Annotated in this window: 102 protein-coding genes, 6 tRNA genes and 1 pseudogene (2 of these 109 running past the window's edge); 14 read left to right on the top strand and 95 right to left on the bottom strand. The window is 49.6% G+C overall.

From position 1 onward, the window contains the following. On the top strand, window positions 1-130 hold the end of the coding sequence (locus tag IPH59_05085) for a sodium-translocating pyrophosphatase (protein ID MBK7091082.1). It extends 2,303 nt beyond the left edge of the window; 130 of the gene's 2,433 nt are visible here — the last part of the coding sequence; the start codon falls outside the window, past its left edge; the stop codon is at window positions 128-130. Window positions 131-221: 91 nt separating this feature from the next. On the opposite strand, the gene IPH59_05080 is transcribed toward IPH59_05085, so the two are convergent. Beyond that, window positions 222-1,895, bottom strand: a complete 1,674-nt coding sequence (locus IPH59_05080; protein ID MBK7091081.1) for a carbon starvation protein A — start codon at window positions 1,893-1,895, stop codon at window positions 222-224. Between the two features lie 151 nt (window positions 1,896-2,046). Between IPH59_05080 and IPH59_05075 the strand changes: the two genes are divergently transcribed. Continuing rightward, window positions 2,047-3,006, top strand: a complete 960-nt coding sequence (locus tag IPH59_05075; GenBank protein ID MBK7091080.1) for a hypothetical protein — start codon at window positions 2,047-2,049, stop codon at window positions 3,004-3,006. 39 nt (window positions 3,007-3,045) lie between these two features. Here the strand turns inward: IPH59_05075 and gatD are convergent, their stop codons facing one another. The 21 genes from gatD to mtnA all read right to left on the bottom strand — a co-directional run bounded on the left by gatD (window position 3,046) and on the right by mtnA (window position 28,102). Next, window positions 3,046-4,428 carry a Glu-tRNA(Gln) amidotransferase subunit GatD gene (gene gatD, locus IPH59_05070; GenBank protein MBK7091079.1) on the bottom strand — a complete coding sequence of 461 codons (1,383 nt, stop codon included), beginning with the start codon at window positions 4,426-4,428 and terminating at the stop codon, window positions 3,046-3,048. Next, window positions 4,421-6,403 (bottom strand): Glu-tRNA(Gln) amidotransferase subunit GatE, encoded by a 1,983-nt coding sequence (gatE, locus tag IPH59_05065; GenBank protein MBK7091078.1) that lies wholly within the window; start codon window positions 6,401-6,403, stop codon window positions 4,421-4,423. Before gatE ends, gatD begins: the two co-directional genes overlap by 8 nt. Further along, window positions 6,400-7,260 carry a methyltransferase domain-containing protein gene (locus IPH59_05060; GenBank protein ID MBK7091077.1) on the bottom strand — a complete coding sequence of 287 codons (861 nt, stop codon included), beginning with the start codon at window positions 7,258-7,260 and terminating at the stop codon, window positions 6,400-6,402. The genes gatE and IPH59_05060 overlap by 4 nt, the downstream gene beginning before the upstream one ends. 84 nt (window positions 7,261-7,344) lie before the next feature. Then, the gene (locus IPH59_05055; GenBank protein ID MBK7091076.1) at window positions 7,345-7,791 is read right to left on the bottom strand and encodes a Bor family protein; all 447 of its coding nucleotides are present in this window, start codon (window positions 7,789-7,791) and stop codon (window positions 7,345-7,347) included. Between the two features lie 214 nt (window positions 7,792-8,005). Beyond that, the gene (gene pckA, locus IPH59_05050) at window positions 8,006-9,649 is read right to left on the bottom strand and encodes a phosphoenolpyruvate carboxykinase (ATP) (protein MBK7091075.1); all 1,644 of its coding nucleotides are present in this window, start codon (window positions 9,647-9,649) and stop codon (window positions 8,006-8,008) included. Beyond that, window positions 9,646-10,863 carry an aminotransferase class I/II-fold pyridoxal phosphate-dependent enzyme gene (locus IPH59_05045; GenBank protein MBK7091074.1) on the bottom strand — a complete coding sequence of 406 codons (1,218 nt, stop codon included), beginning with the start codon at window positions 10,861-10,863 and terminating at the stop codon, window positions 9,646-9,648. The genes pckA and IPH59_05045 overlap by 4 nt, the downstream gene beginning before the upstream one ends. A gap of 320 nt (window positions 10,864-11,183) precedes the next feature. Then, entirely contained in the window at window positions 11,184-12,425 is a 1,242-nt protein-coding gene (locus tag IPH59_05040) for a hypothetical protein (GenBank protein MBK7091073.1), read from the bottom strand. 278 nt (window positions 12,426-12,703) lie between these two features. Beyond that, window positions 12,704-14,110 carry a peptidoglycan DD-metalloendopeptidase family protein gene (locus tag IPH59_05035; GenBank protein ID MBK7091072.1) on the bottom strand — a complete coding sequence of 469 codons (1,407 nt, stop codon included), beginning with the start codon at window positions 14,108-14,110 and terminating at the stop codon, window positions 12,704-12,706. Between the two features lie 139 nt (window positions 14,111-14,249). Beyond that, the gene (locus tag IPH59_05030) at window positions 14,250-15,614 is read right to left on the bottom strand and encodes an MFS transporter (protein MBK7091071.1); all 1,365 of its coding nucleotides are present in this window, start codon (window positions 15,612-15,614) and stop codon (window positions 14,250-14,252) included. A gap of 20 nt (window positions 15,615-15,634) precedes the next feature. Next, window positions 15,635-16,183: an HDIG domain-containing protein gene (locus tag IPH59_05025; GenBank protein MBK7091070.1), complete on the bottom strand. Its 549-nt coding sequence runs from the start codon at window positions 16,181-16,183 to the stop codon at window positions 15,635-15,637. A 9-nt stretch (window positions 16,184-16,192) separates the two neighbouring features. Continuing rightward, window positions 16,193-18,118 carry a hypothetical protein gene (locus IPH59_05020; GenBank protein MBK7091069.1) on the bottom strand — a complete coding sequence of 642 codons (1,926 nt, stop codon included), beginning with the start codon at window positions 18,116-18,118 and terminating at the stop codon, window positions 16,193-16,195. 48 nt (window positions 18,119-18,166) lie between these two features. After that, entirely contained in the window at window positions 18,167-18,691 is a 525-nt protein-coding gene (locus IPH59_05015; GenBank protein MBK7091068.1) for an ECF transporter S component, read from the bottom strand. Continuing rightward, the gene (locus IPH59_05010; protein ID MBK7091067.1) at window positions 18,688-20,571 is read right to left on the bottom strand and encodes a hypothetical protein; all 1,884 of its coding nucleotides are present in this window, start codon (window positions 20,569-20,571) and stop codon (window positions 18,688-18,690) included. The genes IPH59_05015 and IPH59_05010 overlap by 4 nt, the downstream gene beginning before the upstream one ends. Before the next feature lie 13 nt (window positions 20,572-20,584). Next, window positions 20,585-21,421 (bottom strand): PHP domain-containing protein, encoded by an 837-nt coding sequence (locus IPH59_05005; GenBank protein ID MBK7091066.1) that lies wholly within the window; start codon window positions 21,419-21,421, stop codon window positions 20,585-20,587. Next, on the bottom strand, window positions 21,406-22,959 hold the full coding sequence (gene ftcD, locus IPH59_05000; protein ID MBK7091065.1) for a glutamate formimidoyltransferase: 1,554 nt from the start codon (window positions 22,957-22,959) through the stop codon (window positions 21,406-21,408). The genes IPH59_05005 and ftcD overlap by 16 nt, the downstream gene beginning before the upstream one ends. A 26-nt stretch (window positions 22,960-22,985) precedes the next feature. Then, on the bottom strand, window positions 22,986-23,918 hold the full coding sequence (locus IPH59_04995; protein ID MBK7091064.1) for a hypothetical protein: 933 nt from the start codon (window positions 23,916-23,918) through the stop codon (window positions 22,986-22,988). Between the two features lie 2 nt (window positions 23,919-23,920). Next, a complete protein-coding gene (locus tag IPH59_04990; GenBank protein ID MBK7091063.1) occupies window positions 23,921-24,736 on the bottom strand; it encodes a DUF3108 domain-containing protein in 816 nt (271 codons plus the stop codon). Between the two features lie 7 nt (window positions 24,737-24,743). After that, a complete protein-coding gene (locus IPH59_04985) occupies window positions 24,744-25,184 on the bottom strand; it encodes a hypothetical protein (protein MBK7091062.1) in 441 nt (146 codons plus the stop codon). Between the two features lie 51 nt (window positions 25,185-25,235). Further along, complete coding sequence (locus IPH59_04980; GenBank protein MBK7091061.1) at window positions 25,236-25,868, bottom strand: threonylcarbamoyl-AMP synthase; 633 nt, start codon at window positions 25,866-25,868, stop codon at window positions 25,236-25,238. An 84-nt stretch (window positions 25,869-25,952) separates the two neighbouring features. Continuing rightward, window positions 25,953-27,032 carry a mannose-1-phosphate guanylyltransferase gene (locus IPH59_04975; GenBank protein MBK7091060.1) on the bottom strand — a complete coding sequence of 360 codons (1,080 nt, stop codon included), beginning with the start codon at window positions 27,030-27,032 and terminating at the stop codon, window positions 25,953-25,955. Between the two features lie 74 nt (window positions 27,033-27,106). Continuing rightward, window positions 27,107-28,102 carry an S-methyl-5-thioribose-1-phosphate isomerase gene (gene mtnA / locus IPH59_04970; GenBank protein MBK7091059.1) on the bottom strand — a complete coding sequence of 332 codons (996 nt, stop codon included), beginning with the start codon at window positions 28,100-28,102 and terminating at the stop codon, window positions 27,107-27,109. 144 nt (window positions 28,103-28,246) lie between these two features. On the opposite strand from mtnA, the gene IPH59_04965 reads away from it, so the two are divergent. Together IPH59_04965 and IPH59_04960 are read left to right on the top strand one after the other, a co-directional pair. Next, a complete protein-coding gene (locus tag IPH59_04965) occupies window positions 28,247-29,020 on the top strand; it encodes a TIGR01458 family HAD-type hydrolase (GenBank protein MBK7091058.1) in 774 nt (257 codons plus the stop codon). Between the two features lie 139 nt (window positions 29,021-29,159). Further along, window positions 29,160-30,131 (top strand): PD40 domain-containing protein, encoded by a 972-nt coding sequence (locus IPH59_04960; protein ID MBK7091057.1) that lies wholly within the window; start codon window positions 29,160-29,162, stop codon window positions 30,129-30,131. A gap of 65 nt (window positions 30,132-30,196) precedes the next feature. Here IPH59_04960 and IPH59_04955 read toward each other — a convergent pair whose 3' ends face one another. The 9 genes from IPH59_04955 to IPH59_04915 all read right to left on the bottom strand — a co-directional run bounded on the left by IPH59_04955 (window position 30,197) and on the right by IPH59_04915 (window position 45,359). Further along, window positions 30,197-31,684, bottom strand: a complete 1,488-nt coding sequence (locus IPH59_04955) for a leucyl aminopeptidase (GenBank protein ID MBK7091056.1) — start codon at window positions 31,682-31,684, stop codon at window positions 30,197-30,199. A 55-nt stretch (window positions 31,685-31,739) separates the two neighbouring features. Then, window positions 31,740-33,566, bottom strand: a complete 1,827-nt coding sequence (locus tag IPH59_04950) for a bifunctional homocysteine S-methyltransferase/methylenetetrahydrofolate reductase (protein ID MBK7091055.1) — start codon at window positions 33,564-33,566, stop codon at window positions 31,740-31,742. An 8-nt stretch (window positions 33,567-33,574) separates the two neighbouring features. Beyond that, window positions 33,575-34,552 (bottom strand): methionine synthase, encoded by a 978-nt coding sequence (locus IPH59_04945; GenBank protein ID MBK7091054.1) that lies wholly within the window; start codon window positions 34,550-34,552, stop codon window positions 33,575-33,577. Continuing rightward, the gene (locus IPH59_04940; GenBank protein ID MBK7091053.1) at window positions 34,530-35,507 is read right to left on the bottom strand and encodes a hypothetical protein; all 978 of its coding nucleotides are present in this window, start codon (window positions 35,505-35,507) and stop codon (window positions 34,530-34,532) included. Before IPH59_04940 ends, IPH59_04945 begins: the two co-directional genes overlap by 23 nt. A gap of 110 nt (window positions 35,508-35,617) precedes the next feature. Continuing rightward, window positions 35,618-36,919, bottom strand: coding sequence for an HDOD domain-containing protein (locus IPH59_04935; GenBank protein MBK7091052.1), 1,302 nt, complete (start codon window positions 36,917-36,919; stop codon window positions 35,618-35,620). 80 nt (window positions 36,920-36,999) lie between these two features. Beyond that, entirely contained in the window at window positions 37,000-39,723 is a 2,724-nt protein-coding gene (locus IPH59_04930; protein ID MBK7091051.1) for a response regulator, read from the bottom strand. A 79-nt stretch (window positions 39,724-39,802) separates the two neighbouring features. Continuing rightward, entirely contained in the window at window positions 39,803-39,949 is a 147-nt protein-coding gene (locus IPH59_04925) for a hypothetical protein (protein ID MBK7091050.1), read from the bottom strand. A 156-nt stretch (window positions 39,950-40,105) separates the two neighbouring features. After that, window positions 40,106-42,382, bottom strand: a complete 2,277-nt coding sequence (locus tag IPH59_04920) for a dockerin type I repeat-containing protein (GenBank protein MBK7091049.1) — start codon at window positions 42,380-42,382, stop codon at window positions 40,106-40,108. Between the two features lie 307 nt (window positions 42,383-42,689). Further along, on the bottom strand, window positions 42,690-45,359 hold the full coding sequence (locus tag IPH59_04915) for a T9SS type A sorting domain-containing protein (GenBank protein ID MBK7091048.1): 2,670 nt from the start codon (window positions 45,357-45,359) through the stop codon (window positions 42,690-42,692). A gap of 528 nt (window positions 45,360-45,887) precedes the next feature. On the opposite strand from IPH59_04915, the gene IPH59_04910 reads away from it, so the two are divergent. Next, entirely contained in the window at window positions 45,888-47,948 is a 2,061-nt protein-coding gene (locus IPH59_04910) for a PBP1A family penicillin-binding protein (protein ID MBK7091047.1), read from the top strand. Window positions 47,949-47,972: 24 nt separating this feature from the next. Here IPH59_04910 and IPH59_04905 read toward each other — a convergent pair whose 3' ends face one another. From IPH59_04905 to IPH59_04860, 10 genes are all read right to left on the bottom strand, one after another. Continuing rightward, window positions 47,973-48,821 (bottom strand): FAD-dependent thymidylate synthase, encoded by an 849-nt coding sequence (locus IPH59_04905; protein MBK7091046.1) that lies wholly within the window; start codon window positions 48,819-48,821, stop codon window positions 47,973-47,975. Window positions 48,822-48,909: 88 nt separating this feature from the next. Then, window positions 48,910-49,326: an NUDIX hydrolase gene (locus IPH59_04900; GenBank protein MBK7091045.1), complete on the bottom strand. Its 417-nt coding sequence runs from the start codon at window positions 49,324-49,326 to the stop codon at window positions 48,910-48,912. Between the two features lie 11 nt (window positions 49,327-49,337). Continuing rightward, entirely contained in the window at window positions 49,338-50,441 is a 1,104-nt protein-coding gene (locus IPH59_04895; protein ID MBK7091044.1) for a hypothetical protein, read from the bottom strand. Window positions 50,442-50,489: 48 nt separating this feature from the next. Beyond that, window positions 50,490-50,927 carry a ribose 5-phosphate isomerase B gene (gene rpiB / locus IPH59_04890; GenBank protein ID MBK7091043.1) on the bottom strand — a complete coding sequence of 146 codons (438 nt, stop codon included), beginning with the start codon at window positions 50,925-50,927 and terminating at the stop codon, window positions 50,490-50,492. Between the two features lie 120 nt (window positions 50,928-51,047). After that, on the bottom strand, window positions 51,048-51,989 hold the full coding sequence (locus IPH59_04885; protein MBK7091042.1) for a branched-chain amino acid transaminase: 942 nt from the start codon (window positions 51,987-51,989) through the stop codon (window positions 51,048-51,050). 18 nt (window positions 51,990-52,007) lie between these two features. Continuing rightward, on the bottom strand, window positions 52,008-53,156 hold the full coding sequence (locus IPH59_04880) for an acyl-CoA dehydrogenase family protein (protein MBK7091041.1): 1,149 nt from the start codon (window positions 53,154-53,156) through the stop codon (window positions 52,008-52,010). After that, entirely contained in the window at window positions 53,156-54,304 is a 1,149-nt protein-coding gene (locus IPH59_04875; protein MBK7091040.1) for an acyl-CoA dehydrogenase family protein, read from the bottom strand. The genes IPH59_04880 and IPH59_04875 overlap by 1 nt, the downstream gene beginning before the upstream one ends. A gap of 76 nt (window positions 54,305-54,380) precedes the next feature. After that, the gene (locus IPH59_04870) at window positions 54,381-55,244 is read right to left on the bottom strand and encodes a 3-hydroxybutyryl-CoA dehydrogenase (GenBank protein MBK7091039.1); all 864 of its coding nucleotides are present in this window, start codon (window positions 55,242-55,244) and stop codon (window positions 54,381-54,383) included. Window positions 55,245-55,265: 21 nt separating this feature from the next. Continuing rightward, window positions 55,266-56,456: an acetyl-CoA C-acetyltransferase gene (locus IPH59_04865; GenBank protein MBK7091038.1), complete on the bottom strand. Its 1,191-nt coding sequence runs from the start codon at window positions 56,454-56,456 to the stop codon at window positions 55,266-55,268. A gap of 215 nt (window positions 56,457-56,671) precedes the next feature. Then, complete coding sequence (locus IPH59_04860; protein ID MBK7091037.1) at window positions 56,672-57,601, bottom strand: hypothetical protein; 930 nt, start codon at window positions 57,599-57,601, stop codon at window positions 56,672-56,674. Between the two features lie 323 nt (window positions 57,602-57,924). On the opposite strand from IPH59_04860, the gene IPH59_04855 reads away from it, so the two are divergent. Beyond that, a complete protein-coding gene (locus IPH59_04855; GenBank protein MBK7091036.1) occupies window positions 57,925-60,012 on the top strand; it encodes a T9SS type A sorting domain-containing protein in 2,088 nt (695 codons plus the stop codon). Between the two features lie 108 nt (window positions 60,013-60,120). On the opposite strand, the gene IPH59_04850 is transcribed toward IPH59_04855, so the two are convergent. The 11 genes from IPH59_04850 to IPH59_04800 form a co-directional block, all read right to left on the bottom strand. Continuing rightward, a complete protein-coding gene (locus IPH59_04850) occupies window positions 60,121-60,591 on the bottom strand; it encodes a flagellar FliJ family protein (GenBank protein MBK7091035.1) in 471 nt (156 codons plus the stop codon). A 10-nt stretch (window positions 60,592-60,601) separates the two neighbouring features. After that, on the bottom strand, window positions 60,602-61,909 hold the full coding sequence (fliI, locus tag IPH59_04845; protein MBK7091034.1) for a flagellar protein export ATPase FliI: 1,308 nt from the start codon (window positions 61,907-61,909) through the stop codon (window positions 60,602-60,604). Then, window positions 61,906-62,559, bottom strand: a complete 654-nt coding sequence (locus IPH59_04840; GenBank protein ID MBK7091033.1) for a hypothetical protein — start codon at window positions 62,557-62,559, stop codon at window positions 61,906-61,908. Before IPH59_04840 ends, fliI begins: the two co-directional genes overlap by 4 nt. Next, complete coding sequence (gene fliG / locus IPH59_04835; protein MBK7091032.1) at window positions 62,546-63,562, bottom strand: flagellar motor switch protein FliG; 1,017 nt, start codon at window positions 63,560-63,562, stop codon at window positions 62,546-62,548. Before fliG ends, IPH59_04840 begins: the two co-directional genes overlap by 14 nt. Before the next feature lies 1 nt (window position 63,563). Beyond that, window positions 63,564-65,093, bottom strand: a complete 1,530-nt coding sequence (gene fliF / locus IPH59_04830; GenBank protein ID MBK7091031.1) for a flagellar M-ring protein FliF — start codon at window positions 65,091-65,093, stop codon at window positions 63,564-63,566. A 27-nt stretch (window positions 65,094-65,120) separates the two neighbouring features. Then, window positions 65,121-65,423 carry a flagellar hook-basal body complex protein FliE gene (fliE, locus tag IPH59_04825; protein MBK7091030.1) on the bottom strand — a complete coding sequence of 101 codons (303 nt, stop codon included), beginning with the start codon at window positions 65,421-65,423 and terminating at the stop codon, window positions 65,121-65,123. Continuing rightward, the gene (locus tag IPH59_04820) at window positions 65,420-65,659 is read right to left on the bottom strand and encodes a hypothetical protein (protein ID MBK7091029.1); all 240 of its coding nucleotides are present in this window, start codon (window positions 65,657-65,659) and stop codon (window positions 65,420-65,422) included. Before IPH59_04820 ends, fliE begins: the two co-directional genes overlap by 4 nt. A gap of 6 nt (window positions 65,660-65,665) precedes the next feature. Beyond that, a complete protein-coding gene (gene flgC, locus IPH59_04815) occupies window positions 65,666-66,160 on the bottom strand; it encodes a flagellar basal body rod protein FlgC (protein MBK7091028.1) in 495 nt (164 codons plus the stop codon). 7 nt (window positions 66,161-66,167) lie between these two features. Then, window positions 66,168-66,587, bottom strand: coding sequence for a flagellar basal body rod protein FlgB (gene flgB, locus IPH59_04810; GenBank protein MBK7091027.1), 420 nt, complete (start codon window positions 66,585-66,587; stop codon window positions 66,168-66,170). Window positions 66,588-66,696: 109 nt separating this feature from the next. Next, a complete protein-coding gene (locus tag IPH59_04805; GenBank protein ID MBK7091026.1) occupies window positions 66,697-67,554 on the bottom strand; it encodes an OmpA family protein in 858 nt (285 codons plus the stop codon). Next, the gene (locus IPH59_04800; GenBank protein MBK7091025.1) at window positions 67,538-68,317 is read right to left on the bottom strand and encodes a flagellar motor protein; all 780 of its coding nucleotides are present in this window, start codon (window positions 68,315-68,317) and stop codon (window positions 67,538-67,540) included. The genes IPH59_04805 and IPH59_04800 overlap by 17 nt, the downstream gene beginning before the upstream one ends. A 400-nt stretch (window positions 68,318-68,717) precedes the next feature. On the opposite strand from IPH59_04800, the gene motA reads away from it, so the two are divergent. Then, entirely contained in the window at window positions 68,718-69,575 is an 858-nt protein-coding gene (gene motA, locus IPH59_04795) for a flagellar motor stator protein MotA (protein ID MBK7091024.1), read from the top strand. Between the two features lie 12 nt (window positions 69,576-69,587). Continuing rightward, a complete protein-coding gene (locus IPH59_04790; protein ID MBK7091023.1) occupies window positions 69,588-70,556 on the top strand; it encodes an OmpA family protein in 969 nt (322 codons plus the stop codon). Window position 70,557: 1 nt separating this feature from the next. Here IPH59_04790 and IPH59_04785 read toward each other — a convergent pair. The 14 genes from IPH59_04785 to IPH59_04720 form a co-directional block, all read right to left on the bottom strand. Further along, window positions 70,558-70,631: transfer RNA gene (locus tag IPH59_04785), tRNA-Arg, on the bottom strand. Between the two features lie 25 nt (window positions 70,632-70,656). Next, window positions 70,657-71,181 (bottom strand): adenine phosphoribosyltransferase, encoded by a 525-nt coding sequence (gene apt, locus IPH59_04780; GenBank protein MBK7091022.1) that lies wholly within the window; start codon window positions 71,179-71,181, stop codon window positions 70,657-70,659. A gap of 2 nt (window positions 71,182-71,183) precedes the next feature. Beyond that, the gene (locus IPH59_04775) at window positions 71,184-71,465 is read right to left on the bottom strand and encodes an acylphosphatase (protein MBK7091021.1); all 282 of its coding nucleotides are present in this window, start codon (window positions 71,463-71,465) and stop codon (window positions 71,184-71,186) included. After that, window positions 71,462-71,932, bottom strand: a complete 471-nt coding sequence (locus IPH59_04770; GenBank protein MBK7091020.1) for a TIGR00725 family protein — start codon at window positions 71,930-71,932, stop codon at window positions 71,462-71,464. Before IPH59_04770 ends, IPH59_04775 begins: the two co-directional genes overlap by 4 nt. Window positions 71,933-71,973: 41 nt before the next feature. Continuing rightward, on the bottom strand, window positions 71,974-73,161 hold the full coding sequence (locus tag IPH59_04765) for a class I SAM-dependent rRNA methyltransferase (protein MBK7091019.1): 1,188 nt from the start codon (window positions 73,159-73,161) through the stop codon (window positions 71,974-71,976). 54 nt (window positions 73,162-73,215) lie between these two features. After that, window positions 73,216-73,292, bottom strand: a tRNA-Pro gene (locus IPH59_04760). Between the two features lie 109 nt (window positions 73,293-73,401). Next, window positions 73,402-73,476: transfer RNA gene (locus tag IPH59_04755), tRNA-Cys, on the bottom strand. 80 nt (window positions 73,477-73,556) lie between these two features. Further along, window positions 73,557-73,629 (bottom strand) — tRNA-Gly (locus tag IPH59_04750). Window positions 73,630-73,718: 89 nt separating this feature from the next. Beyond that, on the bottom strand, window positions 73,719-74,864 hold the full coding sequence (locus tag IPH59_04745; protein ID MBK7091018.1) for a hypothetical protein: 1,146 nt from the start codon (window positions 74,862-74,864) through the stop codon (window positions 73,719-73,721). Further along, window positions 74,828-75,634 carry a hypothetical protein gene (locus IPH59_04740; protein ID MBK7091017.1) on the bottom strand — a complete coding sequence of 269 codons (807 nt, stop codon included), beginning with the start codon at window positions 75,632-75,634 and terminating at the stop codon, window positions 74,828-74,830. The genes IPH59_04745 and IPH59_04740 overlap by 37 nt, the downstream gene beginning before the upstream one ends. An 83-nt stretch (window positions 75,635-75,717) precedes the next feature. Continuing rightward, window positions 75,718-77,202 (bottom strand): glycogen synthase GlgA, encoded by a 1,485-nt coding sequence (glgA, locus tag IPH59_04735; protein MBK7091016.1) that lies wholly within the window; start codon window positions 77,200-77,202, stop codon window positions 75,718-75,720. A 33-nt stretch (window positions 77,203-77,235) separates the two neighbouring features. After that, the gene (gene galT / locus IPH59_04730) at window positions 77,236-78,237 is read right to left on the bottom strand and encodes a galactose-1-phosphate uridylyltransferase (protein ID MBK7091015.1); all 1,002 of its coding nucleotides are present in this window, start codon (window positions 78,235-78,237) and stop codon (window positions 77,236-77,238) included. 120 nt (window positions 78,238-78,357) lie between these two features. Beyond that, complete coding sequence (locus IPH59_04725; protein ID MBK7091014.1) at window positions 78,358-79,662, bottom strand: hypothetical protein; 1,305 nt, start codon at window positions 79,660-79,662, stop codon at window positions 78,358-78,360. A 28-nt stretch (window positions 79,663-79,690) separates the two neighbouring features. After that, the gene (locus tag IPH59_04720; protein ID MBK7091013.1) at window positions 79,691-80,059 is read right to left on the bottom strand and encodes a hypothetical protein; all 369 of its coding nucleotides are present in this window, start codon (window positions 80,057-80,059) and stop codon (window positions 79,691-79,693) included. A gap of 256 nt (window positions 80,060-80,315) precedes the next feature. Between IPH59_04720 and purD the strand changes: the two genes are divergently transcribed. The 5 genes from purD to IPH59_04695 all read left to right on the top strand — a co-directional run bounded on the left by purD (window position 80,316) and on the right by IPH59_04695 (window position 84,688). Continuing rightward, window positions 80,316-81,602, top strand: coding sequence for a phosphoribosylamine--glycine ligase (purD, locus tag IPH59_04715; GenBank protein ID MBK7091012.1), 1,287 nt, complete (start codon window positions 80,316-80,318; stop codon window positions 81,600-81,602). Between the two features lie 112 nt (window positions 81,603-81,714). Continuing rightward, window positions 81,715-82,584: a tetratricopeptide repeat protein gene (locus tag IPH59_04710; GenBank protein ID MBK7091011.1), complete on the top strand. Its 870-nt coding sequence runs from the start codon at window positions 81,715-81,717 to the stop codon at window positions 82,582-82,584. 107 nt (window positions 82,585-82,691) lie between these two features. Continuing rightward, window positions 82,692-83,699 carry a cysteine synthase family protein gene (locus tag IPH59_04705; protein ID MBK7091010.1) on the top strand — a complete coding sequence of 336 codons (1,008 nt, stop codon included), beginning with the start codon at window positions 82,692-82,694 and terminating at the stop codon, window positions 83,697-83,699. After that, on the top strand, window positions 83,683-84,417 hold the full coding sequence (locus tag IPH59_04700) for a DUF1573 domain-containing protein (protein ID MBK7091009.1): 735 nt from the start codon (window positions 83,683-83,685) through the stop codon (window positions 84,415-84,417). The genes IPH59_04705 and IPH59_04700 overlap by 17 nt, the downstream gene beginning before the upstream one ends. A 199-nt stretch (window positions 84,418-84,616) precedes the next feature. Further along, window positions 84,617-84,688: transfer RNA gene (locus tag IPH59_04695), tRNA-Arg, on the top strand. Window positions 84,689-84,711: 23 nt separating this feature from the next. On the opposite strand, the gene IPH59_04690 is transcribed toward IPH59_04695, so the two are convergent. Then, window positions 84,712-86,226 (bottom strand): glycosyltransferase family 39 protein, encoded by a 1,515-nt coding sequence (locus IPH59_04690; protein MBK7091008.1) that lies wholly within the window; start codon window positions 86,224-86,226, stop codon window positions 84,712-84,714. A gap of 119 nt (window positions 86,227-86,345) precedes the next feature. Here IPH59_04690 and IPH59_04685 point away from each other — a divergent pair, with 119 nt between their 5' ends. Further along, window positions 86,346-86,999 carry a hypothetical protein gene (locus IPH59_04685; protein ID MBK7091007.1) on the top strand — a complete coding sequence of 218 codons (654 nt, stop codon included), beginning with the start codon at window positions 86,346-86,348 and terminating at the stop codon, window positions 86,997-86,999. Between the two features lie 69 nt (window positions 87,000-87,068). Here the strand turns inward: IPH59_04685 and IPH59_04680 are convergent, their stop codons facing one another. From IPH59_04680 to IPH59_04545, 28 genes and pseudogenes are all read right to left on the bottom strand, one after another. Further along, a complete protein-coding gene (locus IPH59_04680; GenBank protein ID MBK7091006.1) occupies window positions 87,069-87,854 on the bottom strand; it encodes a c-type cytochrome in 786 nt (261 codons plus the stop codon). Between the two features lie 85 nt (window positions 87,855-87,939). Beyond that, a complete protein-coding gene (gene folD / locus IPH59_04675) occupies window positions 87,940-88,836 on the bottom strand; it encodes a bifunctional methylenetetrahydrofolate dehydrogenase/methenyltetrahydrofolate cyclohydrolase FolD (protein ID MBK7091005.1) in 897 nt (298 codons plus the stop codon). Continuing rightward, on the bottom strand, window positions 88,833-89,654 hold the full coding sequence (locus tag IPH59_04670; protein MBK7091004.1) for a TIGR00282 family metallophosphoesterase: 822 nt from the start codon (window positions 89,652-89,654) through the stop codon (window positions 88,833-88,835). Before IPH59_04670 ends, folD begins: the two co-directional genes overlap by 4 nt. Before the next feature lie 9 nt (window positions 89,655-89,663). After that, on the bottom strand, window positions 89,664-91,229 hold the full coding sequence (gene rny / locus IPH59_04665; protein ID MBK7091003.1) for a ribonuclease Y: 1,566 nt from the start codon (window positions 91,227-91,229) through the stop codon (window positions 89,664-89,666). Window positions 91,230-91,331: 102 nt separating this feature from the next. Further along, window positions 91,332-91,637: a cell division protein ZapA gene (locus IPH59_04660; GenBank protein MBK7091002.1), complete on the bottom strand. Its 306-nt coding sequence runs from the start codon at window positions 91,635-91,637 to the stop codon at window positions 91,332-91,334. Window positions 91,638-91,734: 97 nt separating this feature from the next. Beyond that, window positions 91,735-92,001 carry a hypothetical protein gene (locus IPH59_04655; protein MBK7091001.1) on the bottom strand — a complete coding sequence of 89 codons (267 nt, stop codon included), beginning with the start codon at window positions 91,999-92,001 and terminating at the stop codon, window positions 91,735-91,737. Window positions 92,002-92,011: 10 nt separating this feature from the next. Continuing rightward, complete coding sequence (locus tag IPH59_04650) at window positions 92,012-94,393, bottom strand: phenylalanine--tRNA ligase subunit beta (protein ID MBK7091000.1); 2,382 nt, start codon at window positions 94,391-94,393, stop codon at window positions 92,012-92,014. 12 nt (window positions 94,394-94,405) lie between these two features. Then, window positions 94,406-95,419: a phenylalanine--tRNA ligase subunit alpha gene (gene pheS, locus IPH59_04645; GenBank protein MBK7090999.1), complete on the bottom strand. Its 1,014-nt coding sequence runs from the start codon at window positions 95,417-95,419 to the stop codon at window positions 94,406-94,408. 2 nt (window positions 95,420-95,421) lie between these two features. Next, window positions 95,422-95,772, bottom strand: coding sequence for a 50S ribosomal protein L20 (gene rplT / locus IPH59_04640; GenBank protein MBK7090998.1), 351 nt, complete (start codon window positions 95,770-95,772; stop codon window positions 95,422-95,424). A gap of 34 nt (window positions 95,773-95,806) precedes the next feature. Continuing rightward, the gene (gene rpmI / locus IPH59_04635) at window positions 95,807-96,004 is read right to left on the bottom strand and encodes a 50S ribosomal protein L35 (GenBank protein ID MBK7090997.1); all 198 of its coding nucleotides are present in this window, start codon (window positions 96,002-96,004) and stop codon (window positions 95,807-95,809) included. Next, window positions 95,982-96,512, bottom strand: coding sequence for a translation initiation factor IF-3 (locus IPH59_04630; protein MBK7090996.1), 531 nt, complete (start codon window positions 96,510-96,512; stop codon window positions 95,982-95,984). The genes rpmI and IPH59_04630 overlap by 23 nt, the downstream gene beginning before the upstream one ends. 161 nt (window positions 96,513-96,673) lie before the next feature. After that, a pseudogene (thrS, locus tag IPH59_04625) lies at window positions 96,674-98,608 on the bottom strand (threonine--tRNA ligase). A gap of 50 nt (window positions 98,609-98,658) precedes the next feature. Further along, window positions 98,659-98,735 (bottom strand) — tRNA-Val (locus tag IPH59_04620). Between the two features lie 85 nt (window positions 98,736-98,820). Continuing rightward, on the bottom strand, window positions 98,821-99,426 hold the full coding sequence (locus IPH59_04615) for a sugar transferase (protein MBK7090995.1): 606 nt from the start codon (window positions 99,424-99,426) through the stop codon (window positions 98,821-98,823). Between the two features lie 27 nt (window positions 99,427-99,453). Continuing rightward, window positions 99,454-100,614, bottom strand: a complete 1,161-nt coding sequence (locus tag IPH59_04610) for a DegT/DnrJ/EryC1/StrS family aminotransferase (protein MBK7090994.1) — start codon at window positions 100,612-100,614, stop codon at window positions 99,454-99,456. Between the two features lie 136 nt (window positions 100,615-100,750). Continuing rightward, window positions 100,751-101,647 carry an HDOD domain-containing protein gene (locus IPH59_04605; GenBank protein ID MBK7090993.1) on the bottom strand — a complete coding sequence of 299 codons (897 nt, stop codon included), beginning with the start codon at window positions 101,645-101,647 and terminating at the stop codon, window positions 100,751-100,753. Window positions 101,648-101,656: 9 nt separating this feature from the next. After that, window positions 101,657-102,022, bottom strand: coding sequence for a hypothetical protein (locus IPH59_04600; protein ID MBK7090992.1), 366 nt, complete (start codon window positions 102,020-102,022; stop codon window positions 101,657-101,659). 9 nt (window positions 102,023-102,031) lie between these two features. Next, a complete protein-coding gene (locus tag IPH59_04595) occupies window positions 102,032-102,484 on the bottom strand; it encodes a hypothetical protein (protein MBK7090991.1) in 453 nt (150 codons plus the stop codon). 7 nt (window positions 102,485-102,491) lie between these two features. Then, on the bottom strand, window positions 102,492-102,929 hold the full coding sequence (gene fliS / locus IPH59_04590) for a flagellar export chaperone FliS (protein MBK7090990.1): 438 nt from the start codon (window positions 102,927-102,929) through the stop codon (window positions 102,492-102,494). 4 nt (window positions 102,930-102,933) lie between these two features. Further along, entirely contained in the window at window positions 102,934-105,285 is a 2,352-nt protein-coding gene (gene fliD / locus IPH59_04585; protein ID MBK7090989.1) for a flagellar filament capping protein FliD, read from the bottom strand. A gap of 62 nt (window positions 105,286-105,347) precedes the next feature. Further along, window positions 105,348-105,749 (bottom strand): flagellar protein FlaG, encoded by a 402-nt coding sequence (locus IPH59_04580; protein ID MBK7090988.1) that lies wholly within the window; start codon window positions 105,747-105,749, stop codon window positions 105,348-105,350. 65 nt (window positions 105,750-105,814) lie between these two features. Further along, window positions 105,815-108,007, bottom strand: a complete 2,193-nt coding sequence (locus IPH59_04575) for a hypothetical protein (protein MBK7090987.1) — start codon at window positions 108,005-108,007, stop codon at window positions 105,815-105,817. A 519-nt stretch (window positions 108,008-108,526) separates the two neighbouring features. Next, complete coding sequence (locus IPH59_04570; protein MBK7090986.1) at window positions 108,527-109,732, bottom strand: DegT/DnrJ/EryC1/StrS family aminotransferase; 1,206 nt, start codon at window positions 109,730-109,732, stop codon at window positions 108,527-108,529. Continuing rightward, a complete protein-coding gene (locus IPH59_04565) occupies window positions 109,701-112,115 on the bottom strand; it encodes a glycosyltransferase family 2 protein (GenBank protein ID MBK7090985.1) in 2,415 nt (804 codons plus the stop codon). Before IPH59_04565 ends, IPH59_04570 begins: the two co-directional genes overlap by 32 nt. Window position 112,116: 1 nt before the next feature. Beyond that, window positions 112,117-113,154, bottom strand: coding sequence for a radical SAM protein (locus IPH59_04560; protein MBK7090984.1), 1,038 nt, complete (start codon window positions 113,152-113,154; stop codon window positions 112,117-112,119). Further along, window positions 113,147-114,166, bottom strand: a complete 1,020-nt coding sequence (locus tag IPH59_04555; GenBank protein ID MBK7090983.1) for an NAD-dependent epimerase/dehydratase family protein — start codon at window positions 114,164-114,166, stop codon at window positions 113,147-113,149. The genes IPH59_04560 and IPH59_04555 overlap by 8 nt, the downstream gene beginning before the upstream one ends. Window positions 114,167-114,222: 56 nt before the next feature. After that, window positions 114,223-115,242, bottom strand: coding sequence for a GNAT family N-acetyltransferase (locus tag IPH59_04550; GenBank protein MBK7090982.1), 1,020 nt, complete (start codon window positions 115,240-115,242; stop codon window positions 114,223-114,225). Window positions 115,243-115,250: 8 nt separating this feature from the next. Further along, window positions 115,251-115,343, bottom strand: the final stretch of a protein-coding gene (locus IPH59_04545) for a tetratricopeptide repeat protein (protein MBK7090981.1). 2,553 nt of this gene lie beyond the right edge of the window; only the last 93 of its 2,646 coding nucleotides appear in the window; its start codon lies beyond the right edge, outside the window — the gene reads right to left on this strand; the stop codon is at window positions 115,251-115,253.

Genomic DNA, 115,343 nt, shown 5'->3' with positions numbered 1-115,343 from the left:
CGTTCTCGCTGTGGAGTTGGCTATTGAATTGACCCGGGGAACGCGATTGCTTCTTGCAACCGTTTTCTTCCTGGTTTCAGTCGTTTTCGTCTACCGTTCGTTCTATTCAATGCGAATCAAGAATGACTAACTTGCGGTAATCGACATAGCGTTTTTTCGCGAATTGGCGGGTCGTTAAAAGCGGCCCGCCTTTTTTGTTATTGGTTTTGCTGAACACAAATTTAGTGAACCGCTGCCTGCCTTCGATCCGACCTATTCCTGAGCAGTGCTGCTATCACAAGGTATATCGCCAGTCCAGTCAAGGAGAGCGACAGCAATCCGTTTATAAGTGTCGTATCAAAACCCTCTGCACCCGCAAAACTGGCAATCGTCAATTTAATCAGTGACCAAGTCGTAATCGTAAGGACAAACAACATCGGAAGGAGAGTGAACGCGATACGCTTGCGACTGTGATGAAGCCACATCGACACGGTTAGCAACGTCAGTGCAGCTAGCAGTTGATTCGCAGAACCGAACAACGTCCAAAAACGCACCCAAGAGCCTTCCGGTGAGAATTGAATGAAGTAAACCGGCAAGACAATAGTAATCAGAGTCCCGACTAATCCACCTGCCCATGTCTGCCATCCCGTGAGTTCTTGGAATATGTACCGTGCCAATCGAGCGCATACATCCAGAGTATCAAACACAAAAGTCGAAAACGCCATGGCGCCGAAAGTAATGGCGAACTTGAGATTCTCTTCGCCGATTATTAGCGACATGAATTTCCCGATACCGTTGCCATAGATCGTTCCCGGCTTGAGTCCGACGATATCCCCGCTGGCAACAATCATGATCGTGCCCAGAGCAATCAAGGCTACAAATCCTTCTGCCAGCATGGCGCCGAATCCGATTGGCTGCATATGCGATTCCTTGGCGATTTGCTTGGAGGTTGTACCGCTGCAAACCAAGCCGTGAAATCCCGAGCAAGCACCGCACGCGATTGTAACGAATAGAAATGGGAAAAGCGTTCCGGTCATACCGCCAACATCCCACGATCGGAATGCCTCCTGCTTTATCTCGTAGCCTCCGAAAAATATCCCTACGACTCCCAATGCCAGAGCCATATAGAGTATGAACCCGCCCAGATATCCTCTCGGTTGAAGCAACATCCAGACAGGCATGAGCGATGCCGCCGCGCAATATGCGAGGATGATCAAGCCCCAGGTTTTGACGTCAAGGATGAGCAACGTCGAGACTTGTGTGCCAAGCCATACCAGTACCAACGTCGCTGGGACGAAGATCACGGTTAGCAGCCAAAGAGGCGGATTCAGGTATCGTTGAACGAAACCCATCACGACAGCAAGCAAGAGGTACATAATCGCCGCGGCAGCAACGGCGCCTCCGGGGTTGAATGCAGTTTCAACCCCTGCGAGCTCTTCCGTCTTGCCGACAAAACTCGATGCAGTGATATCTGTGAATGCAACAATCACGTACATCAGAGTGACCCAAATGAGAGCCATCATGGCACGACCGGCGGTAGTTCCCAGATGTTCGCGCGTAATCTCAGCAATAGAACAAGCGCCGTGCCTTACCGATGCCGTGAGACTCGAGAAATCGTGGACAGCGCCAATCAACACCACTCCAAGTCCAATCCACAATAGACACGGCAGCCAACCAAAGGTCTGACAAGCAAGGATTGGTCCGGCAATCGGACCAGCTGCTGCTATTGCGGAAAAGTGTTGAGCGAACAAGTAGAATGGCTTTGTCGGTACATAATCAACGCCATCCCCTTTAGTATTCGCGGGAGTAGCTGAAGAATCGTCAATGGCAAACTGCTTCGCGACCCATCGGCCATAGAGTCGATACGCCAATACCACGAAGACGATGAAGCAAAGCGCGATCAGTGGAAGTTGCATGACTTAACTCCTGCGATCCGGATTTGTCCGGAAATTCAGTATTGCTAAAATCTGTTCGTATATCTATATTTGAGTATCAAGAAATTGTTTGCATCTTTGTGGGCAACACAAATCTGCATCGTTTGAGCAAGTCCATTGGAAGGAGCAACCAATGTTACGAATTGCGTTATCAACGATCGTTTTCTTTGCATTTCTTATCCTGCCAACGAGCGCCTACGGCCAGTCATGCGGCGATGCTAACGGGAGCGGCGGATTTTCAATGTCGGATTTAGTTTACATGTTGAACTATCTCTATGAGGGTGGACCGCCTCCGGCCGACTTCGACATAGCTGATTTTGACTTCCATCAGGAATGGACCATTAACGACGCAGCTAGAATCTTTAGCTGCACGTTCAGTTGGTGCGAGCCCAATCTCTACTGTCCACCGACTGATCCTGCATGGGATCCTTCAGTGACCGTCGGATATCGCATCCGACACACGGCTGCATTTCCTGCTCACCTTGAGCACAGTATTGTCGATCTCGCGCTGGATGCACCTGAGCTTGCCGGTTTGCAGTTACCGTTACGAATCTTGGTCGACTCGACACCAGCTCAAATCGACTCGGTCCATTTTCCGGTGAGTGGCAGTTGGTTCACTGATGTACACAATCTCCTAGTTGTCCCTCCGACTCCAGGTGTTTTCGTCATGAATAGTCTTCCCATCTTTTTTTCATCGCCTGGTCCTTCGACTCCCTTGGCACGCGTGTTCATTTCAGCGCCAGCTGATACAGCATCCCGCCTAATCAATCTTGAATTCGCCGACTATGTCCCCGCGCAGGCGCCTCCGGGCCATGACGGTCCGATTACGCCTATGATTGCAACCTGGAGCGCACCGGTGCAACCCAGTTTCTTTGGAACCTGTTGCCTCGTCCCGGGCGATGCGAACGGTGACGGGCAATTGAGCATTTCGGATGCAGTATACTTGGTCAGTTTCTATTTTGCGGGTGGACCGCCGCCGATGGGATGCACTGCACTTGGTGATGCTGATGGCAATGGGTCACTGTCAGTCAGTGACGCTGTGCGAATCATTGGCCATATCTTCTCAGGAGGACTGGCGCCAGTTTGCATTTAATCGAGACTTGACTCGACCACAGCGGAGAGTAGTTACAGACTACTTATGAATCCGCTTCAAAAATTCTTCGACTTCCGGCACTCCGCCTTGGAAAATCAAGTAGCCATTGTATGGCTCACGGTCAGTAATTTCATCGCTTACGGGCGTAAGCATCAATTCTTTGACTTTTTCTAAGTCGCTTGTCTGTCCCAACGCCCAGGCAAGTTTGATGTAGGCCACTTCCGGAAGCATATTCGCCAACGGAATGATCCCTTTGCTCATCAAGTCGCGGCCCGTGTCGTACACAAACATATGGACATAACCCCAAAGGGTCTGCACTGTCATGTAGACGGCAATACCCGCTTTGGCGCATTGCTCAATCGCCGGATAAAGCGGCTTGTTGATGTGCCCTAATCCCGTACCCGCAATAATGACACCCTTGTATCCATTGTCGATCAGTGACGTGATCATATCGGGCATCATGTTCGGATAATAATACACCAACGCGACCTTCTCTTCGAAGAATGGCGTGATCTTGGCTTTGCGGTCGCTTCGGCGGCGATTATAGTTTGGTTTCAGCGGTGTGATCTTCTGCCGGTCCACCATCGCAAGAGGTATATCCCCTATCGTTCTAAATGTCGATCGATAAGACGAGTGCATCTTGCGAACTCGTGTGCCGCGATGTAGCAGACCATATTCGTCTGAAGTCGGCCCAAACATGCAGACCATGACTTCAGCAATGTCCGATTCAGCAGCCGTCTTCGTAGCATGCATCAAGTTGAGAGCCGCATCAGATGACGGCCGGTCGGATGACCGCTGGGAACCGACCATGACAATTGGCACTGGGGAGTCTTGTACCATGAACGAGAGCGCGCTGGCGGTATGGTGCATTGTGTCGGTACCGTGTCCGATGACAATGCCGTCGATACCCTTCTCGATTTCCTTCCCGATTGCAATAGCAAGAGTCTTGTACTGCTCCGGTCCCATATTCTCAGAAAACACCGCGAACAGTTTCTCCGTTGTGAGATTGCAGATGTCTGCCAGCTCCGGTACAGCACCATATAGCTCGCCGGGAGAGAATGCCGGAATCACAGCACCGGTACGGTAGTCCAATCGTGAAGCAATTGTCCCACCTGTACCGAGGAGCTTGACATTGGGGCGGCCCGGACGGTTGGGGAACTCCTTCTCTGGTATCTTGTAGTGAGCTTCTTTGTAGCCCTCTTCAGTCATGTTGGTTATCGTCTCAGTTGCAACACCAATGTTGTATCCCGTGACGAGCTTTATGACAATATGCCTTTCGTCGTCATTTTCCGAACGCGGCAAGAGTATTCCCTTGAATTCTCCGCGTGTCGTTTCGACCTTTGTCTGACTCCATACACGCGCATTGAACTTCTGCAGAGTCGCGAGAGCCTCGCCCTTGTAGCCTTTAAACAGATCAACCACCGACGATCTCCTTGGAAACTCGCTCATGAAGTTCACGCAACGACACATTGCCGACCGCGCGTTTGCGCATCTGCCCCATCACCCAACGAATCTTGGCCTCGTGGCCCTCCCGCTTGCGAATCTCAAGGTACTTGCGGCGCAATGCCGGCAAGAATTCGAGAATCTCTTCGATCTTCTGTTCGCGAAAATCGACAGTCGTCAGCACCGAATCGAAATCCATGTTCGGATGGCTATAAGTCACCGGCAGCATTTTCTTCAGGATTTCATTTCCGAGATTTCGTTTTTCGACAAACAGAAGTAATTGGTGGATCTTCTCGAAACTGAAGTCTGGCTGGGCCTTCTTCTTGCCTTCCAGATTCTTCAACCCATGACCGAACATTGTCGCAACGAAGCGCGGCGTTTGCTTGCATTCAGCAGTGATCGTCTCGATCAAAGGAATCAGGTTGTTACGAAGGATATATGCGAAACAGTCCTCAGGTACCTGCCACTTTCGCAATTGCGCCATGCGGTCAGACACATCGACGGGAAGCGATTTGCGCACTTCGTTTATGACATTGTCGTCAATAGAAATTGGCGCGGAATCTGTGTCCGGGTACATGCGGTCGGCGCCCGGAAGGACACGCTCAAAAATCGTCGTACCATCGGAGATTGACTTGCGGGTCTCGTTCGGAACGCCTTGCATTGCCAGTTTGCAGCGCTCTTCGATTGTCTCAAGCGCAGTCTTTATATCATCCGGCGGTCCCCAAAGAACAATCTGCGCATCGCCCGGCTGAGCATCAAGGTAATCGCGGATATCGATCAGCTCTTGCTCGTCGCCAAAGAGGTGTAATTGCTCTGAATGCAGCATATTCGGGCGTTCAAGACAGGCAATGACCTTGAGACGGTCGCTGATTTCGTCGGCGAACATCCGTTCGGGCTGGGTGAAGTGCGAGAGGATACCCTCAAACTTCGGCAGGTTAATCCCGAGCAACTCCCAACCACGAGCACGAACGCGTTTGATTGCCTTCTGTTCACGCGGCAGCAAGTCCGGGTCAAGCTCCTTGTGTGATATTGTCCAGCTCTTGGGGTCCAATCCTCTCTTCGCCAACTCGGCCTTGATCAACAACAACGAACGCTGGCGGAAGGCTTCGACATGGACCAGGTTCGGAATCCATTGAATGTGTGCTACGCCTTTGATCTCCACACGAGTGCCGCCGGTGATACTGACATTGACGTCCTCTCGTGCGGCGCCAATTCCAATTCTCACCTTGCCGGAAGCGCGATTGAGGAATCGGATGTATTGTGCAGCTTCGGCAGCTTCTTCTGGAGTGAGCATATCAGGATAGGTCACCGTCTCGATCAATGGCATTCCGAGACGGTCGGTGCGATACACGCGCCAATGGCCAATATCCGAGACCTCGCGGCACGAATCTTCTTCGATGGAAATCTGAATAATGCGAACCGTTTTGTTCTTGAGCGGGATGGTTCCCTCGATGCCGACAATTGCGGTTCGTTGGAATCCGGTCGGAATCGAGCCGTCGAGATACTGTTTTCGGGCGACATGCAGCTCGCCCACAATGTTCGTCTTGAGCATCAACGCAATCTGAACAGCAATATCAAGCGCTTCGCGATTGATCGGGAATGGCGGTGTATCATCGATATCGTAGGTGCACGCAGTCGCGTCCTTGATGCGGTACACGATGTTTTTCCGCGTCTTGAACTCCATCAAAGCCGTTCCATCGTATTCGCCCAATTCCGAAAGAGTGGGCCGCATATGCCGGATGATTTCGGCGTCGTAATCATTCGGCTTCTGGAATATTCCAGCAGGGCAGCGGCAGAAGAGTTTCTGTTTGGTCAGCAATTGTTGATGAACTTCGAGCCCGCACTTGAAACCGAGGGCGCTATACGTATCCGGCGTCGCCTCAGTTCGCGGCAAGTAGCCCACTTCTTGCTTTGTGCGCTCGTAGTTGTCGGATGGATTGAAGCGGTAATTCATATGCGGGAGAGTATACCTAATTGGCGATTAAGGGGCAAGGATGTTGGAAGGAATTTCGAGGCGCCTAAGTTGGTATGGCGTCTCGTCTTGCACCGCACGGAATCGTAAGGAAGGTGGAGTCTAAAACCTTGAGAGACCGACTTCAAAACGTATATCGACCACGGGGCAATCTGCATCTCGTTGACCCATTCGAATGGATCTTCCGCCCGCGCCAGCGGATTGTACTTGGCTTCGACTTCAAGCCCGGCCTCGGCATACAAATCGCGATAGTCGCTGTCTGGCCAGATAATATCATCGACGGGTCTGCTATCCGCAATATCAGTATTGATGATCTTCACGATATCGCCGCATTTGGCGATGCGATTCTCCGGAAAGTCTTTCGTTGTAAACGACGCCCATTCATACCAGTAGATTTCCGGCGCCGAGACGAGATTGATGAAGCGGCCGTTTGGAGCCAGCATGCGCGCGATTTCACGGAGGATTCCGAGCTTCTGTTCACGAGTTGGGATATTGTCAAAGGTGAAGGCTGACTGAATGAGATCGAAGGATGCACTGGAGAATGACCGAAGTCCTTTTTCGTCGACCAGCCGATAGTCCCCTGCCGGATTAATCTCTCGAGCCAGGGCCAACATGCTGGCCGAAATATCGACTCCTGTCGCGGTGAAGCCAAGCCGTTCGATGAAACGAGTCGAGCGTCCCGCACCGCAACCGAAATCGAGCGCGCGCTTGCCGGTTACGTGTTTGCCTATGATATCGGGCAGGTCGCGAAACGCCAGGTAATATGTCCCCGGAAATTCCAGTTTGGCGTATGCTTCCGCCATTTTGCGGTCTTCGTAGGCGTTGAAGAAGTTGGTCATGATAAGGAATGCTCTCGATCTTCTCTCAGATTGTGCGGTCAATGCAGCCATCGACCGCACTTAGCTCGACAGTTCAGAGTTCGATTAGTAAGCCGTCTGCTCACCCTCGTCCACAATCTGCACATACACCGGTCGTCCCAATTCGACCGCCTTGGTTGCAGCTTCAGCGAAAGCCTTTTCGATTTCGTCATTCGTGCCGGTCTTGCAAACGATGTCAATGGCCGGTTCGGAGGCATCAGCAGTGCCCGTGCCTGCACAGGTAACCGTAATCTCCATCGGAGTATAAATTCCAAAAGTCAATGCACCGACTACTTGATTCAAAAATGAGTGTCGCGTCTCAACGCGCGAGACACCGCCCGGGCATTTAGCCTGGGCTTCCACCGTCTTCGGAGGCACCAATCCATAGACCCAGCATGAAGCCCACGGTTGCTTATAAACAGTTGTCGATGGTGCGGCACCAGTTTCGATTGTGGCGTGATAGCATCCTGCTACCAGAAATAACATAATACCTGCGAATATAACGCGTTTCATGCGTCTCTCCTGTCCTTTGAGGCGTTTCCTGTGTTTGGTTTTGTTAACGCAAAGCTATCGTTCAGCTCGGATCGAGTCAAGAGGAAAGTGAATCGCACCGTTCGGAAAGGAAAAGCCGCCAGAATTTCTCCTGACGGCTTATCTCTACTGCCATTGAGCTACGCTGGACTCCGGTGTCCGCCGGAATAACGAGCCTGATGTTTTCTGCTAACTTCTACCGCCGCGGTCCTGCCGCAACAATCTCTTCCGGGCATCCATCTTTGAACTTCTTGAAATTCTCAATGTACAGCGCCGACAGTTGTTTGTAGCGGTTGGCATAAGCCGCTTTATCCGGCCATGAATTTTCCGGATACAGCGCCTCAGCCGGCACATCGGGGCAAGTCAGCGGCACCTTGAATCCAAAGAGCTTGTCTTCGCGATATTCGACGTTCTCCAATTGCCCGGTCAAAGCCGCTTCCAACATCGCGCGCGTGTAGCGGATGCTGATGCGCTTACCGACTCCATAAGGACCGCCTGTCCAGCCGGTATTGACCAGCCAGCACTTGACATCGTGGCGGATGATCTTGCGCTTAAGCAGGTCGGCATAGAAGTACGGATGATGCACCATAAACGGAGCGCCAAAGCACGCCGAGAACGTGATCTCCGGCTCCTTGCCGAGATCGATTTCGGTGCCGGATACTTTCGCCGTATATCCTGAGATGAAATGATATAGCGCCTGATCCGGCGTCAGCCGCGCTATTGGCGGCAAGACTCCGGATGCGTCGCAGGTCAGCATGATGATGTTCTTGGGATGGCCCGCACGTTTTTCCGGCAAGGCGTTTTCGATGAACTCGAGCGGATATGAAGCGCGCGTATTTTCGGTGCGCTCATCATCGTCGAGATCAAGGTGACGCGTAATCGGATCATAAATCACGTTTTCGAGAATCGTCCCAAACCGTCTGGTGCAGGCATAAATCTCCGGTTCTGCAGATGCAGACAGATTGATGACCTTGGCATAGCAACCGCCTTCAAAATTGAAGACTCCCTCATCACTCCAGCCAGCCTCGTCGTCACCGATCAGGCGCCGCCGCGGATCAGCAGACAGTGTCGTCTTGCCGGTTCCGGACAATCCGAAAAATAGCGCGACATCACCGGCTTTGCCGACATTTGCCGAGCAGTGCATGGTCATCACGCCCTGAAGTGGCAGCAAGTAGTTGAGAATTGTGAACGCTGACTTCTTGATTTCGCCGCCGTAGCCCGACCCGCCGATGATCACCAGCTTCTGCTCGAAATTAAGCAGGATGAACGTCGGTGTTAGGGTACCATCGATTGATGGCACACCCTGAAAGGACGGCACTGAGATAATTGTAAACTCCGGGACGTGTCGCTTCAGTTGATCGAGTGCGTCAATGCGAAGGAACATGTTCCGAGCAAACAGCGAATGCCACGCGTACTCGGTAATCACGCGAATCGGCAGTTGATAGTTCGGATCGGCGCCGACATAGCAATCTTGCACAAAAAGGTCGCGATCCTGAAGGAACGCCTGAAGGCGTGCATACACGGCACTGAATTTATCTGCGCTAAACGGACGATTGTATTGACCCCACCAAATTTTGTCGGTAGTGGTAGCTTCCTGAACGACGAACTTGTCATTAGCAGCTCGCGCAGTGTGCTTGCCCGTGTTGACAACAAGCGGTCCCAGATGCGAGATGTTGCCTTCGCGGCGGAACATCGCTTCTTCGTAAAGCGCCGGCTCTACCAAGTTCCAATACGCCATGTGCAGATTGGTCAACCCGTGATGCTTTAGTCCAAAATCGCTGGCGCGTTCCTTGGCAATATCATGCGCAGGTGACTTTATATTCAAGTAGTTGCTGTTCATTGCCAGTCCCTCACAAGCTTTCTGTCGCCGATGTAGATTTCGTTGGGAGAACTCGGATCGAGCACCCACTTGATGCGTGCAACGCCTTCCATGATATCTTTGATTGTCCCGCAGAAACTCAAGCGCAAATGGCCTTCCATGCCGAATTCCTTACCGGGAACGGCGACGACCATCGCCTTCTTCAATAGCGTCTTTGAAAGAGCCACTGAATCATTGCTGTAAGCGCGGAAATCAGGAAGCGCATAGAATGTTCCATCCGGCGGAATCAGTTTCACGCCTTCGAACGCATTCAGCTCTTGCACCATCACTTTGCGGTTGTTCTCCAGCATCAGACGCAGGCTCTCGACACCGGTCTGAATTCCTGTCAACGCGCCTACCGCAGCGATCTGAGAAAGCACAGCCGGACACGAGGTCGTTTGTGCCTGTACATTTATCATAGTTTCAATGACTTGCGGATTCGCGACCGTCCAGCCAATGCGATATCCAGTCATCGCATAGAGCTTCGACACGCCGTTAATTACGATCAATCGCGAATTGTCGGACTGATCCTTGGCATACTTGTAACACGATGTCCACTTCTTGCCCGAAAAGACGAGCTTGTGATAGATGTCATCTACGATCAGGTAAATGCCCTTCTTTTCGCAATACTCGACTACTTCAGCTACAAACGCTTCTGAGTATACGACACCGGATGGGTTGTTCGGGCTGTTGAGAATGACCGCCTTGGTGTAAGAGCTGGTCATGTCGATGATATCTTTCAGTCGCGGCTCAAATCGTCCATCCCCCGGCGTAACGATTACCGGTTTGCCATAGACCATCTTAACCATTTCCGGGTAACTTACCCAGTACGGCGCAATAATAATCACTTCGTCCATCGGGTTAATCAGCGTCGTCAACAGCACCGACAATGCTTGTTTGGCGCCGCCGGAGACCAGCACGTTGTCCTTGCCGACTACCTTGCCGTAGTTCTCTTCCGTATAGCGAATAATCGCCTTGCGTAGCGGTGAAATGCCTTCAGTCGGTGTGTAGCGAACTTCAGCGGTCGACAATTGCGCCGCACAGTTCAGAAGCGCTTCAAAAGGAACCTTGCTCTTCGGCTCGCCCGCGCCAAGATGGATGACGGCCTCGCCGCGATCGCGCAAGTCCTGGGCTTCTTCGTTAAGCTTCAGAGTCGGCGATTCAGCGATTTCCCTCGCCAAGGTGCTGATACTCATCGTAACCTGCCTGACAAATAGGTGTCAATTCTCAAATCATGCCGTATGACACGGTTTCTCTATGTGCCACACGCTGTTTGCCCCGAATATTGTGTTGGCAAACAGGTAGACGGCCGACCCAGGACGATCCCATGTCGAGCCTAAACTACGGTTAATATTATCGGGTTTCAGGATGGCTTTGTCAACGATAAAATGTGAATTATTTCACGAGGGGTAGCTGGATTACAATTATCTGTGGTACACCATTCAAACACAAACCCCGTTCCACTTTCGCAGAACGGGGCTGGCGGTGAATCACTGTGAGGAGATTCGTTACTTATCTATCTGATTACTAACTTTGCGAAGTCATACCAATCAATCTGCTCGGTACTGCCCTTTTCCCGAATCACGAAGATGCCCTTGTTTTCTTCATTGACGTCATTTGAGCCGCTGAGAATGTAGGTATTGCCGCTCTTAAGCGTAACCGTGGCGCTGCGCTGCGAACTCTTCTCTATCGTGGATATGATGGCGAACGGGATCACAATCTCAACGCCTTTGTACTCGCCATTAAGATGCTCCCAAGTAAATTCTTCGTCATTGTCCCAGGCGATGTTTCCGGAGAATTCCTCGCCGTCTTCAGTGGTCGCTGTTCCCCGAATGCGTCCGCCGCCATCGAAATCTTTGTAGGCCGGCAGGTCGGCCTTGGGTACAGGCAAGAACTCCGCTTTCTCGAAATCGCTCCAGTTGATCTTGACGCGCCCAAATTCATTGGACTTTACGACAATTCCGCGATTCTCGGAGTTCACATCATTGGAATTACGAAGAACCATTTCCTTGCCGTCTTTGAGTATTAACGAGGCTGATGATGAGGAACGCCTTTCAATCGATGCAATCCGTCCCATCTTGATTTTTCGCGTTCGCCCGCCATCTTCGTCGCCGTCGAGATCATCGTCAGAGAACACTTCATCAACGTCCCACTCGATCCATCCAGTGAATTCGCCGGCACGTCTCGTACTGACTCGACCATACAAACGTTCCAAACCATCCGTCGGCTCGCTCGCTTCCTGCATGAAGTCGATATGATCGATGTCGTCCCAATCGAAGTAGATTTCGCCTTCCTTGGCATCGTTGAGAAGGATTTCACGGAGGCCCGGGCCGAGATCAGAACCGGAATTGAAGATTACTATTTCACCATTCTTGAGTGTCAGTGTCGCACCGTCATCGCGATCGCGAGCCAATGTGCGGATATGCCCAAATTGTAGTTGTGACTCCGAGGAGATATCGAAACCGAAAACTGAATTTCCCTCACCTATCGAAAGCCCGAATAACTCGAAGTTGCCTTTCGATTCCTTGTAACGCCGTTTGCCCTGTTTGCGATCGGCATCACGACGGTCCTTTTCAATGGTACCGTCGATAATGTCGTCCCAGAACGCTTCATTCTTGTCCCAGCGTATCCAACCTTCAAACACGTCGTTATCAACTGTATATAGTTTTCCGTAGATTCGGCCAGATTCTGCAGACGCATGGGCAAACCCAAGCAGAATCATCAAGCTAATTGCGGTGAGAATTTTCAGCCGGGGCATCGCTCCTCCTAAATTGGTTCAATCATCATCTGATGGGGAATTACGAGATTCATAACGAAAGGTTGCGCAACTTTGTGTGTTTTTTGCGGTTGCAGACCTGGGCGGGGATTTCCCACAAAAAGTGTGGGGAGTCCGGCTTGGACCCCGAACTCCCCGAGAACAAAGAGACACTAGCCTGACGGCAGGTGTTCTTCGCCTCCTTTTGCAGGAAGTATAGCACCTACCACTGACAGCTCCTGTCAGTACATTTTCAACAATTTTAAGTTTTTTTGAGAAATCTATTGGCCGGGCGGCGGTCCGCCGGCAAATATGTAGTTAATCAGATAGACAACATCCGAGACAGTGACCGCTGAATTGGAGTCAATATGCACGCCTGTTGCCCAGGGATTTGGATATGGCCCGCCTGAGAAGATGAAGCTGATTAGGAATACCACATCAGAAATTGTGACACTTCCACTGAAATCGACATCGCCATTTGTGTAAGGTACGGGGTCAAGAACGACGTTCATATTGAGATTACCGAAGACATCCGTTATCGCCGAGTACTGTTGGTAGCGCGGTCGAGTTACCTTGACCTGATATCTCCCAGCTGGCTGCGCAATAAACGAAAATGAAGAATCAACCAATCCCATGTTGATCGACGAAATCGGGATCTCAACAACGAAATCTTCGCTAAAGGGATTACCGTCACTTGTTCTGACATGTCCAGAAATGGTGTAAAAGTTGGCAGTCGAAACGGTCATGCTGTCAGTAGCGAGATTGCCGTAACGGTCCTTTGCCCAGACCTTGACCGTGTAGGTGTCGTTTGGAACCAAACCCGTTGCCCACTTGCCGCTTACGTCAGTTGGCTCAATTGTCACATCATCATCGTGGTTGGTAATTATCTCATAAAACTGCCGCTGGACGTAATCGCCCTCGGAGTTGCAGGGCGCCGTGTTCTTGTACAGCGTGTGATAAGATTGGTCCCAAAGGAGATCGCCGGTGAACACGAAGGACGTAAAGGGACCGAGGCTGACCGAATCCGAATAGATCTGGTAGCTCATCTCGTTTGGCGTTACAACCCACGTTGGATGGCCAATCCGATCGTGCGCTTTGGCAATGATGTCAACATCGCCGTCAAGTGGCGATGCTGCGTTAAAGAACACGTCTGTGTTGTCGCGGCAAAACCGCAATTTCGCCCCGGTACTGATGTTCAGAAAGTAAGGTGATACGAAATCATCAATATTCACAAGTTCATCAAGCGGATTACCTACAAACAACCAATTGGAAGCCCAGGTAAGACCTGCGTTTCTAATCTTCACAAAATGAAGGTGGTGGAAGTTGGAGGTAGGCCATGTCACAAGAACTCCAAGTTGTTGCCCACTATCCACATAATCGCCAACGCTTACAGTAATACTTTGCTCGTCAAGGTGTGCGTAAAGCCAGCCATCGCAACTGTCTGGTCCGGCGCTATCTCCGACTGCAACCCTCCAATGAAGCTCAGCTGCCGTTGTTAGAACTGCCTTCACCCAGCCAGACTTGACTGCATATACGGGTGTAAATGCCGGATGCAGGATATCGATTCCGGGATGCATGTACGGAGTGCCACCGTAATCCTGATATTCGCCGTACGAATTCCCTAATGCATGAGATGAATCGAACGGCTCCATTGGCCACGGAATAACCGCAAGAGCGGATGAGGACATCGAAAGGAAGACACAGAAAAGCAGAATCCTAAGCAGAACGCCTCCGTCTAAGAGCGAGGTTGTTAATGCAATATAGCAGGAATTGCCGAAATGGCAATCGCGAACTTTGAACAGCCCTAATGCGCTGCTGTGTAGGGTTTTATGGCAATGAGCTGCGTTGTTGGTCTTCCTGGTACTGCTTTCGGTTCGGTACTTTTAGAAGAACAATAAATCCACCCACGAGGGCGACGATCTGTGCTGCAAGCGCCAATCTATAATGGATACTCGAAGCGGCACCCTCTGAGAGGACTATTCCTACCCGATTGAGTGTCTCAATGGCAAACTTTCCCAGTGGTTTGTGTTGCTCGCCAAGCAGGGCGACAACACCCCAAATGAGAGGGCCAAGCGTCGCCGCCGCTTTCGAACAGAGCGAATAAACACCGTAGAACTGTCCCAGCTTCTCTTCAGGAACGAGACTATTCAAGAGTGGTCGACTCGCCGTCCAAACGGCTCCGAGGAATACGCCGAAGAAGGCCCCAATTATGTAAAAATGCACTTTCTCCGAGGCGATAGTGGCAGCAGCGAGAGAGATTATCCAGCCAAACACTGAAATCAACATTGCCGGTTTTGACCTAATCTTGTCCGTGAGGTAGCCATAGAGAATAGAGCCAACAAGCGCAAATGAAGTGGAAGTAATGAAGAGGATGAGTTTGTCGTCTTCCTCAAAGCCAACTACCGTGCTGGAGTACACTCCCATGAAGATGATGACGGTATTGACTGCGTCGATCACCAGGAAGTTGCCAATCATATAACGGACCAATCCCGGGTACTGCCGTGTATCTCTTACTGCGCGCTTCAGGCTCTCGACAAAAGACTCCTTTTTGACGGCACTTACATTGGCGCGGGGCTGCTCTCTGACCCAGTAAAGGCATGGCAACGCGAATATCAAGAATAGTAGCGCCGTGGGCAGGAATGTATACACTCGTCCCGAGAGACCCTCAATCAGGTTCATCCCGACGAGCGGAAAGACGATTAGAAGTCCCGTGATTGAGCCGGCATAGCCGATCCCTGTCCCTATACCGGAGATCTTGCCTACAGTCGACGGGGTTGACACATCCGATATCAGTGCATTGTAAAATGTCAACCCGCCTTCATAGAAGTAGTTGGCTGCAGCGAAGCATATCAGTGCCACAACGACTGTGACCAACGGCGATAGATTGAGAAGGGCAAACAGAGAAAGCAAGACTGTTGCTGCCACGCAGAGAAAAGTGAATGTTCGCAGATTCTGAAGTCGCGATCCCCCGAGGTCGGCTTTTCTCCCCAATGCAGGCAATGTCACAGCGACTAAAAGCATCGATGCCGAATAGCTGAGAGAAAAGTAGATATCCTTAGTCTTGAGGTCTTCGATGATCCAAGGTGAAAAGAAATAGGTTACGATGTTCATTGAGAAAATCGTGTTGGCGAAGTCATACATCACCCAGCCGATTTGGGCTTTGAGACGTGAGTATTCTCCGCTTATCGACACTCTGCTACCACTTCCCTTTCCTACAATCCCAATTCAGATGAAATCCGGCGCATACCATCAAGCGAGAGTCCAAGGAATTCTTCCAAGGATAATCCCAACTCGGAGCACTTCGAAATTGCTTCGCGTCGCGCCCCGGCAGCGAATCGTTTGTCCTTGAACCGTTTCATGACCGACGAGACTTGCACTTCAGCGATTTTCCGGGTCGGATGCATCAGCGCTGACGCCGTCAGTAGGCCGGTTGTCGGATCGGCGGCATAGAGCGCCCAATCCATTCGCGAGACGCACGGCTTGTGGTCGGCATGGCAGTGGATAGCGTACTTCATTGCATCATCGATTTCGGGATAAGTGCTGAGCCAATCACTCGTGACAAAAGTGTGTCGCTCAGGAGCGTTCGCTGTTTCAGCATAATCCAGATCATGGAGCAATCCAACCAATCCCCAGCGGTCAACATCTTCGCCAAAGTGCTCTGCTAACCGGCGCATCAAAGCTTCAACGCTGATTATGTGCTTTAGTAAATTGCCTTCGCCAATTTTCTCAACGACAAGCTGATATGCATCACTCCGATTCATGAAACTGCACTAATCCACAAAATTCCATTTGAATCCCCACCAGACGGATCGACCTGGTTGTTGTATGTTGTTTAGCGTATACTCCACATCAAGGAGGTTCTGGTAATTGAAATAGAAATGAAAACGCTTGAGATCAAAACTGAAGTACGTTTCGGTCAAGATCACACCATCTTCAACGCCTCCGGCAAGATAACGATTAGCAGCAGAGCGGAATGTTGCGCCAGCCCCGACATTTAACCACAATCTGAAACGGTTGATAGGAAATCGATACCAAGCCGATCCGTTCGCGGTGTGAATTGGACCCGAGGTGATCTCATTGCCACCGCTACTGACATGCCTTAGTCCGTAAGAAGCGTTGGCGGTTACCCGAGTGAAGGGCTCTGCATGCACCTTCAGCGTGCCATAAAAGACATTCTTGTCAACCTCAACGGCGCTATATCTTCCATATTCCAGCGAGTCTTCGCTAAACTGCCACTCCGAGACATTCATCATGTTTATTGCGCCTCCGACTACCTGCATGCTCAATCTCGGTCTACTGTAATTGAGCACCATCTCCAAACTAGCCGCTGAGCCAACGCCTAAGTCAGGATCGGAAGATATCGAATACGTCACAACCGTGTCGGCAAGCACAGCATGCACCGGCTCCATGAACAACATCTCAGGTTGCGGTTGAATGCTTCGCCAACCGCCGATGACGGACAAGGTAGTATTAGTGGACGCTTGAAATGATGATGAGGCCATCACATTTGGAGCCGGGCTGAGCTTGTCGGAACCAACCAAGGAGGCTGATGCAAAGTAGCTTGCTCGCTCGGATATTGCACCTAAGCGACGCAATCCGGCATCGAAGTAGATACTCGAAGTACCCATTCCTTGACTTTGATAGTTTAGATATCGCGAAGTCACTGCAACTGAGGTCGTATTCTTCAAATGCCGACGCTGAAACTCAAGCTGAGACTCGACTACGCGAAACCGCTGTTCTGCTTTGACCCCAGCATCGTCAAATCGCTGGTCGTCATTTCGATAGCTAAGGCGCAGATCAAATTGCGAATCTTCCGATCTCAGATACGTAAGCGATGTAGAGAGCGTCGCGAAATTGTCGGTCACATTGCCATCAAACTGAAAATCTGTCGGAAAATATACTTTGCTTCCGCGTAATCGATTGAACGAATAGTGTGCTCTTCCCAACAAATTGTCGCTCAATCGCGGTTCAACTGTCAAACGCATTCTGCTTAGTTTTGAATCCGCTCCGGAATAGAGACCGTCGTTTTTCTGAAAGGTACCATCGGCGCGAATACTGCCGAAACTGCCGAAATTGCTGGCAAACTCAAAAGTCGTATTAGCAAATCCACCGCGTCCGCGATTAACATAGACGCTACTTGTCGCAGTATCAAACTCCACGAGATCGGATTGTTGATACATACTTGTGCTCCGCCCTAGTGGAAGAACCAGTCCGCTAAGAGTTGGTGTCAAGAGATAGAATCGTTGTGAAGGTTCGACCCGAACCCATTCTTCCGAGTACGGCAGTGGAACCGGGTTCGCAAAACTCTGTTCGCCAACTAGATTGTCCGAGCGTGAGAGATGACTTGGCGTCAACCCGAGTGGATAGAGTGTCTCCATATCCCCCCACATACCCACGGCAAGCCGATAGAGCGCCGGCTCCGATTGCCAAGTGGTGGATGATTGCGGACGATCCGGAAATCCCTGCTGGCCATCAAATCTTCCGAATAGAAGTTTAATTAAGCTGTCACTGACGCTTATGAATCGAGGTCTGGTGATCTTCGGCAGACTGTCATCTAGTGCAGGCGACTGATCAGACTCGTGCAGCGAATCGGGCGCTTGCACAGCTTTCGTGCTGTCATTCTCAGACTCCTGAGCTCTGGCAGCGGAGTAACCACCAACAAGAAGCGCTACGATTATGCCAACAATGCGATACAATTCAACTCCAGACTGCCCTTCTCAATCGGCGCAATTGACACTGATGAGCTACCGGCCATTGGAAAAGTTAACGACTTTTTGGAGTTTTGCAAGAATTGGGAAGAACACCACAAAGAAGACCAAATTGGATAGTACGGTCACCATCACAAAGGAAAGCGAGACAATTAGCCTTTCTCGAAACGGCCCGAACAGCCACGCATCTACAATCGAAACAGGAACGTGGTACAGAAGCGCAGTAGTCACGCCTAAGGATCCAAGCACGGCGACATAGACGAGTGAGGTTCGCGGCTCCAGCCTTTGCGCAAATGCCCCGCCGAGTAGGCCGACGAGAGAATAGCCAGACAGCTGCGCCAATAGCAGTGGCAAGATGACCATTCCGTATGGATTAAAAAGAGAAATGAGTGCCGACGACACTACGCCAGTCACGAATCCGCCAAGCCTGCCGATGCAGTATCCGGCAAAGAACACTATTAGGATGGAGAGAGTCGCATTGGGAATTACCATCAGGACGAATGAGCCGGCATATGCCAGAGCCGTAAAAATCCCGATGCCAGCGACTGTCCTGGTTGTCACCTGACCACTAAGATCTTCTGATGCCGGATTTCATCGCCAATCCGTGCCTGCACTACGTAGATACCTGAAGCAACTAATTCGTCACTTCCATTCTTTGCATTCCAAGTGAACGAGTACGGATCACCAGGATTAACGGTCAGGCGCTCCGATTTGTAGACCCGCTCGCCGGCAACTGTATAGACACTAATGTCAACATCGGAAGTCTGAACGACATCAAAAATCACCGTCAATGGGCGATCGACGGCATCTGAAGCAATCAACTTGGTATTTGCAAACAACACTTTGTTCTCACTGATTTGCACCGACGTGTCAGCCACGCTGAACCGATATGAATTTGACAGACGCCTGAGATCGGTATTAACGATTGTCGGGATGACTAGTACATCAGTGATAGCGTCTAAGTCTTCGACTTGAACTTGTGTGTTCAGTGGATAGACAATATCTGACACTCGAAAGAGACCGTTTGCATTGAAACGATCGTAAGCGATCACCGATTTCCGCCATTCTGTTGAGGGATTGGTGCTAACTACACCGGTGAAATCCAGAACAAATCCGCTTGCCAAGGAACCGGTTCGAAAAACCAAGAAGTTAATGCCCAACTCTGACGGTAGAAATTGATTGTCTCCACTTTCAGCAGTCGTTACTGGATATTCCGAGTAATAGCGGATGTATGCTCTCGTCGGGTTTGAAAATTCGTCTGGTACCATACCATAGCTGGCTGCTTCCGGGAAGTAACGTCCTGTCCGAGCCCGTGTCCCGGTAAAGAATAACCAACGCGAGTATTCGGTCCATGCCTGCTCCAAGTTGACAGTACCACCGGTATGATCAGCAAGCGCGCTTTGAATCGCCCCGGAAAAGAAGTTCTCGCCGGTTGTCGCACCGCAGTACTCCCAGGCGATCCGATTGACCTCCTTGCCGTACTTCTCAGCAAGAAAAATCGGAAAGAGGGCCGCACCATAGATGCTCAGTCCGTCATCGCTGATGTAGTAAGGAGCTTTATGCACAGTCGGCAGATAGTACCCGAGGTAATTGTAGTAGTCGTTTACGCCATCATACATTTCTTCTTCCATCCACACAGCCGACATCTCCAGCCAGTATGGATTATAATTGGATGGAGTACAACTTGGCGCCGTACACACTTCCCTGCTGTCGTAAGTCAGATGTATCGCGTGCAGAAACTCATGGGCGACGGTGACCTGAAGTGCCGCTATCGGACGATCCGAGTATCCCTGGTAATCTTCATATTTGGTATCTAGTTCCATCCAAGAAGTAGCTTTATAGCTTCCACCAACTACAATCTCTTCATCAGGTACCGTGCTGCCATAGATGCGACTGTCGAGGTTCATAACATAAACATCATACCGTGCGTCGCCACCAGCCGTGCCATCATCAATTGGCTCAATGAATCCAAGTTGATTAATGTGATGTTCCCAGCAGGAATCGGCGATTCGCGCAACAATATCGATATAGTCAGGAACGCCGTTGCTGTTATTGTCACCGTAGCGGGTATGAACAGTGTCACGGCTTCCGGGTGTCATGGTATAGTGTATTTTAAAGTGACCACCCGGCGAATCGAAGTTAAGCGGGAGATTTGCGGGTCGCGCCATCACGTCTTCGAAACCGGCTATCGTGCCATACTGGTTTTCCAATGCTCTAATCTGCAAGGCAAGCGGCAAACCGCACTTTTGTATTATCCCGGTTCCCGGAACTCCTTCATCTCCCAATGCAGTTGCTGCGACTTCGGTTTTTTCATTATAGGCACTCAGTAACGCTTGCATTTGTTCGGTACGATTCATCTGAGACAGATCGATAGCGGCTGCTTGAACTGCAAACGAAAGTACAATCAGGAGAGTAACGAAAGTCGGGATTCGAGCGCTCACGCGGGCTCCTTTGTCAGGTTGATTTTCTGCTGGCAAGATAGTCTCTCATTCGGGAAAGAATTACGTAGGGGACTTTTTGATTGCCCATATCAGCGCGGGGATCATTGCGACCGTGCCAATCGGAGCCGCCTGAAATCAATAGCTTGTGTTTTTCAGCGACTGCTTTGTAATGACGCACTTGGGCGGGTGAATGTTTGGAATGAAAGACTTCAATTCCATCCATTCCAATCTCAGCGAGATATGGAATTGCATCGTCGCGCCGTGCCGTCCCGGGATGTGCCATCACCACAATACCGCCGGCATCATGGACAAGCGAAATTGCCTCGACTGGGTCAAAAAATGTCTTGGGCACATAAGCAGGCGCATGGTAACCAAGGAATCGATTGAATGCTTCGTCAAAGGTGTGGACATATTCCTCTTTGACCAATGCGTCTGCAACATGGACGCGACCGACAGCACCACTGCCGGCCATCGTCTTTACAGTTTCGATTCGCAAGTCAATTCCCATTTCATTGAGTTTCTGGACTATCAAGAGCCCCCGCTTCAAGCGTTCGTCCTGATAGTACTTAACTTTGTCCGACAATGGATGATACAACGGATCGACGAAATAGGCCAACATATGTATGTCAGATTCCTCATGCGTGCACGACAATTCGATACCGTTAATCAATTCAATTCCCAGTTCTTTGGCACGGATGGCTGCCTCGGGCAACCCATCAAATGAATCGTGGTCGGTGATTGAGATTGCACTGAGCTGCTTTTCAGAGGCATATTCTACCGTGGCCGTAGGCGTGTAACGCCCGTCGGAGTAGACGGTATGCATATGCAGATCAATCAGCTTGTCGGGCATCCAATTTTTCCGATCACTATATCACGAGCACGTTTCGATTTGATCTCGGCTTCGTTGAGGACCTTGCGCGACTCTCTATCAATTTCTGCCTTAATGGACTCGTCCGAAATACCCGGTAGGTTTATCTGGACGTTGTAATAAGCGCCCTGGACCGCTGCATGAGCCATAAGAGCACCGACGCCGGCATCGCTTATGGAGTTTACGTTACCAATTTCGGCAATCTGAATCGCCAAATCGATAGCGAGAAGTGATTTTTTCATGGTTTCCAGTGGTGTGCGCGTTGCGGTTATTGTCGCCTGCTGTATCGCCGCTTTGCGAGTCTCCAACTGCTCAGGCGTTTCTTTCGGCAGTTTCATGGCAGCCATTAGCGCATCAAACGATGCCGCATCACGGGCAACGAGTTCGTATAACTGGTCCTTCAGTGTGTCGGTTTTCTCGAGGATTGCAGTCGCTTGATCCTGAACATCGGCATACTTCTTCTTACCAATTGTCAAGCGGCATACCATGCTCGCAAGTGCTGCTGCCAGTGATCCGGCCGCCGCAGAAACTGACCCGCCGCCCGGCGCAGGTGAACTGGAGGCGACGCTTTCGACAAACGTACTCAATCCGGAACGACTGCCTTGTTCCTCTAGCGCCTGCTGAAGTTTTACTTCCAGGATTTGTTCTTTGCTGAAATTTTCCAACATCAGGTACCAGCGCGCAGAATTGGCGATTGCTTCGTTCGGAACGAGTCCGACGATTTCTGTTGATGTTACAAATGTCCCCCAACGGGCGGCTTCGGATTTTATCGTTTCCAGCACTCGATAAATCGGTGTCTGCAAATAGTTGACAAGATTCATCGAAACCTGGACGCAGTTGCGGTCTTTGATTTCAAACCCCATAGCGCGACAATTTGTAAATCCACCGGTGTTAGCCCGGATCGATTTGGCAATTCGCTGCGCTATCTTTAGATCGTTCGTTCCGAGATAGGCATTGAATGCAATCAATGGAAGCCTAACGCCTACCGCGATCGCCCCGGCTTGTTCATGCAATTTGCGCGGACCAAAATCAGGTATGAGAGTATCATCTGACTGGATTGTAGCCTTTATCCCTTCATATTGGCCGTGCTTGTTACGAATATCAGGCAGACTCACTCGGTCAGGACGGGTAGCCGCCTGTTCATACAGGTAAACGGGAATTCCAAGCTCTCTACCGACTTGCTCCCCGAGTGACTTCGCCAGCTCGATGCACTCCTCAACAGTGACTTCGCTTATCGGAATGAAGGGGCAGACATCAGTTGCGCCCATCCGTGGATGCTCGCCTTGATGAGTGTTGAGGTCAATCAACTGCGATGCCTTCTTAATTCCTTCGAAAACACCCTTCCTCACCGCTGACGGATCACCCGCCAAAGTCACGACTGCGCGATTGTGGTCTTTGTCCATCTCGGCATCAAGAAGTACAACGCCGGGAATCGCTGTGATGGCATCGGTGATCGCTTTCAGAACCTCTGGACGCCGCCCTTCAGAAAAGTTCGGAACACACTCGACTATTTTCGGCATTTCTCAAATCTCCGTTTTGACTTTGCCTACAACCGCTCACGAACAGCAGCCCAAAGCAACGGGAGCATGATTTCATGGTGTCCGGCAAAGTCATAAGTTGTCGCACCCAGCAAACGCGGTCGCGCGACGAAATTGTTTCGCGGGCGGTAAAGCCCGATCATATCGAAATTAGCTACAGTAAACTTCGTAAACTTCTTATCAAGGTTGCGTGCGATAGCGATGGCCTTTAGAAAAATCTCCGGCATTATCACGGCAGAACCCCAATTGAGCGCCACTCCGCCGTTTCGCAACTGTGTTACGTTATAGCAATGGATCTTGAAATCGTCCTGTGAGGCGGCTCCGATTACGGCACCATCGTAGCTTGGATGCGCATTGACAATATCCGTTCCAATTGCTACATGAACCGTCGCAGGTATGCCGAGCGACTGAGCCACGGCGAAGATCGATCGCTGTCGGTTCTTTGCCTTCTTGCGATTGATGTAGGCGCCGGCGGCTTCGCCAAGACCAATCTTCTCTTTTCTCACAGTCTCAATGATTCCGGCATAGTGAGCAGCTGTTTCTTTTGTCATTCCGAACTCGCCCTCAGTAATTGCCGCCTCTACATCTTCAGAGGTCTGCCCAAAGAATGCCAACTCCATATCGTGAATCAATCCGGCGTTGTTCGTTGAGATCATTTGCACACAACCGGCATGCATCATTTCGCATAGTATCGGCGCCAATCCGACTTTGATCACATGGGCACCGAACATCCAGAGTATTGGCTTTCGACTCTTTTGTGCACGTATTATCGAAGCTGCAAGCTTTTTGAGATCTCCGCCCTTAAGTATATCCGGGAGTGAATCGACGAAATCCGCGACACCGGCAGTCGACAATTTCACATCAAATTGTGACTTGTGGACCTTGGAACGACGGCCGGCAATCGAACGAACTTTTAATCTCGCGAGATCTATTTTTTTCATCGCTACCAATTCAAATTGCCGAGCTTGAACTCGACCAACTCAGCATGGATGGAGCCGACCAAGACTTTACTCTTCATGAGAACAGGCATCTTGAGTCGATCATCTGTTAGCCATACTTTCACTTCGCCTTCTTGCTTGAATACGCCTGCCGCCTGAAGCATCGGCTCAACGACAATACAATTGAATCGGCCGGCAGGAACATCAACTGTTTCGCGTTTGAGAATTCTGACATCCATAACCGTCGCTGAATCATGATCAACATAATTGAGCTTGACTGTCTGGCCAACTTCTAAAGGCAGAGTTCGTATGTAATAGAACGCAGTCATGACATCTTGTGAAAATGCGGAAATGGCAACGGTATCGATATGATCCTGCCCCTTCTGAGTTATTGCTCGACGCTGTTTGTAGTCGAGGCTGATCTCTCTTGAAGAGTGATAGGAGCCCTCGTGTAGTGCCTTGAAGAAGTAGTGCGAAAACAACCCATCGGCATCGAATTGGCAAACAATCGTATCGCGTACTTTATAGAATCCGTCAAAGAACTTGTTGGAATTAGTCTCAGAATAAATCTCAAAACAAAGCGCACCATTGTAAGTGCTCGTGTCGCGAACTTCAAGCGTCGCTGTACCGGCTGTGACGAAGCCATATCCTACACTAAATTTCAGGTACTCGCCGGGACCAAATGAATCATTTGGAAGCTGGCGATAGAGGCTTTCGGCAGGTACGGGCGGCGTTCCTGTTGTGTCTGCAGCTCCAGACTCTCCACGGAAACTCAGCAGCAAAATGATCACAGCGACTGGTACGACAATCGCGATTCCCAAGGCTTTCTTACGGTGTTTGACGATGATTTTCTATCCTCCGGATAATATCTGGAAGTGCCCGGTTGATTTCGCTGTATATCTCTTCAAAGGTGACTTTATATTCTTCCAAAGATCCGCCAACTGGATCGTCAACTGAGTGACGTGCATCACCATGTCCGGGCTCTGGGAATGCCTTCACCATATAAAGTTTCTTATCAGCGTCTTGCCAGTTTTTTAGTACCTCAAAGTGATTTTCGGCAAGCGCAAACACCAGATCCGACTCCCTGAAGATTCGGTCCGTCATGCGTGTCGAATGATGCCCGGAGATGTCAATCTGATTGCGCCGGGAAATCTCTACAGCGTGATGCGTGGCCGGGTAGCCATCCAGCGTACCAATCCCTGCCGAAGAGACATCGACATCCTCGATTCCACTTTTGGCCAGCAGCGTTCGTAAGATTCCTTCGGCCATTGGAGAGCGACAAGTATTTCCCGTGCAAACATATACGATACTATACATTAGTTATGATCTTCCCTCTGCGAAGTTTAACACTTCGGAAAATGGTATAGTTCCCTCCCGAAGCAGTATCGGCTGCCGGCCACTCAGATCCACTACCGTGGTCGCGCGTTCAGTCATCGCCATCGTCTCCAGCACAATGATAGCGACAACGCCTTCGAAAGCCGCCAAGACCTCCCTGTCTGTTCGACAATCACTCGCCCCTGAAATATTGGCAGAAGTAGCAATCAACGGAGTTCTTGCTTCTTGGCAAAGAGCTTGAATAAAGGAATGGGAGCTAATTCGAATTCCGATTTTGCCATCAGTTCCTACAACACCTGCCACATCCTTGAGTTTTGAATTGAGGACAACAGTTAGCGGTCCGGGCAGGAATCGTCTTATTATCTCGTCCGCCATTGGTGAGCCAATTTCTGCGATTCCAGGAATGTCCGCGACGTTCGCCACGAAAACAGACGAGGGCTTGCTTAAGTCCCGCCCTTTAGTTTCGTAAAGTCGGCGGACCGCCTCATCATTTAGTGCATTACACGTCAGCCCGTAAATTGTCTCGGTCGGCACAACGACGCACTCTCCTGCATTGATAGAAGTCGATGCAAGTTTGACCGATTCTGGATCGTGGCAACTAATGATGCGAGACTTCACGATTTGTGATAATCCAACTTGAGTAGTCATTGACTCTGTGGCAATTGTATTCAAAGGCGGCATTGACAAATTCGTCCGCTACGTTTACAGGTATTTGTCGTAGCGAGGATCGTCCTTCATGCGCGCGAGCAAAGTCTTAATGTCATTGACCCGTGTCTTGTGTGCAACTAATACAACCGAATTTGTCTTGACTACTACAAGATCCGAAACGCCCAGTGTGGCAAGAATACCTTCGCCGGCATTCACTACAGATACTTCAAATGACTCGTGCAAAATTGTGTCGCCGATTGAGACATTGTTGTCTTTGTCTTTGGTGCTTATCCGTTCGAGAGCAAGCCAACTTCCAATATCATCCCAGATCAAGTCCGCTTTAATGACTACCACATTATTGGCTTCTTCCAGAACACCAACGTCAATTGAAACGCCTTCCGCTCTTTCAAATAGCTCGTGTCGAGCCTTTATCTCATCAGGTGTTCCGATCTTCTCGCCATACTCAGTCAATAGTCGGTACATTTCTGGTTTGCATCTTGAAATGGCACTGAGAATCGACTTAGTCGACCAAATAAACATGCCGGAATTCCACATATGCATCCGGCCAATGTAATACTGCTGTGCGAGCGTCCGGTTTGGCTTCTCCTTGAACTGCTTGACCTTGAAGCTAATCAAACCGTCAGAAGAATCGTATTGGTCGCCAAGTTCAATGTAACCGTAGCCGGTTTCTGGCCTGGTCGGATTGATACCAATAGTAATCAGCACGTCATCTCGCTGGGCAATCGCCGAACCAAAACGGAGTATGTCAATAAGTCGTTCTTTGGGACGGATGAAGTGGTCCGCAGAAAGAACCACCATGACACCCTCTGGGTCCTTTTTGAACAAGTGGATTGCGGCAAAGCCTACGGCCAGACAGGTGTTCTTTCCGAATGGTTCTGCGAGAATGTTACTATCCTTAACTGCCGGATGGCGTTCAAGAATCTGTTTCCTGATGTTTTCGCCAGTGACAATTACGGTGCGTTCTAAAGGCACGAATTCGGACACTCTATCAAGAGTTTCCTCTAGCATCGTCTTGTCAGAAGCTATTTTGAGCAGTTGTTTCGGATTTTCGCGGGTTGAGAACGGCCAAAACCGTTCACCTTTTCCGCCGGCAATTATGGCAACATGGATCATCGTCGTTCACTTCCTCTATAGCTGTTGAATATCAATGTTTTAACACCATGTGTCAAGTCTGGAAAGCAGCAATTCTAACCCACCCACCTGCCGCAACGGATCACTTCCCGGTCCGTAATGATGGCAGAAATCAGATGATTCGGAGTCACATCGAATGCTGGATTGTATACTCGGACGCTTTCCGGAGCTGTTCGGTGATTTCCCCATTGACTGACTTCATTGCCGGAGCGTTGTTCAATTTCAATGTCCACGCCGGAAGCGATGCGATTGTCAAATGTCGATGTTGGCGCAGCGACATAGAATGGGATATTGTGTTCTTTTGCCAGAACCGCCAATGAGTACGTGCCGATCTTATTGGCGACGTCATAGTTTATAGCAATTCTATCCGCTCCGACAATCACGCAGTCGACAATCCCTTGTGCCATAAGGTATCCGGCCATATTGTCGGCAATCAACGTAACGTCGAGGCCTTCGCGAATCAATTCCCAGGTTGTAAGCCGCGCTCCTTGTAATATTGGTCTTGTTTCACAGGCGTAGACACCGAGTTTCTTGCCGGAACGAAAGGCCTGGTAAACGACTGCCAGCGCCGTGCCACTTCCTCCCGTTGCAAGCGCCCCGGCATTGCAGTAAGTCATCACTGTACCGATAGCAGGAAGCAGACTCATTCCATTCAAGCCGATTCGGTCACACATACGTGCATCTTGGTCGTGTATCTGCATCGCGAGATCCAGCAGTCGTTTGTTGCGGTCGGGCGATTCAGAAAATGCGTGATAAGTTATCAGCATTCGCTCTACCGCCCAGCTTAAATTGACTGCCGTGGGACGTGCTGATCTAATTTCGTTGACCGCAACCGCGAACTCGATCTTATTGCGACAGTGCATTGCCGCCATTGCCACGGCATAAGCTGCGGCCAGCCCGATGAGTGGCGCTCCGCGAACCTGAAGAGTCTTAATTGCCGTAACTATCTCGTGATAGTTGGTCAGTCGAACGTATCTCTCTTGAGTCGGCAACAGAGTCTGATCTAGTATCTCGACTTCGTTATCTACCCACCGAATTGTAGTAAAGTTCATTGTAGTTCGTGTCCCGTTCCGACGGTGTTTGTTGATCCCAAAACTCCGACAATTAACCTTTTCGGCGCTCTTAAATCAAATATAATAGCGAAGTTAGGAGAAGAGAATCTTGCCCATAAAAATGCGGTCCCAGCCGGAGGCAATTTGGATTTTAGCTTAATCAAGACTTTTCTGTTTGACCTTGACGGTACGTTAACAGTTGACGGCCTTCCGATACCGGGAGCTGCCGAAGCTCTCACGTCGCTAAAGGCAAAGGGATTGGCCGTTCGTATCTGCACAAACACTACTACTATGTCCAGGGATACAATGAGTCGCAGACTTCGGCAGATTGGGCTGCCAATTGAACCAGCGGAAGTCTTCAGTGCTCCTTCAGCTGCTGGCGAATTCCTCCGTCAGCATCGTATCGAGAGATGCCTGAAGTTGCTGTCAGATGACGTTAAGCATGATTTCGTCGAGTTTGAAGAAGACGACAGCAATCCGGAGCGGATTGTCATCGGTGACATTGGTGGTAGCTGGGACTATGCTTTAATGTCGAAATTGTTCTCTCTCGTGATGAATGGTTCGAAGATTATCGCTCTTCACAAGGGTCGATATTGGCTAAGTGAAGGGCGCCTCAAACTCGACATTGGTGCGTTTATAACCGGCCTTGAATATGCGACTTGTGTTGAAGCGCAAATAATCGGCAAACCTTCGACGGATTTCTACAAGATGGCGCTTGCGAGCGTCAAGTGCAGCGCCGACGAAGCCTGTATGATTGGCGATGACCTCATCAACGACATCCAGGGTGCTCAGAATTGTGGGATAAAAGGAATTCTGGTAAAAACGGGAAAGTACCTTCAGGACAAAGTATCGACAGCCAGTATTAAGCCGGATTTGATAGTTGACTCAGTTGCGGATTTGCCTGATTTTCTGGTTTAATGCCTACTAATTAGCCTCCTGTGCGCTATTGACATCTCAAGTCAAATCAATAACTTACCGATAATCTGAAACATTCGGATGAATTTGAGTAAAATATGTCATCGAGAGTAAATTACTGCGTCTACCATAAAGGAGAACAATGAAGAAATCCCTCACCTTAGCTACAGTCTGCAGTCTCATCTTGATTTGTTTCGCGATCGCAACGAGTGCGACTATCAAGAAGGGTGCGACAATCGCCTTCCTGAGAAACAACGATGTTTGGCTGATGGATGCCGATGGGAGCAATCAGCGCCCATTCGTCACCGGATTGACAAATGCCGCTGGACGCCTTACTTGGTCGCCGGACAACAAGAAATTGGCGTTCGCCCGTCGCGGCGCGCTTCAGCTGCAATATCCGGATTTGGGTGGTCATCAGCACGCAGTGTATGATTTGTTTTATGCCTACACCGACTCGAGCAACAGCTTTTGGGAGAATATCACCAACACAATGGGTGCTCAGTATCCCGAGTTTAGCCGCGATGGCAGCAAGATCATGTTTCTTCACGACCTGAATGCCAACATGGCGAATGTCGTAAAACCAAACTATCGAATTTGCTTCTACGACACGAAGACGTTCCTTCTGCGCAATCTTGATCTACCCGCAAGTTCAGAATTGATGGTCGGATCACCGACGATGTCTCCGGACGCACGCCAAGTGGCATTTGTTGTGATGCGACTCCAAGGCGAGCAATTTGCGACTGCTGGTATTGCCATTGCTGGTGTGGCAGAATTCCCACTCAAAGATGATGTGATTCTGGAACGGGCGAACAAGTGGCAAGGCGCAACAGCACCGTCGTGGTCACCTGACGGCAAATGGATAGCCTTTATGTCGAGCGATCTCTCGAACCAGGCTTTATCCATTACATCGCCGGACTTAGCTCAAAAGAAAGTCCTGTGGAAGCCATCAGCCGGTTTGGGATTTGCTGGCGGACCCGTGTCTTGGTCGCCTGACTCGAAGTTTGTGGTGTTTGCTACTCAGAACGGTTCTATCTACAAGTTGGCTATTGCCGGCGGAGATCCGGTTCGCCTCTCTGGCCCTGGAACTGACTACAATCCTTCTTGGTCTAACTAGTCAGTATTAGATTTCTACACAAGGATGGGGTAACCGAGGCGGTTACCCCATTTTTCATTGCGGTGCTAAAGCTTGCAAAGAGCCTCAGTCAAAACACGGACTCCGAATCCTGAAGGTCCACGAGGAACGTATTCGCTCCCGCGGTACTCAAAATCGACCCCGGCAATATCCATGTGAAGCCACGGGATATCTGCTGTGAACTGCTTCAGGATCAACCCGGCTGTGATCGTGCCTGCCGGCTTGCCGCCTGAATTGGTCATGTCTGCAACGCCAGATTTGAATTGATGAGAGTATTCTTCAAGCAATGGCAACTGCCAGACTTTCTCGCCAGTGCGTGCTGAGGCTTTGACAAAAACCTCAGTCAGCTCTTCTGAGGTAGAGAGAAATCCTGCACAACCATGCCCTAACGCCACCGTGACAGCGCCAGTCAATGTTGCAACATCGAACAAGTAGTCGGGACGAAGCTTCGAGGCGTATCCGAGTACATCGGCAAGCAGCAAGCGACCTTCGGCATCAGTATTTACGATCTCAATTGTCTTACCTATCGAAGTCGTCACAACGTCACCCGGTTTGTACGCAGTACTGCTAATCATGTTCTCGCATGTAGGAATGAATGCGGTAATCTGCGTCTTGGGTTTAAGCTGAGCCAATGCGGCCATTGTGGTAAGTACGACCGCAGCACCGGTCATATCCTGTCTCATTTCACCCATATTGTCAGCAGGTTTAATGGAGATACCGCCGGTATCAAATGTGATTCCCTTCCCAACAAGTACTACCCTCTTAGTGGCTTTGGTGCGTGGTATGTAATCGATCTGAATCAAGTATGGCTGTTCTTTCGATCCTTTCGCAACAGCAAGAAATGCGCCAATCTTCATCTTCTCGATCTCAGGACGACGATAGATTTTCACGCGAAGGCCGTGCTTGCGAGCGATTCGACGAGCCTCGTTTGCCAGAAAACTCGGTGTCAAGATGTTAGACGGACAACCCGAGAGGTCTCGGCAGTGGTTCTGCAAATTCGAGATCATCAATCCGCGAGCTGCGCCAAATTTGATAATGGCAGTCTCGGCTTTCGAACTCAAGATCGTAACGCGACCCGGACGCGTTCGGCTTGGTTGTCCCGACTTCAAGCTATCGTTGAAATAACCGCCAAGGTTGAATCCTTCAGCTATTGCCTGTCCTGCATCTTCTGACTTGACTTTAGTGTTCGAAAACGAAGGTACAGCGAGGACAACGTTTTCGCAGTCCTTACGAGTAGAAGCCGACCCGGCAACACCGCCCGCCTTACGCAGTAATTCGAGGCTGATTTCCTTGCTCGCTCCCAATCCGATCAGGAGCATTCGCTTTATGCCCTTCGGTGGGTGAGGTATGACTAAACACTGTTCTAAAGCGTTTCCGAGAAAGTGGCCGCCCTGCTTCAAAGAAGCGATCTGACCATTTAGTAGTTGATCGATGTGGGTTACGTAATCGGATTGGTTCCTATCAGTGTGAATCAAGACGCATAACAGATCACACGATAGTTTCTTAATCCCGAATTCTTCGCAAACGAGACGCATCAAAATCCTCCATGCCCCGTGCTATTTCTCGCTACTTGATAATCTTATTGGGTAATTATTCCAAGACTTTTAGGACTGTCTCAAATCTTCCGAACGAAGGCATTAGATTGGCACCCTGCACCATTCCTTTGGCGCGCTGCAGGAGATCGCGGCAAGATTCAATTCCAACTTGCGCTGCGTCCTTGCCGGCATCATTCATGGCACGGCGTAGGTCGGCGGGAATTTCAATTCCGGGGACTTCGTTGTGCAAGAACTCGGCGTGCCGGTATGACTGGAGCGGCAGTAATCCGAGGAGAATCGGAATCTGAAAATTCCGAGTTCGCTCGAGAAACTGCTCGAGCACATCAAGCTCATAAAGAGGCTGTGTCATTGCGAATTGCGCACCTGCAGCAATCTTTCTCTCAAGACGTTCCAACTCCTGAGTGAGTGTCTCCAACGTCGGATTGATTGCGACTCCAATCGAAAACTCTGTGTTTGATCCGATCGGATTGCCTGCTAAGTCTGCGCCGTTATTGAGTCTTGCGATGATATCGACCAAGCCGATGGCGTCGACATCGTAGACAGCAGTGGCATTGGGATAGTCACCCAAAGAAGGCGGATCACCAGTAAGCGCCAAAATGTTCCTCACGCCCAACGCATGCGCTCCGATCAAGTCGGATTGAAGTCCCATCAGATTTCTATCGCGACACGTGAAGTGTAGAATCACGTCAATCTTTGTCTGTGCGCTGATAAGTCCTGAAACGGCCAAGCAGCTCATTCTCGTTCTAGCCATCGGAGAATCAGCAATATTCACAGCGTCAACGCCAACTTCCTTCAGCTTGGCAGCCGCCTTAAGTACTTTCTCAGCATTGGCGCCGCGCGGCGGGTCGATTTCGACCGAGACCACAAATTTCTTCCCCAATTTGGCGGCAAAGTCTGACACGCGCGCATCGGAGGTAATTACAGTGCGATCTCTCGCCTCTTCACCGACCTCGACACTTTGGTTCGTCGGCGATACTCGCTGGAAGGAACCAATTACTCGTCTCATCGCGCGAATGTGATCCGGGGTCGTGCCACAACACCCCCCGACAATCGAAACGCCCAAGTTCAAAAACTTGCCGCAATACTCGGCGAAGTACTCCGGCGATGACACATAGAAAAAACGGCCCTCGTTGTATTTTGGCAATCCGGCGTTGGGGAGCGCCGACAAAGGCATATCAGTCATGCCATGCAGCAGCGCCACAAAGTCATATATTCGCTGCGGGCCAACGGAGCAGTTAGCTCCTAAGATGTCGAGCTTAAGCTCTCGCGCCGCTTCCAGAACCTCCAGCGGGGAACTTCCGCGAATAGTCCTCAGGTCATCGTTAATGCTAACTTGACCGGAAATGGGCAAATCGCAGATCTTACGAATCTCTTCAACAGCAAGTCTCAGCTCTTCAACATCGGGTATAGTCTCAACCATAAACAAATCGACGCCGCCTTCAAGCAGTGCCGTCGCTTGTTCCGAAAAAAGACTTCGCGCCTCCGCCGGAGTAAGACCGCCGAAGCGGCCAATCAGTTTTCCCAAGGGGCCGATTGACCCGGCGACCAGAATGTCCTTGCCGGAAATCTCGCGTCGATCGCGTGCAATCTTGACACCGCGATAATTGATCTCCCGAACCAGGTCTTCGAGTCCGTGTTGAGCAAGCTTGAGCCGATTGGCTCCATAGGTATTCGTCTCGATTAGATCACTACCGGCATTGATGTATTCTTCATGAATGGCGCCGATGAGCTGCGGATCGGTAAGATTCAAGTGATCGAAGCAGTGATTGAATGAAACGCCCTTTGTATAGAGATATGTCCCCATAGCGCCATCACCAAGGATAGCACCCTGCTTAAGGCGACTTAAGAATGGATTAGACATGTGTGCCTTTAGAGGCCGAGTTCAGACTTAACGATCTTGACCGCAGCAACCATGTTTCGGAGCTTTGCTGCAGATTCTTCCATCGTGCGTGTCTTGAGTCCGCAATCGGGATCAATCATCATGAGTTCTGCGTCAAACACCGACAATCCCTTCTTGATACCAGAGACTATCTCGTCGACGCTTTCAATTCGATGGCTGTGAATATCAAGAACACCATAGGCGATTTTCTTAGTGAACTTGGGAGTCTTGAACACATCAAGATTTGAGTATCCTGAATTGGCGAATTCCAAGTCAAGTTGATCAACCGGTAGATCGAGGATTCGCGGGTAAATCGTCTTGAAGTCCCCGTAACAGATATGGGATATTGTCATCGCTTTGATTCCGGCAGTTACGATGCCCATCGCTTCGATTGCGATTTCAAGTTCTTCCGGGCGGGTGGATATAGCCGGCTCGTCAATCTGGATGTAGCGGGCGCCAGCGTTTTCCAGATCCTTGACTTCATCATGCAACAAACGCGCAAAAGCCAACACAACGTCTCGGCGAGTATCATAGTGTGTGTTAAAAGACCAGTCGCACATTGTGTACGGGCCAGTCAGCATTCCCTTGACCGGTTTTTTCGTCAGTGATTGTGAGTACTTGTACATTTCGACCGTCATCGGAATCGGGCGTTTGAGCGCGCCGGCGACAATCGGCTTACGATAATAGCGATTGCCGTATGAACGGACTAAATCACTGATCCCCATGCCTTCGAGCTTCTCAGCGAAATAGGTAGTCATATCGCCGCGTTCCATTTCGCCATGCACCAGAATGTCGATTCCGATTTCTTCCTGGAGGGCAATGATCTCGCGAGTCGCCTGCAACTCAAGTTCTACCAACTGCTCATGCGTGATTTTGTTGGTCGAAAACGCCGTGCGCGCCTTTTGTAGGTAGTCGGGCTTAGGGAAGCTACCGACACTCGTGGTTTCAAGCATTCTTGCTACCTCCATTAGTCTCGGCAACGGCTTTCGTCATGAGTCTGATCTTTGCTAACGCCTCACGATGCGGGAGGAACTCCAGTCCGCACGACGGGCTGATATAGGCATCAGGGCTTTGCGCGGCGATTCTCTTCAGTGTCTTCTGCAATTGTGCCGGTTCTTCCATCTTGATATTGCGGGCATCTACAATTCCAAAACAGCACTTGAACTTGCCGCCGAGTGAAATCAAACTATCAACGTTGGCCGGGTGCGATACGCAATCGGCCGCTATTACATCAATTTTCAATTGGCCAATCTTGGGCATCAGATTGTTGATGTTGCTAAAATAGTAGCAAGTCCAAAATTCAGCTTTCAAGCCGTTGGTTACGCTATTCAGAGCCGAAAACGCGAGATCGGCATCTTCGGGGCTATAGGGCAAGCAAGGATCGTCAAACTGGATGTGCGTCGCCCCTGCTGAAATTAGCGCTTCAGCTTCGCTTCTCAGCGCCGCGCTTAGGGCCTCAACTAACAACTTCTGACTGCCATAGTGTGAATTGTCTGACAGCAGTGCAAAACTGTACGGAGCAGGCAGTATTGCCTTGATTGCTTTGCCAGCTTTCTTCGAAGCAAATCGAAACTGATTGACGGTAATCGGATCGCGCCACTGTACTGCGCCGGACACTTTTGGCTTTCGATAGTAAACATTGTTATCAAACCAGCGTAACAGCCCGCCAATTTCGAATCCTGCAAGGTGCTTTGCCAAAGGCGTTACGATATCGTCCCAGCGAATCTGACCGTCAGTGGGAAGATCAACTCCTGCTTCAATCTGCTCTGAGATTACTCGCGCAGTTACAGAGTCGAATGCCTCATCAAGTTCAGCCCGCGTGATTTCCTTCTTGTCAAAACGGTGCAGCGTCTTACGAATGTTGACCTGCCCCTTCTCTGAAGGAAGCTTTGGATAGTTACCGATACATGTAGTTCTTAACATAGACGCATACTATCTTTCTTCTCGAAATTTTGCAAATAAATTTGCTCCAAAACCAAAAAAAACCGTCGGTACTTTTAGCACCGACGGCATATTCAGAAAGCGCAAGAAACTCAGCTTCCGACCATGGTGCTGTCGAAAGCATCCATTCGTTCCTTGATCCGTTTATCAATATTGATGGCATCTGAATCGTTGTAGAATTCCTGGTCTTCAAAGCGTGAAACAGCTTTTAGCTCCGCCAAAACTGCGAGAATCTTGAGAATCGAGTTCTCGATTACGGCGAGCGATGCCGGCACTTTCCCTGAGTTATCACCGATATCACCCCGCTGTAACCCCATTTGCAGGAGTTGTACGCGTCCACTGATTGCAGTGGCTACGTTGTTCAAGTAATGCGACAAGGTGGCAATGGCGATATTCTTGGAACGAATCATGCCTGCCAGCCGCTCTTCTGCCAGAAGCTTGCCGGAGAGTTCCTGGCGCGCCTTGAAGAGGCCTTCAATCATTAAGTATGACTTGCACAGCTCTCGGTTTGCTCTGCTTAGTAGTTCATTATGATTGCCAATGTCAATACCGATGTGACCAGCCGCCGTAATGGTATCGTCCAACAATTCAAACGCAAGACCGTCGAGAAATTCGCGTTGTAGACCAAGCCTCATAGCCAATTCGTGGACGTGGATTGCATTTCGCTCAATAACCTTGAGATTTGGTGTTTGGATATTTCTTGCAAGAATGTTGGCAAGTTTGATAATGGACAGGAGCACGTCGTCCCGGTTTTCTTGGTGCAACTGGTGATGACTGCGAATAATGCGCTGAAGATCCTCAGGTAAGCGCCACTTGCTGGCAATTACACTTCCAAGTTCCGCATGATCGACATCAAATATTCTGCGCTCGGCATCAAGAATGTCTTCACCGGCCTCTTCTGACAAGGCGACTTTAACATAATGTTCAGGATACGCATTTAGAATGTACAGCTTGCCAATGTCGTGCAAGAGTCCAGCAACAAAAGCTTCTTCCGGATTCTTCTGACCGACTTCCTGCGCGATACGCCGCGCCAACAGACTTACGCCGATGCAGTGGAAGTAAAAGTGTCGCAGAGTATCTTCGCTTAGAGCCGCACCCTTCTTTGGAGGGGTAAATACCGACACAGAAAGAGCAATGCACTTTATTGCGTTGGCGCCCATGACCCTGATACCCTGATGCACGGTCTTGATCGCCGCATTGCGACAGTAGTAACTTGAGTTGGCCATCTTTAAGACCTTAGCAGTTAGCGATGGGTCTTTCAAAATGATGTTCGCGATTTGATCGGGGGAAGTTTCTTCGGAAGAGACTGCCTCTAGTACTTTGATGAGAGTGTCCGGTATTGAAAGAAGATCTTTTGAAGAGTCAACATTATCAAGGAGGCGAATCTTTTCCATAACACCACCAGCGCGAGAAAGGCCATTGTGATTACTTTCTCTATTTATCGGCTGTGTGGCAATGAACTGAAGCAGAATCGTCAGGCAGTAATCATTTGGCAGGCAGCGCCAATAACTTTGCCTAATTGTTCCATTTTGAAGGGCTTAGTGAGTACGAAGTCGGCATGTCCGGCATGTGCCTTTTCGAGATCAGCAATATTGTCCCAACCGGAAAGAATAATCACTGGAGTGCGCGGCGAGTGCTTTTTGACTTGTTCGGATATCGACCAGCCGCTTATATCCGGCAATCCTGCTTCAGCTATGACAAGGTCAAACGGCTCTTGTCGGAACAACCTGAGCGCTTCTTGCCCGGTTTCAACTGTCGTGATCTTGTGTCCCATTCGAGTAATGATGTTCGATAGCAGCTCTCTAATGACCTCTTGATCGTCGATCCCGAGAATGCTCAAACTACGTTGTTTCTCGCGCTTTCGTACGTCGCGAGGCACTCTCCAGACTATTGACTCTAAACGCCCGTTGGGGCTGGACACAGCAAATTCACCCGCAAGATTACGAAAACTCTCGGGAAAGTCTGATGCCGATTCAACGGATTGCCAATTCTGTACATCCAGGATTCTGTCTCGGAACCTCCGCATTTCGACTTCGCTCGTCGTCACCTGAAAATTGCGATGCTCTGAATCTTCAAAAGCGGATAAATAAAGTCTTGCCTCGTGAGAGCTGCCAAACAAATGCTCTACTAATGACTCGATCGCTCGCAATGTTTCCGGACGCTCTACTCCGAGCTTTGTGGTGTCTACGTTGCTTTCAATTCGGTGCCAAGTTACGAAATCGGTATGCGAAGCACCGTTGCTTGGCATAATCACGCTACTACTCTCAGCAAGATTAACACCAATAGGATTCGCCGCTACAGTTTCAATTTTGGTGTCGGGACGCGGATCCGGTTTTTCGACTCGAGTCAATACCTCAAGTCGCAACGCAGCCAAGTCGGCAATTCTGCGATACAACTCAACACCTTCTCGCGGAGCAACAAGCTCGCTACTGGAAAACAACAACACTGCACCGAAACGTCTGTCACCTGCTTTCACTGGAATCGTGACTTGTTGCAGGGATTCCGGCAGATCAGAGATAGCTTTTTGGACGAGCCCCTGCTGATCATCAGGAGCGCGTTCGACAATTACAGCTTTGGAAACAAAGCACTCGGATTCATCTCCGACTATCGAATTTGTCAATAGCGACGAAATCAGCGCCTGTTGGCGGTTCTTTGAGATATCTGATGGGAACTTGAATCCGCTGTGTTCGGACTTCGAGTAGTTTGCTGTCGGTGAGGGCAAATCGAGCGAAATCAGTCGTGCTTTCTGACCGGGTACCAATTTTGTTGATATATCCGCCAAAGCATCCAGGACATGATCAGGTGTCGACGATTCAAGTATCCGCCGCAAGTGCGATTCTAACTGCTGGACAGAATTGCGGAAGTTGTCACCGTCGCGTTTTGCCATGAATAAGAAGTGAAGATCTGCCAAATAGACTGATGCAACACGCACAGCCGAAAGTTTCTCTTCAGAAAATTCAAGAGATGCGCTTTCACTTTCAAGTAGCAACACCAAGTCCTCGCGCTCGGGGTATGGAATCGGTACAAACAAGGTCTGACGCGGTACCGAATCAAAACCCTTCCCCGCCGGTGTAGACTTTGGTGAAGTCAGTAGAAGGAGTTTGCGTTCGCTCACAGAACGGCTAATTCCATCCAGCTTGCGCCGGTCAAGAAGAAGTCCTGTTTCTGCTCCCCCTGAAGAAGCTTGTATCCTGAATTCACCATCCATGTCGCGAACCACAAACTTTATGCAGTCAGCGTCAAAGAACTTGCGAACTCGTTCAAACTCCACTGCCTCGCGAAGCTCTAGATTGCCACCAATTCCCCGTCTAAAGAACAGCTCTTCCGTAATCCGTTTGGCCTCTTCCGATGGCTTGAGGCGATCTTTTAAGCGAAGTATCTCTTTTTCATTACGAACCGATTCAAGCAAAGAAGCAAGGTGATTGCTCGCAACGTTTATTGCGGTTACGCGGCGCTGGTTAAAGTGAAATGGCTTAGTCGAAAGCAGTGCAATTGATCCAAGAATACGATCTCTTGCACGTAACGGGAACACAGAAACTGACAGGAATTCTGAGCCGGCAAATAGGCTTGCTGTTGCCTGGTCGGCATCCGAGAGGTTCACCACATTTTGAACTCGCCCCAGTTTTTGCACTCGGCCAAAGATATCTCCACCGACACTCAGGCGTTCAAGACGTTTCGTGATTTCGGGCGAGATATTGGAAAATGCCGCGAGAATAAGCTCTTCGGTGTTTTCTTTGAAGAGCACAACAGCTGCACCGTCGGCTTCTGCACGCTTTAGAAGTTGGTTGATGCTCAGATTCAGAATCTCGACAAACGAGAACGGCTGTTGCGAAAGGTCCTGAATATTGAGATAAAGCGAACGCCATTCTTCATCGTCACTCTTCTGCACTTCGCTCTGGTGCATTGAGGAAGCAATGTTACCTACACCCCAAATCAGACATAGTAGGCCGCCGGCAATGAGCAACTGAGATACTGCGATGATCCAGTAACCAACCGAAGGCACAAACTGATTGACGAATGCCGGAAGTCCAAGCAGTAGCTGCAAAAGTCCGGCGACCAAGCAGAGTACTAATCCGAGAATAATCTTCTGCCAACCGTTTTCCGCAACGCCTCGTAGCCGACGCCGGAATCGGGGCACAAAAAACAACAGCACCGCGGCTGATATGACTATGAAAATGCCATAAAGATCAAACTTCATTGTAATTCCTCCCGCCGGGGGTCTCCGGCGGCATAATCTGTCGCAGACTTAGCTGCTTCGGTAAGTAAGTCGAAACGTCTCAACGACGCTTCTTAAAGAGAATCGAGATTCCGAGTGCGATTATAGCCGCCGGCCACAAATAATCCCAAATATCGCCACTAATGACATCAAGGTTCTTAAGAAGAAACAACACGCCAAGTGCGAGTATTACAAAACCGACAAACATCGCCCTACTCCCCGTAGTCTTGGCTAAGATTAAAGGCATTTTTTTGCAGCCTGCAAGGGATTTTTCCGACGAAAACTCGTCCTGCCCAATAAAAAAAGGGTTATGGGAGAACGCTCCCATAACCCTAAGGTCGTAATGTCCAGACCGGTTATGCTGCTAGTACAGGCACGGCTCCGGTCCACCGAGATAGATCCAGTTGACCAAATAGACCACATCGGACACGTTTGTATCACGGTCGCAGTTCACGTCACCTGTAATGAACAACGGAACTGGCGACGGGCCGCCTCCAAAAATGTAGTTGATCAAATACGTAACGTCGGTCACGTTAACGATACCGTTGCCGTTGGCATCACCGAACGTATAGATCCACACCACAACCGGCATGCTGAAAGGTGTATTCGTCGCCGTCGACGAGTTGATTATCAGATTGCCCGTGTGACGTCCAAGCCCAAGTCCGACTGGATCAGACCGCACGGCAATACTATCCAGCGTAGTCCCCGAAGTTGGAATTGGTGTCAACCACGGAACGTCGGCTGAGGCTGTCCAATCAACACATCCACCAAATATGTTGTATATGGCAACATACTGGAGTGCACTTCCCAATTGAGTGTACTTGTACAAGTAGAGGAGCGAATCGTTGGACAGATACAACTCCGCAATGCCCGGCGTTGGTTGCACGGTAAAAGTAATGGCGATTTTACGCGGGGGATCCAACGAGACGTCAGATCTAACTACAATAGTGTCCAGATAAATTCCAGGCGACAACCCGGCTACTCGTGCGCGAACCGATACCGTCGCTTGACCTCCGGCAGACACCGGAGTCGCCGTCAACCATGGCTGTGTAAATGATAGTGACCAGTTCAGCGCCGGCACCGAAACGGCTTGAGTAACCGTAAATGTCTGCGCGGGAATGCCAGGATAACTGCCGCATTCGACATCAAAGAAGGCAATCGACGTCTTATTCACGAACAGATTCTGCGGTACCTCCATTTTCCAGAAGGTCACAGCAACGCGGCGAGGCGAGTTAACAGCATTACTCGAGGTAATTGTAATCGTGTCGTAGTGCTTGCCGAAATCCACAAGATTGCGATCGAAAGTTAGTGTAACTGGTTCTGGAGTCCCTTGAACGGCGGTTCCAGAGTTGCTGCTAAGGCCCAACCAGGCGTTCTTCTTGGTCAACGTCCAATTCATGACGCCACCGCCATTATTCTCGATATACAGAATTCGATTAGCAGGATTCTGAGTATCTGAGCCGACAACGAAGATTGAATCTGGCGAGAATTCGATCACAGGAAATGCTGAAAACAATTCGAACACGACTTTGACCCGGCGAGGACTGTTGATCGCAGTCGGGTCACTGATCAAAATAGAATCAACGTACACCCCTGCAGTGAGTCCCGTATTATCAATGCTAACTGAGACATTTGATGGGGCAGTACCATTGTACGATGAAAGCGAGAACCACCCGGCGTTTTCTGTGGCTGTCCAGTTGAGGACGCCCTGACCAATGTTGTTGATCGCGAAGGCCTGATTTGCCGGGTTTGTCCCGTTTTCCAGTCCCTGGAATCTGAGACTGTCTGGAACTACCTGGATCGTCGGTGGAGGAATAGTCAATGTCAAAGTCACTGGAAACTTCCGCGGACTATTGCTGGCGTTAGGAGCGGATATGCTCACGGTGTCATGATATGTCCCAGCAGTTAGTGACGCTGTATTTACAGACACCACCATTGCTGTCGGCGCAGTACCATTAGAAGGCGAAAGCACTAACCAGCTACTCAGCTTTGTCGAAGTCCAGTTGAGGACTTGCCCGCCAACATTGGTAATATTTTGAATCTGAGAAGGCGGATTGCCCTGGCCGACCTGGCCGTTGAATGCAAACGAAGGCTGACTCAATTGGATGATTGCAGGCGGTTGAGGATTGCCAATCTTAATTTCGCCTGCCTTGAATTTGGGTTGATAGCCGTTGCCAAACGGAGGCGAGAATTCATAGGTGCCAGCGGGCGGAACAAAAGAAGAATCAAAGACCACGAATTGATCCGGAGCACTGCCACTCACAGTATACCAAATAGTGTAAAGCAGACCATCTCCTGCCGCCAACGGATTCTCGGCGCTGAAATCTGCAAACCCTACCAAAATGCGTCGATTTAAGGGATCATGATTGGGGGTGATTCTAGGACCGGGAGGTAGCCTGGTTCCAATGTATGACACCGAATCATACGTAATGTCGGGTGAATTCCAGGTTAGTCCAATCGAGTAACCACCAACCGGCGTGTCGGTGTACGCCGTTACCGGCAGACCGACTTTCAATCCGGCGTTCGTAGTTACTTTGCCGGCCCGAACTGTGTCGGGCGTTCCAGCATCCTGTGCCAGCGCAGTTCCTGCTAATAGAAACAGAGCCAGCAGAAAAGTGGAAACTGCTCCTGCTCGTCTCATAACGAACCTCCCTCATCCAATAAGGTTGTGTATCGAAGTGTTTTATTACGCAGATTAATACGAATTCACTCCTACGACTAGAAATGTCGAAGTAAAAAGATATGACCTTGGCTGTTAATACAGATTAGAAATAGTGTAACCCAACCACCCATGATAATCAACACTCTTGAATGCAAACTGTCAAGAGCTAATTGAGGCAACTGCAAGTTTGAATGCAACTTTGGTGCATTCCTAACACACATTGGCACAACAACAAAAATCGGGCGACCAAAGGTCGCCCGATTTCCAAGCTCTCTTGATTTTTACACTACTTCAAAAGTGTCATTTTCTTCGTAATTGATGTCGCACCTGCAGTAAGTCTGTAGAAGTAGATCCCCGATGCCGCGCTTTCGCCGTTGCGAGCCGGATTCCATCTAACTTCGTAACTTCCCGCCTGCTGAAAATCGTCCACGAGGCAATCTAGCTCTTGACCTAGAAGATTGAAAATGGTCAGTTTGGTACGAGCCGCACTCTTCAACGAGTACTGAATCGTGGTCTCGGGGTTGAATGGGTTAGGGAAATTCTGTTCCAGCACAAACTCCTGCGGAAGCACATTGTCTTCTCTGTGGTCAATATCTGTGGAAGTGTACTGGACCGAGTTTGCATATATGTCAAATCCTGAGCCGGCATTTCGGTTGTCTTCCCATACACTGTAATAGTAACCGCCAATCATAGTCATTGATGGAGAAGCTTCTAAGCGACTGACCGCGCTATTGCTGATCTGCAGGTTGCTGCCGAGAGCGAAGCCGTCATTTCTCATAAGCTGCATTTGTCCGCGGGTACCGCTGCCATTGAGCTTTAACCACCAAATGGCAAGTCCGTCGTCGACATCGGCAGCGATCCGAACATCACTGAAGAAACCGGGGACATCACTAACTTCAACAGCAACAAAGGTTGGCGCGCCAAGACCGTCAATGCCATACATTCTGACACTGATTTCACCGTTTTTGTTCTCTATTGTCGCGAAATGGAAACCGCCTTCGGAATGGTTCGAACAAACGTCAATATCCTGGATTTGGACATTTGCTGTGTCCACGCCAAGCATCTGAATGGATCCCAGGGGCGAACCAACATTGTTGAATCTTTGGAAGAAAGCTGCCTTTCTTCCTCCAATAATTGAAAGCCATGCAACCATGTGAGTGCCATCACTTGCTGCGGCAATGTGACTTTCCAAGTTTTCTATCATCGCAGCGTCGATTGAGACTTTGAGATTCGAACCTACCGAGGCACCTGAAGCATTGTACCGCTGCAGGTACACTTGACGAGAATTGTCTCGCTCATCAATCCAGGTGATGAATGCTTTTCCATCTGGCAAGACGTCAATATCTGGAAGGCTCTTCGGTCGCGAAGTTCCGTCACTATTCACAAGAAGGTTGGCGCCTTGCGGCAATCCAGTGGAACTCATCCTTTGAGCAAAGATGTTCTGACCCTGCAAGCCACTGCTGGTCCTCGAGTCCTCCCAGACAGCCCAAATTTGACCAGCGCTGGCCGCTCCAACTCTGGGGTTCTTCTGAACCGCGATGCCGGCGTCGTCATTGATCTTGGATTCAAAGCCCAGAGGCAGACCCGCCGCCGACAGAAGCTGCAACTTGATGTCCCCTTGATCCGAACTACGATCATGCCATACCACGGCCACGGCATTTGACGTTACACCTGCAATATCGGGAGTCAATTGCTGCGCGCCGTTGACGTCGTCATTGAGTCGATAGTTATTACCCGTTTTCGCTAAAGAGGTTGAGATTGACTGAGCATAGACATCGAGATTCCCATTTCGTTGGTCGATCCATGCAGCTGTCATGCCGTTTGCTGCCTTTGCAATGGCAGGGAAAGCTCTCTCGTGCTTCAGTCCATTGTCCTCCAACTTCACGTTACCGCCCGAAGCCGCGCCTGTCTTTGCAATCTTCTGAGCTTCAATTGAAGCAGTTGTGGAGAATTCAGCCCAAGCACAAACAGCACCGGAGTCAGCGGTGCTTTCTGTGTTAAGGTCCCAACAGATATCCGAATCGGAATCGTTCACGCGGATCGGTAAACCGATTGGTGCTGACGATGTCGAGATCACTTGCGAGTACACGGACTGGCCGCCATTGCGATTAGAAATCCAGGCCGCGAGATAGCCAATTCCTTTCAAAAATGCCAATTTCGGCATAAACTGATAGTCGGAAGCAAAGCCTGCATCGAGGATCAATTCTGGAAAAAGTGGGGTGCCAACATCGGTATAGATGCGAAAATAGACATCCCCGTTTCCTGTTCTCCCGTCTTCCCAGACAACAGCAAAATCACCCGCAAGTGTCGAGACTACTGAGGGTGCTATGCGATACGGTGAGTCGACTGCGGCATTAATCTTGAAGTTTCCTCCGGAAAGCGAGCCGTTAGAATTCAGAATTTGAGCGAAGATATTGGAACCGTCGCGAGAATCTTCCCAGACAATCACAAAGCGGTTTCCAGACAGTATTGCAATGTCGGGCTGGTTTACGAAGTTACCGGGAGTAGCGTCGTCAATTCGGAATTCAGCTCCGCTCGAACTGAAGCTATAATCAAACGACTTTGCATAGAGTCCGTTGTCGTTTTCCTTGACGTAAACTATCACAACAAGTCCGGTAGCGTTCGCAGCCACGCGCGGCTGCCTTAACGTAACTGGCGGATTGCCGCTATCAATAAATCTATTGGCACCGACGGCCGCGCCAGAGACCCCGATTGGTTGCGCCATGATTCGCCAATGGCCGTTACGTTCATCTTCCCAAACCACAACACCTTTACCATCAGCAAAATACGCAATATCACAATCGCGTTGATCGAAAGTCGATGCTTGGTTATCCGAGTTCACTCTATAATCACCAAAAAGCACATCAGCGCGGTTCCACATTGGACCCGCGGAGCTAACGTCTGACTCAGAAGCGCTGTTTTGCGTCGAAACCGCCAATGCGGATCTGCGACTCATTCGCTTTTCAAACAAACTCGAGTCGCTTGTTGCAAAGCTGTCGGAAGTACAAAGCAGTGTCGCTAAGATAATGATGACAAGACTGTGGTATCTCATCCACCCTCCAATTTCTATTCCGAGCCTATCATTGCAACTTGTGTGCCGAGTATCTAACTGTGCTCACAAATTGACGGAATCGCTTGGACGGCAAGTCCAGTAAACGTCCCAATTACTTGACTCGCGTAATCTACTGTCAGTCAACACCTTGCCTGTAACCTATTTCGACAGTTCTTGCGACATGATTGTTCTCAATTAGTTGTTTACGATTATATCATAAACTGAATCTGTCCCGATGAGCAAAGGCTTGCAGATTCTTTGCTTGACGGGTCGAAGTCGGAATCCCAACGACCTTATCTGTGCACTAATCACAAGATGGTCCGCTTCATTCCGAAGACGCTGTAACCTCGCAAGTTGCAAAATCAATCAAGACTTATTTTATTGGTAACTCGTCAGTTCCTGATAGTATAAGATGTAACCTATGGGAATTCAATGAATCAGAAACGACTGTATAAATTCTACCTGTTTGTTGTCCTAGGTGTAATCCTTGTGGGAAGCATCGGGATGGCTCTTGCATATAGCTACCAGGATGAGCTCCCTTCAATTGAAGAAATCTACAACATCGAACCGGCGGTCGTAACCCGCATTTATGATATACATGGAGAACTGCTTCAAAAGTATCATTACGAAAACCGCACGTTGGTTCCTTATAGCAAAATCCCAGCGCACTTAATCCAAGCATTAGTCGCCACAGAAGATGATCACTTCTTCAGTCATTGGGGGGTCGACTGGCGCGGTCTGATGCGAGCAGTATTTAGAAATCTCTTTTCCGGATTTGGCTCAGGAGGCGGCGGATCGACAATTACGCAACAGCTATCCCGAATGCTATTTTACGATCGCGAGATATCTTTAGAGCGCAAGATCAAGGAAGCTCTCACTGCTGTTAAGATCGAACGCACTTACTCCAAGAACGAAATCCTCGAAATGTACCTCAATACGTACTACTACGGTCACGGCGCATATGGAATCGAGACAGCCTCGCGGACTTACTTCAACAAGAGCACCGAGGCGCTTAAAATAGAAGAGTCCGCATTGTTAATCGCGATTGTCAATGCACCGGCACGGTATTCTCCGGTCAATCATGCGGACCGCGCACTCAATCGCCGCAACTACGTGCTATCGAGAATGGAGGACGAAGACTATATCAACTCCAAGATGGCCGATAGTCTTAAGCATCTGCCGATTGCCATAGATTTTTCGCTCGATAACTCAGGCGAAGCCCCCTACTTCACCGAAATGGTTCGTCAATATCTTGTCGAAAAGCACGGCGAAGACGAATTCTATGGTGGTGGACTCGCCGTATACACAACGCTCGATGCCGGACTGCAGAGAATTGTCGAAAATTCTCTAATCGCGCAAGTCGACTCGCTACAACAACGTATGGAACGGCGCCGACACTTGGGCAACCCCGAGTACAGTGTCCCCGAGTATGACTCATCCGGCAATATCAGGGGATATCGATTCAAGGAAGTCCAGGGAGCGTTTGTCGCGATAGACAACCGAACTGGCGACATCATGGCTTTGGTCGGTGGTAAAGACTTTCGTAAATGGAAGTTCAATCGCGCCGTGCAGGCAAAGCGACAGCCTGGTTCAACATTCAAACCATTCGTTTACATGGCGGCAATCGGCAGTGGGATGCACGCCTGTGATATTCTCTACGATACTCCGATTGCAATGACAATTCCTGGATCAGATGTTTGGAGTCCAAGAAATTTCGATGATGAGTTCCTTGGCGCGATGACAATGCGCAAGGGGTTGACGATGTCGCGCAACTTGATTGCGATAAAGCTGCTTCAGCAAGTAGGTGTTGACAATGTAATTGCCACTGCCAAGAAGATGGGCATTACCAGCCCGCTGACACCAAACGCGGCCCTCGCCATCGGTACTTCAGAAACCTCGCTCTTGGAGATTGTAGGCGCGTATACCAGCTTTGCCAATCTTGGCATTCATGTCGAACCTCGATTTATCCTCAAAGTCGTGGACCGATACGGCAACGTGTTGGAGCAGAGTAATGCTGCGACGCGCAAGGCTGTCGCCGACCCAGCTGAGACCTATATCGCGGTCAGTATGATGCAGTCAGTCATGGACGATCGTCAAGGCACGGCAGTTTCAGCTCGTTCACGCGGATTCCAACGTCCGGCAGGTGGCAAGACGGGAACATCCGATAACTTCTGTGATAACTGGTTCATTGGATACACGCCACAAATTACAGCCGGTACGTGGATCGGTTACGATGACAAAACTTCTATCGGCTACAATCAGGCCGGTTCTACCAACGCTTTGCCGATATGGACTGACTTTATGATTGCTGCGCATGAAAATCTACCCGTCGAAAATTTTGTCGAACCAGCAGGAATTGTGCACGAGACAGTTTGTCAGGATTCAGGCAAGAAAGCGACTTCTGGCTGTCCCCATATTGGTGACGAGGTGTTCTTACAAAATCAACGATTAGAGGATTGGTGTCCCATCCACAAGGGACGAAAGGGCATTTGAACTGACTGAGGGGTTGATAGAGAACTACAGGCTATTTCTAATCTTCGAAAGCTTCTCTTGAAATTCTCGCGCCTCGCCTTTTGACAAGCCAGCCTCAACCAAAGCTTCTTCACTTTGATCGAATGACTTGAGATTGTTAAACAGCAGTTTGAGCTCAATTGAAGAGAACTGCTGTGCGTCGAGCTGGTAATCTTCGAAAGCTTCCCACGCCACCGGAACGACCTGCTTCACAAATTGCGCCATCGCTTTTGCATACTCGCGAATTTCAGCCTGGGCGTGTTGGTCCAAGCGCAATTTCAGGAAATGAAAGAGATTGTGAAGATCGACCTTCCAATACCATTGCGTGTACAGCGAAAGCGGCAGATTGATGCGTGCGATTTCTCGAGCCACACCCGAATCGATCGCTTTCAAATACTCGTCATACAAATGGCGGTTGCTGGTATTGAGGAATGCCAGAAACGACTCGCGCACGGCAGGGTCCACTTCAGCCTCTTCCCTACCTTGGCGATTAGTCGTGGACTGTTGCTTGACATCTTCCGGCTTGGGTACGTAGAAGTCGTCTTCCATCACCGAGTAACGACCGGAGTACTCGTTGACATTCGCCGTACGATGCCGTATCCACTGGCGGGCAATGAAGATGGGGAGCTTGACATGAAACTTGAATTCTACCATCTCAAACGGAGTCGTATGTTGATGGCGAATCAAGTAGCGAATCAAGCCACGGTCCTCACGACGCTTCTTCGTACCTCGACCATAGGAAACGCGTGCGGCTTCGACGATTGAATCGTCGGATCCCATAAAATCGACGAGTCGGACAAATCCGCTGTCGAGTACTTTGATTTCCTGATCGATTAGGCCTTTATTGTCATCCATAACGTGGAGAGATATAAGAGATTTTCGTTGGCGAGTCAATCATTTCGTTGGTGCCGGGGGAATTCTGTCACTGTGACAAACGTGATTCCTACAGTTCCGGACCCCGGTCCATTGCTAACGCACGCTCTGTAAGCATTCGCAGGTTCTCATGCCAGAACTCGATTTCTTCAAGATTGTCGTTTTTGCTTACCCACCGATAGGCTGTATGCTCACTGCTTATCGTCACTTCGGTCGTACTGGTTCGACAGAGGAAATACACGCCGTACATTAGAACTCCGCGAAATGTCCAGTTGTCAACCATCGTAATCGATAGAATGTCTACATCCGTAATTCCGGTCTCTTCGCGAATCTCCCGGCGTAATCCTTCGTCCCAGGACTCACCCTCATTCAGGCGACCGCCGGGAAGCTGCCATTTTCCTTCTGGCGTCCGAAGAATCAACGCTTGCCCATCTTGGTTTAGCAGCGTCGTCGTCTGCACGATTTGCGATAGAAGGTGATTTGCCACAGCTGACCCCACTATTTGAGTGTCAGAGTATCCAACTCTCGAATGCTATTGCTGTCCGGTTCACGAACGCAACGAAATCCATGCCTTGGATTTCCCCACCATTTGTTTTGGTTTGTCACAGCCCTGCCATTGTAGCCAACAAAATAGGCGTGCGAGGTGTCAAACTCGTCGGCAGTCCACATATAAATCGGCATGTAATCGCTTGCCCAGAGCGGCGACTCTTTGTCAGGCAATCTCTCGCAAACGGCAAATCGCGAACTGTCATCCCAAGTGCATCCTGCATGTTCTCCGTGATGAACAAGAGATCGAACAACTTCTTGAGTCGTCGGCATCCGCCAGACATTCTGTGGCGTGTCCATTAAGGTCTTACCGTCTGCCGACAAATAGCGGCAGAGGCAAAACGTGTCCATCTCAGCCTGGGTCGCATGGCGATATGCATCCTTTGCTTTCAAATCAGTCCCAACGGGAGGCAATCCGTACAACGCAATCTGATTCCATGCAAGATTCGAACCGGTCCCCTCTCCCCCCTTCGCCCATCCAGGTCCTTCCGGCGCCCAGATAAGTCGCACGCCGTTGCCTTCTATTAGCCGTTCAGTGCGAATCCCGTCATCCTGACGCATAAACAGGATCGGAGCATTACCAATCGTTGCCCCCAAAGCCACGCCAATCGGAATTCCGGTAGCGATTAACCAGCGCAGGTTGCGCCGAAACCAATTATGATGCGTTTCGGGAGCTGATTCATCATTCTTGCTTTTCTTCCAATCATACCAGAACATCCCACCAATAATCGCTAGCGCTGCGCTAAGACAGAAGGTTATCAGTAAACCGATCGGATCAGTCATACCTCGAGAGATCTGCAGTTGGAACCACCAAATCCCGAACCATACGCCGACAATAATGAGAAGTGAACCGCCGATTCGCGGCCACATGAGGCAGATCAATGTCAGGGTAATACACACTGCAAATGGGATTAAATAACGCACCACCATATGAAGCGGTAGTCCCCATGCCTCATAGTAAAGCTCGCCGAAACTCCAGAAGGTCCAGAACGAAGTAATGATCGTCAACAGGATTGTTGCGATCCAGCCTGTAATATGAGTCTTGCCTGAATTCACAATTAATAATAGACGAACGTCGCCATAAACGCAACTGGGGAGGAAAAATTAGTTACGCTTAATCGAAAATTTCTTGATCCGCTTTTCATGGCGACCGGCTTCAAATGCCGTGTCGAGCCAGACTTTGACGATCTTGTCGGCCAATTCGCTTTCGACCCACTTGGAGCCAAGCGTCAAAATGTTTGAGTCGTTATGCTGTCTCGACAGTTGTGCCATTTCTTCGGTCAAAGCATAAGCACCACGGATCTCAGGCAGCTTGTTCACGACCATGTTCATTCCGTTGCCAGTCCAACACACCGTTATCCCGCGATCAGCCTCACGATTTGCAACAGCGTGCGCAACCCGCATTCCGTAGTCGGGATAGTCGGTGGATTCTTCGGAGTCAGTACCAAAGTCACTGACGGTATGCCCGAGCGACTGAAGAAATTGCTTGAGATGTTCCTTGAGCTGGAACCCTTTGTGATCGGCACCGATAGCTATTTTCATGGCGAAAATTATACGCAAATTGAAACTTGGCGCAACATCAAGATTTCAAGAAAGCGACCTGAAGAGCAAAAAAAAGGGCGACCGGTTTCGGCCGCCCAAGTTTGTCACGTCAACGCAGAGTTACACGCCTACGGTCTCATGTGAGTAGACTCTCTTGAGCCAACCGCGCTTGTCATTTCCGTTCTCGATGATATCGGCAAAGGCCGCTTGCAGTTTCTTGGCAATTGGACCCGCTTTGCCGGTTCCCACAGTAATCTTGTCCACTGAGCGAATCGGAGTAATCTCTGCTGCCGAACCCGAGAAAAACACCTCATCTGCAACATAAAGCAACTCACGCGGCAAGTTGCGCTCAAGCACTTTCATACCCATCTCTTTGGCAAGCTGGATAACCGTGTGACGCGTAATTCCGGGGAGAATCGAAGCATTGTATGGAGGCGTGATTAGATTCCCTTCGTGGAAAACGAAGATATTCTCTCCGGAGCCTTCGCTGACCATTCCGTGAACGTCAAGCGCAATGCCTTCAACATAGCCGTGTTCGAGTGCTTCCATCTTAATGAGCTGACTATTCATGTAATTCGCACCGCTCTTGGCAAATGCCGGGAAGGTGTCGGGAGCCATTCTGCGCCAGGAGGAAACACATACATCAACACCATTCTCCATGGCGCCACCACCGAGGTAGCTACCCCAATCCCAGACGGCAATCGCAACGTCAATCGGGCATCCGGACGGATCGACTCCGAGCTGTTTATAGCCTCGATAGGCTACGGGACGAATGTAGCAGGATTCCTTTTTGTTCAGGCGGATAAGCTCAATTTGAGCTTCATTCAACTGCGCTTCGGTATAGGGAATCTTCATGCGATAGATTTTCGCAGAATTGAACAGTCTTCTGGTATGATCTTCAAGACGGAAGATCGCAGATCCCCGCTTGGTCTTATAGCACCGCAAGCCTTCGAAGACGCTGCTTCCGTAATGGATCACATGCGAGAGGACATGGATCTTGGCGTCCTTCCAGTCGACGAACTCCCCGTTCATCCAAATCTTGCCGCCTTCATCAAATGCCATGCGTCCTCCTATAACCTGTCAATCTAATACTATCGATTTAAGAATGGCTCGGGAGATCACGATTCGTTGAATCTCGGAAGTTCCTTCGCCAATTTCCGTCAATTTCATGTCGCGCCACATACGTTCAACCGGAAACTTGGTTGACGTAGCGTCCGCGCCTATAATACCTATCGCCTCAAAGGTGCAAAAGTTGCAAACTTCAGAGGCATATAACTTGGCCATGGCTGATTGCTGGGAGTAGTTCAGTCCCTTGTCTTTCATAACGCTTGCGCCATAGATCAATCCACGCGCGGCTTCAATTCGACAAGCCATGTCGGCGAGTTTGAATTGTACCCACTGCTGGTCTGCCATTGGCTCGCCAAATTGTGAGTTCGTCGCAGCATACCTTGCCGCCGATTCAAATGCACCAACTGATAATCCCAGTGCCATTGCAGCAATCGAAATTCGTCCACCGTCAAGCGTCTTCATGAACTGCTTGAATCCCTCTCCCTCACCACCTATAAGGCTTGACTTCGGCACTTTGACATCGTCAAAATGCAGAAATGCCGTGTCAGAGCCCCTACAGCCCATCTTGTTTTCTTTCTTTCCAACGGAGAACCCTTCAAGGCCCTTCTCAAGGACGAAAGAAGAAATGCCTTTAACACCTCCGCTGCGATCAGTCCGTGCGGTTACAATTGCATACTTGCACAGATTGGCAGAGGTAATCCAGCACTTTGTACCGTTGAGAATATAGTGATCGCCTTGCGGTTCGGCAACTGATTTGGTGGCGCCGGCATCCGACCCTGCCTGAGGCTCGGTAAGCCCAAATGCGATCAAATATGGCTCACTGTCACCAAAGTGAAGATACTTCTTCTGTTGTTCCTTAGATCCAAAATTGTAGATCGGGCCCGCTCCAAGCGAGTTATGGGCAGCTACCGTCAACCCCGTCGAGCCACAGACTCGGCACAATTCTTCAACTATGATTGAATACTGTACGGTATTGGCTCCCATGCCGCCGAAGTCTTTGGGTATCTGGACGGCCCACCATCCTTGACGGTGAATCTTCTCGATTGCAGTCTGCGGAAAAACCTGATGTTCGTCAGCTGCGTTCGAAAGCGGAGCGATCTCCTTTTCACAGAATTCCCTGACTTGTAATCGAAAATCTATGTAATCACTATCTGCAAACATTACTGCCCTTCATTGATGATTGCGCGTGAAATGACCATTTTTTGAGCTTCGGTAGTTCCTTCGTAGATTTCCGTCACTCGGGCATCGCGGAAGTAGCGTTCGACCGGGTATTCCTTGACATAGCCGTACCCGCCATGAATTTGTACTGCTTCATTTGCTACGAAGTTTGCCGTCTGCGATGAGAAAAGTTTCGCCATCGAAATCTCCTTGAGGCAGGAAGCTCCTGAATCAAAAAGAACAGCTGCACGGTAAGTCAACAATCGAGCCGCATCAATTCGGGTGGCCATTTCCGCTAACTTGAACTGCGTCGCTTGGAAATTGATAAGCGGTTGATTGAATTGTTTGCGCTCACGTGCATATTTGACGGCTTCATCGAAGGCGGCCTGAGCGATTCCAAGTGCTTGCGCGGCGACGCCGATACGACCGGCATCAAGCAACGAAAACGCCACTCGTAATCCACGATTCTCTTCACCAAGCAACTGTCCAACCGGAATCTTGCAATCGATAAACGACAACTCTCGCGTATCCGATGCTCTAAGTCCCATTTTCTTTTCGGACTGGCCCAACGACATGCCAGGCATTCCCTTATCGACAATCAGGCATGATACGCCGTGTTTGCCCTGGTCGGGGCTTGTCAATACAAATACGATAAACACCGAGGCATATCCCGCCGAACTGACCCAGCTCTTTGTGCCATTCAGAACATAGTGATCGCCACTTCTTAAGGCACGACACTGCAGCGATCCGGCATCGGTTCCGGCACCGGGCTCGGAAAGAGAATACGCGCCGATGAACTCTCCTGCCGCAAGCTTGGGCAGGTACTTCTTCTTCTGCTCTTCTGTTCCGAAACCTTTGATGGCTTTAATGACTAGCGAATTATGTACAGATAAAGTTATAGCGTGCGCAGCGCAAGCCTTGGAGATCTCTTCAATGGTCAGAGCATAGCTGAGGCTATCGACGCTTAAGCCGCCATATTCTTCAGGAGCAAACAGGCCAAAGTACCCAAGCTCCGCGGTTTCGCGAAGGAGCTCGGCGGGCATTTCAGCCTTTGCATCAAGTTCTTCAGCAATCGGCTTAAGCCGCTTCTCGGCAAAATCGCGAGCAGTGTCGCGCATCATGATCTGATCTTCGCTAAGACTAAAATCCATAAACCGAGAATCTCCTCATCCGATCATTATTTTGCATTACTGTTCCAGCTCGCTTTTGCGCAGCTAATTTCTGACTCTAATTGGTAGCGCTTCCGTATATGTAGAAACCGCGACCGCTTTTACGCCCAAGCCAACCTGCTTGAACCATCTTCTTCAGTAAAGGACAAGGCCGATACTTCGGGTCGCCCAATCCGTTGTGCATCGTTTCGAGAATTGCCAGACAAACATCCAGCCCGATGAAATCTGCAAGTGTCAATGGACCCATCGGATGGTTCATTCCGAGTTTCATGACTGTGTCAATCTCCTCTTTGCCGGAGACGCCTTCCATGAGGGCGTAAATTGACTCATTGATCATTGGCAGCAGAATTCTATTGGCTATGAAACCGGGATAGTCATTTACTTCTACAGGCGTCTTGTCAAGCTTCATCGCCAGGTCCTTGATTATCGCACAAGTCTCGTCGCTGGTCGGAAATCCACGAATAATCTCAACGAGCTTCATAACCGGTACCGGATTCATGAAGTGCATCCCAATAAACTGCTCCGGTCGTTTCGTCGCCGCCGCCAATTGCGTAATCGGCAGCGAAGACGTATTCGATGCAAAAATCGTATCACTCGAACAGATGGCATCCATTTCTTTCCAGAATGCAGTCTTGACGTCATAGTCTTCGAAGATCGCCTCGACAATCAACTGCGCGGATGCAGCTTCCTTCAAGTTGCCGGTCGCGTTGACTCGTGCCAATGTAGCGTCGGCATCAGCCTTAGAGATTAACTCACGTTTCACCTGTCGTGCCAGATTAAGCTTGATCATCTCGACACCGCGCAAAAGCGAATCAGGCGTCGAATCCATCAACGTCACGTTGTAACCCTTCTGAGCAAAGACGTGGGCAATGCCATTCCCCATCGTTCCCGCACCGGCCACCGCGACATTTCTGATCTCCATCGTAATTCCTATTCCAGTCGCTTAGACTAATTCGATTGCCAGAGCAACAGCATTACCGCCGCCCAAACACAATGTAGCCATTCCCGTTTTTTTGCCACGGTCTTTCAGCGCATAGATTAGCGTCGTTAAGATACGTGCTCCCGATGCGCCGATTGGATGCCCAAGTGCTACGGCGCCGCCATTGACATTGACGCGGTTCCAGTCCCAGCCCAGAGCCTTTCCATCCGCCAACGCTTGAATACTAAATGCCTCATTTGCCTCGATAAGATCAAAATGATTGATGTCCACATTCATCTTTTTCATCAGCTTCTGAACTGCGTAAATCGGGGCAAAGAACAAGTCCTGTGGCGGAGTTCCCGCGACAGCATAGCCGGTCACACGCGCAATCGGCTTAAGACCATTGGCGTCCGCATAACCAGATGAACTGACTACTAGAGCCGATCCGCCATCATTTAGTCCCGGAGCATTGCCGGCCGTAACGGTGCCTTCCTTCTGGAACGCGGGCTTAAGCTTGCCAAGTGAATCGACGGATATGTCTTTGCGTGGTGATTCATCGAGATTGAAAGCAATCGGATCGCCTTTTCTCTGCGGAATCAATACATCAAAGATTTCTTCCTTGAATTTGCCCGAGTCCATTGCCGCGCACGCTTTGCGATGAGAATTGTAAGCGTATTCGTCTTGTTCTTCGCGGGAGATACTGGTCTTCTGTTGGGTGTACTCGGCGGCGCTGCCCATGTGGTAGTTATTAAATGAGTCCCATAGGCCATCTTTGATCATCAAGTCTTCAGCTTGTTGATTGCCCAGACGAAATCCGGTGCGGGCGTTTGGCAGAGCATACGGAGCGTTGGACATCGATTCCATGCCGCCCGCGACGATGACATCGGCATCGCCTGCTTTGATAGCTTGCGAAGCCAACATGACCGACTTCAGACCCGAGCCGCAGACCTTGTTAATTGTGATGCAGGCGACTTCCGGCGGTAGACCACCGTGAATGGCAGCCTGACGGGCAGGAGCTTGTCCGGCGCCCGCTTGGACGACATGACCCATTATGCACTCTTGGATATCTTTGGGATCGACGCCAGCACGACGGACAGCTTCTCGTATTGCAAAAGCGCCAATCTGCGGCGCGGAAAATCCGGCAAGTGAACCCTGAAACTTGCCTATTGCTGTCCTACAGGCCGACAATATTACTGCATTGGGTTGGTTGCTCATTCGGTCTATTCTCCTACTTATCTAAAAGCAAACAGTTTGCATCCAAATAGTGATTATTGGTTGCCAATCAAAATCGTGAGCAAAGGTATGAAAAGTCTTGATATGAGGCAATGGAAATATGGTATCCCTTGTGAAAATTGGAACAAGAATCTACGGGCAGAATTCGACCGTCAAAGCGAATCCTTCAACGGTCGAGAGTCTGAAGTCTATCGGAGCTATTTCGGTTTGGCCACTTGTGCCTTAGTATCAGCAAATCGGGCCTTAATATCTACGATTGGCGCTTCCTTGTTTTGGAATTGCGGAAGAGTCAGCGCATAAGCCTTAGCGTTCGCCTCATTTGCGAAGAGGTTGTTGGTACCACAGGTGCCTCCTTCGAACAACTTGGCGGTTTCCGGCAAGATCGAGACAATTTCATCATCCTTGAAGACGACATCAATGGCTTCAAGGCTGAAGGGATCATATGCCCGGTACTTTACTTCGTTCTTTGGGAATTCCGAGGCTACAACGAACAATGCCTCTTTCGCGCATCCGACATTGATTGGCAAGCCGCCATCAATGCTGAAGATGTGTTGATGTATTCCAAGATCGTAGGTAACGTCACCAAATTTGTGACCATAGCTGAAACCCAGTTTGTTAAACTCATCAGGTCCGCCCAAATCAAAGAACATCTCGATGGCGGAAAGGAATCTCAGGCGATCAGCTACATGTTCTTGAGTCATGTTGAGATCGGTTGCAACTTGCTCAAGGGTCGGAAATTCTTGATTCTTCTTTTCGTTTCTGATGATGTACTCTGCGATGTGCTTTTCTTCATTGCTTAGTATGAAGACGCCGGCGCGATATCGAGCGAGACGCTCGTGTATGTTCAGATTCTCATTGAATTTCCGGAACAAGCTGACCCGCATACTGTCAGTCACGTCAATATCGAGCAGTGCTGCTGCCTGGTCGACCGATGCGACATGACCCTTCTTCGCCCACATTTCAAAGAGTTTTCCGACAAGCTGTTTTTCTACACCGACGAATTTGTCCGGTACTTGTATTGTTGATGCTTCACTTTGTGCGTTTCCGTCTTTCTGTCCGCACGAGACCATCATAGGCAATAGCACCAATATGAAGGCAATAGTCAGAAATAAGCGATTGAATGTCATTGTTTATCCCTCGTTCACTTGAAGTTCAAAAAGAAAAGCAGTCGAATCTTAATTATTATAGAATCGCTCTAACTCCGCAAGAGAAAAGCAAGTCCCGGTGCCCATTGCAATGAAGGTGCAAGGTATTTCACAATTGTCATTATCTTCTTCTCGATACCCGAAATAGCGTCCTATCGGCTTTCGGCCACTTAAGCCTATTGGTTTCAATCCCTTGTGGCTTCGCGGCAATAAACCCGCAAATCTGCAAACAAATGATTGATTTGCACGCTTTTTGCGTGATAACCCCTCGGTTGATTAATTGAATCTTACGGAGGTGCAAGTCTATGAATCTAATGCTCAAGTTGATGGCGCTACTAACTATATTGATTGGTACGCTTTCCCTCATCTTTCCGAGTCCAATCATTGCCGCTAACATCATTCGACTGGGATGTCCGATTGATAAGCCGATTGTTGACGGCGACTCGGTTGGAATTCCAGTCTATATTGTGAACGACACGCCACTTGGCGGATTCTCACTCGGATTCTCTTACAATTCCGACAATGTCGAAGTCACATCCGTCCAGCCAGGACCAGCTGTCCAGACTGATGGTTCGGGCAACTTTCTCAAGCAGTTTAAGCCTCTGGAAAACAAGGTCCTAACCGGCTGGATCAACTTCACACCTGAATTCCCACTCGACATTCATGCGACAGAAGCTCTCTTGATGACGCTCTGGGTCCGGATACCAATTGGAACTCCTGCTCAATGCGTCGACTTTGATTCGGCATTCGTAGCTCCTGCCGGGACTTTTGTTCTCGCTCCTCAAGGCGGCGGATCTATCGATCTAGAATTCGTCGACTGCGGCACTGCTGAATTGAATATTATGGGCGGCTGTTCGGGACCGGCTAACACCCCGCCTATCGTAACAGACATTCCTGATCAGACAATCAATGAGGGTGGCGTATTCTCTACTATAATTCTCGACAATTTTGTTTCGGATGCCGAAGACGCTGACAATACAATCTTGTGGACAGCCGTTTCTGCCGTGCCAAACGGCTTCAGCGTCAACATCAATGCAAGTCGTGTTGCGACAATCTCCTATCTTGGCGGAGAGTTCTCTGGAAGCGCGACCTTTACTTTCACCGCAACCGATCCCGGCAGTCTCTTCGCAAGCAACAACGCTACATTCACGGTCAGTCCCGTAAACGATCCGCCATTAGTCGTGAGCATCCCCGATCAAACGGTGGCATACGGGGCGAATTTTGCAACGATCTCATTAGACAACTTTGTAAGCGACCCCGACAATTCAGACAATCAGTTGACATGGTCTGCGTCAGGAAACTCCGCATTGACCGTTTCAATAAATGCCAGTCGAATCGCAACTATCTCTAAACCCTCAGGGGACTGGTTTGGCAATGAGACAATAACATTCCAAGCAACTGACCCTGGGCTCTTGTCTAGTTCAGACGCGGCGACCTTCACGGTTCAGGCACCTGTCGCTGTCATCGTGTTGAATGATGACTCCCTCTTCTTCAGTGGATACCAGAACGGTACAAACCCTGCCGGCAAGCCGGTAATGATCAGCAACGGTGGTAACGGTCCGCTCAATTGGAGTGCATCGGAAACTGCTGATTGGTTGAGCATTACCTCAAGCGCCGGCACCGCTCCGGGTGGTTTCACCGCCAATGTCAACATTGCTGCGCTCGCCATCGGCCGCCACGTAACGCCGATTACAATTGCGTCTCCTGAAGCGTCAAACTCACCCCAGACGATCATGATAGTGGTCGATATAGCGGATGATGTGAACATTCTGCTGTCGCCGGATAATCTGCACTTCAACGCTCTTGTCGGAATCAACCCGGCCAGCCAGCAGATCGGCATCAGCAATGCAAGCCCGTCCGGAATACAATTCGATTGGGGTGCGGTAGAGTCATCGCCATGGCTCTCAGTCAATCCGAGTAGCGGGACATCACCTTCAACGCTTGAGTTCTTTGTAGATGTCGCTGGACTTCTTCCCGGCAACTACAATGCAAAGGTGATCGTCAAACAGATCGCCGGTATCGCAACCGACGTTGATGATGACGAAGATACTGTTGATGTCACGCTTACTGTTGACTCGCCGACTGACGTCGATGACTTGGGCGGAAGCTTACCGACTGTATTCAGTCTTGAACAGAACTATCCGAATCCATTCAATCCGACGACTTCGATTGAATTCAACCTGCCGAAGTCGAGCTACGTTTCGCTCACCGTGTTCAATATCCTCGGTCAAAAGGTCGTCGAACTTGTCAATGGCTCCCTTTCCGCAGGAAACAAGCAAATTGAGTGGGATGGAACCGATTCCAACGGCAGAACCCTTGAAAGCGGTGTTTACTTCTACAAGATCACAGCCGGAGAGTTCTCAATGACGAGAAAGATGATGATGTTAAAATAACGTCCACTCTGCAACCTACAACCGAAGGCTCCCGCTGCAAACGGGAGCCTTTCCATTTTCGGTCTGAATGAGATTTCAGAATTCCGTCACGAACAAAAAGCCCTCGCATTAGCGAGGGCTTTTTGATTTCCCCTTGTGTTCCCCTTGGAGAAAGGTATTTCGCGCTATTTCATCAGTCTCTTTTTGCTGCAAATCGTCAAGTTCGCGATTGTACCTTTCCCTTTGCCTGTCTTTGAGCATATCAAAGACCTTTTCTTCACGGGCCGCACTGATCAGCTTCTCTCGTTTGAGCTCTTCTTGTTTCAGGGCGTTGCTGATAACTTGCTTTTGTGTCGCCATGTTGCTGATCAGTCGCTGTTGATAAAATGCGGATTGCGTCAACCACCGGCAATCAACCCTCTCAATCTTATGCGACTGTAAATCCGAAATCTCTTGTGACATGCGGCTCTGAAGCAACTCCAGATGAGCTTCTTCCATTCGACGAACCCGCTCAGCCTTGGCGAGTTCTTTTTGTCGCTCCATTTTCTTATGCGATTTGATATGCAGGAGCTTCTGAAGGCGAAACTGGAACTTTTTCATTACCCACTATTCATTGCAGTCGGCTGATATCCGATGCAAAATTGGGACTTTCTGAAGCGATATCTTGCTGCAGAAATTCGTTAATCTTCGGCACCTTGTTGATTGCAGTGTCGATTTCGCTCGACGAGCCCTTTACGTACGCTCCGATGTTGATTAGGTCCTCATTCTCGGAGTAAATGGCCAAGAGCTTACGAGCTTCTCCCGCCAAATCACGATGCTGAGGCGATACGATATTGACCATCACACGCGATACCGATTGAAGTATGTCAACTGCCGGATAATGTTTGCGGTGGGCAAGCTTACGCGAGAGCGTGACGTGGCCGTCAAGAATGGATCTGACCTGATCCGAAACCGGTTCATTGAAATCATCGCCTTCGACAAGAATCGTATACAACCCGGTAATTGAACCTCGCTCACCGGCACCAGCGCGTTCGAGCAACTTTGGCAACATCGCAAAAACCGAAGGAGTGTATCCTTTCGTTGCCGGCGGCTCTCCGACAGCAAGACCAATCTCACGCTGTGCCATCGCTACACGAGTGACTGAGTCCACCATCAGAATGACATCGTGTCCCTGGTCGCGAAAATGTTCGGCAATTGCAGTTGCAGTCATTACACCCTTGATTTTCATTAACGCCGGCTCATCAGACGTAACTGCGACTACCACGGAGCGTTTAAGCCCTTCGGTGCCAAGATCCTGCTCGATAAACTCGCGCACTTCACGACCGCGCTCTCCAATGAGTCCGATTACGTTGATTGTCGCTTGTGATTGACGAGCGATCATGCCCAACAGTACGGATTTTCCAACTCCTGACCCAGCGAAGATTCCGAGACGTTGCCCTTTGCCACAACTTGTAAACACGTCGATGGCGCGGATACCCGTTATCATTTGCTTTTCAATTCTTTGTCGCTTGAGTGGATGCGGCGCTCGCGAAGTAATCGGACGCTCGAACCCCGACGTTAGTGCAACACCGTCATCGATTGGCTGGCCAAGACCGTTCAGAATGCGACCCTTAAGTTGGTCGCCGACATTGATCTTCAATACTGATCCGGTTGCTTCGACTACGGAGCCTGGATTGATACCTTCCATATCGCCGTATGGCATTAGAAGAACGAAGTTGTCGCGAAATCCTACAACCTCTGCAAGTACGGCCTCACTGTCAGCCTTGCGATAGATTCGACATAACTCGCCGAGTGAAGCCTGCGGTCCCAACGACTCGATAACGAGTCCGATCACCCGCCTTACTTTTCCATCTAGTTTTATTGTGGATGTGCGTGCTACCGCATCGCGGTATTCTGTCCAGTCAATTTGTCTGCTCATGGAGTCTGATTCTCAAGAAGCTTACTCTTCAGAACTTGCAGTTGATTCTCGATGCGACCATCGGTGTTTCCGGAGTCGGTCTCAATAATGCATCCGCCTGCACTGATGCGCGCGTCCGGTTCGACTACGATGTGACTGACAGCATCATCGACGCTACCAAGGCTATCGATTTGAGATCTGACAAAACTCGCTTGTGCAGGATTTACCCGAACCGTCAGTCGCGTCTTGTCGAGAACCTCTCGGAGACAGGCGTTTATCGTCTCAAGAACGACTTTGGATTCGACTTCACCGCGTGCCGTCGTAATTCGATTGGCAATAGCAAATGCCAAATCGAACAGTTGAGATTCTGCCTGCTTATACAAAGTCTGTCTGTAATTTACGAGAGTGGAAATGGCTTGCCTGAGTTCATTTTCGAGCTGACGTGATGCCGCTAACCCTCGCTGCAAACCAGCTGACTCGCCATCGGCAAATCCACGCTTGTAAGTCTGCTGCAATTCGATTTGGTGGCGCTCTTCGAGTTGCTTGATTCGCTGACCGATTGTCGAATTCTCTTCCAATTCACGACGGTATCGTTCGACAAACTCGTTGCTCCCAATCGGTACGCGACTCGAAGTGAGTGACACAGAAGATAGTATCTTAGACGACGACATCTTCCTTGCCTCCGCGTCCTGAGATAACGATTTGACCTTCTTCTTCCAGTTTGCGGATAGACTCGACGATTCGCTGTTGCGCCGCTTCGACATCTGAAAGGCGCATCGGCCCCATGAATTCGATTTCTTCCTTGATCATCATCGAAACACGTTCGGAGACATTCGTGAAGATTTTGCTCTTGACGTCTTCCGACGCGGCCTTGAGCGCGATCGCGATGTCCTTTGTCTCGATCTCTTTGAGCATCCGCTGGATTGAGCGGTCGTCGAGTAATATGACGTCTTCGAAGACAAACATCATGTTCTTGATCTCTGCAGCAAGATCCGGATTGTCGGCTTCCAGAGTTTGCAGTATGTGCTTCTCGGCTGAAGTCTCCACCAGATTCAGAATGTCGGCCAGTGCTTTAGCGCCACCGGATTGCTTGCTTTCACGGAAGACCGAACCGGAGAAATGCGTGTCGAGCGTTTGTTCGATTTCCTTAAGAATTTCCGGCGAGATCTTCTCCATAGTGGCAACTCTCATTGCAACCTCTGCTTGCAGCTCAGGTGCGAGCTCGGTTACGACACCTGCTGCTTGCTGGGGTGTAAGCTGGGTAAGGATCAGCGCGATCGTCTGAGGATGTTCATTCTGTATGTAGTTGACCAGCTGCTTAGGATCAATTCCCTTGAGGAGGTTGAAACCTGAGGTCACAAGCGACGATTCAAGTCGCTTGATGATATCAACAGCACGGTTGGAGCCTACTGCCCGTTCAAGCAACGAGCGCGCGTAGTCTATACCGCCGGTCGAGATATACTCGCGAGCGAGGAAAATTTCATAACAGTCCTGGATAACGCGCTCTTCGACCTCGCCAGGGACATCGCGCATATTGGCGATTTCAATAGTGATCTTCTCGAGTTCCTGGTCAGAGAGGGATTTCAGCACTTCTGCCGAAACCTCAGTTCCGAACGCAATCAGCGCTATGGCAGCTTTCTGCGTATTTGTCAACTCACCGTAAGTAATCGACATACTATTGTGGCTCAGCCATTATGGTTCTGATCACTTTCGCGATCTCATCGGGTTTGCCTTTAGTCTGCACCTTCATCGTATCAATCAACTTGGGCTTCTGAGGCTTCTGTTGAATGGTCTCTTCTGAAGGCGGCGGAGCCGGCGGAGGCGCCGGGACATACTTTGCTATGGCGGAAAACACCTTCTTGACCTGGCGCTTCACGTAGATGAAGCCGAGAATCGCGAGCAGGACGAATCCAATTTTCTTGCCGTAGTACAAGTAATTTTCCCACTGACCGGTAGAATCAAGCTGTTTGCGCGAAACGTCCAAGATGCTGTTGTCAAACGGCAAATCAACGATCGTGAAAAGATCGCTTCGCGACTCGCTATAGCCGACTGCGTTCTTAATAATTCCGGCGAAGCGTTCAAGCTCTTCAGGAGTGCGATTGATGAATTTTTCCTCGATCACACCTTCGGCATTTTCCGCCTCTTCATAATTGCCATCTACCATGACAGCGACGGTTAATCTCTTAATTGAGCCGACTTCGCCAATGATGCTTTTGATGGTTTTTGAAACTTCATAGTTAGTGATAATGTCATTAGCGTCGTTGCTGTTTGAGGACGTGGTTACCGGCGGCACTCCGGGAAGCGACTCCTGTTCGTTGCCTTTGCTGGCTGTACGTTGCTCGCTGCGGACCGCCACCATGTCGGGATTGTATTCTTCGATCTGCGTGTTGTTCTGTTCGAAGTTCAGTTCAGCGCTTACACGGACAACGGCACGTCCGCCGCCAATGACGCCGGACAGCATCGATTGTGCCTTCTGTTCAAGGTAACTTTCTACATTCTTGCGCATTTCAAACTGTGTCGATGACAACATCGCGGTCGGATCACTCGACTGCGGTCCAGTCAGGAGATTACCGTCATAGTCAATGATCGTAACATTGTCTGGTCGCATACCTTCAACGGAGGATGCTACAATGTAGGCTATTCCCTGCAGTTGCCTCTTTGCGAGAGTCGTCCCGCCAGTCAGCTTAAGAACAACCGATGCGCTTGGCGCATTCTGGTCTTCGCGAAACAGCTTGTCTTCGGGAATCGTCATATGTACGCGCGCTGCTGCAACTTCAGTGAGACTGCCAATCGTTCGAGCGAGTTCACCTTCGAGAGCGCGGCGATAGTTGAGTTTCTGGACAAAATCAGTCATTCCAAGATTAGTCTGGTCGAACAAGGCATAGCCGATATTCTGCGGACTGGGGAGACCGTTGCTTGCCAGTTTCATGCGTGTCTCATAGACATCGTCAGACGGAACGCTGATCGCTGTGCCGCCATCGCCGATCTCATACTTGATTCGCATCTCGTTGAGCTTCTCGATGATCTTGCCCGCATCTTCGCTCGACAGATTTGTGTAGAGCGGTACGAAATATTGACTCTTGGCAACATTGAAGATTATGACAGTGCCGGCAATAACACCGACGACTACCAGTGCAGCCAATAGAATCTGGCTCGGCGCCATGCGGCCGACTAGTTGATAAAAGTGGTCAAATATCCTCTTCATGCATCCATGCTCCGAGGTTTATGCCGATTAGATCGGCATCCGCTGGATCGTCTGATAGGCTTCCAGCAGTTTATTTCGAATTTCCATCAGTAGCTCGAATGCCACTGAGGCCTCTTCTACGGCAATCATTACTTGGTGAACATCGGAAATGTCTCCCTGAAGAAACGCCTTTTCGGTATCGACGGCGCGACTTTGGAGGTCATTTACGGAATTGACGAACTGCGACAAGGTATCCTTGAATGAGCCAGCAGTCGGATCAGGTTTGGAGATTACCTGCGCTTTCGGAAACGACAGTTCTTGTGGCTGCGTATTTATCGAAATCGGGTTCATGCGCGAATGTCGATAGCCTTCCCGAGATGCGACTCCGGTTTACGCGGAGCCGATTCAGATTTGAAGTTCTGAACAATGAACTTCTTCTCTTGGACAGAGAGCAAATCAGCGAATCGAGCTTGCGCCAATTGAGATGACTCCACCGGCTTGCTTTCCGACGGCGAGACAGGCTGTTGACGCTGGCTGATGCCTTGATTATAGACCTGCAGGTTTGCGTTGTTGACTTTCATATCCATGTCCTGCTATATCTCCAGGGCTTTTTTGGTAATTTCTTTCACAGTTTTGATGGCTGAGAGATTTGCTTCATAAGCACGCGCCGCTGTCATCATTTCCACCATTTCGATCAACGGATCGACATTTGGCATCGCTACGAATCCTTCTTCATTTGCATCCGGATGTTCAGGATCATAGATCAACCGAGCTTCCTGCGCGGGATCGACATATTCGCGACTCTCGGCGTGCAGAATGTTGTTCGTGTTCAAGATCGCAACTGGTTTGCCGCCCACGTGTTTAGTGTCTGTTTGTTTCAGTTCCACTGAGGCAGCGTTGAGCTGCCGCGAGAATACTTCCTTCACCTTCTTGGCACCAATGTTCAGCACCTTCTTCTTGTAGGGTCCGCCTTCGGGAGTCTTAGTCGTCTCTGCGTTAGCGAGATTCTCGGCGGCAACATTCATTTTGCGCCGGAAAACAGAGAGTCCTGAGCCGGAAATCTTTAGAGATGAAAACAAATCGCTCATAAAGCTCCTACCCCTGTCCCCTGATTGCGGCTTTCAGGGATTTGAATTTGCGAGCCAACATGTCGGCTCCAAACTCGAAGGTTATCTGGTTCTGCGCCAAATTGGCCATTTCCTCGTCGATATCAACTGAATTGACACCGGTGTCGTTTTCAGACTTCTTCACGCGCTCTATTTCAGGAGCGCCATCGGGAGAATTGCCGAGAGGAATATGCGCTGAGTGCGTTGTCACACCGGGAACTGATGGTTTATCGATAGCTTTGCGAAGTTCCTTGTCGAAATCGAATTCGCGCTTCTCATATCCTTCGGTGTTCACATTCGCGATGTTGGACGCCACGACTTTGTGTCGAGTCGCGGAAAGATCCGCCAAACGCGAGTATATGGGAATCATTCCCTTACCGAACAACGATTTGTGCAAAATATTGTCCATCAAAGACCTTTCTCCGATGACCATATACTCAAAAGCTGTGCCAAAATGGATTGGAACGTCAAGTGATTGAATACGTGAGGATTACAAACTCAGAACGAATGATGACGGATCAGTATGGAGAAAGTTCCTCCGCCGACGTCTGAAAATTATTCCCATTGGCGTCTTCAACAACGAGATTTGCAGGCTTCGCCTGAGGTTCATAACGAGATAGATTGTCTGTCAAGATTACAATATCAACGCGGCGATTGCGAGCTCGATTCTCAGGAGTATCATTGGAAACAAGTGGACGATGAGCGCCATAGCCCAATGCCGAGACACGCTCGGGCGAAAAGCCATGTCGTTCCACAAAGTACCGAACGACGGCAGTTGCACGAGCGGCCGACAATTCCCAGTTGGAAGGAAATTGAGTGCTGCTAATTGGAAGCGAGTCAGTATGGCCTTCTATGCGAATCTGATTGGGAAGGTCGCCAATCTCATTGGCTATCTTGTCCAGAAGACTCCGCGATCCCGCAGACATCTCAGCTTGACCCGATCTGAATAGCGCCGACTCTAATACATGAATGATAAGCCCGCGCTCGTTGATTTCGACGGAGAACTCGTGCTGTGCGCTGTCGAGCGAACCGGCATTGTCAAAGCCGCTTGAAGACGGAATGTTGGTCGCCGGTCCAATACTTACTCGATGCTTCAATTGCCCAAAGGAAGGGCTTTCTAATCTCTGCGCCACGAGTTTGAGTTTGCCGATTTTTAGTACTCCCGCTCCCATATCGGAGGTAGCAGCTTGAGGAATGAGTGCGCTGGAATTGAATTCACCCTGTAATTTCTCAGACATTTGGTCGAACTTCTTCGCATCGACTTTTGACATTGCGTACATAATGACGAAAAACGCCAGGAGCAGCGTAATCAAGTCAGCATAGGTCATCAACCAACGATCTGAATTCTCGCCTTCGAACTCACCGCGACGACGCATACTGATCCTCGTAGCGTTCGTGCGGATTCAGAAATGAAAGCAGCTTGGTTCTAAGAACCCGCGGATTGTCACCTGATTGAATTGCGATGACACCTTCCAATACCAACTCGTGATTAGCCATCTCCTCAAGGTGCCGATGACGCAGTTTGTCGCTGACCGGCAGGAAGAATAAATTGGCTGAACATACACCCCAGAGGGTCGCAATGAATGCAGAGGCAATACCGGACGCCATGCGCGTCGTGTCCATCGTGTTTGCAAGCGTGTGAATCAGGCCCAGAACAGTTCCGATGATTCCAAGCGTAGGAGCAAATCCACCCATTTTTCGAAACAACTCTATTCCCCTGCGGTGTCGCTCTTCCATGTAGGAAAGTTCGGTCTCCAGAATCCCCCGGAGCACTACAACTTCAGTGCCGTCAATCAACAGTTGGAGCGATTTACGGAAGAAAGAGTTTGGTGCTTCCGGTATGTATGTCTCAAGTCCGAGTATTCCTTCGCGGCGTGCGCGTTCCGCCAATGACACCATCCGCTCAATCGTCTCGCGCACGTCAACAGATTCGCCACGAAAGGCAATTCGAAGATAGTTTGGAATCAACCTAACCGTACCGATTGAAGTCGTGATCATTCCAGCGCCAAATGTGCCGAACAAGACGAGCATTACGGCTGGAAGTTGGAATATCGAAGAAAGCGATCCGCCTTCCATCAGATAGGCAACCACAATTGCGCCTACGCCGAGAATCATACCAGCAACTGTTGCTAAATCCATAATCTCCTGTACTCTGTCCCCGTATTGCACTATGCCGTTTCTCAATAGCACAGCGTGGTCCCGGGATATCGATCCGATTCCCTGAAAGTATCGGCTCGACAACGAATTCCCTGAACCTGTACTTTTGATGAACATCTGACATTTTCTGTGCTGACGTGCAAAAACGGACCTTGATGTTCAAGTCATCACTTCGCTCGTGATTCTGTACAAACTTGCTTCCGGGTGCTTCAATTCGAAACGCACATGGTGAGAACTATCTTGACGGTGCTGCAGCAGTTGCCGCAAATTCCAAATATTGCAGAAAGCAATTCGACTTTCTGCAAAATGTGTCGAATAAGTAAACAGGCGCATTGTTATATCAGGTTTAATGGACCACATAGCTTAAGGATAAGCTCGAATTATGTTCGCAATAATCGGTTTGATAGTTGTTTTTGGTGGCGTAATTGGCGGCTTTGTCATGGAAGGCGGCGCTGTCATGGTGCTGTTCCAACCTGCCGAATTTGTCGTCATTGGCGGCGCTGCAATCGGTTCACTCTTAGTTATGACCCCACTCAAAACGATCAAGCAGATGGTGCCTCAAATGTTGAAGGTCTTTGGCGCAGGTCCGACCAAGAAGCACTTTCTTGATCTGCTCGTCATGATGTACGAGATATTCAATGTCGCACGTAAAGACGGGCTTGTCGGTCTCGAAAGTCACATCGAAAAACCTCAGGAGTCTGCGATTCTCAAGAAGTATCCCGCGTTCCTCAAAGATCATCACGCGGTCCACTTCTTCTCGGATACGATGCGCGTGATCATCACCGGTGCTATCTCGGCCCAAGATTTGGAAACACTGATGGATCTTGATCTCGATACTCATCACGAAGAAGTTGGCAAACCGGCCGAGTCGATCCAGACAGCGGGCGATTCGTTGCCGGGATTCGGTATCGTTGCCGCGGTGCTCGGCATTATCATCACAATGGGCGCAGTTGGCGGTCCTCCTGAAGTAATCGGACACAAAGTTGCTGCCGCACTAGTCGGAACGTTTCTCGGCATCTTGCTTTGTTACGGTATGTTTCAACCGATTGCCAAGAACATTCAGACTCTCAATGATGAATCAGGTAAGTACTATCTAAGCCTCAAGCAAGGTATGCTCGGTTTCCAAAAGGGATTTGCAGCTTCCATCGCTGTCGAGTTTGCACGACGCGCAATTTATGCGTCTACTCGCCCCAGCTTTGAAGAAGTTGAAAATGCTTGCCGTCAAACCAAACAGAAGTAGGCGAGAGAATCGATGCCGGAAGATAATCTCCAAGAACCTATAATAATCATCAAGAAAAAGGGCGGTCACGGCGGCGGCCATCATGGCGGCTCGTGGAAAGTTGCGTATGCGGATTTTGTCACTTCGATGATGGCCTTTTTCCTTGTTCTCTGGTTGGTTGCGCAGTCAGAGAGCGTCAAGGAAAGTGTCGCCGGCTATTTTCAAAACCCGACCGGTTTCAAGAAGGGCGGCAGTGTCTCGGTGCTTCCGAATAAGGGCCAAACGATCATCGAAATGAAAAGCAAAGCGATGATGACCGAAGAGCAATTCCGGAAGATGCGCGAGCGTGAGGTTCGGAAGAAGCTTCAAGAAGCCGGCTCTGAGATAATGAAGAAGCTGCGCTCCAATCCAAGTTTCGAGCGCCTCAAGAATCAAATCGAAGTTAAGATGACTGCCGAAGGATTGCGCATCCAGTTGCTCGAAGCCTCGGGCGAATCGTTCTTTGAGCGCGGTTCAGCGCAGTTAAAACCGTTTACTCAACAACTTCTGGGAATGGTAGCAGAAGAAATCAGCCAGCTTCCGAATCGTGTCATCATTGAAGGGCATACTGATGCCTATCAATATGCTGACGGCGCAACCTATACAAATTGGGAGCTGTCGGTTGACCGCTGCAATTCCGCGCGGCGTTGGATGAAAGCAAATGGTCTCCGTAGAGACCAAGTCGCGGAAATTCGCGGATTCGCCGATACCGAACCAAAAATCCCTGCAAACCCAGGTGATCCGGGTAACCGCAGAATAGCAATCATAGTTGCCAACGACTTTTCGGGCATGAATTTCACTGACAAGAACGTTGAAGTGACGGAAAGAGACATTGCGCGGCAAGATTCTTTGCAGATTCCGGAAGAGGCCATTACAGCACCGTTGCCCCAACAAGATACAGCTAGGATCAATTCCGGAGAGCCATCTCCGACAGAGCCATCCCCTCCCGATTCTGACAATTAACTGCCCTCGGCGTGATTCGAACACGCGGCCAAGAGTTTAGGAAACTCCTGCTCTGTCCATCTGAGCTACGAGGGCAAGAACTTTTGCAGCTGTGGCAGGTCTATTTCTCTGAATCGTAATTGATCAATGTCAATACGTCGTAGTCGCCAAGCTTTTTGCGCCCACCAAGAAATGACAGCTCAATCAGGAATCCGAGCCCGGTTACCTTCGCACCGAGTTTTTCGATCAACTTGGTTGAAGCTCTCGCTGTCCCGCCGGTAGCAAGCAGGTCATCAATAATGAGCACTCTATCGCGCTTGTTAACCGCGTCCTTGTGAACTTCAAGGCTGTCCGTGCCATATTCCAACTTGTAGCTTTGGCGAACAGTGTCCCACGGAAGCTTGCCTTTCTTGCGGATCGGTACCAAACCGACGCCAAGCGCCATAGCAATCGGACCACCGAATATGAAGCCTCGCGATTCGATTACTCCAACCTTAGTGATTTTGTGTTTGGCGAAGTGCAGGCAGAATAGGTCAATCGCGTGTTCATAAGCAACCGGGTCCTGCAACAACGTGGTGATGTCGCGAAACACAATCCCCTTCTTGGGAAAGTCAGGGATACTGCGAATTTTAGATTTAAGATCCATACCTAATACTTTACAAAAAATCGGTCATAAGTCATTTTAAAAGGCTTCCACTCCATCTGAAACTCGAATACCTCCGAATGTCGCGGCCCCTTGCGAATATCATTCAAGAAGTCCATGACAACCTGCTTTTCGCCCTCTACTTCAATCTCAAGCGCCCCCGTTTCGAGATTACGCACAAAACCGAATATGGGATAGGATTCGGCCTTAGTCGTCACAAAAAAGCGAAATCCAACTCCCTGGACTCGCCCCGTAATTAGCGCCCTTGCGCAAGCCATTTCCGTCATCGACGTATCTCCTGAAGAATTTTCTCGACCGCTTCCTGCGGACTATCGACTTTGGTTACCAATGGTGACACATCCCAAGAGCCTAACGAAACCACTGGCTTCTTTTCAAGTAATGCAAATGCCATTTCCGAAAGAGTTCCAAACTTCCCGGGAAATGCAATGATGCCATCTGCGGTCATGACGATTATGGTATTGCGCGCCTCACCGATGCCGCTGCAAATGGCGTGATCAACGTAAGGATTAGCTTCCCGATAGTCAGATGATGGCAGAATCCCTATTGTCATTCCGCCGCAACGCTTGGCTCCCTTGCATGCAGCCTCACTTACACCCCGACGACCGCCGGTGACCAAGATTGCTCCAGCCTGCGCCAATCGTTCACCCACTTCTTCTGCAAGCAAGGCTTGTTGCGGTGTGCAATCGTAGCCGCCGATAACCGCCACGTAGAGCGAATTTCGCTGTGACATCAAAATGCAGGATAACGAATGTTTATTGAGGACGCAAGAATCGATTAGCCGCGAACGCGACAGACAAAAGACTTGAGATAGCGAGATTCAGGGAAATAGACCGACCACGGATGATCGGGCGACTGCGTAACATAGTGCAAAATCTCCAATTGCCGCCCGGTCTGCACTGATGCGCGTCTTAACATGAACAGGAAATCTTCCTCGCGGAAGTATGTTGAACAGCTGGAAGTAATCAGTATGCCATTGGGCTTTATCAATCGCATAGCTGCACGATTGAGAAAGTGATATGCCTTTCTTCCCGACTCCAAATCGTTCTGTGACTTCACCAGAGCAGGCGGATCAAGCATTACAACATCGAATGGGTCCTGAGGTATATCTCCCAGCCACTGGAAGACATCTGCTGTCTCCCAAGTGATTCGATCAATTGGCAGATTATTCAATTCAGCAATGTGCGAACAAAGATCCAGCGCCTGACCCGAGCTATCTACATTGAATATTGATTCAGCGCCACCCAGGAGTGCCGCAATGGAAAAACTGCCCGAATGCGAAAACAAATTTAGAATTCTGCCGTTGTTTGCCATTTGGCGGATCGCCTTGCGAAGATCTTTCTGGTCGAGGAAGAACCCAGTCTTTTGTCCCGCCAGAACGTCGGCAACAAACTTGATTCCATTTTCTAAGAACTCGACTTCCTCCACATCGGCGCCATAGAGTAGACCGTCAGTCTCCTCTATCCCCTCTTCCTTTCTCACTGGAATATCACTCCGCTCCACAATTGCTCTGGGAGTGAATTCTTCAATTAGAACCTTTGTCACCAGTTCTTTGAGACGATCAACTCCTGCTGTGGAAGACTGTATCACAAAGACATCATTGTATCGATCGATGATCAGTCCGGGAAGACAATCGGCTTCTCCAAAGACGAGCCTGTAACCCGTCGTGTCGGTGCCATTGTCATATCCCAGCAGTGAACGCTGCTCTTGGGCGGCAATGATTCGAGCGCGTATCCAATCATAGTCAATTTCGGCTTTACCAAATTCAAAAACGCGCACCGCTATTTGCGAGTGAGTCGAGAAAGTCCCAGTTCCAATGATCTGGCCAGCCGCATCAGCTACATGCACGAGTTCGCCGTTATCGAGTTGATCCAGCGGTGACGCGAAGGCACCAGAAAAAACCCAAGGATGCCGAAAGATGACGTTGTTTTCTTTTCCCGGTTTTAACTTGAGGATAGGATACAATTTCGTGCTCTAACAGTTACGAGTTTACGGCTGGACAGCAAGCCGCGAAAATTATGGTCGGGGTGAAAGGATTTGAACCTTCGGCCCCTTAGTCCCGAACCAAGTGCTCTACCAGGCTGAGCTACACCCCGACTAAGAGACGCACAGTTTATGCGAATTCTCGGAAATGTCAACGGAATTTTTGGCGGCAACAATGTAAACAATAAACCCGCAATCCTTCAGAAGGTTGCGGGTCAATTTTGGAGGCGGCTCCGAGATTCGAACCCGGGAATGGAGGTTTTGCAGACCTCTGCCTTACCACTTGGCTAAGCCGCCGTAATATTATCAAACCCTTGCAGACACCAGCCCGCATTAATGTTGATCGGATTAACTCGTTTGGGCCGGACACTAAAAAAAGCGGGAGACGGGACTCGAACCCGCGACAACAACGTTGGCAACGTTGTACTCTACCAACTGAGTTACTCCCGCGTAGCAAACATCTGCGTCGTCCAATATATCGGCAAATGCCTCGGTGTCAACAGAATTTTCGAAAACTCTGCGAACTTCATTAATATCGACTAATCACTCTCCGGCAAACCGCGAAGAAGCGGCGGAAACGGCGAACGATAGCTTTCGTCAAATAACCACGGAGCCTTGGTTGTCAGCTCATTGGCTATTCTCTGCATTGTTTCCATATCACCGCGTCCGGAAGCTTCCCGAATTTGGCGAATTCGGGGTTCAAATGCATTCGTATCGGCAGCTGCTGCCAAATCGAAGTAGTACGTTGCGCTATCGGTCTGCCGTAACTTACTGAAGACATCACCCATCGAGTATGATAGAACAGAGTAGTCTTCTCCCAAGAGTGCCCTGGCTTCACGTAGCGTCTGCAAGGCGACTTCCGGCGCTGAACGCGTGGAATGATAGAACGCGTCGCTTAGCTTCTGGACAAAGTTGATATCCGGATGTACGACATCTTTGCTCATATCAACTTCACCTGTGCGCCGCCAAATGACCTTGTATTGGCGCTCGCGTAGAAATCCGGTAGGAGTGTAATTGTGTCGAAATTCCGAATGAAGCATCAGTGCTCTTTCTGCCGGCGCCGACGGTTTGTAACCGGTTGAAAACAGTATGAAGTCCGGATTCTGCTCAAGCAGATAGGTGTTGTTGAACCGTCGCTCTTTCCAGGTCGAGGCAATGCCCTCTATCTTTTCGGGATTGCGAGCAATGTAGGCATCTGTCAGTCCAAGAAGGTCGATCACTCGATGACCGATCAATTGGTAACTGATCATACCGATGGTGCTAGTCGCAAGCGAGAAGTCGTTTCCCATGTGTTTCTTCAGCATCGTTCCCATGAAATGCATCTTTCGGACAATGTTCTGCTCGAAATACCAGAAAGTCTCCACATGATCTTGCGATAATGACTTTGAGCCAAACGCAAACAACACACATGCCACGCTGGACACCATGACTGCGGTCTTGACCTGCTTGACAAACTGCTCGGCTAAGACATAGATCGATGCTACGAAGAGAAAGTAGAGAACGGGTACTACGGGAACAAAGAACCGATAGACTTTGAGAACGTCTCCCCCAACCCAAACAATGTAAGCGGTGTATACAAGGACGAATAGATAGAGCAACGAAAACCGTTCCCACAGTTTTTTGATTGCGAGGATTGGAAGCAGGAAGATCAGTCCAAAACCCCTACGGTCTTCGTGAAATACCACAAATACTCCAGTCCGCTAAGTATATACTCCAACCCGACGCCGCTTTTGGCGTAATACGGATTAGGGAACAGTGAACCGTAATAGGTCAGTTTGAAGACAGCAAACGGCACGAGTGGCACAACGTACAGAAGAAAGTACTCAACAGGAAGACGCCGATTTTGGAGTATGCGCTGAATCAAAATCACTCCAAATACAACAACGCCTTCCGGCCGCAATAAACTTGCAATTATCAGAAGAGCAGGAGTGAGACGCGGTCGTAGGTACTCCGAGACAACCGCCGACATAGCCATACAGGCAAACGCTGCCGTTTCAAGACTCGCAATCGCCCAATAGGCAATCGCCAAGTTGCTCAGCAGAACCAGTGCCAGTCCACCGTAAAATGTCCACGTACGTCCCTCGTAGTGATGCTGAACCAGAAGCATCAAAAGTACAAAAAGTCCTGCTCCGGATGCTACACCCAGAACCTGGGAAGTTGGCAAATAATCAATGCCGAATAGCCCCTTGGCGAGCGCTAAGATCATCACCCAGAGGAAATTGGTGTAACCTTCGACACGTTCGCCGATGTTGAATACCAATCCATCGCCATTAAGAAAGTTCTCGGCATAGCGGAACGAGATGTAGGCATCATCCTGGGTTAACTCAAAGTAGAAGCATGAATAAATGAAAACGCCGACGGCGATTGCCATCAGCGCATAGAGCCAGAACTTCTCATTTGGATTTGATTCTGCCCGCCGAGGAGTTGCAGGTTGTTTATCGCGCTTCTTGACCATACCAAAGTCGAATATAAATCGTGGATTCAGAAACGCAACGATTGTTAGCAATATGATTGATTAGCGTCGATTCGCACCCTGCCTTAGACGCCTAACGCTTTCTCGTAGACTTCGACATATCGCTTGGCCGACTTCTTCCACGAAAAGTCCTGTTTCATTCCCCTCTTCATGAGCGATAGCCAAGACTTCTTCTTTTCGAATAGCGCTAGGGCCTGACTAACAGCCGAGAGAAGCGCCTCTCCGGTGTATTCCTCGAACAGGAAACCAGTAGCTTTTGCTTTTGCTTGACGGTAGTCGACAATAGTATCTGCCAGCCCGCCGGTCTTGCGAGCAATCGGCACAGTTCCATATCGAAGACTATACAACTGATTTAGGCCGCACGGTTCGAAGCGCGAAGGCATCAAAAACATGTCGGAGCCGGCTTCAATAAGGTGCGCGAGACGCTCGTCAAACTTGAAGTTAACACTGATTCGCTCCGGATACTTCGCTGCCAACCCTTCAAAAAGCTCGTGATACTTCTCTTGACCGGTACCAAGCAATACAAATGTGAAGTCGAGATCAAACAACTCGTCCGCAACTTCTTCAATGAGATCAAACCCTTTTTGGTCCGCCAAACGGCTGATTACACCAATTAGTGGTTTCTCGATCCTGTTCTCGCCCAATCCCGCCAGTTTCAGAAGCTCCAATTTATTAGTAGCCTTATCGGCAACCGAATCTTGGTCATAGGACTTCGCGATCAGTTTATCGTTTGCCGGCGACCAAGTATCATAGTCCACACCGTTAACAATCCCATAAAGTGCGGCACGCCGATCATGCAGCACACCCTCAAGTCCATAACCAAACTCATTGGACGACTGTATCTCTTTGGCATACGTCTCGCTAACTGTATTGATAGCGTCAGCGAAAACGATCCCCGCTTTGAGAAAGTTCACTTCACCCCAAAATTCAAACGGCGAGGTCGGATAGTAATACGACTTGTTGATCCCCAAGTCAGCGAAGGTGTCAGCTTCGAAAAGTCCCTGGTAGGCCACATTGTGAATGGTCAAAACGGTCTTGGTATTCTTGAAGAACGGATGATCGCGTTCAGCGGTCTTGAGATATGCCGGTATCAAAGCAGACTGCCAATCATTGGCATTGATGATATCAGGTTTGAAATCAAGTCGCTCCAAAGCCAAAAGCACGGCTCTCGCAAAGAAAGCAAAACGAATGTGATTGTCGGCGTAGTCTTTTCCGGTAGCAGGGTCAACGTAGAGTGATTCGCGATCAAACAATTCGTCGCACTGGATGAAGTAGGTTTCCAGTTTGTTATTCTTGGCAATATCTCGCTGCAATAGATTAAACCGCCACTCTCGGCCACCTACCCAAACACTTAAATCGGTAAATCGCCCGACACGAAAAATGTCATGGCGATCGATTTTGACTGTGCGATAAAGCGGAGAAAACAAAGCTACTCGGTGTTTGAGATCCGCCAGCTGTTGTGGTAGTGCCCCGGCGACGTCTGCGAGCCCGCCGGTTTTTGAGTAAGGCATCGCCTCACTGGCAACGTAAGCAATATTCAACTTTCCCATGTTCGAAACCCCTCCATCCCTTGGTTGGGCTAACTATGACACGGTAATTTCCCGCAAGTACAAAGCCGCATCTTCAGGGGCTACCGGGTTAATGTAGAACCCAGAACCCCACTCAAATCCGGCAATCTTTGTCAATTTGGGAATTATCTCCATGTGCCAATGATAGTATTCCTTGCCCGAATTACTAAACGCATCGGTATGAATTACATAATTATAGGGCGGATCGGCTAAGGCTGTCCGAAGTTTCGACAGCGTGATCTTGACGATTCCGGCTAAATCTAAAGCCATGCTATCACTCAGCTTGCTATAGTCCGATTCATGCGACTTCGGCAGTATCCAAGTCTCGAAAGGAAAACGCGGCGCAAACGGCTCGATCGCAATGAATCCATCAGTCTCATACACTACTCGTTTTCCTGCGCTGACTTCCTGACGCATAATATCGCAGAAAATGCAGCGTTCCTTATATGTAAAGTAGCGCTCGCTGCCTTCCAGTTCGGACTGAACTCTAATCGGCACAACCGGTGTTGCGATCAATTGTGAATGAGCATGCTCCAACGAAGCACCTGCGGCTTCTCCTTGATTCTTGAAAGCCAGCAAGTACTTGAAGCGAATGTCCTTTTTTAAATCGATCATGCGAGACTTGTAGGCAAGAAACACTTGCTTCGCTTGTTCAGCTTGAAGATCGACAAGATCCAGTTGGTGATCGGGCGTTTCAATGACAACTTCGTGCGCCCCAATTCCATTCATTCGATCGTAGATACCTTCACCTTCCCGGTTCAAGTCTCCTTCGATCTTAAGCGCAGGGTACTTGTTCGAGATTACTCGCATGTCCCAGCCCGGATTGTTGGGACTGCTTCCATTGTTACGGAGCGAAAATATCTCCGGTGGTGTCATGGCTTCGTTGCCCGGACAAAACGGACAGCTTTTTGGTTCTTTGCTCTTTACAGCTGGTGCGAAATCACTGGGACGTTTTCCGCGTTCAGTAGAAATGATGACCCAACGGCCAACAATGGGGTCTTTTCGCAGTTCAGGCATGAATCTTTTCCTTGCTCAGGTGCCAATCGACAAATCGCAACATAAGACGACGCGTGCTGCCGGTCAACGCCTTTGTTTTCTGAACCAACAATGTGGAGGAAGAAAACTTGGGGTAGCGCGCTATTCGCGTGCTTTCCATCCAGAACGGTGAGCCGATGTCGCCTGTGAGATATATCGGACTAATTCGACATCTGCGTTAGTCATCTCTCGACCGCGCCGACTCATCACGATTTTTGCTGTGGATATCGCCTTATCGACATCGTACTCGACGAATCCATCTTTGCCGCCCCACTGAAATGAAGGAACGAATCGTCCACCTGCGAGTCCGCCGCCAAATATGTTTACGGAATGTCCCATTACCATACCGGTTGTCAGCAATGTCCCGATTCCAGTTTTGGCGTGGTCGCCAATGAAACTGCCAACCTTGTTGAGGCCCGTGCTTATGAGCCCGCTTGGTAGCTCGACCTTTATCTCGCCGTAGTTATTCTTCAAATCCGAATTGGTCGTCATTGCACCGAAATTTACCCACTCGCCGACGTAAGCATGTCCAATGAAACCATCGTGATACTTATTGGAGTATCCATGAAAGATTGATTCTTCAACTTCGCCGCCGACTCGGCAATGCGGACCAAATGAACACCCAGCTCGAATCTTGCCCCCTACCAATTGACAGTTGTCTCCGACATAGCAGGGACCTTCAATCCGTGTGTGCGGCGCAACAATGACGTTTTCGCCGAAATAAACCGGGCCACCGCGCGCATCAATCACAACCTGCCCGTCGACGCGGCAACCTTTGCCCATATACACATCATCGACATTGTAAATCAGACAATCGTCGTCTACTTCTGAGTCACTAAATATATCGCTGAGATTCAGTTCAGGAATCAACAACTCAAAGTCACGGGCAATCTCATCAGCGTTGTGATGAACGATGTCCCAAAGATAACGGACGCTCTTGAGTTTTCCTTCGATGGTTTCAACTGCAGAAGCAGTAGCAAGAATCGCACTGTAGAAGCTATCCCGTCGACATTCGAGTAATGCACGTTCGAGCGCCCGGTACGTTCCACCGCTCGTTGATACACGAAGCAACGCCAGCGTTCCACCGACCATGATCGCGCAATCTGAACTACGCTCCAGAACGTCCTCAATCAGATCCTCTTCAGCAAGGAATCGCGGATTGATGAAGATTGCTTCGTCGAAATCTGCGGCGCCGGTTTCATTCACCTTACGTCCCAGCGACTCGGTTAGTGCCGCCGCGAGGTACTTTCTGGTGAGTAATCGAAACTCATCATGTTCGATTCGCGCCGTCCATTTGTCACCGAGCGACAAAATTCCGCACAGCAACTCCGCCGGCGTATGAGATAACGAGAGCGGATAAAAGTCGTCGACCTGCTCGTCTTCGAAGAACAATATTATTCTTTTCATTGGAGATACCTAATAAGTGAAGCCGCTGTCAATCCTTGAACAAGCTGTCCCAGGCAGCGCGATCTTTGTCCTTCTTGCTTGTGAAGGTACGAGCTTTCGCCTGACGCGACAACGAAAACGCTTCCGATTCCTTGACTTCTGGGTTCTTCTTGCTGACCGGAACTTCAAGGCCGCGTGGAGTGAAGTATTCGCAGAAATTTGCCTTCTCTTTGTATCGCACCCATTCAGCTTGATTCTCAAGGCACTGATGATGGGCATCGCGATCGTAGAATCGACAGTTGTAACAACACTTCAGCGGTTGGTCGCATTTTTGGCAATGGTCATTGCGATTGGCTTTGCCTTCAAGTCGATTCTCGGTCTTACACGACCAACAAATAACGATGTTAGAGGGACTCATAAAAATATGTACCGATGTAACTGTAACTTCCCTGTTATTGGGCGCTGTTATGTATAATTCAAAATCTTGGTCGGTCCAGAAGCTGAACCGCAAAAGCATTCAGGAGCCATTATATCAAAGTCTCCAATAATGTCAACAAAAACAATTCGAGAAAGTTCGCGCCTTTGAGGAGAATATCGACAGAAAAATTCATTGCATTAGGACCTCTCGACACTTAATATTTGAGGCTTCAATGGATACGAAAGGTGTGAATTAGTTGCGAATTCTAGTTGTTGGCTCCGGTGGTCGTGAACATGCGATGTGTTGGAAGCTCTCCAAAAGCCCTTTGGTGGAAAAGCTTTACTGCGCACCGGGCAATGCCGGCATATTTCGGGTTGCCGAACTTGTCAACATCAATGCTGAGGATATCGACAATCTCGTTCGGTTCGCTCGTGAAAAGCAAATCGATCTGACCATTGTCGGACCTGAACTTCCCCTTTCTCTCGGCATCGTCGATCGCTTTGAAACCGAAAAACTCCGGATTTTTGGACCGACAAAAGCAGCCGCCGAAATCGAATACTCCAAGGCTTACGCCAAGCAATTCATGCGAAAACACCATATTCCGACCGCGAGCTTTATGGTCTTTGAGGACATGAAGGAGGCTATCACCTTCGTCCGCAGTGCCGGAATGCCGATTGTAATTAAGGCCGACGGTTTGGCTGCCGGCAAGGGCGTAACCGTCGCTCGTAGCGCTGAAGAAGCCGAAGCTACAATTCGCGACATGATGCAGAAACGCCAATTTGGCGAAGCTGGAGCCCGGGTCGTGGTCGAGCACTTCATGACTGGCGAAGAGGCATCCGTCTTTGCGTTTACTGACGGTAAGAATATTTTGACGACTATCGCGTCTCAGGATCACAAACGTGTCGGTAATGGCGATTCCGGTCCGAATACGGGTGGAATGGGAGCCTATGCCCCTGTGCCGTTTGTTTCTGAGAAGATTCTAAAAGATATTCATGATTTGGTGCTTGAACCCGCAGTACACGGACTTGCCGAGGAAGGACGTCCGTTTAAGGGCGTCTTGTTCGCCGGATTGATGATGACTGAACGCGGCCCCAAAGTCATTGAATTCAATTGCCGACTTGGCGATCCGGAGACTCAGGTAATACTGCCGCTTCTAAAGAATGACTTCGCTCAGCTTGTCAGCAGCGCGGTCGATGGTACACTTGATAGCGAGACCCTTGAGTGGGAGGATGCGTACGCAGTTTGCGTAGTCATGACATCTGGCGGCTATCCAGGCAATTACCAAAAGGGCCGCGAGATTAACGGCCTGCGCGATATCAAAGATCAGGACGCGCTGGTTTTCCACGCCGGCACGAAGTTTGAAAACCGGCGATTCTTCACTAACGGAGGTCGCGTGTTGGGTGTTACGGCGGTCGACGAACACATTGACAATGCGGTCGCCAAAGCGTACGAAACCGTTGAACGGATACGTTTTGAGGATGGTCACTTTCGAACAGATATTGCCTACAAGGCAGGAAGCAAGAAATTCAAGTTCTCATATTAGGGGAACAACCGGCGCATTTGAATGTATTAGAAGTAGTAACGTGGACGGCAATACCCCACGATATGATATTGAATAAGAAATTGTGTTTCAACTATCGAGGAGACGAGAATTGATGAAAGCAAAAGCAATCATCGCAATAATGCTGACGTTATCCCTAACGTCGCTGGGATTTGCACAGAGCAACGAAGCAAAAGCAAAATTCAACGCGGGCCTCACCGCAAATCAGGCTGGCAAATACGCTGAGGCTGAGAAAGAACTACTTGAAGCTGTTAAGCTCGACGCAACCTACAAACAGGCTTGGGTCGAATTAGGAACGGCGCAACTTCACCTAAAAAAGCTTCCACAGTCTGAAGAGTCGTTCAAGAAGGTCGTTACATTGGACGCAAGCGATGTCGTCGGACACAAAAATCTTGGGCTTGTTCAATTGGAGGCCAAGAAATACCAATTGGCTGAAGCTTCCCTACTCAAAGCATTGCAGATCAAACATGGCGACGGCGAAGTCCAAAAGGCTCTCGGTCAGCTTTACTACCAGCAGAACAATTGGGATAAGGCGATTGAGTACTATAAGCTTTACAATACCGCAAATTCGGTTGATGCCAAGAGCCATTTCTTTATGGCAAAGGCCTACAAGGAAAAGGGTGATTTGGCGACGGCCGAGTCTGAGTATCAACAAGCGGTGAAAATCGATCCGAAGCTTGCTGATGCCCATATCAATTTGGGGAATCTGTACATGGCTCAAGAGAAGTTCGGAGCTGCCGCAAGTTCGTTCAAAGCCGCCCTTGCAGCAGACCGAAACATGGTAAAGGCACATTATGCGCTTGCCGGAGCTTATCAAGGCAGTCAGAACTTTGACGCTGCGCTTGCCTCTTACAAGGAATTCGTTCGCTTGGCTGAAGGCAAAGCGGCCATGAAGACTATGGTTACGAACGCCAAACAACTAATCACTCAGATTGAAGCCCATCTCGAGCAGGCGGGCGAGTAAGTTCCAAGCAGAATTGACGCAAATTTTGACGGAGAATCTCATTTTTCATAGATTGAGATTCTCCGTTTCTGTATATTGAGCAGAACTTATTGCCCAGTGATTCTACCATGATTGAATATTCTGAATCGATTCTTGATCTAATTGGCAACACGCCCTTGGTACGGATTCCGTCCGGCGTCACCGGTTGTCGTGCCACTGTCCTCGCTAAACTTGAAACTGCAAACCCGGCCGGTTCCGTCAAGGACAGAATGGCAAAGTACGTAATCAACGCCGAAGAACGTCGTGGAAACATCAAGAGGGGCGACACAATCATTGATGCGACTTCCGGAAACACTGGTGTTGCCGCAGCTATGGTCGCTGCCGCCAAAGGCTATAAAGCTATCTTCACCGTCCCGACATCGACATCTGATGAGAAGATCAATTTGATTAAGTCATTTGGTGCGAAGGTGATCATTACCCCCTGCGAAGTCGCTTCAGACGATCCGCGCTGCCATTATGCTATTGCACAACGCTTGGCCAAAGAACACGGCTACTATTGGCTAAATCAATTCGACAACCAGCTCAATCCGGAAGCTCACTACAGCAGCACCGGTCCAGAAATCTGGCGTCAAACTGCAGGCCGTGTAACACACCTTTTTGCCGGCGTCGGCACTGGTGGAACCATTTCGGGAACGGGTAGATTCCTGAAGGAACAAAATCCGGCTATCAAAGTATATGGTGTGGAGCCGCACGGGTCGATGTTCAAAAACATACACGAAAATCGACCATTGCAGGCCGCACTTGCGCACAAAGTCGAAGGAATTGGAACTGATCGGCCGGTGGCCGCCTTCCATTCCAAGTGGATTGACCAGATCATCCAGATAGATGATGCGGTCGCCTTCCAAGCGACTCGACTCTTGAGCCGAGCCCTTGGCTTGTCTGTCGGCGGTTCGACAGGTGCAATCTATGCCGCCATCAATCAATTTTCCGCGACACTCGATAAAGACGATGTTGTCGTTTTCTTCGTGTGCGATGGCGGAATTAGATATATGACCAAGGTCTTCTCTGATGAGTGGATGAAGCAAAACAACTTCGAAGTAAACGAGGAGCCATCTCTAAATGCGATTCTTGAATAATCTGTCAATAGCAGCTTCAACGATTTTGATGTCGCTAACTATCGCTTCAAGTTCGATCTTTGCGCAGGTATCGAAGGGGCCACAGCCGCGCATTGAAGTCTCCAGCGATTACTTCTACTTCGGCTATATGCCGATCAATGCGATTGTACAGCACGTGTATTGGGTCCGCAACACAGGCAACGACACATTGCGTATCGTCACTGTCAAACCGGGCTGTGGATGCACAACTGCCCCTATTTCGAAAGATGCGATTGCTCCCGGAGATTCGGCAAATCTCAAAGTTATCTTCGATTCCAAAAACATGACCGGCAAGATGGTCAAGGATATTGACATCTTCTCGAACGATCCCAACAAGCAATCAATTGCTGTGAAGTTCTTTGCTGTCGTGAATCGCGAACACGACTTTGTTCGCGCCGAGCCAAATGTTCTTAGATTCTCTAAATTTGGATCAAAAGACGGCAAAATGATCAAGACGTTCGAAGTCCTAAATAACTTTTCGACTGACATCGAGGTCAGTTTGATTGAGCTTCCGGCCGCTAACTTCAAGATTGACAAGAAGAATGTCAAGGTACGCCCCGGTGAAAAGGCTCAATTCACTATAGAGCAACTCCAGTCGGTGACCGATGAAGCGGACGTCCTTACTTCAGTGACTTTCGAATTTGTCGGCGATGAAACGGACCGGATTACTATTCCTCTGGTAGCGCACCTGCAACAATAGTGACGCCTACGTAGCTTCATCTACTCTTTTTTCTTGACAATTCTGTCCTCGTTTGGCTATTCTATTGGCGAGGGTGTTCCTCTGTTGTCCCTGGGTAGTTTCCTAGCCCCCTCTACCCAACCAGAGCGAGCCCCTCTTTTTTATTGCCCTTGTTTTGTCTTGAATCTCAGTTAGCTTTCGTTTACATTTGCTATCTGTTGCCCCCATGGTGTAATGGATAACGCGTCGGCCTCCGGAGCCGGAGATCCAGGTTCGATCCCTGGTGGGGGTATTACTTCATTCTTCTCAATTCGGCTATTCTACCAGCCTAACCACCCACGATTCGTTACGGCGATTGTACTTAGGATTGAGCTTGTTTGCCAGAGCATCAACAAGCGACGGTTCTCCGTGAAAAACAATCTCGTACTTTCCTAACCTCTGTTGCAGCTGCTCCAAGTGCAGTTCCAGATTGTTGTCCGTGAATATAACCGCATAGCGCGGTGGGTTTGCTGGGCTGAGCTTGCCACTTAGTATCGCTGAATCAAGATCCCCCGTTTGAAACAATGCTACTGCTCCTGATCTGTCATAATTCCAATAACTGTAAGGTATGAATAGCCGCCGTTCCGTCGCATCTATTAGGATTCTGTCGGCATCAGGTTGCTGTGATAGATACACCATTGGCTCAATCGCCCCCCGTTTGCCAAAGTTGAAAGTGAACACCGCTAGACCGATCACATTGATGACCACGAACCAAGTCCAAAGTCCGAATCGCAATTTCTTGGCGTTGGCAAACCAAGAATTCTGCCTCACCGACTCATACATTCCGACCGTTCCTGCAATCATCAGCAACGGTAAAATCGTCGCCATAAAACGTTCCTGTTTCTCCGCGATGAAACTATGAATGACCACAAAGCTCACCAAAGCAGCTATCAACACAAGGTGCCTCTTGAGTACCTTCATTCGGAAGATGCTGCCGACGAATACCAGCGAAAACGGCGGAATCATAATACCCAACAACAGCAGAATGTAACGATACCACGGACCCGGGATAGTCGGCTCGCCGAGATTACCAACCATATTTCGGAAGCTACCCCAGAAGTATCCGTGAGTATAAGTATCGAGGCAGGCCTGGAATAGGATCATTGCCGCCAGAGTCGTGCAGAATACGAGTGATATCTTCCATCGCCGATTCGTCAGGAACATCGCCACAGGTACAGCGACAACCGCCGCCGCCGCTTGATAGCGGATCATAATCGCAAATCCGCACAGCACACCGGCAACTACGGCGTCCCGACTTGTGTTAGAGATTGTCTTGAGAGATCGATGAGCATAGTACAATCCCGGCAGAAGCAGATTTCCCGCTACCATCTCGGTCAGATTGCGCACGCCCAGATACGGCATGAGGAAATGCCCGGCCAACAATAGCCCACCAGTCAACGCTGTGCGCTCGTCTGTCTCCTCCTTGAGATATCGATAGCCGAAAATTACCGGTAGCAGCGAGAGCAGCGCATGTACGAGGCGATTGAAGAACATATGTGCATTGAGTTGTTCGATGCCAAACCATGCTGTCGCTTTCATGAGTCCGAGATTGAACATATTGTAGACTGCGCTGCGCAATACTCCGTAGTCCGGCTTGCCTTCCCACCGCAGCGTGCCATCTTCAAGAAACATCCCCTCTTGATGCCAGCTCCACGCAATCTCGACTGTTTCAAAGTGGTCGTCATGCGCCATATAGCCCTGGGCAAAAAGTACTGCGAGCAAGCGCAAAACAATCGCAACGACTAAGACGCTGACAAACTGGTGTCGGAGAATAAATTGAGGAGCTTTCATCGAAGATGAAGATAGCTTCAAAATCGCGATTTGCAAGGTTGTAGTCGAATTGACTTGACGAAGCGCCCTACAATCTCAATCTTGGTTGTACTTATCTATGTTGTGAGAAGGAGACCGCGATGAATGAAAAGGGCGTTTTGGGGATTCTGATAATAGTCCTACTCTGTCTGACTACAGCAGAATCTATTGCGACTACAGACTGCTCCCGTGACTATGAATTCATTGGATTCACAAAGTGCGACAGACAAGTCATTTGGATTGGTGCGAGAATTGGCGGTCAATGTCAATCAAATGGACTGCTGGCAATCGATGTTCTTGGCGACAGCTGCAGTATTCGCACGTTTGGTTTTGACTACGAGATGAAGCCTGGCTTTGTCAAGACCGCGCTTGCCCGATTCCCCGGCGAGCCGTCAAGCCTCAAAGTCGAACTCATTGACGACTGGATCCCATTAGATAGCACCCTATCGATCAGGTATCCGACAGCCCGAATCAGCTTTAGACTCCATGGAGCACGTTTTCGATTCCACGTGACAACCATGCCTGGACATGGTCAAAGTATGCCAGATGCCGCAATTGACCTCGCCGTGGATAAAGGAGGCGAGTTAGAGTTGATTTCTTATGACCCAAACGGTCTTTACTTGAACTACCGTTTTAAGGAAGTGTTCTATTTCTCCGAGTCGCGACTGCTGCTCATTTTCACAAATCAGCCGCGAATTGCCTACGGTCTCGATCAAATGCACGGCTATTTGCTGTTTCGCGTCACACACCAATAACGACCGGACGTAGCCGGCCGTCATTGAAAACAACGCTTGTTCTGGCAGACAACAATCTGTGCGGGTCCCCTACTCCGTCTTCACTCCGAGAGCTTCAAGTCCGCGCTTGGCGCGTCGGTTCTTCGGATCAAGCTCCAGAGCACGTTTGTATTCGGTTATCGCCTGGGTGGTATCCCCGGTCGATAAGTACAATTGCCCCATCGCCCACTGATTGAATGACGACTTCGGATTGAACTCCTGATTCAGTTTCAAGAGACTTAGCGCATTTTTGCTGTCTTCCTCAGATATGTCATAGGCAAGATGCACCAGGACTCCTTCACTGAAGTCAAATGTCGCACTGCCGTAGTATTGTTCCCTCAGTTCACGATAGGTCGAATCAGCAGCAGCCATGCCCTTCTCAGCCAGAGCCTTGGAAAGCAGATCTGTAAGCTGTATTGGCTCAGTCTGACCCCGATGGCAAGTCATGCATTCGACTGCCACTAATGGAGCTTCGAGTCCGGTGGCATTTGCCAAATACGTTCCGTTGATATCTCTGGTCATCTTCATCATAGCACGGGCAACCAGCTTTTCTTTCTTGGCATCCGAGGCAAAATCCATGTCGCGGCTGTTGGGATCCTTGCTGGGAGAATGGCAAAAATCGCAGCCCACTCCCAGCGCGTTCGTGAACTTGCCCATCTGATCAATAAGTTCATCGTGCGATATCGTGCTGTCCAACACCTGCAGATTGGTCGGTTTAGGCTGCTGGCGCTGCTGTGCCTCGCCTATGGCAGGCATGATAACGACTGTCACAGCACAGAATGCTGCGATAACGTAGCTCCGAATAGACCATAATTTGATTGCCGAACGGGAGTCCATTGAATTGTTCCTTTCAGATTGCATGGATTTCAAAAAGTCAGTTTATGTGCTTGGAGTCGTTGAATTTGCAGACCGAACCTGAAGCCTAATTTGTACCCAAAGCTTCAGCTTGAAGCCGTGCCGCCATCACTGTGTTGGTCAGCAGCATTGCGATTGTCATCGGACCGACACCTCCCGGTACCGGCGTAATCCAGGACGCCTTCGCGGCACACGATTCAAAATGACAATCGCCGACAACACGGTAGCCCTTTTCAACGCTGGCGTCTTCGACACGGTTTATTCCGACATCGATGACAACTGCCCCATCCTTGAGATTCTCTCCGCGCAGGAATTCCGGCTTGCCGAGTGCAGTGACAACAACATCGGCGCGCTTGGTGTGTGCAAATATGTCGCGGGTCGCAGAGTGGCAGATTGTAACGGTGGCATTGGTAGCCGGCCATTTTTGCATCATCATTGCAGCGAGCGGCTTTCCGACTATGTTGGAGCGCCCCACAATGACGACCTCTTTCCCCTTCATCTCAATCTTGTAACGCTTCAATAACTCGATCACGCCAAACGGTGTGCATGACTGGTAACGCGGCTCACCGATTAACAGTCGCCCCACATTATCCGGGTGAAAACCATCGACGTCTTTGATAGGATCGATCCGCAAACACGCAGCGAACTCATCAAGATGCTTTGGAATTGGGGACTGGAGCAATATGCCAGAAATTTTCGGATTTTGATTTAGCGAATCCAAGAGTTCGTAAAGCTCTTGTTGAGTAGTCTCGGCCGGTCGTTTAATGACTTCGGAGTAGATTCCAACCTTCTTGCAGTTCTTTGCTTTTGAGGTTACGTAAATCTCAGATGCAGCGTCATTCCCGACCAACACAGCGGCTAAGCCCGGAACGATTCCCTGCTTGGCCAAGGCTTCAACTTCGAGCTTAAGCTCATCCTTGATTTGTTTGGATGTCTCGTTGCCGTCAATAATCTGCGCGCTCATGGTTCCTTGTCATCAGAAAGCGAGGCGTTGGTTCCGTCCGGGGCGTTCAAAGAGTACCGCTCGATGCTGATTGCCTTGCCCGTTTGGTCATCCACCTCGGCGATGATTCCCTGCATCTTGACATCATCCATCGCTACTGAGAATTTATATGGCATCCCCGTCAAGAAGCGCTTAATCGCCGCATCGTGTTTCATGCCGATGATCGAATCATGCGGTCCGGTCATTCCACCATCCGTGATGTAGGCTGTACCGTTCGGCAAGATTTTTTCGTCTGCTGTTTGGATATGCGTATGTGTGCCGACTACTACCGACACCCGGCCATCAAGATAATAGGCCAACGCCTGCTTCTCCGACGTGGTCTCGGCATGAAAGTCGACGAACACAATATTGGTCTGTTTGTTGAGTACCGCAAGTTCACCATCCGCAGTCTTGAACGGACAGTCTATGTCTTTCATATAGACACGACCCTGTAGATTGATTGTCGCTATTGTGCGACCATCGGCGAGCTTGTCGATGTAAAGTCCGCTACCCGGTGCTCCCGAAGGAAAGTTCGCAGGTCTAAGGAGTTTTGGTCCTCCATTGAGGTAGTCGCGGATTTCTTCGCGATCCCAAATGTGGTTGCCTGAGGTTTGCATGTCGATGCCGTACGAAAACATCTTTCTCGACATTTCTCGTGTTACACCGAATCCCCCGGCTGCGTTTTCAACGTTGCAGATTGTATAGTCGATCCGTTTTTCGGCTTTGAAGTCACGGAGCATCTGGGAGATGATCCATCTCCCAGGTTTGCCCATGACATCGCTTATAAAGAGTATCCGCAATTCGTCCGCCTACTTCGCGTACTCGATAGAACGCGATTCGCGGATGACTGTAACCTTGATCTGGCCCGGATATTCCATTTCCGATTCGATCTTGCGTGCTATATCACTCGCCAAAACTGAAGCACCGATATCGTCGATTTCATTATTCTCGACGATAACACGCACCTCGCGTCCGGCTTGGATGGCGTACGCTTTCGCTACGCCTTTGAATCCGTCCGCCAGCTCTTCAAGCTTCTCAAGCCGCTTGATGTAGCCTTCCAGCGGTTCACGACGGGCGCCAAGAGGCGCGCCAGAAATCGCATCAGCTGCCTGAACAAGAACATCGTACGGCGAAATATGCGGTATATCGTTGTGGTGCGAACCAACGGCATTGATCACATACTCGTGCTCGTTGTACTTGCGTAAGAACGCCATACCAATCTGGGTATGTGTTCCTTCAGTCTCGCGATCAATCGCCTTGCCGATGTCGTGCAAGAACCCTGCACGCTTCGCCAGTTCTGGATCGAGGCCAAGCTCTGATGCCATCAATGCACAAAGCATCGCGACTTCCTTGACATGTCCAAGCACATTTTGGCCGTAACTCGTTCGATAGTTGAGTTTGCCCATCAAGTTGATTACGTCATCATGTAGGCCATGCAGTCCAAGCTCAAAGCAAGCTTGCTCGCCGGCTTCGCGGACCATGATCGCCATTTCCTTCTGCGCTTTTTCAACGACTTCTTCGATTCTGGTCGGATGGATACGTCCATCAGTAACCAGTTTCTCAAGAGCCATTCTCGCAATCTCGCGGCGCACAGGATCATAAGCCGACAAAATTACCGCCTCTGGTGTATCGTCAACTATGACATCGACTCCGGTGAGAGTCTCAAAAGAGCGAATATTGCGACATTCGCGTCCGATAATACGACCTTTCATTTCATCGGTCGGTAACGGCACGACTGAGACAGTCGACTCAACAGTGTGCTCGGCAGCGCAGAGATAGATTGCCTGGATAATGAACTCCTTGGCTTCCTTCTCGGCCTGCATTTCTGCCCGCTCCTTGATCTCCTTAACCAATGCCGCAGATTCCATCTTAGCCTGGCCAATGAGATTGTCCATCAACACTTTCTTGGCTTCTTCCGCGGACATTTGAGCAATGCGCTCTAACTGCTTATTTTGATCCGCGACAAGCTGTTCAAGCTCCTTCTCTCGCTTCCCAATTCCAGTCTCACGATGCTGAAGGACCTTTTCTTTGTTGACGTAGTCTTTTTCTTTCTTATCGAGAATGTCCACTTTCCGATCGAGATTGAGTTCCCTTTCCGAAAGCTTCTTCTCTTGTTTTTGAAACTCGGTCTTCTTGTTTTGGAGTTCACGTTCAAAAGAGACTTTAGCCTTGTACCATTCGTCTTTGGCTTCCAGCAATGCTTCTTTTTTCTTGATCTCCGCGTCTCTGAGAGCGTCCTCGACAATCTTCTTCGCCTCATTCTCGGCGCGCTTGATTCTGCCGAAGGATGCCTTACTCGCCAGCAGATAGGTGACAACGACTGCAATAATGGCAGCGCCAACTATCCCAATGATGAGGAGGTAGTATTCCGACATGTTACTCTCCCGCCCGGGAAACAGAATATGATCCCGGACACGTTATATATTAAAAGAACGATTTTGGGAGAAGCTGACGTAGGGTAGGAGTTGGACGAGAAATCAACGCGACGGCTCGGAGGGCAATTTTGCCTCAAGCCACTCTAAAATAGTCTGCGTCTTTTCCTCAATAGTCTTCACTTCTGCAGAAGAGGCGCGACGCGCCCGAAACAACTCATCGGTTATGTTCATTGCTGCCAAAATGGCAACTTTCGACGCAGACTTATTGCCGTTACGCTGTGCGACTTCGCGCATCTTTGCGTCGAGATAGGATGCAACCTGAACAATATATGCAGAATCAGCATCCCCCCGAATCGGATAATCCTCGCCGTAAATGTTAACCGTCACAGTCTGTTTTTTATCTTCCATAATAGTGAATCAAGATTTCCAAACTTAGCTACGTTTTATTGCTAACCCAAAATCTATGTTCGTGTTACAATCAGGTTAAGATGTTTTACAAGATGTGTCAAGAAATTTTCAGTTCGGTCTGAAACTGATCTATCTTGTCAACAATGCGGGAAATTCGCTTCAACGCCACCTCATTTGTTGATTGAAGCGACTTCGTGAGCTTTGCATTCTCAGCGTTCAAGCCGCGAATCTCATGCTCCAACGCCGCTATTCGCTTTCGCAATTGCTGGCACTCGACCTCAATCGTCGTCTTTTCAGCTTCCAACTGCTCGAACTTAGAAACCAAGTCTGCAACTTTGGACTGTAGCTTTTCCAACGGATTCATATTCTACTTCCTATGAACGAAGCTCCGCGCCAAACTCGCGTCGAAGCGAGTCTACTATCTTATTAAATACGTTATCAATCTCACTGTCTGTTAAAGTTTTACTTTCATTCTGAAAAATAAGTCGGTAAGCAATCGACTTCTTGCCCATTGGAACTTGCTTGCCCCGATAAACATCCCAAACGATTACCTTTCTTAGGTTTTCGTCCGCTGATTGATTAATCACTTTAACGACAGAACCGCTCTGGACCTGCTCATCTATGACTACCGCGATGTCACGCTCAATGGCCGGAAATCGAGGGATCCCGACATAAGTTCCCGATCCGCTGCTTTGGTGGGCCAACTTCTCAAAGTCCAATTCCGCAACAAAAACGTCGGATTTGATGCTGTACGCTTTCAGAATGTTTGATGCAACCTTACCGCAGCGACCGATCAAATCTCCATTGATCGTAATCTCGAATGAACAGGCTTGATCGAAGATTGGATTGACCGCTGGAGCAATCTGGATTTTATGGCGGAGTGAATCGCCAATAACTTCGACGATTCCCTGGAGGTCGTGAAGTCCAAACTCCTGGGGATGAAATGCCCAGTTTTCGCCGATGTCAGTCCCTGAAAACGCCAAACCTATGCGTTTGCTTTCAAGCGGAGCATCCGTTCCCTGACTCGACATCACTGTACCAATCTCAAAGACTTTGACAGTCCGTACCTGATGACTGACATTCTGAGATACGACCCCAAGCAATCCAGGAAGTAGGCTCGGTCGCAGCCACTTGAGATCCTCAGAAATGGGGTTGAGGATTTCGACCGCCTTGGCATTCGGATCCAGCATTGTGATGAGTTTGGGATCGCCTATGCTGTTGGTTACGACCTCGAAGTAGCCCTGCCCTATCATGGATTGCTTTAAGTGTCGAGTAAAGCTCTCTTCGGCACTGCGAGCAACTACGAGATTGCCACCGGCTCGCATAATTACAGGAATTTTATCGTAGCCATAGATTCTGGCAATTTCTTCAACAATATCGATCTCGCGGGTAATGTCAGGACGAAATGTCGGAATCTCTACAGTGACATTCTTGCCGGGAGCGACTTTGAACTCAAGACCCTTCAAAATATCAATCATTGTCGGCGAGCTCATTTCGGTCTTGAGCAGTTGATTTACGCGCGATGGTCTCAGTTCGAGTTTCAGCGGTTCGATCTTGTTCGGATAGCTGTCAACCATACCGGTAGATACTTTCCCGCCCGCATATTTCTCCATTAGCGAAGCTGCTCTGTCGAGTGCAAATTGAATCACATTCGGGTCTGCACCGCGTTCGAATCGCGTTTGGGCTTCGGATGTCAATCCAAGATGCTTGCGACCGCGTCGAATCATAGACGAATTGAAGTAGGCGCCTTCAAGAAGGATGTTGGTGGTCTTGTCGGAGACTTCCGAGAATTGTCCGCCCATGATTCCCCCGATCGCGACTGGGGCTTTGCCGTCTGTGATCAGAAGCACATCCTCGCTTAGCTTGCGTTCAACTCCGTCTAGTGTAGTGAACTTTTCTTCACCTTTTGCGCGCCTTACTACGACTTTGGGTTGTGAGAAATTGTCAAAATCGAAGGCGTGAAGCGGTTGTCCGCACTCAAGCATTACATAATTTGTAATGTCGACGATGTTATTGATACAGCGGATACCTGACGCCAGTAACCGCTGCTGAATCCACCAGGGTGATCGACCAATCTTAATTCCACGAATCATTCGTGCTGCATAGCGTGGACAGCCTTCGGAATCTTCAATCTCAATTTCAACTTGTGACACAGCTTGCTCGGCTGTCTCCTTTATTTCGACGACCGGCCGCTTAATTGGTGAGCCGGTTACGGCAGACACTTCCCTTGCAATTCCAAATGCAGAGAGACAGTCGGCTCGATTGGGAGTCAAGTCAAAACTAAGAATGTGATCTTCAAGATTTAATGCTGTCGTCAAGTCGGCACCTGACTTTATTGCGGGATCAATCTCCATAAGTCCAGAATGATCATCGGAAAGACCAAGTTCAGATTGACTGCACAACACACCTTCCGAAATCACACCGTATTTCTCAATACTCTGCACCGTTACATTGCCGGCAAGAACTGCACCCGGTAATGCCAAGGGTGCTTTCATGCCGATTCGTACATTTGGTGCGCCACACACGACCGTCAGTTGTATATCGCGACCCAACTCGACTTTGCAAATCTTCAGATTGTCTTTGCTTGGATGCGGGTCACAGGTCACAATCTTGCCAACGACAACATTCTCAAGATTGGCCGCCAATGATTCGACACTTTCAACGGCCGTTCCAATTGAAGTCAGTTTAGCCGCCAACTGCTGCGGGTCGAGATCAAACTCGACAAGTTCTTTTAGCCAGTTATATGATACTTGCATTTCTGTGCCTTGCTAAAACTGGGTGAGGAAGCGCAGGTCGTTTTCAAAGAATAAGCGAATGTCATCGATCTGATGACGCAACATTGCGATGCGCTCGATTCCCATTCCAAAGGCGTAACCTGAGAATTCTTCCGGGTCATAGTTGACCGACGCGAATACGTTTGGGTCTATCATCCCACATCCCAAAATCTCCAACCAACCTTCGTGCTTGCAAATGCGACATCCTTTGCCGCCGCACAAGAAGCAGGAGATATCTACCTCAGCCGATGGTTCGGTAAATGGAAAGAAACTGGGACGCCAGCGCATTTTGACATCACTTCCGAAGTATGTTTGCGCAAAGGCATTGAGTACACCCTTGAGGTCAGCGAATGTAACATCGTGGTCGACGTAGAATCCTTCAAGCTGGTGGAATACGCAATAGGAACGAGCACTGATCGCTTCTTGGCGGTAAGTTCTTCCCGGAGCAATGATTCGCACCGGCGGTTTCTTCTTCTCAAATTCACGAACCTGAATAGGCGAAGTATGCGTTCGCAGCAGCAAATCTTTAGACACATAGAATGTGTCTTGCATGTCGCGAGCCGGATGATCAGGCGGAAAGTTGAGTGAACCGAAATTGTAGTATTCAGTCTCAACTTCCGGTCCAAGGGCGATTTCAAAGCCCATTCCGTGGAATATGTCGGTGATCTCGTTTAAAGTCTGGGTGATTGGATGGAGTTTACCGTTGGGATAGCGCTTGCCCGGCAGAGTATAGTCGACTGTTATTGGGGATTTCGAGCGTGTTCCACCGAGTTTTGACTGTGCTTCGACCAACAGCTGTTCGATTTGAGCCCGCAACTCGTTCGCTTGTTGACCGACCATTTTTCGCTGTTCGGGGGCAACATCAGCGAGCCCTTTAAGCATGGCCGTGACAATACCCTTTTTCCCAAGGTACTTAACACGGAATGCTTCGACCTGCTCCGGAGTCTGGCAGGCAGCAATCTCATTCTGCGCCTGGGCCAGTATGCCCGTGGCCGATGAATCGGACATGGTTAAGCGCTTTTTGCGAGTTCGGTCAGCTTGACAAAGGTGGCGTTATCGCGAACTGCCATATCAGCAAGAACCTTGCGATCAAGCTCAATACCGGCCCGCTTTAGGCCGTTCATGAACACTGAATAGCTCACGCCAGCCATGCGACAACCAGCTGATATGCGGGTAATCCAAAGACGGCGGAAGTCGCGTTTCCGATTGCGACGATCACGATAAGCATAGGTTAGACCCTTCTGTACGGTCTCCTTAGCGGTTCTTAGAAGCTTGCTGCGGCCATGGAAGCCTCCTCTTGCCCGTTTCAGTACTTTCTTGCGGCGGGCACGAGAAGCTACGTTATTTGTTGCGCGTGGCATACTATCTCAACTCCTTATCCAAGTTCTAATCAGATTAACCGTACGGAAGCAGGTACTTCAGCTTCTTCTGATCCGCACTGCTAACATAGGCGGACTTACGCAATTGTCTCTTGCGCTTCGCTGATTTCTTGCTGAGGATATGCCGAGCAAATCCCTGTTTATGTTTGATCTTGCCGCTCGCCGTTTTCTTAAAACGCTTTGCTGCAGCTCTATTCGTTTTCACCTTCGGCATCGTCTGTTCCTTTATGCTTCTGAGGCTCATTCTTCGGATTTACGACCATCGAGAGCGTCGAACCTTCCATTCTTGCCGGAATCTCGATTACGGCGACATCCGCCAAATCGGCGGCCAGACGGTCCATTACTCTCTCACCAAACTCTTTGTGCGCCATTTCGCGTCCGCGGAATTGCACCAAGACCTTCACCTTGTGACCTTCCTTAAGGAAGTCAATAACGTGTCGTGTCTTGAACTGATAATCATGCTCGTCGATCTTCGGCCGATACTGCATTTCCTTCATAGTGATCGCATGTTGCTTTTTCTTGGTGACACGCGTCTTCTTTTGCAGTTCGTACTTATATTTGCCAAAATCGAGGACTTTGCAAACCGGCGGCCTTGCCGTCGGTGAAATCTCGACTAAGTCGAGTCCGCGACTCATCGCCAGTTCAAGAGCATCTCTGGTCTGCATCACACCAACTTGCTGGCCATCATGGTCAATCACCCTAACCTCGGGGATGCGAATCATCGCGTTTACTCTGATTTCTGGCTTTCTCTTGCTTATTACCTTACCTCCGGCGCAAAATATTACTTCCCGCTACCTTAGCAGAAAGTCTGTAATTATACAAAACGTCGCCCCATCTGCCAAGTAAAAAATGAAGCTATTGGCTATCAATCGAATAGAAGAAATTAGCTGACCAGCTGCTTTGGCAGTTCTCGCGAGCGAACTTCATCGTTAAATCGCTTAATTATGTCCTCTAAGGCAAAAACACCGACGTCCCCTTCGCCGTGATGCCTTAGACTCACCTGACCGCTTTCAGCCTCTTTTCCGCCAAGAACCAGCATATACGGTATCTTGGCCGTTTCCGCTTCGCGAATCTTGTAACCGATCTTTTCAGATCGATCATCCAGTTCCGAGCGGATTCCTGCGGCTTTGAGCTGTTTTTGGACTGCAATGGCATAATCCATCTGCTTGTCCGTAATCGGAATCACTTTCGCTTGCACCGGCGCAATCCACATCGGGAAGTACCCGCCATAGTGCTCAATCAGCACGCCAAAGAACCGCTCCAGCGAGCCGAGGATGGCTCTATGGACCATGTATGGTTGTTTAGCCTGACCGTCGGAATCAATATAGGTCATTTCGAAACGCTGCGGCAGATTGAAATCGAATTGTACCGTCGTGCACTGCCACTCGCGTTGCATGGCATCGCGAATCTTGATATCGATCTTGGGACCATAAAACGCGCCACCACCGGCATCAACGTCATATTTCATATTCCGTTTATCCAGGGCCTTGCGCAATGAACCTTCGGCAGTCTCCCAGAGTGACGGGTCACCGATCGCCTTTTCCGGTCGAGTCGACAAATAGATGTGGTAGTCATGAAATCCGAATGAACCGAGAATATGGACGGTCAAGTCGAGAACTCCAAGTACCTCATCTTCCAGTTGCTCTGGAGTGCAGAAAATGTGCGCATCATCCTGAGTGAATCCGCGTACGCGGAATAAACCATGAAGTACACCACCGCGTTCATAGCGATATACCGTACCCAACTCCGCCCACCGGAGCGGCAGTTCACGATATGAATGCAGATTCTGCTTGTACATCATGATATGGAATGGACAATTCATCGGCTTGATCTGGTACTTGTCGTTGTCTACGTCCATTGGCGCGTACATGTTCTCTCGCTAGAACCCGGTGTGACCCGAAGTCTCCCAAAGGTGCAGGCGCGCAATGTGCGGTGAGATAACGAGATCGTAACCATGTTCAAGATGGGTGTTTTTCCAGAAGTCTTCTATCAAGTGGCGCATCAAGGCACCTTTTGGCATCCATAATGGCAACCCACCGCCGGTTTCCTCGGCAATCGTGAACAGTCCAAGCTCTTTGCCAAGCTTGCGATGGTCGCGCTTCTTTGCCTCTTCAAGGCGCTTGATGTAATCATCAAGCATTGCCTTCTTCGGATAGGAAACTCCGTAGATTCGCTGGAGCATCTTGTTCTTTTCGTCGCCCCGCCAATAGGCACCGGCGACAGATAGCAATTTAAACACCTTTATCTTCTCAGTGGTCGGCAAGTGCGGCCCGCGACAGAGATCAATGAAATGGTCGTGCTTATAATATGAGATCGTCTGGTCCTGCAGTCCATCGATCAGCTCAATTTTAAACGGTTCGCCTTCCTTGTTTGCACGGCGAATTGCCTCCTCGCGGGTCACTTCTTCGCGTTCAAACTTATGATTACCGGCGACAATCTCTGCCATACGCTTCTCGATGCGAGCCAAGTCTTCGTCAGTAAATGGCTTTTCAGCATCAAAGTCATAATAGAATCCCTCGTCAATTGGAGGACCAATTGCGAGCTTGGTGCCGGGAAACAAATCCTGAACGGCTTCGGCCATTACATGCGCAGATGAATGCCAAAACACCCACTTCCCTTGTGGAGTATCAAACGTGTGAACCTTGAATTCGCCGTTCTTTGGCAACGGTCGCGCAAGGTCATAGATCACGTCATCGATAGTGACTGCAAGCGCTTCTTGAGCCAATCGTGGCGAGATCGAGCTGGCTACTTCGTAGCCGGTAGTGCCGTCAGGGAAAGTCTTAATCGTTCCGTCGGGAAATTTCAGTTCCAGAGCCATGTCTCCATCAGTCCTTGTAACAAAAATAGCCTCACAATCGAGGCATTGAATGGTGGGCGATATCGGGATCGAACCAATGACCTCCTGCGTGTCGAGCAGGCGCTCTAACCAGCTGAGCTAATCGCCCACAATACTAGGGCATCTATCTTATACCCGAACCTCGTATTTGTCAAGAAGTTTCAACAATTTGTCGCTTCCGCCACTCGCTCGTTTCAGCGAGAGTTTCCTTCAACCGGTCGGAATATTGCCATGATCGTCTCGCCTATGATTGCGAGATCGCTGGCGAGATTACGGCGATTCTGGTATTCGAGCGAGATGGCTATCTTGTCTGGTAGTATGACCGACTTGTATGCTTCCACGGGATCGCTGTATTTGGCCAAGATTCTCTCTTCGTGACGGTATTTGATAGATGAAGGATCGGTTAAGCCCGGCCGGTATTTTAGTACTTCCCTTTCAGCCTGATCGTAAAGCGCCACATACTCAGGTGTTTCCGGGCGCGGCCCAACTATACTCATCGAACCAACCAGGACATTTAACAACTGCGGAAGTTCATCGATCTTTAAGCGCCGCAATACTCGACCAATTGGAGTAACCCGTTTATCGCCGGAAACGGTCAGATTTGAGCCAACCGAGGCATTCTTGGTCATAGTCCGAAACTTTACTAGTCGAAATACCTTCTGATTTCTGCCGACACGGTTTTGCAAGAAGAAGGGGCTGCCGAAGTCGGACAGTGTTACGACAATCAAGGTAACAATCCATATCGGCGTGGTCAGCAGTAGTATCGCGAGTGCGAATACGATATCAATGAGTCGCTGCACAAGCCATTAACCGGACGGAGTGCGTGTTCATTTCTTGCGACTGCGAGCGAATATTTTCTTGAAGCAATCGGCCACGTACTTGATCTCTTCCTCTGTAATATCGACAAACAGTGGAAGAGTAATTGCACTGCAATAGTGGTTGTAGCTGTTTGGAAAATCGCGCCGAGAATAATTGTAGTTTCTCTTATAGTACGGATGAAGGTACAACGGAATGAAATGCACGGAAGTTCCTACACCCAGAGATTTCAATTCTTCGATAACACGATCCCTGTACGATTCACCACCTCTGCGAAGCTTCACGATGTACAGGTGCCACGCATGTCTTCCGTTCTCAGGATCCTTAGGAATAATCAATTCGTCGAAACCACCAAGATACTTGACATAGAGATCAGCAGCTCTCTTGCGCGCTTTCTGCATCTTGTCAAAATTCTGAAGTTGAACCAATCCGACGGAGCTTGCCATGTCGGACAGATTGTACTTGTAACCTAACTCTCGGATTTGGTACTTCCACGAACCGGTGCCGGTGTAACGCTTCCAAGCGTCCCTCGACATGCCATGAAGTGAGATCATTCGTAGTAGTTCGATCTGCTTCTTGCTGTCGGTAGTAATCATGCCGCCTTCACCCGTCGTCAAGTTTTTCGTTGAGTAAAACGAGAAACAAGTGAGGTCGGGCGTCGAACCGACAATGCTACTTCCCGAATATGTTCCCAATGCATGCGCTGCATCGTGTATAACACGGACCTTGTGCTTTCGGCGAAGCGCATCAATCTTCTTCAGATTCGATGGGTAACCAGCTATATAGACCGGCACGACTGCCTTTGTACGAGGGCTAATAGCAGCCTCTACCTTGCTCAAGTCAATATTGAAAGAGTCTTCTTCGGTATCAACGAACACGACTTTTGCGCCACATTGAATAATCGTCTCGGTAGTCGCCACGAACGTGTAGGGAGTCGTAATGACCTCATCTCCCGGTTTCACGCCAGCGGCAATCAACGACAGGTGCAGAGCCGCCGTACATGAGTTAACCGCTACCGCATACTTGGCGCCAACATACTCAGCGAACTCGGACTCAAATTGATGCGTAACTTTGCCGGTTGTGAGCCAGCCGCTGCGCATGGTCTCAGTAACTTTGTCTATTTCTTGCTTTGATATTTTTAGCCGGTAAAACGGTACGGAAGTCACTTTCACAATATGCAGTCCTTATCCAATTTGGCAGAATTCGATCAAGGAGCAGTAGCTCCGGAACTGCCGATTAGAATACGACTGCCCACTTGGGTTGTAAAGCTAAAACTGTGATTGGGAATTTCGCTGCCGTCGCGAGCGCTTATGTCATTGCCAGTTGCATGAACGTGCTGCTGGCAGCGTACTCCTCGCGCAACTTGCTGCAGAAAGCTTCGATGACTTCCTCAGTCAATTCCAAGTCCGAATGGACTTCCGGAAGGAGGTCAGCCCAATCGTCGTACTGAGGCATCTTCGTACCAAAGGTACGCTTGGCGAGATAGTTTGCAACATGAATAATGATGGAGTACACGCGGCTATCTTCAGTGTCCTGCATTGGAAAATGATGAAACTCTATCGCTCGTTGAATGGCAACCGGTAGTTTCCAATTGGCAGCCAGCATTCGGCCAATGTGAGTGTGGGCATGTCCAACCGAAGCCATCTCGGCCTGGTAGTCGGACGTTTGACGTTCCTGCCTGTACTCCAAAGTGAGCTTGTATTCATCAGGGAGAAAGCAGCACGTTATCAATTTGCCGATATCGTGAAGCAGTCCTGCGGAAAATGCGACTTCGGCATCAAGGCCGCGCGCAACCCGATGATACTGCGCAACGATTCGTGCAGCAATTGCAGTTGAAAGTGAATGGCGCCAATATGCCTCTTGGAACTCTGGATCGAGCTTGTGCGACTTAAACATGTCGAATACCGACGATGACAGTACCAGTGACTTGATAGCTTCCAATCCCAGTACCAGAACAGCTTGGCGTATGCCCGTAATTTCGCTGCGTGCGCCGTAGAATGCGGAATTCGACAGCCTGAGCACCTTGGCGCTCATGGCAGCATCTTCAGACATGATTGCTGCAACATCACGAACGGAGGTCCGTGGATTGTTAATTATCTTAGTGATTTGATTGAATACCAACGGCGGAGAAGGCAGATTTGTAATGCTGCTGAGTTTCCGGCGAAGTCGTTCTTCCTGGGAGATTGTCTGCTGTTCAGTAATCATGTTCGTATGCTATTCCTTTAGCGCAAAAACCAATCGATCGATGATCGCCGCCACTACCTGCGGATCGTCATATCCCTTGCTCTGAATCATCTTTTTAGCGTGTTCGATCTTCTCGCTCCGAAGTGGAACTTCTGCACCCGGCCTGCCCGGCCGATAGTTGTCTGCCGGCTGGATTTCGAGCGTCGTTGCCTTCTGCTTCGACGTGACCTTATTGCTAGATACAGCCTGAGTAGCGGAACTCTTTCCAGCCTTGTTCAGGGCTTCCGCTGACAGTTCTACGGAGTCGCCCTTACGCCGACTCGTCTTTTCCTTTTTCTTTGCCATTTGCTCCCCGCGCAGCATTGTCTCGCTGCTTAGGACACGGTTAATCTTCATCGATTGCCCCTAGTTCTTCTTATCGACATAGATCGGGGAATTTTGCGGAACTGTTAAATAATCAGTCACTTTCCTACCCTGTTGTAACTGAAGGAGCTGGTCCTTAATTGAAACATACTTGGCCGCCGCAATTTCTTCGTTTTCTTGGACCAGCTTAAGAGTCTTGGAAATCAGCGTAGTTATCGAGTTCACTAATCGACGCACTTCGGGCGCAGTGGCCGCAAGGCTGAATAGGTTCTTATTCTCATTCTTCAATTGACTGATAGTTGCTTCGGATTCGTTTATGCGCGTGACAATCCGCTCGACTTCACCGTAAAGGTCTACAATTTTCTGTTCCTTGTCATACTTGATGTAGTCACGCTGCTTGTCAATAATGATGAACAAGGATTGGTAAAACGAATACTCTTCCTTTAGCCCCGCAATTAAACGGGCTTCCAACTTGGTGACATCACTGTATTCCATCACACCCTCATATTTGGACTGAAACCGCCTGTTGCGCCGGTGTTTCCTGCGCCACGCTGCCTGAGACTCCCCCTTGCAGGTCTCGGGCATCGATGCCTTCCCAGCCCTCTTTTAATGTCGTCATAACGCCAATGATTCCGTCAAAGAGATCCACGCTCTTTGTTGCATTGAGCAGATAGATCTGGTTGATTAAGAACGCGTATAGCTCTGCAAGCTTCTCCGCAATTTCTCCGCCCTTTTCCATATCAAGAGTTGTATACAAATGGACTATAACTCGATGTGCTTTCTCAATCAACTCGCTGAAACCGTTAATGTCACCCGCTTCGAGCTTCTGACGAGACTCTACAAGGTACTTGATTCCGCCCTTGTAACACATCACAATCAAGTCTCGTTGACTGGCGCCGTTGACTTGGGCTCTTTGATAGGTCGCAAGTTGTTTGTTCATCACACTACTTTCGGTTATTGGCAACGATTTGACTGAAATTCTGCGATATTTGATCAAGCTGAGTCGAGAGATAGGATGACTGTTGATTGAGCTGTCCGATTAGGCTTTCCATCTCTTGGAACTTCTCGGTAAGGCGCTGGCGTTTCAACTCCATTCGAGCATTAAGGTCAGTAACCCGCTCTTCAATATCTTTTACCTGGTTTTCGAGAGCTTTCGTCCGACGCGCAATTGTGCCATCGACGCTCTTAGATATGGAATCGGCAAAGTCTTGCGCTAATGAAGCGACACCCCTGAACACTTTAATGGTAGCTTCACTTTCGGCTCTAACGTCTGATTGCGACAACTCGATTAGCAGCTTAAGCCCGGCGGTGTTGTTGTTGCCGTCATTTCCAGTTAGAACTTGACCGTTGCCAGTTGCTTTTTCCCCATTTATGGTGCCTGAGACATCGATTCCTGCAAAATTCTGGCCACCAGCCAACCCGAGAATTGCGGCAGCGGAATTGCCCGTTGACGTCTGCAGCTCGATTATCGACTTCTTACCATAGCTGCCAGAAGTCATCGTAAGATAGCCGTCGCTGCCGTTGTCAAAGGAACTTACTTCGACTCCCATTTTACCGATCTTCTTATCGGCATTAATTTTCTGCTGGATTTCCGCAGTCAACTCATCCCACGTTGCGTAGCTCTTCTCCGTAAGCGTGATCGTATCAGAAATGACACCATCCACTCGAAACGCCAAATTCTTGTTCGACGAGTTTATAACTATAGGCGTGGTCGCAGGATTCACTACCACAGCGCCGCGCAAATAGCCTTTTGCGGCTGCTTGTGCAATATTGACGGTGTACCCGTCGGCTGAAGTCTTTGTCTTATCACCCATCGCGACGAATGACACCTTGCCGCTGCTTGAATCTCCGGAAGCGGCGAATAGCTTTTGCACGTCCTCAATGTTGTTCTCAATTGCCGCCGTGAGCTTGCCGCGATCGACGACAGACAACTTACCGGTCGTACCGATCCTGATGCCAACCGAAGCCAGCATGTTGTATTCCGAATCAAGGCCTGCAATACGAGATGTGATCTTTCCACGCATTGAATCTTGAAGCATCATAAGTGTCCGATCACCAAAGAGAATGCCGGAATCTTCCTCTGCTTCGGGATCATACTTGAACTGCTCGTCTATCGAACCAAGGACGTCATTGAACTTGGTGATGAATGTGTTGATGCTATCTTCAATGCTTGATGTATCGCGATCGACGACAATGTTAACTGCGGTGTCTTCCGAAACTTTCGTGAGATTGAGGGTTATCCCGCCGATAACATCTTTTATGACGTTGCTCTCGCTGTTAATCGTAATTGGTGAGCCGCCGCCGTCAGTTGAACCCATCGTGATCTTTGAGTCTTGTGCCTTCTGGAGTAATGGAGCAAAAGTCTGTACCCGGAATGTATCCCCGGCAACTAACTGCCCTGCTGAGAAATTCAGTTTCAATCCGTCGCTACCAGCGCCATTCAATTCCACTTCGGTGTCGGCTGAACTCACCAATATGGAGCCGCTGTTAGTGCCGTCGCTCCAATTCAATGTAATGTCGCCTGATCCTACCGTTTGGCTTCCATTGCCGCCCACAGTGAATGTGTATACTTTGTTCTGACTTCCGGTATAGGAGGCAGTCGTACCTAATGTTGGATTCGAAGTCGCCAAAGAAGAGAATGACTGCTTCTCGACTTGATCAAACGATGAACTGCTGAAATTCAGATCTTTTGTGCCGGTCAAATTGGCACTGAAAGTAATTTTGTTCTTTTCGCCCGTCTTATCAGCGGACAGCATCAGCCGGAAATTGTTCGACTTGCTGCCGTCGTTTACAATCGTCGCAGTGACGCCAACTTTGGCATTGTTTATCGCTCGCCGGATTCCGTCGAGACTGGAGTTAGCCGAGTCTATGTTGATAGTCTTTGTTGAGCCATCTCCGACTGCAATCGAGATCGTTCCGGTTCCCAGGCTTGCTGCTTCCTGTTCGCTATAGCCCTGCGATGCGATCTGGTGATTCTGCGCCAACGCCGCGACGCGCAATGAGTAATTGCCCAGCGCTGCATTATCGCCGGCGATCGCGGTCAAGTATTCTTCCCCGGTGACACTCACCTTGGTCGCTGAGAAGGTCGAAGCTCGCGATAGCAGTCCGGCTTGCGTCTGAAACGCCAACATTTTCGTATTGATCGCTTGATACGTCGCCATCTGGTTGGTCTTGACGGTTTGGTCGTACTGCAGCAGGAGCACGTTTTGTTTTTCAAATGTAAGCAAGGCATCGATGATTGAGTTTGTGTCGAGATTCGACTTGATGCCTGATATGGCTCCTGATAGTCCGGCCATGTTATTCTCCTTCGTAATTATGGCGGGCGGGCGGGATTGACCGCCCGGCCGCTAGCAAATCGTCACGCCTCGGCGTCGAAGATATCTCCGAGCAAGGCGCTCATTCTGCGGCGAATCGCGAGTATCGACTCCGGCGGTATCTGCCGGATAATCTTCTCGTTCGCCGTGTCAAAAACTCTAATGATCAAAGATCCGCTCTCTTCATCAATCGAGAATTTCAATGAGATGTTTCTCATCGAGTATTCCTGATTGATTTGTTGGACCATTCGTTCCAAGTCGTCCCTTTGGGTCTTTTGATCCGCCTCAGGTACCGAATCTTTCGCGTTAACTGCAGCCTGATCCGGCGTAGGTTGAATCTTTTCCCGACCTTCCATGTTCGGTGGCGTAGCTTCCGGCGATATCCGTTTTACCTGAGCTTGGATATCCTCAAGTCGAATATCAGTCAGTCCTGCGCTTGTGCTCATGTTTCACCTCACATGTCGACGGGTGTGAGATATTTCTACCTCACACCCGTTTGGACGCTAAGAAACTATTGGAACAGCGACAGCACGACCTGCGGCAACTGGTTGCCTTGGGCGAGCATCGAAGTACCGGCCTGCATCAGGATCTGGTACTTGACGAATTCGGACATCGTCGACGCCATGTCGGTGTCGCGAATACCGGATTCTGAGGCCGTAAGGTTTTGAGCGGCAACGCGCAAGTTGCGCATGTTTGATTCCAGAGTGTTCTTCTGGAACGATCCAAGCGTACCTCTTGCGTTTGACACTTCATCGATAGCAGCGTCGATGACGGCCTGAGCGTCTTGTGCGCCCTGGACGGTTTCGACGTTGATTCCGGCAAGACTGCTGAAGCTATTGCCTCCCAGGTTCTTGCCCAACGATGAGGTGGTCATGCTTCTGAGACCGATCGAAGCTGTCTGACCGACGTTCGAGCCGATCTGGAAGACAAGCGACTGATCAGTATTGGTAATGCTTTCCGATCCGCCAGTGGAGGTCAGCGAATATCTGACCTTCAGGGACTGGGCACGATCAGAAGTATAAACCGTGGCTTCCTTACCGGCGGTCACTGAAGTGGCCGGGCCGCCATCGAGACGAACGTCAAACTTCGCAGCCTTGACATCGAGCAAGAGATTACCAACGTTAATACCGTTGGAAGCCTTGTCCAGAGTCAATGCGATGCTGCCGCGACCGGCTGCACCGGAAGCTTTGTTATAGAGCGTCGTTTCGGAGGTCGAACCGTACTTCACGGACGAAACCGCGGTGGTGTAACCATCGAACGAAATCAAAGCATCGGTACCTGATACAGACAGGGTGTCCGCGGTCAGGCCAAGAGCGTTAAACATTCTCTCGGATTCGGTACCGGTCGAATTGTGCTGGATCTTATAGTCGGATCCTTCATCGTATGTGAAGAACTTCAACTGGTTGGTACCTTCGACGGCGACGTCGACATCATTGGTCGTCGAGGTGACGCCAGTGGCGGTAGAAACCGTACCGAATGCAGTCTGGAGAGCAGACTTCATGGCCGTGGCAAGCGTTGACATCGAAGTGTATGTCGCGGCGCCGACGGTCACGTTAGCGGTCGTGTTGTTGTTCTTCGCAGTGGTTACGCTGAAATTCAGCACGTTCAAGCTGACACCACGGCTCGAGCGGCTCGAACCCATGTTCATGTAGTTGGCCGTTGCCGTTGTTGAGGCAGAGGTCAACTTCACGCTGTATTGAGCGCCTTTGTTCACCGAACGGAACTGAACGCCGTTACCCGTACCGGAGGTCGTGGTAGCAACTGTCAGCTTACCGGCCAAAGCAGCGTTGTTCGCGATGGCGGTATTCCATTTGGAGACGATGTTCGCGCGGGTGTCACCCGAAGCGATGCTGATCTGCAGAGTCTGGTCGCCGCTGACGGCTTCATTGTTTTCCTGATAGTTCAGGACCACAGTGTAGGTACCAGCTTGCGAAGAGGTTGCGGTCGCGAGCACGGAAGCCGAGCTCATGACGGTAGCGTTAGCAGCGGTGGCGCCGATGGTAAGACCCTTACCAAAAGCGTCCGTGATTGCCATTGCATTTGACACCTTCTCGGCGCCTTCAGAAGCCTGAAGAACGTCAAGATTGTGAATCTTCTCTTCGAGATTTGCAGGCGAACCGGTGCTGGTCAGCGAAACACCGAGTGAGGTTGTGTTGATGGTAGCCGTTGAATCAGCGGTCTTGGTGGCCGTGATTGAGTGGCTGCCCGAACCCAGGAAGCTCTTGAGGACCGTAAGTCCTGAAGAATTCGCGGTCGTGATGGTAGCAATGTTGTCCTTGCTTCCGTCGAGGAGCTTCTTGGTACCGAACTGCGTGTTAGCAGCAATACGGTCGATCGTGCGGATGGCGTTTTCAATTTCAGCCTGGTCAGCAGCGAGCTGGTTGGCATCATTGAAGCCTTCGTTCGCGGCGTGAATCGCGAGTTCTCTCATCGATACCAGCAGCGAATTGATTTCGTTCAGCGATCCTTCAGCTGTTTGGATCATGTTGATTGATCCTTCAGAGTTTTGAATCGCGCGGTTCAATCCGGCAATCTGAGCGCGGAACTGCTCGGAAATTACCAGACCTGCCGGATCATCGGATGCCTTGTTGATGCGATAACCGGATGACAGTTTCTCCATGACTTGACTGATGGAGCTTGTTGTCATCGCAAGGTTGCGCTGAGCATCGAGTGCAGCAATGTTGTGGTTAATGCGGAGTGCCATTACACTATCCTCCTTGAATGTCCCTGTCGGTCTATTCCTTTACCGACATTCTATCATTCTGCTCGCATTGTTCAGCCACATCCCATGTCCGCTAAGGTCTGAGCAACTACGACCTTCTGACCGATTGTCGCCCCCCGATCAGTGGGGGTAAACGAAAAACAGGGTTTGCCAATCCTCCTTCTCTTATTGATCTGCTCTTTCAAGCGTCTAGATCAACTCTTCTAACATTATCGGTTTCAACCGATTAATGCTGAAGCGCCATTTCTATCCAATTCGTTACTATCTTTTTCGACCAGAACGAACGCTAACTTAACACCTATTGTCGATATTTCTGCCCATGACAGCAATATTAACGCCGCCCTAAGCTGTTGTTAATCCACCAGTTATTAACCAAGATTAGAGTATCCCAAATATAGTCTGATAATTCCGCAGAATCCGCCATCTTGAGTCCCTTTTGCGGTTCAAATGTTCGCTCCGTGAACAATCCAGTCATCCTTTCGAGTTCGAAAGCAGACTAACTTACGCGACTGTAGCGCTCGCGTTACGTACCGAAAATACCGCGTCGTACGCTTTTCTTACTGAGTGAATTACATATTCAACTTCAGAAGTTGTCAAAAGTGGGTGCAGCGGAAGAGCGATAGATTGGTTCATTGCTGCATTGGCATTTGGAGCCGACCACTGCGATAGTCCATACTTTTTCTCGAAGTATTCCAGTGTGTGGACTGCGTGAGTTCCCGGACGCGTCGCCACTCCAGCTTGCTTAAGATCGATCATGATCCGATTCCGACAGTCGTGCATTTTTTCAGCGCCATTTCTATCGTGCGTCGATGCACCAACCATCATCACATATGACTGATATGTGTGAACGAATCCCTCAGGTTCCGTTGGCAATCTCAACAACTCGAGATCAGACAATCCAGAATCGTATGCTCGGGCAATTTCTCTTCGGCGCTGAAGTATCCGTTCCAATTTACGAAGCTGCGCGATGCCAAGTGCAGCCTGCAAATCAGTCAGGCGATAGTTGTAGCCAAGTTTGTCAAAGTCGCCAAGATCGTATGGTTGAGCTGAAGTCGCTGTTCCCTTCGGTGAAGTTTTCACTCCATGCGAGCGCAACGATCGCAGAAGCAATTCATCGTCAAGCGAGGCGCCGACAATCATTCCTCCTTCGCCAGTCGTAATCGACTTGCGTGGATGAAACGAGAAACAGCCCAACCGGCCAAACGTACCGCTGGCTTTTTCGTTCACGGTTGCTCCTAAAGAACAAGCGGCGTCTTCAATAAGAATCAAATCGTTGGCTTGGGCTATTTGGACAAGTTTTGGCAGGTCTGCCGCTAATCCAAAGAGGTTGACAGCGACAATTGCCTTGGTGCGTGGATTGATAAGTCTGTCGAGGCAATTCGGATCAATGTTGAATGTCGCCGGATCGATATCGCAGAACACGACTGTTCCTTCGCACTCTTCAACAGCGGCGGCAGTTGCAATCCATGTCAAAGCGGGTACGATTACTTCGTCGCCCTTCCCGATTCCGATTGCTTTCATTGCCAAATGCAGTGCTGTCGAACAGGAAGACACTGCGACCGACCAGTCAGAATTTACCACGCGAGAAAACTCTTGTTCGAATTCTGCCACCTTTGGTCCCTGCATCACCCATCCTGACTCCAGGACTTTCTCAATTTCTGACAACTCCTCGTTGTCAAACAGTGGCTTCGACAGCGCAATATTCATAATGACTCGCAGTTGATATTTGTGTGACCAGTTTAAGATAGTCCGCGAAACTTCTGACAGCCCCCGGACCGACATTGAAGACTGTCTTCAGCAGTTCGATCTCGGGCACGCGCACGCGACTGAAGTTGAAGACATGAACACTCGATAGTTGATTCTCAATCAAGTATCGAATTGTTGATTCGACGGAGCTGGCGTCGAAGATATTGACGACAGTTACCGAAGTCCGGCGCATGACCGTTTCGAATTCATCCTGTGACTTGCAGAGGTGATTGCAAACCTCTATCTCCGCCTTGCCGTCTTTGTACACGGAGTACGACCTCTTTGCCATCCACTCTGGAGCTCCAAGGCTGACACAATCAAATGCCACAAACTTCGATAGATTATTAAATGCCTTGTTAGCGAACCACGGAAGCTCACGATACACATCGGGCATATTGGCATGTTTGCGAGGGTTGAAGCCTGCAGGGTCGATTGTTTCGAGAATTTGGTTTTCGATCTTCCTGGCGTGTTCTTCCGGAAGCCCATACCGCTGGGCCATCTTCAGCCAGTGAAATGCGTTGTAGAAGTACAACCAATGCAGATTGTCTTTTTCTTCATAGCTGACGCCCGTATACATCTTTCCTGAGATCCGCCGCTTGCCATGTTCAATTAGCACACTTGCAACGCACGCATAGGCGTCGGCGATCTGCTGCGACGCGGGCCGGTCATTTGGAATATTCATCACCCTGCCCGGCGCATACATGAACATTGCGGCATTCACATAGTTCTGCGTCGATTTACTGCGATCAAATAGCCCGACGACGTTTCCGAAGGTACTGCCGACATGTACTGCATAGCGACAGAGCATTTTCGGAAGGTGGATCATCTTGAGTTTGCGCAGATGCGGCAAGTAGTAGGTATTGAGAAAACGACGGGTGTATGTTTGCGTATAGACTTGATCATACAGCTCGCGGCGACAGAAAAACACCTCGGGAATCTTATTGCCGTCGGCGAATACCAACTCATTCAGTAGTTCATAGTTGCTGTAATAGTTTCGATACTTCCATTGCGCCGTTTCTCTGCCTGTCGAGTCTGTTACAGCCAAATCGCTGTAGATAATGTCCGACTTCTTGCGCCGCCAGTAACTGACGAACTCTTCCAGAGCCCGGTTGTCGAGGTCGTCATCATCGCTAAATGAAAGAACGAAGTCGCCGCTGGATTTTGCTGCCGCCATCGCCATCGAGCCGGCATTGCCAAGGTTGACATCATTGCGGTGATAGACAATATCTGACCTCGTCTTCATCGCTTCCAGTACGACCGACTCCGTCGTGTCGCTTGAGCAGTCGTTGATGACAACAATTTCACGATTTGAATAGGTCTGTTGCGCAAGTCGCGCTAGAGCGCGCTTCAACATCTCGGCGCGATTGTATGTCGGCAGGAGGATGCTAACCTTCGGCTCGTAAGCGAAGTCAGCGCCATTCAACACTTCTTCAAACTGCCCGCGATACATATCGACATTGCTGGTTTCAAGTGCCTTCTGCCGCAGCTGTGAAGGATCTCCAGGTTCCTGAAGCAATTTGTTAACGCAACCGCTCACGCAGTTGACCAACTCTGCTGAATCTGTCAGAGATTCGGCTCCAAAGTGGTTGATCACGACAGGCTGTACTCCGAGCGTCATCGCAAGAGCAATCTCAGCTTCATTGCCTGCTGCAATCGCAGTTGACAGAATATACGATTTGTCCTTTAGCCAAATCGCCAGATTGTCAGGGCGTTGGTGAAACTCGATGTTCTCAGAAAGCTGCATTGCGGCGATCATATGCTCGAAGTGTACACGAAGTGATGTCGTCGCAAAATCGCCAACGACATATAGCTTGTATTCCTTATCGACCCTGACCAACTCTGAAAGAACATCCAGGATGACCAAGGAGTTTGATTCATGGTCAATGTCACTAAGGTATGCGATGTTCTTTGTTCTTACTTTTTGCGCTACCGACAAAGGTGTTACTTGAGCGGCAGGTGGAATCAAAGAATATGCTGCCATCGATTCCAGTCGGTCGACTGCATCAAACAGGACGGCCTCACTTGAATGATTGCTGGTAACTACAGCATCAAATGCTTCCCAACGGCAGTTCTGTAAGTCCACATCCAAGAGTTCAGTTCCCTGGACCCTGCAAACCAACTTGGTCTTACCATTGTTCTGAAGTGACGAAGCCCAGATAGCAAATTCATTGAGATGATCAAGCCAGATCGTGCAGTCTTTCCCAAAGTACTCGAGTAAGCGCTCCTTGCTCTCACTTCGCTCAACAACAAATTGGTAGCGGCTGTCTCCCACGTAGGAGTCGAGGTACGGTTTGAGAAAGCCGTAGTAACCCTTCTTGTCGCAAAACATCAGAACGTCGCGCATTCTATACTTCCACCGGATGTTGAGTGTTGATTTGAGCAACCGTTAAATCATTTGCCTTCTCTTCGAAGAGTCTGTCAATTACCGTCCTGTAGTCGTAATCCCACTTGAGACCGAACCAGTCGGTACAATTCTTACAGATAGCGATCTTTGAGAACTCTTTGTCAAGATGATCGCGTCGCAATTGATCGTAGAAAGGTGACTGCCATATCTCACTTATGCTGACCTTGGCAAGATCGAAGTCTTTCAGAACGGATTGCTCTCTCCAATCGGCAACGCAGAAGCGCGGCCGACCGTGCGAACTGATAGCGATGCGATTCCACAAGAGTGAACATGGCCAGCGGTACTGGTCGCGTTCCATCTTTAGAGTAGACGCGTTTACCATACCCTTCACGGTTAGATAAGTCCTGACAACGACATCGTCCGCAATTGGTCCCCAGAACTGCTTGAATGCTTCCAGTTCGCCTGGCACCAGCGTGTCCTGATCAATCATGTTGACAATGATTCGCAGGTTCGGGTTGCTCTTCTTGTTCTTGAGTAGAAACAACACATTGCTGTATACTTCCACGAAATTGCCCTGAAGGCGGATGCGCTCGTAAGTGGGCTTATAAAGGCTGTCCAAGCTGAAATCAATGATGAATTTTGTATCTGATGGTTTGAGAATTGCCTCGGCAATCGGCCTTGTCAGAGAACTGCCGTTCGTCACAATTGTTGCGATCTTGACTCCGCGATCCTTTATGTAATGGATCGCTTTCACTATATGTTTGTAGAGGAAAGGTTCGCCATCGCAAGTAATGCGCAGTGTTGCACCGTGGTCAGCTACTTCGTCGATAATTCGAGTGAATATCTCATAGTCAAGCTGATTTGGCTCGTAGTCCGGCACGAATTTCTTGATATCGTTCTGCGGGCAATGAATGCACTTGAAATTGCAGATGTTGATCAAGTCCAGGTGGACCATGTTGGGAAACACTTTATCCTGCTCGTTCGCGAATCCATAAAACTCGCGCCACGGTGTTCCGCCCGAAGTCTTGTTCTCAGACATTGGCGTATTTCTCCTTGAATATCAACTCCGTTGCCTGTGAAGTCTTACTGCGGCGCATCTTCTCACGGTACCATTCGATTGTTCGCAGCAATCCGTCCTCGAGATCTACCTTCGGTTCGAAACTGAGAATCTCACGTGCCTTGTGAATGTCCGGTATTCTCACTTCCACGTCTGGTGAGCTTGCTTCTTTGAAGACGATCTTCGATTTCGAACCCGAAAGCCGTATGATCTCGCGCGCCAGATTGTAAATCGTCAATGTGCTCTGCGGGTTGCCAATGTTGAAGGCTTGCCCGCTTGATCGGTTGTTCTGCAGGATTTCTTCGAGTGCATCAAGGATGTCGTCGATGTAGCACCATGCACGAATTTGACTTCCATCAGAGTAGATAGTCACGTCCTTGTCCTGAATCGCATTAACAACGAAGTGATGAATTGCACCTTCGCCGACTTGTCCAGGTCCGAAGATGTTGAACGGTCGTACGCAGCAGATCGGCAAACCGTATTTGATATAGAAGCTGTTCGCAAAGAACTCGCCGGTGAGCTTGCTGATTGCATATGACCATCGCGCTTCACCGACAGTCAACGCCGGCTTTAGATTCGCTTCTGTGACTTTGTAAGCGTAAGCGCCAAACACTTCGCTGGTCGAAAAGTCAATCACGCGCTCCAGTGATTTCCCAACTTCAAGACACGTCGTGTACACGTTGTAAGTGCCAATGACATTGACTTCCATTGTCATAACAGGATCTTTCAGAACAGAATCGACGCCCGCAACCGCTGCAGCGTGGATTACGATGTTTGCGCTGTCAATCGATGCGGCGAGCGCCGCGCGATCCCGGATATCTCCTTTGATCAGTTCGACATTCGGATGACTTGCCAAGTGTGGTTTGTCTTGCAGCGAATTGCGGCGAAAATTGTCAAAGATGATTAGCTTGTTGTCGCTAACCAGGCGCTCTGCAAGTGCTGAACCGATGAATCCTGCGCCACCGGTAATGAATATCGTTTTGCCCTTTATCATAGAATCGCTCCGTTGGGATTTGAGGTGATTGCAATCGTCATACATTGGGTAGCCTTCTAAGCCAGCACCGGCTCTGCCTTCAGCGCAGAAAACGGCACTACAAAGTGGAATGGATATTCTTTGCTTAAGTGTTCAGCGGACTGGTTCAGAATTGCATCCGCATTGTTCAAGACCTTCACCAGGTATTTGTGTCGATACTCGGTCGCTCCCCACGATTTCTTGAAGTGAACCAGATCTGGCTGACTCTTGGGGGAAGCTTGCAGGTTCATAAACTTGATGCCCTGTGCTTTGGCGTGTTTGACCAAAAAGTAGAATGCTGCGGTTGATGCCTGAGTCTCATCATCTTCCCGGTTGAACATGCTCAGGTAATAGTCCAGACAGTGCTCGTTTTGCACCGTGACGATGCCGCCAAGGAATTTCTGATCGACCTCGGCAGCAACCAGACTACAGTTGCCGGTTGGTTCGAGCTCGCGAAACATTGATTCAATGTAACCGAATGGCAACTGTGTCCCCTTCAATTCACTCATTCGTTTCGAGTAGCAGCGGTACCACTGTTCCAACTTCGTCTTCTCGTTCGTGATCTTGATTTGCACACCGGCATTCTCTGCCTTTCGCAGATTACGCTGTAAATTGTTCCGGAACTTTGAAGTAGTGCGCGCCAGTGGCTCGTCGGTGAGATCGAGCGCATGCACGGTGCCTTCGAGTTGAAAATCGAAATCAACTGCGCCAGCTGTCGAACCAAATAATGGACCCGTACAAATTGACAATACATTGCATTGGCGGGAGTAGTGCTCGAATAGCGAATGATATGCCTCGGTCATGTCGGATGCCGTTAACGTCGGCAGCACCTGTAGTCCGGCATAGCTTGCCGGAAACGGCAGAGATTGAATCAGATCTTTCAGTTGCAGTGCGCAAAGGAATGCAACCGGATCACCGTCGCGATAAAGCGTCACGGATCGATCTTCTTCTTTGGAGTACTGCCGAAGAAAGTCATACCACACCAGCGATGACTGGAAGTGATGCGGTTGTCCTTGCACCAATCTACTCGCGAAATCGCGATCCAGATTCTTTACCATCCACTTGCTCATTGTACTTTGACGCCGACCTTTGTAACCTTTCCACCGAGCTTCTCTATTTCATCAAGCATATGCTGTGCTGGAGCAAAGTCTGGGTTCAT

Source organism: bacterium (assembly GCA_016708315.1).
Classification (GTDB): Bacteria; Zixibacteria; MSB-5A5; order CAIYYT01; family CAIYYT01; genus JADJGC01.
The sequence above is the reverse complement of the archived record's forward strand: the minus strand, read 5'-3'. Positions and strand labels throughout refer to the sequence as shown.

Coding starts and splice junctions, on each gene's coding strand:
- IPH59_05080 (MBK7091081.1), bottom strand. CDS start 1,895: ATGCAACTTCCACTGATCGCGCTTTGCTTCATCGTCTTCGTGGTATTG.
- IPH59_05075 (MBK7091080.1), top strand. CDS start 2,047: ATGTTACGAATTGCGTTATCAACGATCGTTTTCTTTGCATTTCTTATC.
- gatE (MBK7091078.1), bottom strand. CDS start 6,403: ATGAATTACCGCTTCAATCCATCCGACAACTACGAGCGCACAAAGCAA.
- IPH59_05060 (MBK7091077.1), bottom strand. CDS start 7,260: ATGACCAACTTCTTCAACGCCTACGAAGACCGCAAAATGGCGGAAGCA.
- IPH59_05055 (MBK7091076.1), bottom strand. CDS start 7,791: ATGAAACGCGTTATATTCGCAGGTATTATGTTATTTCTGGTAGCAGGA.
- pckA (MBK7091075.1), bottom strand. CDS start 9,649: ATGAACAGCAACTACTTGAATATAAAGTCACCTGCGCATGATATTGCC.
- IPH59_05045 (MBK7091074.1), bottom strand. CDS start 10,863: ATGAGTATCAGCACCTTGGCGAGGGAAATCGCTGAATCGCCGACTCTG.
- IPH59_05040 (MBK7091073.1), bottom strand. CDS start 12,425: ATGCCCCGGCTGAAAATTCTCACCGCAATTAGCTTGATGATTCTGCTT.
- IPH59_05035 (MBK7091072.1), bottom strand. CDS start 14,110: ATGTCCTCATCCGCTCTTGCGGTTATTCCGTGGCCAATGGAGCCGTTC.
- IPH59_05025 (MBK7091070.1), bottom strand. CDS start 16,183: ATGAATCGGAGTGATGCATATCAGCTTGTCGTTGAGAAAATTGGCGAA.
- IPH59_05005 (MBK7091066.1), bottom strand. CDS start 21,421: ATGCCCGACAAGCTGATTGATCTGCATATGCATACCGTCTACTCCGAC.
- ftcD (MBK7091065.1), bottom strand. CDS start 22,959: ATGCCGAAAATAGTCGAGTGTGTTCCGAACTTTTCTGAAGGGCGGCGT.
- IPH59_04995 (MBK7091064.1), bottom strand. CDS start 23,918: ATGAAAAAAATAGATCTCGCGAGATTAAAAGTTCGTTCGATTGCCGGC.
- IPH59_04985 (MBK7091062.1), bottom strand. CDS start 25,184: ATGGCCGAAGGAATCTTACGAACGCTGCTGGCCAAAAGTGGAATCGAG.
- IPH59_04975 (MBK7091060.1), bottom strand. CDS start 27,032: ATGATCCATGTTGCCATAATTGCCGGCGGAAAAGGTGAACGGTTTTGG.
- mtnA (MBK7091059.1), bottom strand. CDS start 28,102: ATGAACTTTACTACAATTCGGTGGGTAGATAACGAAGTCGAGATACTA.
- IPH59_04960 (MBK7091057.1), top strand. CDS start 29,160: ATGAAGAAATCCCTCACCTTAGCTACAGTCTGCAGTCTCATCTTGATT.
- IPH59_04955 (MBK7091056.1), bottom strand. CDS start 31,684: ATGCGTCTCGTTTGCGAAGAATTCGGGATTAAGAAACTATCGTGTGAT.
- IPH59_04950 (MBK7091055.1), bottom strand. CDS start 33,566: ATGTCTAATCCATTCTTAAGTCGCCTTAAGCAGGGTGCTATCCTTGGT.
- IPH59_04945 (MBK7091054.1), bottom strand. CDS start 34,552: ATGGAGGTAGCAAGAATGCTTGAAACCACGAGTGTCGGTAGCTTCCCT.
- IPH59_04940 (MBK7091053.1), bottom strand. CDS start 35,507: ATGTTAAGAACTACATGTATCGGTAACTATCCAAAGCTTCCTTCAGAG.
- IPH59_04935 (MBK7091052.1), bottom strand. CDS start 36,919: ATGGAAAAGATTCGCCTCCTTGATAATGTTGACTCTTCAAAAGATCTT.
- IPH59_04930 (MBK7091051.1), bottom strand. CDS start 39,723: ATGAAGTTTGATCTTTATGGCATTTTCATAGTCATATCAGCCGCGGTG.
- IPH59_04925 (MBK7091050.1), bottom strand. CDS start 39,949: ATGTTTGTCGGTTTTGTAATACTCGCACTTGGCGTGTTGTTTCTTCTT.
- IPH59_04920 (MBK7091049.1), bottom strand. CDS start 42,382: ATGAGACGAGCAGGAGCAGTTTCCACTTTTCTGCTGGCTCTGTTTCTA.
- IPH59_04915 (MBK7091048.1), bottom strand. CDS start 45,359: ATGAGTCGCAGATCCGCATTGGCGGTTTCGACGCAAAACAGCGCTTCT.
- IPH59_04910 (MBK7091047.1), top strand. CDS start 45,888: ATGAATCAGAAACGACTGTATAAATTCTACCTGTTTGTTGTCCTAGGT.
- IPH59_04905 (MBK7091046.1), bottom strand. CDS start 48,821: ATGGATGACAATAAAGGCCTAATCGATCAGGAAATCAAAGTACTCGAC.
- rpiB (MBK7091043.1), bottom strand. CDS start 50,927: ATGAAAATAGCTATCGGTGCCGATCACAAAGGGTTCCAGCTCAAGGAA.
- IPH59_04885 (MBK7091042.1), bottom strand. CDS start 51,989: ATGGCATTTGATGAAGGCGGCAAGATTTGGATGAACGGGGAGTTCGTC.
- IPH59_04880 (MBK7091041.1), bottom strand. CDS start 53,156: ATGTTTGCAGATAGTGATTACATAGATTTTCGATTACAAGTCAGGGAA.
- IPH59_04875 (MBK7091040.1), bottom strand. CDS start 54,304: ATGGATTTTAGTCTTAGCGAAGATCAGATCATGATGCGCGACACTGCT.
- IPH59_04870 (MBK7091039.1), bottom strand. CDS start 55,244: ATGGAGATCAGAAATGTCGCGGTGGCCGGTGCGGGAACGATGGGGAAT.
- IPH59_04865 (MBK7091038.1), bottom strand. CDS start 56,456: ATGAGCAACCAACCCAATGCAGTAATATTGTCGGCCTGTAGGACAGCA.
- IPH59_04860 (MBK7091037.1), bottom strand. CDS start 57,601: ATGACATTCAATCGCTTATTTCTGACTATTGCCTTCATATTGGTGCTA.
- IPH59_04855 (MBK7091036.1), top strand. CDS start 57,925: ATGAATCTAATGCTCAAGTTGATGGCGCTACTAACTATATTGATTGGT.
- IPH59_04850 (MBK7091035.1), bottom strand. CDS start 60,591: ATGAAAAAGTTCCAGTTTCGCCTTCAGAAGCTCCTGCATATCAAATCG.
- fliI (MBK7091034.1), bottom strand. CDS start 61,909: ATGAGCAGACAAATTGACTGGACAGAATACCGCGATGCGGTAGCACGC.
- IPH59_04840 (MBK7091033.1), bottom strand. CDS start 62,559: ATGTCGTCGTCTAAGATACTATCTTCTGTGTCACTCACTTCGAGTCGC.
- fliG (MBK7091032.1), bottom strand. CDS start 63,562: ATGTCGATTACTTACGGTGAGTTGACAAATACGCAGAAAGCTGCCATA.
- fliF (MBK7091031.1), bottom strand. CDS start 65,093: ATGAAGAGGATATTTGACCACTTTTATCAACTAGTCGGCCGCATGGCG.
- fliE (MBK7091030.1), bottom strand. CDS start 65,423: ATGAACCCGATTTCGATAAATACGCAGCCACAAGAACTGTCGTTTCCG.
- IPH59_04820 (MBK7091029.1), bottom strand. CDS start 65,659: ATGGATATGAAAGTCAACAACGCAAACCTGCAGGTCTATAATCAAGGC.
- flgC (MBK7091028.1), bottom strand. CDS start 66,160: ATGAGCGATTTGTTTTCATCTCTAAAGATTTCCGGCTCAGGACTCTCT.
- flgB (MBK7091027.1), bottom strand. CDS start 66,587: ATGGACAATATTTTGCACAAATCGTTGTTCGGTAAGGGAATGATTCCC.
- IPH59_04805 (MBK7091026.1), bottom strand. CDS start 67,554: ATGCGTCGTCGCGGTGAGTTCGAAGGCGAGAATTCAGATCGTTGGTTG.
- IPH59_04800 (MBK7091025.1), bottom strand. CDS start 68,317: ATGGATTTAGCAACAGTTGCTGGTATGATTCTCGGCGTAGGCGCAATT.
- motA (MBK7091024.1), top strand. CDS start 68,718: ATGTTCGCAATAATCGGTTTGATAGTTGTTTTTGGTGGCGTAATTGGC.
- IPH59_04790 (MBK7091023.1), top strand. CDS start 69,588: ATGCCGGAAGATAATCTCCAAGAACCTATAATAATCATCAAGAAAAAG.
- apt (MBK7091022.1), bottom strand. CDS start 71,181: ATGGATCTTAAATCTAAAATTCGCAGTATCCCTGACTTTCCCAAGAAG.
- IPH59_04775 (MBK7091021.1), bottom strand. CDS start 71,465: ATGACGGAAATGGCTTGCGCAAGGGCGCTAATTACGGGGCGAGTCCAG.
- IPH59_04740 (MBK7091017.1), bottom strand. CDS start 75,634: ATGGTCAAGAAGCGCGATAAACAACCTGCAACTCCTCGGCGGGCAGAA.
- glgA (MBK7091016.1), bottom strand. CDS start 77,202: ATGGGAAAGTTGAATATTGCTTACGTTGCCAGTGAGGCGATGCCTTAC.
- galT (MBK7091015.1), bottom strand. CDS start 78,237: ATGCCTGAACTGCGAAAAGACCCCATTGTTGGCCGTTGGGTCATCATT.
- IPH59_04725 (MBK7091014.1), bottom strand. CDS start 79,662: ATGAAAAGAATAATATTGTTCTTCGAAGACGAGCAGGTCGACGACTTT.
- IPH59_04720 (MBK7091013.1), bottom strand. CDS start 80,059: ATGAGTCCCTCTAACATCGTTATTTGTTGGTCGTGTAAGACCGAGAAT.
- IPH59_04710 (MBK7091011.1), top strand. CDS start 81,715: ATGAAAGCAAAAGCAATCATCGCAATAATGCTGACGTTATCCCTAACG.
- IPH59_04705 (MBK7091010.1), top strand. CDS start 82,692: ATGATTGAATATTCTGAATCGATTCTTGATCTAATTGGCAACACGCCC.
- IPH59_04700 (MBK7091009.1), top strand. CDS start 83,683: ATGCGATTCTTGAATAATCTGTCAATAGCAGCTTCAACGATTTTGATG.
- IPH59_04690 (MBK7091008.1), bottom strand. CDS start 86,226: ATGAAAGCTCCTCAATTTATTCTCCGACACCAGTTTGTCAGCGTCTTA.
- IPH59_04685 (MBK7091007.1), top strand. CDS start 86,346: ATGAATGAAAAGGGCGTTTTGGGGATTCTGATAATAGTCCTACTCTGT.
- IPH59_04680 (MBK7091006.1), bottom strand. CDS start 87,854: ATGGACTCCCGTTCGGCAATCAAATTATGGTCTATTCGGAGCTACGTT.
- folD (MBK7091005.1), bottom strand. CDS start 88,836: ATGAGCGCGCAGATTATTGACGGCAACGAGACATCCAAACAAATCAAG.
- rny (MBK7091003.1), bottom strand. CDS start 91,229: ATGTCGGAATACTACCTCCTCATCATTGGGATAGTTGGCGCTGCCATT.
- IPH59_04660 (MBK7091002.1), bottom strand. CDS start 91,637: ATGGAAGATAAAAAACAGACTGTGACGGTTAACATTTACGGCGAGGAT.
- IPH59_04655 (MBK7091001.1), bottom strand. CDS start 92,001: ATGAATCCGTTGGAAAAGCTACAGTCCAAAGTTGCAGACTTGGTTTCT.
- IPH59_04650 (MBK7091000.1), bottom strand. CDS start 94,393: ATGCAAGTATCATATAACTGGCTAAAAGAACTTGTCGAGTTTGATCTC.
- pheS (MBK7090999.1), bottom strand. CDS start 95,419: ATGTCCGATTCATCGGCCACGGGCATACTGGCCCAGGCGCAGAATGAG.
- rplT (MBK7090998.1), bottom strand. CDS start 95,772: ATGCCACGCGCAACAAATAACGTAGCTTCTCGTGCCCGCCGCAAGAAA.
- rpmI (MBK7090997.1), bottom strand. CDS start 96,004: ATGCCGAAGGTGAAAACGAATAGAGCTGCAGCAAAGCGTTTTAAGAAA.
- IPH59_04630 (MBK7090996.1), bottom strand. CDS start 96,512: ATGATTCGCATCCCCGAGGTTAGGGTGATTGACCATGATGGCCAGCAA.
- IPH59_04605 (MBK7090993.1), bottom strand. CDS start 101,647: ATGATTACTGAACAGCAGACAATCTCCCAGGAAGAACGACTTCGCCGG.
- IPH59_04600 (MBK7090992.1), bottom strand. CDS start 102,022: ATGAAGATTAACCGTGTCCTAAGCAGCGAGACAATGCTGCGCGGGGAG.
- IPH59_04595 (MBK7090991.1), bottom strand. CDS start 102,484: ATGGAATACAGTGATGTCACCAAGTTGGAAGCCCGTTTAATTGCGGGG.
- fliS (MBK7090990.1), bottom strand. CDS start 102,929: ATGAACAAACAACTTGCGACCTATCAAAGAGCCCAAGTCAACGGCGCC.
- fliD (MBK7090989.1), bottom strand. CDS start 105,285: ATGGCCGGACTATCAGGAGCCATATCAGGCATCAAGTCGAATCTCGAC.
- IPH59_04580 (MBK7090988.1), bottom strand. CDS start 105,749: ATGAGCACAAGCGCAGGACTGACTGATATTCGACTTGAGGATATCCAA.
- IPH59_04575 (MBK7090987.1), bottom strand. CDS start 108,007: ATGGCACTCCGCATTAACCACAACATTGCTGCACTCGATGCTCAGCGC.
- IPH59_04570 (MBK7090986.1), bottom strand. CDS start 109,732: ATGAATATTGCGCTGTCGAAGCCACTGTTTGACAACGAGGAGTTGTCA.
- IPH59_04565 (MBK7090985.1), bottom strand. CDS start 112,115: ATGCGCGACGTTCTGATGTTTTGCGACAAGAAGGGTTACTACGGCTTT.
- IPH59_04560 (MBK7090984.1), bottom strand. CDS start 113,154: ATGTCTGAGAACAAGACTTCGGGCGGAACACCGTGGCGCGAGTTTTAT.
- IPH59_04555 (MBK7090983.1), bottom strand. CDS start 114,166: ATGATAAAGGGCAAAACGATATTCATTACCGGTGGCGCAGGATTCATC.
- IPH59_04550 (MBK7090982.1), bottom strand. CDS start 115,242: ATGGTAAAGAATCTGGATCGCGATTTCGCGAGTAGATTGGTGCAAGGA.